Here is a 115,343-nt window from a genome sequence, read left to right on the forward strand (position 1 = left end):
AAAGATAAAGATCTTACAGAAACAGAACAACAGCTTCTTCATGAGATGATAGAGACGTATCAAGGCTTAAAGATGATATCACGCTTTATGAAGTGGATTGCCTTCATTGTCTTTATGTTTGTTATTGATTTTGCCCGCCTTATGGATGCACTCGATAATATCTTATCACACCTCAAAAAATGGATAACCAAGAGTTAAGGAAGATCATGTTTGATGTACCTGAGAGAATTAGATTTTTAAAAACTCATCATAATAGGGATGCAAGCTTAGAACAAGATTGACTCTTAACATCAGAAACGACAATGGCAAAAAATTTTTAATGATCTTTTCCTAACCGGTTATCATTATCGTAGAAAAAATAAAGGAAAAAATCCTGATATTAGTTTTCAAAAAGATATTATTGATTTTCTTGATGATGATACGATTACACAGCGTATTGCATTAATTGATTATTATTTATCTGATTGCTTACTCAAAGAAGATTTTGATCATTGTTCCATCATGAGATGTTGGAGTTCCAGTCCTTTTGATGATTTTTATTTCACGATAAAAGTTAAGGGTTCCAGTTTGCCACTTCATTTAGCAAGCAAGAAATACCGTAAGATTTTTTATTCTAAAATTATTTTGTAATAAAAAAAAACAGTAAAAAAATACTCGAAGAGTGTACAAAATCTCTCCTTTTAAAATATGACGAAACAAGAATTTACACAAACGCTGTTTGCGTGGATGGATAGTAAGCACTATCTGCGTAAGAAAATTATACCGATTTTAAATAGTATTGACCATGAAACCTATGTTGAACCATTTTTAGGACTGGTGTTATTTTCTTGAATAAACGACCAGCAAAATATTCCATAATTAATGATTTGAATGGAGAGATCACGAAGCTATTTCAATGCGTTCAAAACCATTTTGATGATTTAGCCAAACGATTGGAGTGGTTTGTTTGTTCAAGACAGTTGTTTTTTGACTTTGCTGCGATTGACCCAGAAGAGCTTTCCAAAGTTGAAAGAGCAGCACGGTTTTTATTTCTCCAGCGCTGTGTGATGTATGGGAAAAAAGAGTATGTCTCTTTTAGCTTTGGAAGAAAAAAGCCTATAGCATTTAATCCCGAAAAGCTTTTAGCGAGGATGAAACGTGTTAGACAGAAGCTTCTTGATACGACGATTTTAAATTTGTCGTGGGAGCGGATTATCGAGCTATTTGATGCACCCGACAGTTTATTTTACCTAGACCTGCCTTATCTTGTGAAGAAGAAGTGCTATAGCTCTGGGAATTTTGTTGAAAATGATTTTGTGAATATGGCAAAAGTTCTTAAAAGCATCCAAGGCAAATTTGTTTTAAGTCTGAATGATTGTGATGCGGTTCGAGAGATTTTTAAGGATTTTGACTTTTTAGAATTAGAGATCCTTTGGACAGCAGGTTTTGCTAAAAACCACCCCGAAAAGAACTCCTGATTCGTAATAATTAAGAGATATGTTAAAAATCCTATTCTCTAACTTTTATCCACATACCCCGTACATTAAAAAGGATATATAAAATCAACAAGTTATTATTCAAATAAAACAAAATGGTGCCCCCAGAGAGACTCGAACTCCCGACCCCCTGATTACAAATCAGGTGCTCTACCAACTGAGCTATAAGGGCGTAACTATGTAGCAGTTAGCACAAACTCACAAAAAGGAAAACAGAAAATTATCAATTTTTGTGTATATTAAAAGAAAATTATATAACAAATAAAAAATAATCAGCTTATTTCTTTTTTAACACTTTTTACAGCAACGTTGGAATTATCCTTATGTTAATATTTTATAGAACCTATAATGAAAATTCACTATTTCGCTATTGAACTTACGAATCTTGAAGACATGGACTGATGAGCAAGGTATTTTTCTAGCCAGTGGATATTATAATTACCATCAGCAACATCTTGATTATTAATGAGATCACGAAAGAGAGGTAGTGTCGTTTTTATTCCATCAACAACAAATTCATCTAAAGCACGCCGTAAACGCATCATACATTCTAAACGGGTACGTCCATGAACAATCAGCTTTCCAATCATGCTATCATAATAAGGAGGGATGCGATAACCTGAATAAGCACCTGAATCTACGCGAATTCCTAAACCTCCAGGTGTATGAAAATGGGTAATGGTCCCAGGTGATGGCGTAAAGTGAATAGGATCTTCTGCATTAATACGGCATTCAATGGCATGACCAGAAAAACAGACATCATCTTGTGTCACAGAAAGCTTGTTGCCTGATGCAATATGAATTTGTTCATGAACTAAATCTATACCTGTAATTGCTTCAGTTACAGGATGTTCTACTTGTAAACGTGTGTTCATTTCAATAAAATAAAATTCACCATTTTCATAAAGAAATTCAATAGTACCTGCTCCACGGTATCCAAGTTGAGCACAAGCATTTGCAACAATATTGCCAATTTTTTTTCGTTCAGTTTCATTAAGAGCAGGTGACGTGGCTTCTTCCCATACTTTTTGATGCCGTCGTTGAAGCGAACAATCGCGTTCTCCTAAATGAATAGCATTTCCCGCACCATCACCTATGACTTGAACTTCGATATGACGAGGTTTTTCTAAATATTTCTCTATATAAACAGCGTCATCACCAAAAGCTGCCTTCGCTTCTGAACGCGTTGTTTTGAGAGCTATAGAAAATTCTCGTTCAGAATGAACGACTTTCATACCACGCCCACCACCACCGGCAGAAGCTTTGATAATAACTGGATAACCAATTTCACGAGCAGTGCGTAAAGCATCTGATTCTTCAGTAACAGCACCATCTGAACCTGGAACAACAGGAATACCAAGTTTTTGGGCGGTTTTTTTTGCTTCGATTTTATCGCCCATGATTCGAATATGAGCAGCCGTCGGACCGATGAATGTAATATCATGGGCTTCTAGAACATCTGCAAATTTTGCATTTTCAGAAAGAAAGCCATATCCTGGATGAACAGCATCCGCTCCTGTAATTTCACAAGCAGCAATAATTTGCTGAATACTCAAATAAGAATCACGAGCAGGAGGAGGGCCAATACAAACACTTTCGTCAGCAAGACGAACATGCATTGCATCTGCATCAGCTGTAGAATGAACAGCAACGGTTTTTATGCCAAGTTCTTTACATGCACGTAAAACGCGAAGAGCAATTTCTCCCCGATTAGCAATGAGGATTTTTCGAATCATAGTTGCCCCTCGCTTTATTCAACAATAATAAGTGGTTCACCAAACTCAACAGGTTGGCCATCTTTGACAAGAACAGTGGTTACCGTGCCTGAACGTGGTGAGGAAATTTGATTCATTGTTTTCATGGCTTCAATGATAAGTAATGTCTCCCCTTCAGAAACATTTTGTCCTACTTCTACAAAAGGTTGCGCGCCTGGTGAAGGTGCAAGATAAGCTGTCCCAACCATTGGAGAAGTTATCGTGTTTTTTGATTTATCTTCTTGGCTAGGTTGTATAGGAGATTCAGTTATTGGAACTGGAGAAGATGTGACAGAAAAAGTAGGAGTAGAAACAGGAGCATAGATCGCTTGCTCGGAAGAAGTTGAGGTATTTTGGCGTGAGACACAAATACGAAGCTCCCCTTGTTCAACTTCAATGTTCGTTAAATTTGTATCATTCAAAATTTCAGCAAGATCACGAATAATGTTCGTATCAATTGCGGTATATTTTGCCAAATCCATTTTTTTTGTTGCCATTTTATTTCTAACTCCTTGATCAATGAAGATCGTCATTATTTCGTTTTATGACAGAATATCTCTAGATTAGGGATGATATCTTTTGAAGCTTTAAAGATATTTATTTCCTTTAAATTCATTATGTTTTGCAATTTTAAACTCGTATCTGCTTTACGCAAAATTGCATTTATAAGCTTGTTGTCAAAAAAGAGAAAGCATAAAATTACCTCATTTACAGTATTCTTCCTAAAACTAATCAGGTATAGAATAGGTATTTACTGTGTATTATCTATCGCTTGTTTTAGAATATCTTGTCTGGCTGCGCCGATGAATATTTTATCACCAATGATATAAGAAGGTGTTCCCGTAATATGAAGTGTAGAGGCAATGTGAATATTTTCTTTAAAAGCGTTTTGCAGATTAGGGTCTTTTATTGCATTACGGAGTTTTTTTTCATCTGCTCCTAATGAAACAGCTATTTTTATAGCTTTAGCTTCATTTGCGCGCCCTTGATGCATTAAAAGCTTTTTATGAAACTGAGGATATTTTTCTGGAAATTGTTTTCGAAATGCGTAGGCAACGGTATGAGCCGCCATAGAATCAGATCCCAAAATCGGTAAATCCTTGGTAATAACCCGTAGATCTGGATATTCTTTTATCAAGCTTTCTATATCTGAATAGGCACTTTTACAAAATCTGCAATTGTAATCAAAAAAATCAACAAGTATTTTTTTACCATTTGGATTCCCCAAAACAGCGTCATGAGGAGAGTGAAAAATTTCCTTTTCTAATAAATGAATAATTGAGCTTTGACTTTCGTCTTCATTTCGTTTTTCCAGCTTATCTTGAAGGATAAGCTGCATTTCAATCAAAATTTCTGGATGAGTAAGAAGATACTCTCTAACAATTTGTTGAATATGCTGAGAATCAGTATGCGGTGTCATTTTTTCTTTAAGCTTAGATAAAAAGCTAGAATCTTCTAAAAGTTGTACTTTAAGTTTTTCTAAGCTTAAATGATTGGTTACTGTCTGCTGTGATGTTGCGTTTGATAAAGAAGGTAAAAAGGTTAAAATACTCAACATAACTGGGACTAAAATTTTTGAAACAAGTGTTATTTTCGAGTTTTCAGGTTGATGAGTCATCTGTATACCTTTACATTTTCTATTGTGTCATTGAGTGAACTATATGAAAAGCGTTCTCTATGTGCAATAAAGCATTTAGCTATAGTATGTATTCTCAAATGATAAAAAACATTAATTTTTCTCTAAAAAGCTTTCATATGATGTACATTTGCAAAGATTATATTGCCTACAGGATAAAAAATCCTCTCTTTGATTTGTAAAATATTGTTTTGCTGTATAAGGGTATCAAAAAACTTTTTATGCGTATTTGTTTTGGAAAAAAGCACGTTGAGAATACAATGAAGAGCACTTGTATCGTTTTTTACTGTTGCTTTATTGAAGATTGTGAAACAAAATTAAATAATGAAAAGTAAAATTATGAAAACCACAATGCATTATGAGCTGTTTATCATTGGGGGAGGGATAAACGGGTGTGGATTGGCAAGAGATGCAGCTGGACGCGGTTTTAAAGTAGGATTAGCTGAAATGAAAGATCTTGCATCAGGGACGTCAAGTGCATCAACAAAACTTATTCATGGTGGTCTTCGTTATCTTGAACATTATGAGTTCAAACTTGTTCGTGAGGCACTCAAAGAACGCGAGATCATTTTACGCATAGCTCCACATATTGTACGTCCTTTACGTTTTCTTCTTCCTTATCATAAAGAATTGCGCCCTGCTTGGATATTGCGTTTTGGACTTTTTATTTATGATTATTTAGGGAACTGGAATCAGAAATTGTGGCGCAGTAAAACGATTAATTTTTCAAAAAAGTTTTGCTCTACACTGAAAAAAGAATATCAGAGAGGTTTTGAATATTCTGATGCAAGAGTAGATGATGCACGTTTAGTCATTGCCAATGCTCGTGATGCAGAAAAGTGGGGAGCTGATATAAAAGTACGGACAAAAGTTCTATCTTTAAAAAGAGAAGACAAAAAATGGCGTATCTTTCTTCAAGACAAGTTAAGCGGTAAAGAATATAATGTCACTGCTTCTTATGTCGCGAATATGACAGGACCTTGGATTGATCATGTTTTGGCAAGCGTATTAGACTGTAAAGAACATACACCAATACGGCTTGTTAGAGGTTCTCATATTTTGGTTCCCAAGCTTTATACTCATGATCGTGCTTATATTTTTCAAAATGGTGATGGGCGTATTATATTTGCTATTCCATATCAAGAAGAGTTTACCTTGCTTGGAACAACAGATTGTAACTATCAGGGAGATCCAGCTGATGTTCATATTACGGATACAGAAATTAACTATCTCTGCACAGCAGCCAGTGAATATTTCATACAACCAGTATTACCTGAAACGATTGTCTGGTCTTACTCTGGAGTTCGTCCACTCTATGATGATGGAGCTTCAAAAGCACAAGAAATTACGCGCGATTATGTTTTAAGAGAAATGGGAACAGGAAGTGCACCAAAGATTCTTAATCTTTATGGTGGAAAGATCACAACTTATCGTAAGTTGGCTGAAGATGCAATGAAATTTGTTGAAAAAGCACTTGGTAAAAAGGGAGCGTCATGGACAGCTAATGCAACACTTCCAGGGGGTAATTTTCACTATAATAAATTAGATATAATTGAAAATAAAATTGCTCTTTTGACGCCAGATTTAGATGCCTTTACACACCGCAGACTTGCACGCTCCTACGGTACAGAAGCATTAGTGATATTTGCAAATGGTAAGGCGGATAGAGGAAAAAATTTTGGACATGGGCTTTATGAAGTAGAAGTAAAATGGTTAATGGAAAAAGAATGGGCTAAAGCATGTGAAGATGTGTTATGGCGTCGTTCAAAACTTGGTCTCCTATTTAATGAACAAGAAGTTGATACCCTTTCTTCCTATATGCAAAATAAACAAGAGATTGAACAACGTTTATGATCATTTCATTTTACAGATTTTATCTGCAATATTGTAAAATATTTTTCTTCAAGAGATATTGATATAAGGTGCATTCACACATGTTAAAAAATAATGCTCGTCTATGCCCTCATTTTAGTTGTTTGTTTGCAACAACCATACAATGGAAAAATTAGTTTGAATATTTAGAGTGAAATTTGTCTATCTTATACAGTAAAATCCCCAAATAACTCATTGAGAAAAAGTGATTTATAATCAGATTCGTATGAATAAGAAGTTTTGTTCTTTTCTTAAGGAGGAGATAAAAATACTTTTTATAGTGTTTTGTGTACAATAAATTGGGAAATTCTAAAGGAAATTAAGCCTATCATAAAATTTTATAATATACCTGAACACTAATCTATAAGAAATGCAAAATTGTGTTTTATCATGATTGATTGTAGTAAGCCTTGATATCAATTAAAAATAATAAGCTGTTATTATACTCATGATAGTATAAGAGAATAAAACTTTCTGCAAACTAAAAGTAAGAATTTTTTTATGTATAAAGAGAGAGCTATAGGGACATGAGAGTAATACCCTCATGATATTTTACAACCTTCCATCACCTGTAAAATTTGCAGTAGCACCAATGTTGGACTGGACAGACCGACATTGCAGATTCTTTTATCGTCTTTTAACGGAAAAAACACTCCTTTATACGGAAATGATGGTAGCAGATGCTGTCATTTATGGTGTTCGCGAACAATTGTTGGCTTTTAGCGACAAAGAACGTCCAGTTGCATTACAATTAGGGGGGGCAGATCCGAAAAAGTTAGCAGAAGCTGCACGAATTGCTGAGGATTTTGGCTACAACGAAATAAATCTCAATGTTGGTTGCCCATCAAATCGTGTTCAAGCAGGAGTATTTGGAGCTTGTTTGATGTTACATCCAGACATTGTAGCAAATGCTGTGGAAGCGATGAAACGAGTGGTTACGATACCTGTAACTGTCAAATGTCGGATTGGAGTGGATGAACAAGATGAAGAATTAGCATTAGATCTTTTGGCTAATCAGGTTTGGAATGCTGGATGTGATGCACTCTGGATCCATGCTCGCAAGGCATGGCTACAAGGATTGAGTCCGAAAGAAAATCGCAATATTCCGCCCCTTAATTATGAAAGGGTTTATAAATTAAAACGTAAATATCCTCATAAATTCATTGGAATAAATGGTGGAATTAAATCTATTGATGAGATCAAACAGCACTTGATTTTCTGTGATGCTGTGATGGTTGGTCGCCAAGTTTATCATGATCCAACTTTGTTAAAATATATTGATTTTGAACTCTATGGTGAGTCGCAGAATAATTTGAGTGAGAGTGATCTTATTGAGATTATGTGTGATTATGCGGCTCGACATATTGCATCGGGGGGGCGGCTTTCTCATGTGACGCGTCACATGATTGGTTTATTTCATGGGCGGGGTGGGGCGCGTCGATGGCGGCAAATATTATCAAATGATGCGACAAAACCAAATGCAGATATATATATTTTGAAAGAAGCTTTTCATGCTCTCATTTAATAACAGCCTGACAATTAACCTATGTTAAAGTTAAGATCTTTTGCTCTTTGATTGCTTTGCGATGATTTTGATGACTTTAATTTTAATAAGTTTTTAAAAACTTATAACTTCTGTTATAGAAAGAATGTTAGGATTTATATATTAAACAATATGCGGATTGCTCCTATTTAATAGAAGAATAGGTTAAAGGTATTATGTAAAGATAGTAATAAGATATTAAACCTTGCATGTTCGTTATCTGGTTAGAAAATAAAATATAAAAATCATTGTTTTTAGAATACTTAACGTTTTTAAAGCCCTGTTAAAAAAAGCAATAAATTATTCATATCCTATCTATATGACGTGATTTTCATTAAACATTGTAGATTTTAAAAGGTATCCTCATGACCGCTAGCCCATTTGATGATTTTCGTGCTTTGCTTACAAATTTACCTGTTGCTGATGAATTTTCTATAATTTTGGCAAAAAAAAGGCAAAAAAACTTAACAAAAGCGCAAGGAACATTAGGGAAACTGGAAGATATTGCTGTTTGGTATGCGGGGTGGAGGGGTACAGAAAAACCTATCGTAACGCGACCTTTGGTCGCTATTTTTTCTGGAAACCATGGTATCGTAGAAGAGAATGTTACACCATTTCCACAGTCTATGACACAAAGGATGGTACAAAATTTTGCATCTGGTGGTGCTGCTATCAACCAAATTTGTATCGCTTATGATCTTGGATTAAAAATTTTTGATTTAGCATTGGAATATCCAACAATGAATATTACCAAGGATGCCGCAATGGACGAGAGAAGTGCAGCAGCCACAATGGCATTTGGAATGGAATCCATTGCTGGTGGAACAGATCTTTTATGTATTGGTGAAATGGGGATTGGAAACACAACCATAGCTTCAGCTTTATGTTTAGCATTGTTTGGTGGAGACGTTGAAGAGTGGACAGAAAATGGTATGGGGGCGGAGGGTGATTTTTATCAGCGTAAAATAGCAGCAGTTAAGGCAGCAGTTTCCTTGCATAAGGAGCATTTAAATGATCCTTTTGAGATAATGCGTCGCTTAGGAGGACGTGAAATTGCTGCTATGGTTGGTGCTATTTTAGCGGCAAGAATGGAAAAGATACCCGTTATTTTAGATGGTTTTGTGGCAACAGCAGCGGCAGCGATCCTTTATAAAATGCATCCAAAAGCTCTTGATCATACTCTTGTTGGACATGTTTCTTCTGAAAAAGTCCATCGTAAACTTTTACAAAAAATTGGCAAAGAACCACTTCTAGATTTTGGAATGCGTCTTGGTGAAGGAACAGGAGCAGCTATAGCAGCTGGAATTGTCAAAGCTGCTGTTTTAACTCATGCACAAATGGCGGTTTTGGAACAAGAAAGTTTGAACACTTAAAAGATGATGAGACGGATATAAAAAACGCTTAAGAGTTGTGCTCATTTACCTTTTCATGTAATTTAATATAATTCAGCGGAAGCTCCGTTGTATATTTAATCTGTTCCATTGCGAAAGAAGATGAGACATCACGGATATCAATTTTAGAAATTAATTTTTTATAAAAAAGATCATAAGCTTCAATATTGGGAACAACAACACGCAATAAATAGTCAATATCTCCACTCATTCGGTAAAATTCAATAACTTCACGGAACTCCTGCACAATTTGTGAAAAACGCTTAAACCATTCATGACTATGTGTATTTGTACGAATAGAAACAAAAACAGTGACGTGCGCATTTACTTTTTCTGGGGAAAGAACAGCAACACGCCGCTGAATAACACCATCTTCTTCAAGTTTTTGAATCCTACGCCAGCAAGGCGTGGTTGAAAGTCCAACTTTTTTAGCAATATCAGCAACAGAAAGCGTTGCATTTTCTTGTAAAAGATGTAAAATTTTTCGGTCAAGACGGTCCATATTTTTCTCATATTTTAATTATAAAAACTTACGTACTAAAAGGCGCAGATATACAATAAGCTCATCGTTAAACCATGGATTTTTCTGTAACCAAGAAGTATTTCGCCATGATGGATGAGGCAAAGGCATAACATTATAGCCTCGAGGTTGGGGGATGGAAAGGACATTTCTCCAATCACGAACAGTTGCTGAAACGGTTTTATGTTTTAATTCTGTAATATGCCACTTTTGCGCATAACGACCAATGGCAAGAACAAGCTTTATTTGAGGCATCGCTCGAAATATCTTTTCATGCCATATTTCTCGACATTCAGGTCTTGGTGGTAAATCAGCTTTATTTTTATCATAACCTGGAAAACAAAATCCCATAGGAACAATAGCAAAGAGAGATTTATTATAAAACTCTTCTTTTGTAACACCCAGCCAATTACGCAATCTTTCGCCGGAACGATCATTAAAAGGGATAGAAGTTTCATGAACACGCAATCCTGGTGCTTGTCCTGCAATTACAATCAAAGCCGTATTAGATAAGTAAACGACGGGATTGGGCTCATGAGGCAGAGGAGGAAAATAACGTGGTTGTTGGATACAAACACGACAGGAATAGATTTTTTTTTCAAGTTTGATAATTGGGCTACATTGTTTCATTGGTACATAAAATTAAAAGATATTTTCTTATTCTGTGCGAGGATTTTCTTTGCGCCATTCTTTCGGTCGTTGAAAACTTGATGCCCAGATTCCCTTCTTTTTCCTTCTCGCTTCTTGCTCTTCTTTGGGGTATTCATAATAACTTACAGCCCAACCATTCTGTACAAGCATTGCATTGATATTGCTAACTTGTTTTGTTTTACATGTTGCAAGGATGCGGCGATATTTATCTGTTTTATGCCAGTAACATGTAACAGTTTGATTTTCGAGTAGTTGTTCTAAATATTTTTTTGCCTCAAGCCCACAAGGGTATTGTGCCTCCTTTTTTCCGCAAAACTGGTGGAGTTCGGGAGCATCAATTCCAACCAGTCGAACTTTAATTGAAGAAATCATGATGGAATCACCATCAATGATTAATGCATTTCCTTCAACAGAGTTTTGAAAAGAAAATTTTCCTTTTTGAGGCAACGGTTGAGCCTGCTTAAAATAAGTTAACTTAATAATAAGAATGCTAGCAGCAATAAAAATACTGAAACCGGTAACTTTTAGAGTAAAGCTTCTTAGATTAAAATGAGAAAAAAAATTTTTCATGAAATAAAGAAACTGCTTACATTATTATAACGCATTCTATCGAGTATTGCTTATAATTCTTTCAAGAAACTTTGATTTATATGACAAAATACCATCTCATTTTAACGAAAAAATTTTTGTTCAATATGACAACAATCAAATATTCATGCAAGATATATGTAAGCACCTTAAACAATAAATCAACTCATCCAAATCCATACAGAACATAAAAATTTAAGGCCATACAAATTTTAAAGTAAACTTTATTAAGAGACAAAAAATCCCTCAGACAATAACTCTGAAGGCAATGCTCCCACATTTTTCTTAGAATATAAAACCTATCAATTCAATAATACGCTATTTATTTAATTTTTGTTTCTTTAAATTCAACGTGCTTTTTTACAACTGGATCATATTTACGCTTGCTCATTTTATCTGTCATTGTACGGCTGTTTTTCTTTGTTACATAGAAAAAACCAGTATCTGCAGTTGATAAAAGCTTGATCTTAATGGTTGCTGCTTTAGCCATAATGTAAATACCCTGTTATACTGAAAAAATATTATTGCTGTCAAAACTTATTTCCGACATCATCAGATTCTCCAGCAACACTACGGATGTTCTCAAAAAAGTCAAGAGCTGATTAATTTTCTCATAAGTTGGACAAACACCAAAATGGCATATAAACCGAAAAAAACAGCCATGGCTATTGAAAAACCGAAGGGTTTAAAGATATCCATGGATTTTCCGATAAAGGTCGGTCCGATGAGCATACCAATTCCATAACAAAAAATAAAAGCAGAATTAGCAGCAGCAAGTTCTTGCCCCTTGAGACGGGCTCCTAAATGTGCAAGACTAATTGTATAAAGGCTCGCTGATACACCACCCAGAAAAAACAAATCAAGCATCAGAATCCATGGATATTGAAGAATCCATGGTATTATAAAAGTTCCTATAAAACCTAGAATAGCGCAACTCATCAGTGAATAACGTCGATCTTTGGCGTAGTCGCTTATAATGCTGATAGGAATTAAGAGGAAAATATTTCCAAGTGCAAGGGTTGCCATAAAATGTGCTGCTTCATTCTCATTATAACCAATGGATAAACTAAAGGGTATTATAAGAGTTAATACGCCCATTTGAATGGACCCGTAAACAAGGACCGCCATCATTGCACTTGGAACGTGAAAAAGATAATGAAAAAATGGCATATATTGATTTTTTTGAAATTCTGGACTTAATTTCCAAGCGGTAAGAATTGGTATAGTAGCAAGTATAATAAGACTATATCCAACAGCAAAAGGAATAAATCCTTGTGTTCCCACTTTTGCTAGCAGCGTTAGACCTATTATAAACCCTAATCCTAAGACAATAGCATAAATAGAAAGGATCAAACCGCGTTTTTTGGGGGGAGCATAACTGTTGATCCAAAACTCTGACAGGATAAACATAACTGTCACGCTGAAATGTAATATAAACTTTAAAATAAACCAAATCCATATGGGATCAAAAAAATAGAATCCTAAAAAACTTAAAGATTCTATCGCCATCATAAGCAATATTGTTTGAGCGATTCCTAAGCATAAGGCAATTCGAGACGTAAAAATAGCTGCAATAATTGTGGCGATTCCACCAACTGTTCCACTATAGCCAATTGTACTGTTGGAAAGTCCTTTCTCTGCCATAAGAAGAGAGACAAGTTGTGTTCCCATTGCCAATGCTGTTCCAACAGTGCCAATGGTTGCAATAGCTGCAATAATGGCACGCAAAGAATTATTTTGAGAGTCAAAAGCTTTTTTTTTCATGAGAATGACTTAAGATACTTTTGTTTATCCGAATAATAAAAAGGTGTGCTGAAATGAAAAAAGCCCAAGCTCCCTTTTGCAGATTTTCTCACCTATTAAGTATAAAAAGCCTGCAAGATTTTTATAAAATTACTATATTTATAAAATAAATCACATATCTTTATATCCTAAATAAAACATATTTTGTACATAAAATAATATAAATACTACATATTATAGGTATTTTCTTAATTTGAAGTCATTATTATTTATATGCTTTTAAAGCGAGAAACCAGAGGTTTAATTATTTTTAATAAAGCTTTTTAGACTTTAAAATAAAAAATAATACAACGAAAATTATAAAAATGTTTTTTACTTTTTATTTTTAATTAATTTTTTCTTTTCCCATAAAAAGTATACTTTTGTTTTTTTAATTTGTGTTTATGGTAGGATGTCGGTGAAAGTTTTATTGGACGAGGTTTTGTTAACAGTTCAAAGCATAAAGCGCCAGCAAAAGGTTGTACAGTTATAAGTTTTACTTCTACAACATCACTTAACTGATAGCCTTTATGGCTACGCTGTCCTACAAGAACATGTTGTGCTTCATCAAAATGATAATAATCATTTTTAAGTGTAGAAATATGGACAAAACCATCTGTATTGAGTTTATCAAGTGAGATAAAAAGACCTGCTTTTGTAACTCCGGAAATGCGACCTGTAAAAATACGACCGATTTTATTCGTTAAATAGTGAGCAACAAGCCGATCAATCGTTTCTCTTTCAGCCATCATTGCACGGCGTTCGTATAAAGAAACTTGCGTAGCAATTTCTGCAAGATTTTGTTCTTGTGTATCTGTTAATTGATCATTTCCTAATTTGAGAGCTTTAATGAGTGCTCGATGAATAATGAGATCAGCATAACGACGGATTGGTGATGTAAAATGTGTATAGTTCTGCAAATTCAAACCAAAATGGCCACTATTTTTAGGGTTGTACTCTGCTTGTGATTGTGAACGCAAAATAACTTGATTGACTAGTTCTTGTTGTTGAGTATGAGCGACCTTTTCTAAAGTTCTATTAAGGCGCGCTGAGGTAAGTTCGCTTCCTCGGGAGAGTGGTATCCCCAAACTTTGAAGAAAGCTCCGAAGTATTTCTTGCTTAGCAAGAGAAGGTTTTTCATGAATACGATAAATGAGCGGCTGGTGATGTTGTTTTAATGTTTCAGAAGCTGCAATATTGGCTTGTATCATAAACTCTTCAATTAAACGATGCGCTTCTAATTGTGTTTCACTCACAACATCTTTTATGCATCCATTTTGATCAAGAATAATCTTTTTTTCTGCAATTTCTAATTCTAGTGGTTGTCGACGATTTCGCGCAGCTTTAAGGCATGCATAGGCTTCCCATAAGGGGCGCAAAATGCTCTCAAAAAGAGGGGCTATTTTTTCATTTATATTACCTTCAATTGCCAATTGTACTTCTTGATAAGAAAGTTTGGCTCTTACACGAATCATAGTACGATGAAAACTATGTTTTCGTTTATTACCGTTTGCATCAAAAATCATACGAACGGCTAAAGCTGGTCTTTCTTTTCCTTCACGTAGAGAACATAAATCATGAGAAAGGCGTTCAGGTAACATTGGCACAACGGTATCGGGAAAATAAACAGAATTTCCACGTTTCAATGCTTCTTTATCTAAAGCGCTTCCTGTTTTGATATAATAAGAAACATCTGCAATGGCTATAATAATAATCCAACCATCATTATTTGCTGGATCCTTATCCTTGGTTGCATAAACTGCATCATCATGGTCTTTTGCATCTGGTGGATCAATTGTAATAAAAGGTAATTGTCGCCAATCTTCGCGATTATCCATATTGGCAGCTTTGATATGTTTAACTTGCTCAAGAACGCTTTCAGGAAAAATATAAGGAATTCCTTTTGAGAGAAGAGCAATCATTGAGAGTGTTTTTTCACTCTTAATATGCCCTAAAACATTCTTTATTTTTGCGCTCTTTAATCCGTAACCAGTATTTTTTTTTATTTCGACTTCAACGAGATCACCAATTTGAATCTTCATTTCTGGAGACATTTCAACAATGAGTTCATTGGTTTTGCGGTCTATAGGATCAAGGCGCCATTGATTATTTTCCAATTTTCGTACAATAGCAAACGCGCTTTTGGGAGATACATCAATTTTACGAATAATTCGTCCCGTATAAGGATGGCTTGAGCTTTCAGAATTTTTATTTCGAAAAACTTTTACAAGAATATGATCTCCAACACCAATATTACTTCCTTTTATGTGATGAAAAGAGTGTATTTCAATATTGGGCTTTGGAGAATCTTCCCATTCAAGAGGTTGTGCAATAAAACTTCCATCTTTATCACGTCCGCTAATTTTTACTAAAGAAACAGGGGGTAATTTTCCTTTGTTGATTGCTCTTTTGTGGTGTTTAGATATGAGATTTTGATCCTTTAACTCACGTAACATATCTCTAAGCAAAATACGAGAATCGCCTTTTAAGTTAAAAGCTTTAGCGATTTCTCGTTTACTTGAGTGGTTAGGATTCTCAATTATAAAGGAAAGGATTGCTTCCTTATTGGGAAAAGTTTTTCCCTTGAATGAAGAGAGATATTTTATGTTTTTTTCACCTTTAGCCAAAATTTATGTCTCTTTTATTTTTGCTTTTGTTTTAGAAGAACCTCTTTTTGAAGTTGTTTTTTTACTCGATGCTTTAGCCGATATAAGTTCTAGTGCCTCTGGAAGTGTTACATTAATGGGATCTTTATCTTTTGGCAATGTTGCATTAATTTTACCCCAATTGACATAAGGACCATAACGCCCGTTGCGTACGGTAATGGTTCCTCCTTCAGGATGCTCTCCTAATGTTGCCAATGCTTCAGGTGTTGTTCTGCTTTGCCTGGTTTTGTTTTCTTGTTGTTCTGCCAATACTGTAACAGCGCGATTGATACCAATATCAAAAACTTCATCTGCATGAAGAAGGCGCGCAGATTTTCCGTTATGGCTAAGATAGGGACCATATCGCCCAATCGTAGCCGTGATTGTTTTTCCGGTTTCAGGATGAATGCCAATTTCACGGGGAAGGGATAGTAAAGCCAAGGCTTTATCAAGGGTTACATTTTCTGCCTGCCATTCTTTTGGTAGTCCTGCACGCTTAACTTCTTTGCTTTCACCAAGTTGAATATAGGGACCAAACCGGCCTTTGCGAAGAGAGATATCTTTTCCTGTTTCAGGGTCAATACCAAGTATAACAGGTTCATCATTGCGTACAGCTTCATTCTCTTCTCCAGTATCTGTACCAAGTTGGCGTGTGTATTTACATTCGGGATAATTGGAACAGCCAACAAAAGCACCATAACGACCGAGTTTTAATGATAATTGACCACTTTTACAAAGAGGACAGGAACGCACATCACTTCCATCTTCGCGTTCAGGAAAGGCGAGAGGTGCTAATGTTACATTTAAAACATCAAGGACATTGGTTATACGGAGTTCTTGGATATTGCTAATAGATGCATTAAATCCATCCCAAAAATCTCGCAATACGTCTTTCCAAGAAAGTTTGCCATCAGAGATAAGATCCAGCTTTTCTTCAAGATCTGCTGTGAAACCATATTCTACATAGCGATTAAAAAAATTTTCAAGAAAGGCTGTAACAATACGTCCCTTAGCATCGGGAATAAGCTTTCGTTTATCAATGACAATATATCCACGGTCACACAATGTCGCCAATGTGGATGCATAAGTTGAAGGACGACCAATTCCTAACTCCTCAAGCTTTTTAATTAATGAAGCTTCAGAATAACGAGAGGGGGGCTCTGTGGTATGTTGTACAGATTCAACTTTCTCTTTTGTAAGTGATTCACCAGTGTTTATTTGTGGTAAACGTGTTGATTCATTTTCTTCATTATTTTCTTCGTTTTGTTGATCTGTATAGACAGAAATAAAACCGTCAAAGCGAACAACAGAACCTGTTGCCCGTAGATTTGCACGATTTTCTCCTTGTTGTGCTTCAATTTCAACAATTGTACGCTCAATTTCAGCGGAACGCATTTGGCTAGCAATAGCGCGCTTCCATATCAGTTCATAGAGTTTTGCCTGATCACTATCAAGAAAATTGCGGACTTGGTTAGGGGTACGTTGAAAATCTGTTGGGCGGATAGCTTCATGTGCTTCCTGTGCATTTTTTGCCTTTGTTGAATAAAAACGTGGTTTTTCAGGAATATAGTCATTTCCAAAAGATTCAAGAATAACTTTTCGTGCTGCATCAATGGCTTCTGGTGCTATTTGCACACCATCAGTACGCATATAAGTAATAAGTCCTGCCGTTTCACCGTTAATTTCAATCCCTTCATAAAGCTTTTGGGCAATTTGCATAGTGCGAGAAGCTGAAAAGCCTAATTTTGAAGAAGCCGCTTGTTGTAGTGTAGAGGTTGTAAACGGAGGAAAAGGATTTCTCTTTGTGGGTTTTGCTTCAACACTGAGTGTATGATATTGGGCTTTCTCCAACATAAAACGAATTTGATCTGCTTGTTCTTGAGATTGAATATCAAGCTTGCCCATTTTTCTTTGATTAAACATTGTCAATCTTGCTTGGAAGCTATCATTTCGGATGGTTTTTAACTGTGTTGTAATGGACCAATAATCTTCTTTGATAAAATGTTCTATTTCTGATTCACGATCACAAATAATACGCAAAGCAACCGATTGAACGCGTCCTGCTGAACGTGCACCAGGAAGTTTACGCCATAAAACAGGTGAAAGTGTAAAACCAACGAGATAATCAAGAGCACGACGTGCAAGATAAGCATCTACAAGTGATGTATCAATATCACGTGGATTGTTCATAGCATCAAGCACAGATTTTTTGGTAATAGCATTGAAGACAACTCTTTTAATAGGTTTATCTTTTAAAACTTTTTTTTGACGAAGAACATCTAGAATATGCCATGAAATAGCTTCCCCTTCACGATCAGGGTCTGTTGCTAAGATAAGGCTATCGGCTTCTTTAACGGCTTTTGCTATTTCATTTAAACGTTTAGCGGCAGCAGAATCTATATCCCATTTCATAAAAAAATCTTGATCCGGTAAAACAGAACCATCTTTTGCAGGCAAATCACGAACATGTCCAAATGATGCAACAACTTTGTATTGAGACCCAAGATATTTATTAATTGTTTTTGCTTTTGCTGGAGATTCAACGATAACGATATTCATAATTCTACCCAAATATTGAAATAAAAAACTTTTTTATAAACGCCTTTCACACGAATAGCTAATGGCAATTGCTTAAGAGCACATAAAAAAATATTAGCCATATAAAAAACATGAATATTGTACAACTTGTGATTGTTATTATTAGAATACACCCTATATAGAATTACACGATTTATTTTCCACTGTTATTACAAAAACATACGGCGAAATACTAAGATAACGTCTATTGAGAAGTAGGAGGGGAAATGCTCAAGGATAGAGGATTATGTTTATAAATCATTTAAAAGTTATCCAATATATTACAGACATGTCAAAGCAAATGAATCAGATGGCGCGTCAAGCGCATAGTCCGCTTTTAGCTTTGCTTTTGGATATGGTTGCCAAAGAAGGGCAAAGCATTATTAATAGTGCTGAGGCTCTTGGTGAAGATCAAAATTCGACAATGACACACAACCACCAGAGTGTCGAATAAGCTTTCCAGCAAGTTCGAGTTCTACCAATAAAAGGTAGAGTGTTGGGAGTGAGACACCTGAATGGGTGCTCAGTGTGTCTAAGTCGATTGGCGTTGTTGAAAGAGCGGAAAGGACGGCTGCGCGTTCTGTGTCATCTCCTGTTAAAGAGATCTTGTTGTTTTTTTCGTCTGCTGAACTAAAATTCTCCTTTTCAAGTTGTAAAGAGGGTGATTCCTCAAAAAAATTGAGTTGGGAATTTGGAAGCGGTGGAACTAATGGCATAAGTGTTTCTATGATGTCAGAAGGATGTGTGGTGAGCAGAGCGCCATCCTTGATCAGGTTGTTTGTACCAACAGATCTTGGATCTAGTGGAGAACCGGGAATGGCAAAAATCAACCGCCCCATTTCAACTGCTTGACGTGCAGTAATTAAGGACCCTGAGCGCAGTGCGGCCTCTATAACCAAGAGGCCGAGTGACAAAGCTGCAATAATACGGTTTCTTCTTGGAAAATCAATAGCTCGAGGTTTCCATGAGATGGGCATTTCGCTGATAATGGCTCCACCGTTGGCAATAATATCTTCATGCAACTTTTTATTTTCAGGAGGATAAACATGATCAATTCCGCCAGCCATGACTGCAACGGTCCCTGTTTTTAAACTGGCTTGATGCGCAATGCTATCAATTCCACGAGCGAGCCCAGAAATTGTTACAAAATCGGCTTCTCCAAGAAAATGTGCAAATTGAAATGCAAGCTTTTTGCCAGCAGCAGAGGCATTTCGAGATCCTATGATTCCAATAGAAGTTTTTTGAAAAACCGAAACATTGCCTTTTATAGCAATAAGCGGTGGGGATGCTTCTGTAACCCTAAGAAAGGCTGGGTAATCTGGTTCTCCTATACCGATAAACCGAATACCTAATCTTTCAGCTTCTTGTATTTCTTTTTCTGCATCTTCTAAACTTGCTATTTTAATAGATGCAGAACCACCCCCTTTTCTACTAAGCTCAGGAAGTGCGGCCAAAGCATTTTCTGCTGTTTTATAATGATCAATGAGATTGCGAAAACTGACAGCTCCAATATTTTCACTACGCAATAACCGTAACCAGCTTAGACGTTGACGATCAGTAAGTAGGATTCCTTTATTTATCTCCGTTTTTCGTACCAATCTTACTTTCTTCCCCAATGAGTAATCTACCGATATTTGCATAATGTTTTATGAAAACAAATATGCTCATCATAATCAGCATACAACAGAAATAAGAATCAGAAAAATAAAAAACAAATACCGGCGTGATACCAACAGCAACAAGGGCAGATAATGAAGAATAACGCATAAGGAGAAAAAACGCACTCCATACAATAATGAAAATAATTGCTGCGGGCCAGTAAACTCCCAAGCAAACACCCAGATAGGTAGCAACACCTTTGCCACCTTTAAATTTAAGCCATACGGGAAAAAGATGTCCTAAGAAAGCAAAAAAACCCGCTAGAGAAATAAGGATAGTATTATCTAGCGGATCACTCAAAAACTTTATAACAAAAACAACAACTGCCCCTTTTAATATATCACAAAGAAGTGTCAGGGCTGCAACTTTTTTATTTCCTGTTCGTAAAACATTCGTCGCTCCAATATTGCCAGAACCGATAGTTCTTACATCGCCAAGTTTGGCCAATCTCGTAAAAATAAGACCAAAGGGAATCGAGCCAATGAGATACGATATTAGGAAAATAAACCATGGAGTCGATTGAAAAAATATCTCTGCTTCATTCATTAAGAATCTCATTAAATTTGTTGATTAAGTTTAAAAATCGATTTCCCTTTCACAAAGGTCTGGAGCACGCGCCCTTGAAAACGTGCATTTTCAAAAGGTGTATTTTTTGAACGCGAATAGAACTTCTCTGTAGAAGCAACCCATGGTTCTTCAAGATCAACCACAATAAGATCCGCACGAGCCCCTTTTTTAAGTGTTCCTGCATTGAGTCCAAAGAGTTTTGCAGGCATCGTTGATAAAAGTTCAGTTATCCGTAAAAGAGATAGACTTTCATCATGATAAAGGCGTAAGGTTGCACTCAATAAGGTCTCCATACCAATAGCGCCAACTGGCGCGTCATTAAAGGGGAGATATTTTGTATCTTTACCCTGCGGATCATGGGAAGAGACAATAATATCTATAGTACCGTCCTTTACCGCTTCAATCATTGCTATTCGGTCTTCTTCTATACGTAATGGAGGCATGAAGCGAAAAGAAGTGTGATATTGGCCAATGTCATTTTCGTTGAGAGATAAGTGATTAATAGATACACCAGCTGAAATTTTCTCACTGCGTTTTTTGCCTAAACGAAGTGCGTCAGCAGAGAGTGCTGTCGATATTTGGGCGGCATGATAGCGTGTTTGCGTTAATGCTGCTAATCGCAGATCTCTTTCAAGTGGGATGACTTCTGCTTCCCGCGGGATGCCAGAAAGACCAAGCCAACTGGCGAGCAGTCCTTCATTCATTACGCCTTTCTCTGTAAGATCTTTATCTTGCGTTTCATGCATCAATGGAACATCAAAATCGCGTGCATAACTCATTGCCCGTCGCATAACAGATGAATTTTGAAGTGTTTTTTTTCCTTCACTAAAAGCAACAGCCCCTGCATCCTTGAGCAAACCAAATTCGGTTATTTCTTGTCCGTTGAAACCTTGTGTGATGGCAGCAACGGGATAAATATTGACCGATGACATTTCCTGTGCTGTACGCGTAATAAATTTAACGAGTGCTACATTATCAATGACTGGGTGCGTGTCTGGCATCATCAGAAAGGAAGTAACACCACCTGCTGCGGCCGCTTGACTTGCAGATGCAATTGTTTCACGATGTTCATTTCCTGGTTCTCCAACAAAAACGCACGCATCTACAAGTCCAGGCAGAATCGCTTTGTTTTGTGCATTAATAACTTCTGCCCCTTCAGGGATTCCTTGATTCAGAGCTTCTTTCCCAGCAGCTATAATCAGTCCATTTTCAACAATAACTGTACCAATTTCATCGATTGCACGCGAAGGATCAACAATACGAGCCTTTTGAAAAACAATTGGTTTTATCATTTTTTTTCTCCACTGATTTTCAAGCGTGAATCTAATAAAGCCTCCATGACAGCCATACGCACAGCAATTCCCATTTCTACTTGTGTATGAATCATACTTTGTGGTCCATCTGCTACATCAGATGCAATCTCCACACCACGGTTTATTGGGCCAGGATGCAGAATAATGCAATCGCCTTTAGCATAGGCTAAATTTTCTTTATGTAAGCCAAAATAATGAAAATATTCACGCGTGGAAGGAATAAAAGAGCCTGTCATCCGTTCATGCTGTAAGCGTAACATCATGATAACGTCAGCACCTTTAAGGCCTTCTTTCATTGTGTTAAAAACCTCAACACTCATATGAGCAATTTCTGTAGGTAAGAGTGTTGAAGGTGCAACAACACGTACATGAGCACCTAAAGCATTAAGGCTAAGAATATTAGAACGCGCAACACGTGAGTGCAAAATATCTCCGCAAATTGCAACAGTTAATCCTTCAATATGACCTTTTGCTCTTTTAATGGTGAGAGCATCTAATAAAGCTTGAGTTGGATGTTCATGAGCACCATCACCAGCATTAATGACACAACAATCAACTTTTTGCGCTAATAAGGCTGCTGCTCCCGCACTACTATGGCGAAAAACCAGTATATCTGGCTTCATCGCGTTGAGCGTTGTGGCTGTATCAAGCAATGTTTCTCCTTTTGTTACAGATGAGTTACCAATCGCAACACTCATCACATCTGCTCCCAACCTTTTACCTGCTAATTCAAAAGAAGATTGTGTTCGCGTAGAGGCTTCAAAAAAAAGATTAATTTGAGTCCGTCCGCGCAAAATAGGTTTTGTTTTATCAATTTTGTTAGAAAGGATAACATTTGCTTCTGCACGATCAAGCAATGTATTAAGATCTTGTACACTTAGATCTTTAATAGCTAAAAGATGTTGATGAGGGAAAAGTGGAAAAAAATTATCTTGAATCATAGCATTCTTCTTTATCTCTCTCTAAACAGATTAAACAAGCATTTGTTTGAATATGATAAATGTTTCTTAACTCTAAAAAGACAAATAGTCTATGATATGAATGATTTGAATAGTGGAATATACCTATGAGTGCTGTATCTGCGCAAAATGCTCGTCGAAAAAATACCTTTCTTAGCGACACGCTTATGTTTCGTATCGCCTCTAGCTTGCCTAAGTTTTTATTAGCAAGCTTTGAAGAAATAGGAGATTTTGCAGCGAGTAGAGAAGCTTGGAAGCTTTCCTGCTTAGCGAATCATTATAAGCCTTTACTGTATTATAACGATGAATGGGGGAAGCCAACAGAGAAATTAGAAATACATTCTTCCTATCAAGCTCTTCAACAATATTCTAGACAAGCGGGTTTGGTTACCTCTCTTTGGGAAAATAAAAGCTCAGAAAATGGGGTACGCTATCAAGCACGTGCGATTCGTTTAGCTTTATCTGCTGGTTTAGAAACAGGACATTTAAATGAGGTTATTATAACAAGTGCAGCAATTGCTGTCTTAATTAGTGATATTGAGCTCTTCAAAAAATGGCAAAATGTCCTTTTATCACGCCAATATGATTCCTCATCAAAGCCTATTCATCATAAAAAGTCCGCTTCTTTGACTTGTGCATTTGATGATATTGAAAAAGGCGCTTTCAATTTTCCAAGTGTTAAGAAAATTTCTTTCGATGAAAATATGGAACGTGATCTGTATCGTTTAAATGTTGTAAAAACCAATGTTATTAATCCTACCGCTGATGGATACCTTGTTAGTGCAGATTTAAATGGTCATTTAAGTTGTTTTTTCGTTCCACGCATACAAGACAATGGTGCATTAAATGGATTTATATCGATTCGTCATTTAATTCAGCGTTCCGGAGAACTCTTAACGCCAGAAGGAGTTGTTGATTTTCAAGGCAGTTATGGCTGGCTTTTGGGAAACGCTGGAGAAGGGCTAAAAGTTATTAAAGACATCGAAACGATGATGCGTTTCGATCAATCTGTCATATCGGCAGGTGTTTTGCGAGCAGCCCTTCAGTTTGGCATAGATTTTTTCCGGAAAAAAATGCCAAATCAGCCTTTACCACCACTGACAGAACGTATTTTTGCAGATATTGCATTAGATATTGCTGCTTCACAAGCATTGGTTTTACGTTTAGCGCGAGCATTTGACAATGCAGCAAATGATCGTTCTGAAGCAGCTTTTGCCCGCATTATGACACCTATTATTGCTTATCATGTAAGTCAGTTGGTTGTGCCTATTATTGGTGAAATTATTGCACAACTTGGTATTGAAAGCTTTATAGAGAATAATCCATTATCGCAAATGTTGCATAATGGGCCTGCGCGGATTGTGAGAAATAGTTCTGCTAATCAATTGGTAAAAGATGCTATTCTTATTGCTGAAAAAGCACCGGGATTGTTTCAGAAATTGTTAGAAAAAATTGCTCTTGATATTGGACCAGCAGGACCCCGAGCAATTGAAATTATTAAGTCTGCAGGTGATATGGCATCAGCAAATGAGGGAGCTGGAAGATTTTTTGTTGAACAAGTAGCCTATGCAGCAGCTGCCGCCTCCTTATGTTCGACAGACATAGAACATGTTGCAAATGCCTATATGGAAAGCCGTCTTGGAGGACAATGGAGAGCTTCTTATGGGATGCTTATTGCACGATATAATGCAGGGCATTTGCTCAATGTCCTCTATCCTTCCATATGATGAAAGTTTTTAATTCTATCGAGAGCACCTTGCAATATAAAAGCAGCGGCTGCCGAATCAATTCTACTTGCTCTTTTAGCGCGCGATACATTCATTTCCAGAAGAGCACGTTCTGCGGCAATTGTTGATAAGCGTTCGTCCCAAAAAACAAATGGAATTTTTGTATAAGCTTTCATATTACTCACAAAAGCTCTGGTTGCTTGAACACGAGAGCCGCTGCTTCCATTCATGTTAAGAGGTAAGCCAATAATGATAACACCTACATTTTCATGATCAAAAATTTTAATAAGTGTGCGAGCATCTTCTGTAAATTTTTTTCGCTGCAATACAGGACGTGGATTTGAGACAGTCAGCCCCCTATCAGAAATCGCAATTCCAATCGTTTTTGTACCCAAATCTAAAGCTGCTACTGTTTGTCCAGGCAAAAGATGTGTCATAACTTCATCTATATTAATAACAGTCATAAGGGATATAATGCGTTTTTTAATGTTTCAGATCTATAGTTATATTCTTTATTCATGTTATCTAATATTCTTGCACTTGCAAGTGCAGCCTTGTATAGCCAGAATAAAGATCAATAAATAAACAAAAAAGCAGAAAGGCGAATAGTATGTCTGTTGATCAAGAGACAGTCAAGCGGGTAGCACATTTAGCGCGCATTGCACTCCACGATGATGAGGTGGAACATATAACAAAAAAATTCAATGCTATTTTAGGTTTTATAGAACAATTGAATGAAGTTGATGTCAGTGGAGTTGAGCCATTAACATCTGTGATACCGATAAGTCTACGAATGCGTGAAGATAGTGTTACAGATGGCAATAAAGCAGCAGATATTGTAGCCAATGCACCTATTACAGAAGAAAATTTTTTTCTTGTCTCAAAAATTGTTGAGTAACTTTTTATATTTTTAAAATTTGAGAACCAATATGACTGATTTAACAACCCTTACAATTGCACAAGCTCGTGATGCTCTAACAAAGAAAAAGCTCAAAGCAACGGAATTAACAGAAGCTTATTTACAAGCAATAGAATTGGCTAATCCAACTTTGAATGCTTATGTAACAATAACAGCAGAACAGGCAAGAAAAATGGCTGCTGAATCAGAGTGCCGCTTGGCAAAAGGGCAGGGAGGGCGTTTAGAAGGAATCCCCTTGGGGATTAAAGATCTTTTTGCAACCTATGGTGTTCATACGCAAGCTTGTTCAAATATCCTTGATGGTTTTAAACCGCACTATGAATCAACTGTCACTGCTAATTTATGGCAAGATGGGGCGGTGATGTTAGGAAAACTTAATATGGATGAGTTTGCTATGGGCTCATCCAACGAGACATCATATTATGGTCCCGTTATTAATCCATGGAGAAAAAAAGGCTCGAATGAAAAACTCGTACCAGGTGGTTCTTCAGGTGGTTCTGCGGCCGCTGTTGCGGCACAAATTTGTGCTGGTGCAACAGCAACAGATACAGGTGGCTCAATACGTCAACCGGCGGCTTTTACTGGGACTGTAGGAATAAAGCCAACTTATGGACGTTGTTCACGATGGGGAGTTGTCGCCTTTGCTTCATCCCTTGATCAAGCTGGGCCTATTGCCAGAGATGTTCGTGATTGTGCTATTTTACTAAGATCAATGGCCTCTTTTGACGAAAAGGATTCTACTTCCGTCAATTTACCAGTTCCTGATTATGAAAGTTATCTTGGTCAATCAATCAAAGGAATGAAAATTGGTATTCCAAAAGAATATCATCTAGATGGAATGTCTCAAGAAATTATTGAACTTTGGCAAAGAGGAATAAATTGGTTAAAAGAAGCAGGAGCTGAAATTAGGAATATTTCTTTACCCCATACAAAATATGCTCTGCCTTCTTACTATATTATAGCTCCTGCAGAGGCATCTTCTAATTTAGCGCGTTATGATGGTGTGCGTTTTGGTTTGCGCGTACCTGGAAAAGACATCATTGAGATGTATGAAAACACCCGTTCTATTGGTTTTGGTGATGAGGTTAAGCGGCGTATTTTGGTTGGTACTTATGTTCTTTCATCTGGGTATTATGATGCCTGTTATTTAAGAGCTCAAAAAGTAAGAACACTCGTAAAGCGTGATTTTGACCAATGTTTTGCTTCAGGCATTGATGCTATTTTGACACCAGCAACACCAACACCTGCTTTTGGTATTGCTGATGAAAAAATAAAAAATGATGCTGTCGCAATGTATCTTAATGATATTTTTACGGTACCAGTTAATATGGCTGGTTTACCAGGAATTTCTGTTCCTGCTGGTCTGTCATCAAATGGTTTACCGTTAGGATTGCAATTGATTGGTAAACCTTTTTCTGAGGAAGTTATTTTTCAGATAGCGCACATTATTGAACAAGCAGCAGGAGTATACTGTGCAGAAAAATGGTGGATATCATAGTTAAGCGCAAAAAAGCATTTCTCATTAAATAGAGAGATGCTTTTTTAAAAGGAGGAGGGGAGAACTTTATTTTCTTAATTTGTAGCCTTTATCCACCAAGATAGGCTTCTTTAACACGTGGATCAGAAAGCATAGCTTTACCTTCACCGTGAAATAAAATATGCCCTACCTCTAAAATATAAGCATAGTCAGCTATGGAAAGTGCAGCAAATGCATTTTGCTCAATAAGAAGAACAGTTTTTCCCATATCATTAATTTTTCGGATAATTGAAAAAATCTCCCGAACGAGAAGGGGCGCTAATCCCAACGACGGTTCATCTAATATGACCATATCAGGATTGCTCATGAGTGCGCGGCCTACAGCAACCATTTGTTGTTCCCCACCTGACATTGTTCCTCCCAACTGTTTTGATCTTTCACGTAGGCGCGGAAAAAGATCAAATATCCATTCAATATCACGAGAAATTCCCTGTTTATCATGACGGATATAAGCACCTAGATGGAGATTCTCTAAAACAGTGAGATGAGGCATAATACGACGCCCTTCAGGACTGAGAGCAATCCCTAAACGCAAAATCTCTTCTGGTGACTTTTTAATAATTGATTTGCCATTATAGGTAATTTCCCCATACACAGAGCGATTAAGTCCTGTAATAGAACGTACAATACTGCTTTTTCCTGCACCATTGGCGCCAATTAAAGTGACAATACTTCCTTTTTTTATGGACATAGAAAGATCTTGGACAGCTTTAATGGCACCATAATGAACGTGAAGATTTTTTATTTTAAGAATATCCATACACATCTCCGCCAAGATAAGCTTCAATAACTTTAGGGTTATTACGAATTTCATCTGGTGTACCATTGGCAATGCAACAGCCATGTTCCATGACTAAAATATGTTGGCAAAGTCCCATAACCACTTTCATATCATGTTCGATAAGAAGAATTGTAAGATCAAAGTCTTTTTGCACTTTTGTTATAAATTCTTTAAGATCTTCGCTTTCTTGTGGATTCATGCCAGCAACAGGTTCATCAAGAAGAAGCAATTTGGGCTTTGTGGCTAACGCACGTGCAATTTCTAGACGTCGCTGCACACCATAAGGTAAAGCTGTTGCCGATTGATTGGCAAGGTGATCAAGTTGTAGCCGTTCAAGAAGCTCCATGGAATTTTTATAAATTTCTTTTTTTTCTTTCATTGCTTTTGAAAAAAATAGAGCTGAAGAAAACCAAGGATATTTTTGTCGAACATGCGCCCCCACCATAACATTTTGCAAAACCGTTAACCCTGAAAAAAGACGAATATTTTGAAATGTTCGGGCGATATGGCGTCTGCAGATAATATAAGGAGGTGCTCCAGAAATTTTTTTCTCATCAAAAAGAATGATACCGCTCGTAGGGGCATAAAATCCCGAAATCATATTGAAAACTGTTGTTTTTCCAGCACCATTGGGACCAATTAATCCAGTAATACTTCCTCGTTTAATTGCCATATTAATATTATTTACAGCAACTAATCCGCCAAAACGCATGACGATCTCGTTGAGTGAAAGGATGGTGTCGTTCATAGATTTCCCTCAGTATTAGAAAGTTTTTTGCGTATCAGAAAGCTATAAATTCCATTCCATGAGAATTCACGTTGTCCCATCAAGCCTTTTCTCCAAAACAAGATAATTACCAGCAATAAAAGAGAAAAAACAACCATACGAAGTCCTGGTGTTTCTGGAATATGTATAAAACCTAAGTCAAATGGACTTTCAATAATACGAAGCCATTCAAGCATAACTGTAATAACAATGCTACCAATAATACTCCCTGTAATTGAACCCAGACCACCAGCAACAACAATCATCAAAATATTAAAAGTGAGAAGAAAATTAAACATTTTTGGATCAATGGTTGAAATAAGAGCAGCCATTAATGCTCCACCTATACCTGCAAAAAACGCTCCAACAGTAAAAGAAAAACTACGGTAGAAAAAAGCGTTAATTCCCATAGTTTTCGCAGCTATTTCATCATCACGAATAGCACGTAATACATTACCAGTATTGCTTCGCAGTAAGAGAACAATAAAGAGAACTGTGAATGCTAACCAACCATAGTTCCACCATAATGTTGCATTTTGAGGTATTCCTTTGATTCCTAAAGAGCCATTTGTGAGCGATGTTGCATTTGTAATGACAATGCGAATAATTTCTGCAAAACCCAATGTTGCAATTCCAAGATAATCACCACCAAGACGCAATATTGGCAAAGCAATCAATAAACCTACAACTGCGGCACACAAACCACTTACAACAACAGCAATAAAAAAAGGTAATTGCAGATGATACAATGGTTCAGCGATAGGCTCAAGAATCCACATCATCTCTTTTTGTTCAGGAGAAAGCAGTAAAATTGCGCAGACATAAGCACCAATAGCCATAAAGCCAGCATGTCCAAGAGAAAACATACCTGTAAAACCATAAATCAAATTAAGCGAAATTGCCAGTATCGCATTAATAGCAATCAGATTTATGATACGAAGCGTATAGTCATTAAAATGGCTATCAGCATAAAATAAAAAACCTATGAGAACTAAAACACTTATACACGATAAAATAGTTGTCACTGACTTTGCCATTAGATTTTCTCCTGACTTTTTTTACCCATTAATCCTGTGGGCAATATCAATAAAATCAGAATCAATAAAATGAAAGCGAAGGCATCTCGATACCCAGATAGCGCGGGGAAAAATGCGATAATCATAATTTCAATAAACCCTAATAACAATCCTCCCAACATTGCTCCTGGTATCGAACCAATCCCTCCGATAACAGCAGCGATAAATGCTTTGAGGCCAGGAAGAACACCCATATAAGGCTGAATTTGAGGATAGCGCAAAGACCACATAATGCCTGATATAGCGGCAAGTGCTGAGCCTATTCCAAATGTAAATGCAATGACTTTATTAACAGATACACCCATCAAACGCGTCGTTTCAATATCATGGGAGATTGCACGCATAGCAAGACCCGGTTTCGTTTTATGGATAATCCATAACAGTAATACAATAAGAATTAATGACACAACGGGAACAATCAGAGACATAGGAGCAATTCTAATGATACCATCTGCGTCTGATCCTAGATGCCATAAAAATGGTGTTACAAGAAAATCTGGCTGTTTTACACCTTTCGGAATACCACTAAAGAGTACAGTAGCAAGATTTTCAATAAAAAAAGAAACACCGATTGCACCGATCAATGCCGAGATACGTGGAGCATGACGTAGAGGTTTATAGGCGAGTTGATCAACAGTAACACCCACTGCACTTGTAATAAAAATGGAAAAACAAAGCGCTAAAACCCAAATCGGAGTGAAATCCTGTGGAGAAATTTTAAAGTAATAAACAAACCCTAAAGCAAGAATTAAAAAAACAGCAATCCAATAAATTGGAGGACGCCTTTTAAACCCTACAAAGACCGAATAATAAACAAGAGCAGCGAGGAACAAAAGAAGAAGTGCTGCCCAAGCAGGCATAAAGCCAATTGTGGAAAAGAAAACAAAATATGCTCCCAGCATAAAAATATCACCGTGAGCAAAATTAATGAGTCTCAGTATACCGTAGACCATAGTATAACCAATAGCGATAAGTCCATAAAGAGATCCCAATGCCAGTGCATTAAAAAAATACTGGATGAACATTTCAGTGCTCATCTCTCATCCTTCCACATTTGTTAATTTACATAAGACAACAAGAAACCTTTAAGTCTTTGGTTGAGAAAAGATTCTCAACCAATTCTTGTATTTTCATTAGTAAAACTTCTTAATTAAAAAGCAGGTTTAACTTCTTCTAAATAAACACGTTTTCCATCCTGTATTTTAATGATACCAATAGGAATTTTAGGATTATGATTTTCATCCATGGACATATCACCAAAAGGGGTTGGAAAATCTTTTAATTTGCTAAGTGCGATAGTAATTTTTTCACGATCAGCGCTCCCTGCATTTTCAATAGCCTTCATAAACATCATATAACTCGTGTATCCCAAAACAGAATTGATATTTGGCTCTTTGTCAGGGTAAGCTTTTCTCCATTCTTTTGTGAATTCTTGCGCAGCTACTGACATATTTGGCATATCCTCACTATAGGGAAGTGTTGTATGTAAGAAACCTTCTGCCGCTTTTCCTGCAATCGTAATGGTTTCTGGATTATCCATAGCATCTCCACCCATAATTTGAAACTTCGCTCCTAATTCTCGTGCTTGTTTCATGATGATAGCACCTTCAGAAAAATAAGATGGAATGAATAAAATATCAGGTTTTTGTGCAATAATTTGCGTAAGAACAGCTGAAAAATCCTGATCTCCGGAATTATAGTTTAAATTTGAGATAACTTCACCACCTAATTTTTTGAAAGCACGTGTAAAATAACTTGCAAGACCAATAGCATAATCGTTTGAAATATCTTTAAGGATAGCGGCTTTTTTTGCGTGTAAAGTTTGGCTTACATAAGTTGCGATTCCTACTCCTTGATAGGAATCAATAAAACAAGCGCGAAAGTAATATTTTTTACCCTGTGTAACAAGAGGACTCGTTGAGGACGTTGCAATGGTTGGAGTCTTTGCTTTTTCAGATATTTCACCCCCTGCCAACGAAAGCGAAGAGCCATAGCTCCCTATGATTCCACTCACTTTTTCACTTGCTGTTAAACGCATCACAGCATTAGCTGCTTCTACTTTATCAGACTTATTATCAATAATAACAAGTTCCACTTTACGGCCTAAAATTTCTGGAACTTTTTTATGGGCTAATTCTATACCTCTAATTTCAAGCTGACCTCCAAATGCATTTTGACCACTTAATGGAAGATAAACACCAATTTTGATAGGTTCACTTGCATACACATTTGCTGTAAATGCCATGAATGCCGTGATTGTTGTAAGGATTTTTTTCAATTGCATGCGCATTTTCCTTAATTGAATTGTCGTTTTTGCACCTTATATTGATCTTCTTCATCATGCAAGTTACACATTAATGAAAATATCATTATGTAAAAAACCTTTTATATGATCTCTTTTGTAGGGCATTCTTTGTAAGATATATAAAGCGTACAATCAAATAGTTTTACAAATATTCATGTTGATATTCGCTGATGTTAACATAGAAGATACGACAATATGGGGAAATCTTATCTTGGGACTTGCGTGTTGGTACAAGAGCAATGTTTACTTAAACTTAGAGAATCAATATCGTACAATTTATAAAAGCTACAGGATCACGTTATTATGACGAGTAAGGATGCATTAAAGGATTGTTCCCTATCTGAGGAGAGTATAGGTGCTTGTGGAGAGATTATTGAAATAAGTGGTGTCATTAAGTGGTTTGATGGTAGTAAGGGGTATGGATTTATTGTACCTGATTTACCTCATTTTCCCGATATATTATTGCATGTTACGGTAATGCGACGGGATGGTTTTCAAACAGCGATGGAAGGAGCTAAAGTTATTTGTGCTGTGGAAAAAACTGAACGAGGGTTAAAGTGCGTTCAGGTGAAATCCATAGATTGTTCTTCAGCTGTTCACCCATCAGAAGTTCCAGCCCGTACCCATGTTGTTGTGACTCCAGAAAGTGGCCTAGAACGTGCAATTGTTAAATGGTTTAATCGTGATAAAGGTTTCGGTTTTCTTAGCCGTGGACAAGGAACAGAAGATATTTTTATTCATATGGAGACGTTGCGCCGTTTTGGTTTAGCAGAGCTTCGTTCGGGCCAAGTTGTTCTTGTGCGTTTTGGAAAAGGGGAAAAAGGTTTAATGACAGCAGAAATTTATCCAGATATAGGTATTCCTTTTTCTACGCATTAAATTATTATGCATTGAATTTCACTAGTAAAATCAGTATGTTTTCTGTGTTTTTTAAAGGTAATTATTGCATAAAAAGCTAGAGAGGTAAATATATTTCAAGAAAATATGACTCTCGTGAATCGATAAACCAAATGGAAAAATTGCTCCTATTGTGTTGAGAAAAAAGAGAAAAAAACAAGGAAACAGCTCTCTTTTTTTGATTTTTTAGCACTTTTTATTTTAGAAACAAAGTTTGAAATTTTTCTGTGGTGGAGACAAGAATGTTAAAGCCTTTTAAAAAAGAGCATATCATTTTATTGGCGATACTTTTTATGTTAAACGTGCATGTTGTTTTAGCAAAGAAGCCCATAGAGATTCCCGTTCATCCAATTCCTTTAGAAATACATACAAAGCAAGGTGCAATTTATTATAAGGTAGAGCTTGCTTTTACGCCATCTCAAGCAGCAGCTGGTTTAATGTATCGGACTGATTTTCCACGCGATCGTGCAATGCTCTTTAAGCAGCAAAAAGGTTATCCATCGGGAGATGAGCAGAAGTTTTTTATGTGGATGGCAAATACACCTTTACCTTTAGATATGATTTTTTTAAACTCTGAGGGAATTATTGTATCGATTATTGAAAATACTTCTCCATTTTCAACAAACACTATTTCCTCAGGAGTTCCTGCAGCTTTTGCACTTGAAATTAATGCTGGTGAAGTTTCTGAAAAACAGATACAAAAAGGGCAACGTGTTATTCATCCTGTACTTTGTGGAAAGTGCAATAAAAAATGACAGCTGAAGATATTCGTTTTTTTGAATATGATGGTTTGCGATTTGCTTATCGAGAAGAAGGGCAAGGCGCTCCTGTTTTGTTGATCCATGGTTTTGGATCTTCTGCATGGGTGAATTGGTATGCAACAGGTTGGTTTCGTATCCTCACGGAAGCAGGATATCGTGTTATTGCTCTTGATAATCGCGGTCACGGAGATTCAGTTAAAAGTTATGATCCTGCTTTTTATACACCTCAAGCTATGGCTTGTGATGCGATAAAGTTACTACAGCATTTAGAGTTATCTAAAGCCCATGTTATGGGATATTCTATGGGAGCTCGTATTAGTGCTTTTATGGCTCTTTTGCATCCAACATATGTGAACAGCGTTATTTTTGGTGGTTTAGGTATTGGTATGGTAACGGGAGCAGGAAATTGGGAGCCTGTGGCTGAAGCTCTTCTAGCGGAAGATATTTCTACCATTACCAATACGCGCGGTTTAATGTTCCGTAAATTTGCTGATCAAACGAAAAGCGATAGACGTGCTCTGGCTGCTTGTATTATCACATCAAAACAGGAGTTAACGGCATCTGAAATTTACAAAATCGAACAACCTGCACTTGTTGCCGTTGGTTCATTAGACGAAATTGGTGGCGCTGCAGAGCCATTAGCAGCTTTGTTGCCTTGTGGTGAAGCTTTATCAATTCCTGATCGTGATCATATGCTTGCTGTAGGCGATAAAGTTTATAAAAAAGGAGTTATCGATTTTCTTTCTCGTTATCCTATAAAATAAGCATTCTTCATAGGTTTTAGTATTTACAAAAATACCTAATATTCTTCTATATAAACTGAAAGCTTATTTAAAAATTTCCCATTGTGAAATGAATTCTTATAAAAATGGAGAGAAAAATGAACTCTTATTAGCTTATTTTGTATATTTTTTAGAGATGTAATTCTTCTAAGATTAGACAATATCTACTTTAAAAAGTCGTTAAAAAGAATTATTTTTTAATGATATAGTAATGTTTTTTGCTAAAAAATGTAGCTTTAAATAAAAAAGTATTGTTCTTTGAATTTTTTATAGAAGGAACAAAACTATAAATGGTTGATCAATTTTTCTCCCGAATAGGAATCTGTAAATGCAGATGCTAAAATTAGAAATAAAGTAAAATTATTAAAAATATACAATTTTCTGCCGTTTTTTAATTTATACGGGTATATTTAATAATGAGGATTCCTTTTGTAGAAGTTTTTTATGAATGTATAAAAAGCAGTGTAAATATATGTAATATTAAGTGAATATTCAGATTAAGCTTTTTTACTAACTTTATAGAATCATAGGTGTGTCTTATTTGCATGACACGCAATTGTTTTAATTGTCTCAAAAAATAGGAGAGTATAGTGAATGCTGATGAAATAAAAAAACTTAATAATTATTTAAAAAATATATTCCAAAACTCAGCATTGCACGTCAAAGCACGGCCTAAGAAGGATGATTCTTGTGAGGTTTATATGGGGGATGAGTTTTTAGGTATTATTTATCGAGATGAAGATGAAGATGAGCTGTCCTATAATTTTTCAATGGCTATATTAGATATTGATTTAGAAAATTGATTCGTTATTCATCGTTGAATGAAGCCTTTTTTCATCCTATAAGGTTTATATAAGCTTTAATGCTTTAAAGCTCGTGTGGTTATTTCGTGCGATAATAAGGTGATCGTGGATAGTAATGCCTAATGCATTTGCTGCGTCTTTTAATCTGTATGTCATTGTTATATCTGCGTCAGATGGTGTGGAATCGCCAGAAGGGTGATTGTGGACTAAAATCAATCCTGATGCGGATAACTCTAAAGCTCGAGAAATAACTTCACGAGGATAAACAGGGGTATGATCAATAGTTCCAGTTTGTTGCACCTCATCAGCAAGTAAGCCGTTTTTCTTATCAAGAAATAAAATACGAAATTGTTCACGGGTTTCGTGAGCCATAACAGCTTTACAATAAGCTAACACTTTATCCCATGATGAAAAAATATCGCGTTTAAATAATTGTGCACGAGCAAGACGTCCAGCAACATCTGAGATAATTTTTAAATCAATTGCAGTTGCGGGACCACATCCTTGAACTTCTTGAAGCCGGTGAATATCAGCTCCCAATACATCAGCTAATGAACCAAAACGTGCTATCAAATTTTTAGCTATGGGTTTTGTATTTGCGCGGGGGATTGTGCGAAAAAGCAATAATTCAAGATATTCATAATCTTCAATTGCATTTCCTTTTGACTTTAAATAGCGTTTCCGAAGACGTTCACGATGTCCTTGATAATGTTTATGAAGCTGTGTATTTTTCTCAGGCTCTTTACTTTTTCTTTCAGATACTGGGATGAGTGGAAAACTTGATGTTAATGCAAAGTGATTACTTTGAATATCTTCCTTTTGATTTAATTTTTTAGCCATAACATCTCTACAGTGCATTAGGTATACGAATTGGGAATATAAAAAATATTTTTAGGAGATTGTGTAAATATTTCATACCCCTCATTTGTGACACCAATTGTATGTTCATATTGTGCTGTCAAAGAGCGGTCGCGGGTAACGGCAGTCCAACCATCAGATAAAATCTTAACTTGTGGCTTACCAAGGTTAATCATAGGCTCAATTGTAAACATCATACCTTGTTTTAATTCGACTCCTTCTCCAGGGTTTCCATAATGGAGGATATTGGGTGCATCATGAAAAAGCTGACCGATACCATGTCCGCAAAAATCTCTCACAATTGAGCACCGTTCAGATTCTGCATACTGTTGAATAGCAGCACCAATATCACCTGTGGTTGCTCCAGGCTTAACAACAGCAATTCCTTTCATAAGACTTTCATAGGTTATTTGTAAAAGGCGTTCTGCAGCACGTCTGATTTTTCCAACAGGATACATTCGACTTGAATCTCCATGCCAACCATCAAGGATAAAGGTTACATCAACATTCACAATATCGCCTTCTTGCAAGGGTCTTTTATTGGGAATACCATGACAAACAACGTGATTGATAGATGTACAGCATGAATGGCTGTATCCATGATAATTTAAATCAGCAGGAAGAGCTCCTCTCTTAGCACCAAAAATGAATACAAAATCATCAATTTCTTGCGTAGTAACGCCTGGCTTAATAATATCCGTAAGCGCATCAAGGCATTCTGCAGCAATACGACCAACTTCACGCATTTTTGCAAAAGCATAATCATCAAAAATGCGAATTTTCCCATTAAATTTTAAAGGTATTTCATTATATTCAATATACTCAGTCATTGTTTCTTCTGTTTTCTATTTTTACTCTTTGAATCGGAAAAATGCCTTCTACACTTACATGACACTTTACAGCATAACATTCTACTCCTGATTTTAATGCTAAATCAAACTTACGTCCATAGAGTGGATCAAGATCATGACAAATTGTAAAAGCTGAGCAATCTTCTCGTTGAATAATATAAAGCATAGCTGCTCGTTTTCCTTGTTGTACAACTCCTATGAGCTCATCAAGGTGACGTGCACCACGTTTTGTTTCGCTATCAGGAAATTCTGCTAATCCTTTCTGACGAATAAAATGAACATTTTTGACTTCTAGGTAACAATCAGGAAGAATGTCATCACGTAAAAGAAAGTCAATTCGTGATTGTGTCCCATAGCGTTGTTCTTTTAAAATTGTTTTATACCCACTTAATTCTGGTAGTAATTCATTTTGAATTGCTTCTAGTGCAAGTTTATTGGGTAAAGTGGTATTAATGCCAACCAAAGTATTATCGGTTTCAACAATTTCTAATTGATAGGCATATTTTCGCTTGGTGTTGTTATGATATGAAAGCCAAATATCGGAGTTGGAAGCTGTTAATCCAAGCATTGATCCTGTATTAGGAACCGACACGGTGAAAACATGTTGATCATCTTGTTTAACATCCGCAAGAAAACGTTTATAACGACGGATAAGCTTTGCAGGAAAAAGTTTGGGAATAAAATACATATTCCTTTTTTAGGATTTATAATTTCATAATTCAACTGAGATTATGACTGGTAGGAGTTGTCACCTACTAAACAAGATAAAATTAATGTAAAAAATGTTACGATATCTTATATAAATTGTATAAACTCTATAGTCTACTTTAATGGCTTTTAAAATTTATTATTAACAAGCATTGGTGTACTTTGAAGAAGATTGCGTTTAAAAAACAGCGAATGGAGCATAAGTTAAGTGAAATTAGGGAGTGTTGATGGCTGGAACGAATAAGAATCGTGAAAATTTAACAAATGGTCCCGTTATTATTTTAGTTGAACCGCAGCTTCCTGAAAATATTGGTATGGTCGCAAGGGCAATGGCAAATTTTGGGCTTTCTAAGCTTCGATTAGTCAATCCTCGAGAAATATTTCCAAATGAAAAAGCTAGAGCTGCTGCAAGTAAAGCTGATCATGTCATTAACAACGCTGTGATTTTTGACACATTGCGTGATTCAATTGCAGATTTACACTATGTTTTTGCCACAACAGCGCGTGAAAGATGTGGATTTAAAACTGTAAAAAGTGCTGTCGAAGCAGCAAGCGTATTACGTCAGCGTGAAAGTATTGGACATAAGACAGGTATTATCTTTGGAAGAGAGAGATGGGGACTAGAAAATGATGAAATCAGCCTTGTTGATGAAATCATCACTTTTCCAGTTAATCCTGCTTTTGCATCTCTCAATATCGCGCAAGCGGTTCTTTTAATGTCTTACGAATGGATGAAAACAGGTCTAGAGAATGTCAGCGATACGGCATTTCGTGCCGCAGAGATGGAACCTGCAAATAAAACAATATTTCATGGTTTTTTATCTCAGTTAGAAGAGGCTTTGGATATTCGTGGGTATTTTAGACCCCCGGAACGCAAAGAAGTGATGCTTGCAAATTTACGCTCTGTTTTTACGCGCGCTAACTTTAGTGAACCTGAGGTTCGTTTATTGCGGGGCGTTATATCTTCACTGGATTATTTTTCACCACAATATCCAAGGGGGAGTGGAGCACCTAAAGAGCGCGATCGTAAAAAATTACAAACAAGTGTGAAAACTGATGGATGAACAGCCTGTTCTTTTTTTTGATAGTGGTATTGGTGGTTTAACTGTCTTAAGGGAAGTGCGTGTTCTCATCCCTGAAAGGCAATTTATTTATGTGGCTGATGATGCGGGATTCCCTTATGGCAATTGGGAAGAAAATATTTTGAAAGACCATATTTTAAAGATTTTTACAAATCTTTTAACACGTTATAATCCCGCCTTATGTGTCATTGCTTGCAATACTGTTTCTACACTGATGATGGCAGATTTACGACAAAATTTTCCTCATGTTCCTTTTGTAGGAACGGTTCCTGCAATTAAATTAGCTGCTGAACAGACGAAATCTGGTTTTATTTCCGTATTAGCAACCCCTGGAACAGTTAAACGTGCTTATACAAATGAATTAATCAACTCTTTTGCTGGACAGTGTCATGTTCAGCTTGTGGGAAGTGAAAAGCTTGCTGGATTTGCTGAAAATTATTTACGGGGAAAATCTATCGATTCGAAAGAGATAAAGAAAGAAATCCTTCCATGTTTTGTGGAAAAAAATGGCAAATATACTGATATTATTGTTTTAGCCTGCACACATTATCCTTTTTTGATTAGCTTCTTTCGTGAACAAGCTTTATGGTCCGTTAAATGGATTGATCCAGCAAAAGCTATCGCTAAACATACCAGATCATTATTGCCATTGTCGGAAAAAATACAGCAGCAACCTGTAAAGAAATCTCAAGATTTTGTATTGCTAACATCAAAAAAGGTCACTTCTTCAACGGAGCGTTTATTAAAAGGATTTGGCTTAAAACTCATGAAAAGAGTTGACTTTGTGATACGAGATCAATAAAGCTATTCCAGCTTTTTCTTTCAAGAAAATGGCATTAATTGACGTGTCCCGTGGATAACTTTGCATATTGATATGTTAAGGTATTCTGTCAGTCTTTAGCATTTAAAGGCAGAGGAGGGCGCGTTTCCTTGGGGTCTTAAGATCTCGTGTTTTATTTTAAAGGAAATGCGATGAGTAAACGCGAAACAACAAAGTATAAAATTGACCGTCGTATGGGAGAAAATATTTGGGGTCGTCCAAAATCTCCCGTCAATCGTCGTGATTATGGTCCAGGTCAGCATGGACAGCGTCGTAAAGGAAAACTTTCTGACTATGGGGTGCAGTTGCGCGCTAAACAAAAGCTGAAAGGGTTTTATGGAGATATTTCAGAAAAGCAATTTCATAAAACTTATGAAGAAGCCGCTCGTCGACGGGGTGATACTGGTGAAAATCTTATCGGTCTGTTAGAGTCACGTTTGGATGCTGTCGTCTATCGTGCAAAATTTGTACCTACAATTTTTGCTTCTCGTCAATTTATCAACCACGGTCATGTTAACGTAAATGGGCGGCGTACAAATATTCAATCTTATCGTTGTAAGCCTGGTGATGTTATTGAGGTTCGGGAAAAATCAAAACAACTTGTTTTAGTTTTAGAAGCAGTACAATTGGCAGAGCGTGACGTTCCTGATTATATTGAAGCAGATCATAAACAGATGAAAGCAACATTTACACGTATTCCTGCTTTTGCAGATGTTCCTTATGCTGTGCAAATGGAACCTAATTTGGTTGTTGAATTTTATTCTCGATAATTTTTCTGTAAGAGAAATTGTTTCTCTCTTCTATTATTATAACTTCAAAGTATTGTGTTATTTTTATAATCTTTGAAGTTAATGGGGGCTTTCTGTAAATGGTTCTATATAAGTTTATTGCTATATTTTATAGCGATATAACTTATATAGTTCCATTTCTTTTTTGTGTATCTAATTTATAAATTCAAAAAACATGGATGTAAGCTTGCTTTAATATTTTTTTATCTTTGCAAAACGAGCTGTTTATTGTGCAGGATATGGTATTATGAATGATGTTTCAGTTGAATATCAGGCAATAGAAGAAAACGAAGGGAGAGATGATCCTTTGGAAAAAGAAGCAGATAATTGTCACCCAATGTTTCGTATTGCTCCTTCAAGCGTAGAATTTAATAAATTACGCAAACGACTTTTACGTCATATGCGACAAGCTTTGGATGATTTTTCTATGCTCTCTACAGGAAAAAAATGGCTTGTTGCTTTATCCGGTGGAAAAGACTCTTATGGTTTATTAGCGCTTCTTTTAGACTTAAAGTGGCGAGGTCTTTTATCCATTGAAATTCTTGCCTGTAATCTTGATCAAGGGCAACCAGGATTCCCGAAACATATTCTTCCAGACTTTTTAAGTTCTTATAAAATTCCATATCGTATTGAATATCAGGATACTTATTCCATTGTTACAGATAAATTGGCAGAGTCGCAGACATATTGTTCACTTTGTTCTCGATTACGACGTGGTAATCTCTATCGTATTGCACGCGAAGAGGGATGTTCTGCATTAGTTTTAGGTCATCATCGTGATGATGTCTTAGAAACATTTTTTATGAATTTGTTTCACGGTGGTCGATTAGCTGCCATGCCTGGAAAACTTAAAAATGATGAAGGAGATCTTTTTGTGTTACGTCCTCTTGTTTATGCTGCTGAGGAAGATATGGAAAAATTTTCTCAAGCAATGCAGTTTCCGATTATTCCTTGTAATCTTTGCGGTAGTCAAGATGGTTTACAACGTAATGCAATGAAAGAAATGCTGAAAAATATAGAAAGACAAATGCCAGGACGTAAAGATACGATGATTCGCGCTTTAACAAATGTACGTCCAAGTCATTTGCTTGATAAGAAATTCTTTAACTTTAAAGCGTGTTAATAAAAATTAGATGCTCTAAAAATAAGTTTAAAGATTTTGAAATAAGGCGCTTCCTTAAAGAGACATCTCTCAAAGAGCATCTAAGCCCATTTCACGACCGCGTCCATGAAGGATATACTGTAAAGTCCATTAAGCACTCCCATCTTTACGTTTATGAAGGAGTAAGCTGGGCACCATCACTCATTTTACCAGCTCGTAGATGTTGCGACAGCCCTTAGCACTTAAGACGATTCATAAAAGCTCCTTTCTTTAACAATTTTTATCCACACATTCATCCCGCTTGTAACGTGCAAACGAATGATTTTTATTGATTCAATATAAACAGGTCTAAAATGAGATAATCTTACGATATTCTGGACTATCATTCAACATACAAAACAGTGAATTATCATTATAAATCAATATATTGCTTTATAAAGAATAATCGGCAATTGCATTGCTTGAGAAAACTTTTCCATATCTTCCTCAGCAACATAGACAATACGATAATTTATTGTTTTGCAATTTAACTATAAGATTATTTTATTTCAAATTCTCTTATATTACATCCATAAACATTTCCTTGCATATCACAAGTGGTATTTTTGTGTGTATAAAACACAATTGGAAAAAACCTTCTTTCATAAACCAATGACTGTTGAAATTTGAAAACGGGAAAATAGTATGATTATCAGTTTATTCTTTTATTAATTAAATATGGGAGTCCTAGGGATTTTATTTTATCCTGTTGTACTATAAAACCCTATCATTTAGGATGGAGCACTAAGAGAATATATAAATCTGATATTACATTTTTAGAATGTATAGCGAGTATTCAGGGCAGGGATTTCCTGTAAATTCTCATGAAGTGCATCACACGCTTCGAACACGACTCATTGTGAGAAGTCACTTTTTTATAAATCGACTTTGATAGGAAGCTTCGTCATTTAGAGACTAGAAAGCGTTCAATTGTTAAACGGCTATGCCATAAAGGTCATAGGCATCCGATTGTTCGATTTTAACGGTGACAAATTCACCCACACGCAGTGGACGTCGTGATGATATATGGACAGCACCATCTATTTCTGGAGCATCATATTGACTACGTCCTTTAGCAACTTTTCCTTGACTTTCATCGATAAGCACTTGGAGTCTTTTTCCAATTTTTTTCTTTAAAAGATGTGTAGAAATTTGTTGTTGTTTTGCCATAAAACGATGCCAGCGGTTTTCTTTCACGTCTTCAGGAATATTTTCTAACCCCAAATTATTGGCAACTGCTCCTTTTACCTCTTCATATTTAAAGCACCCAGCTCGTTCAATTTTTACTTCTTCTAGCCATTCTAGGAGTATATTAAAATCTTCGTTCGTTTCACCAGGAAAACCAACAATAAATGTCGATCGCAAAGCAAGATCTGGGCATATTTTTCGCCACTTTTCAATTCTACGATTTGTTTTTTCCATAAGTGCAGGACGCTTCATGTGACGCAAAACAGCCGGTGATGCATGCTGAAAAGGTATATCCAGATAAGGGAGAATTTTTTTTGCAGCCATAAGTTCGATAACGTCATCAACATGGGGATAAGGGTAAACGTAATGCATACGTACCCAAATACCCATATCGCCTAGTTCATGACAAAGGTCAAAAAATTTTGTTTTGATCGTGCGGTCTTTCCAAGAATTCTCGAGATATTTAAGATCAATGCCATAAGCACTGGTATCTTGTGAAATAACCAAAAGTTCTTTTACGCCCGCTTGTACGAGTTTTTCAGCTTCGCGAAGAACATCACTGATGGGGCGTGAAGTGAGATCACCACGCAGCGTAGGGATGATACAAAAACTACACCGGTTAGAGCATCCTTCAGAAATCTTTAAGTAGGCATAATGGCGAGGGGTTAAACGAATACCTTGGGGAGGAACTAAATCAAGAAAAGGATCATGAACGGGAGGAATTGCTGTATGAACAGCTTGTATAACGTTTTCATAAGCTTGTGGTCCTGTAATGGCCAATACATTAGGGTATGCTTGGCGAATAACATCAGGATCAGCACCAAGACACCCAGTTACAATAACTTTTCCATTTTTTTTGAGAGCTTCATCAATATTGGCTAATGATTCTTTTCTGGCAGAGTCAAGGAAACCACAGGTATTCACAATAACAACATCAGCTCCTTGATGTTTATGTGAAATTTCATATCCCTCAGAGCGGAGGCTTGTGATAATTCGCTCAGAATCTACGAGTGCTTTTGGACATCCGAGGGAGACAAAACTAATACGAGGTGCGACCATAATAATCCTATAATGACTATGAACAATTGAGTGACTCTTTTATTGACTTAAAAAGAAAAAATGTTCTTTATTTTTATACATATGCAATACAATCTGTTACAAATTTATTTGATTTTTTTCTACAATATTTTACGTGATTTTATGCATGCATACGATTTTATCTTATTATACCGTAAAATACCATCGTTGAGAGCGATGATATAAAGCAAACTCCTTAAAGCATTCAGTACTTTAGAGTGTGTGATGAATATTTCTAAGCTTACTTATCAAGCCTTGCGTAAGTGAAGCACATAAAAGAGAAAGGAAAGAAGAATTCATTCAACAAGAATCTGAATTATTCACAGATCAGATTGGGGGAGGATGTCCTTTGAGGAGTGAGAAGAAAATCAATTTCTTGTGGCACAATATTAAAAATATCCAACGGTTTTTTTACTGTATTTTATTGGCGTATGTATAGCATACTATAAAATGCGATTGTTATTTAATATTTACGAATAAGTCCAGTAAGCTTGCCTTGTATCTCTACACGCTCGGATTTGTATGTACGTACTTCATAGTGAGGATTCGCAGCTTCTAATGCAATAGAGGCCCCTTTGCGTCGATAACGTTTTAATGTTGCCTCTTTTTTATCAATAAACGCGACAATAATTTCACCTGATATTGCTGTATTTTGGCGTTTCACAATGATCGTATCTTTATCAAGGATACCAGCCTCCACCATAGAATTATCTTTAACTTCTAGTGCATAGTGCTCACCTGTATTAACCATATCGTGTGGAAGAGAAAGTGTGCTTGTTTGTTGCAGTATAGCAGAAGCAGGAACGCTCGCAGAAATGCGTCCCATAATGGGAATGGTGGTATTTTTTTTTTCTTCTACTTCAAAATTACTCAAGTTTTTTGATATTTCTCTTTTATTTTTTTCTATCATACTGGGAGAAATCTTACGTGCTAAAGAAAGATTGAATGTTATTTTCTCAGGGAGTCGAATCACCTCCATTGCACGCGCACGATTGGGCAAACGACGTATAAAACCTCTTTGTTCTAAAGCTATAATAAGCTTATGAATACCAGACTTTGAAGAAAATTCTAATGCATTTTTCATTTCTTCAAAAGAAGGAGAAACCCCTGTTTCTTTTATATGATTGTGAATAAACAAGAGTAACTCATATTGTTTACATGTCAGCATTCAATGTTCCAATCAAAATAATAAAAAGGAATAAAGTAAAAATACGTGTATACATAATAATTCTACAAGTTTTTTTCGCTAAATCAAAATTATTTGCTTTATTTTTGATCTTATAAGTGAATTTAATAAGTTAATATGTTTATTTATATTTATATTTAATGTATTATAAATATAAAATTATTTCTTTAATAACATTATTAAAACCTTATTTATATATTATATAAATACATTAATATTACATCATATATAAAAATATTTTATAGCTCTGAAATAAACTGAATTATTCGACACTAAAGTTTATGATCAGTGGTATCTTTCTCTTTTAAAAATATATATACGTATCTTGTAATTTCTGATATAAAAAGTGAATTAGAAGGCATTATTGTCAATAATAGAACTGATCACTCAATGTGTATCGAGAATTATTATGTCTGCTTTAATTTATAGAATAAATTGGCTTTCATTATATAGCCATTGTGCATGAATAAAAGTCATCCCTCTAGAACGCTATTGTCGCTCATTGGTACATTTGTTTAAAAAAAGTATCTCTCAATGTGCTTGCTTTCATCAAGATTTTGTGATGGATAATATAAAATCTAGTGGGTTGCCGCATTTTTATATCAAACGCGCTGACACTATCATACTATTTTGCTATCCCCTTAATGTTTCGATAATTTTTAGTTATTGAAAGAAGGCATAAGAATCATTTTCATTTCTTTTTTTATATAGTTTTATTCCCTCACTTTTATTGGTCGAGCAAATGATTTTGATTGTTTCAATATAAAGGGATTTGAAATAATAAAATCTCAAAGGTATTCAGATCCCTTATTCAATACATAAAACGATAAATTATTATAGACCAATATTTTGTATTATAAAACTGTATTCATATTTGAAAATTGGAAAAGAAAATGTAACGATATAAAAATGATATACGATCTATAGCGAGAAGTATTTTTGCTTTACTCATTATGCTCAACAGCTCATATGTATGAGGGAGAAGCTTGCGGATTTCTCATAATTTTAGCGTTTCGAATCCATGAAATATTTTTATAGTTAGATACCCCCTTTATTGAGACTTCAAAAAGAAGATAAAGGGGAGCTATATAATGATGGGAAAAGAGAAAATTATTGATAACTAGAGAAAATAATAATATTTTTTTTCAAAAGGTGTTGACCAAATGAAAAGTCAACCGTATGTTCCTTTCACTTTCCGCAAACTAGATAGCTTGTGTGGGAGCGCGTAGCTCAGCTGGTAGAGCAACTGACTTTTAATCAGTAGGTCCAGGGTTCGAATCCCTGCGCGCTCACCAAATTCAAATAAAATCAATAGTTATACAAAATTCAGAGATTTCGATTCCTTTAATTCTATTGAGTTCTTTTTGATTACTTTTGGACATTTTTGGAGTCCTTTGATTAATTCTACTGCTGATTATTTTTTATCGGCTGTTTTGGTACAAAGTGATGCCATGCTATCTTTTGTCAACCCAAAAGTGCTTTAAACTTGTGATCCGGCTATACCTGCGTTAGCGCAGCAGGCGTGACCGTTAATTTTAGCAATACACGGACTGATTTTTAAACTTACCATGCTACATGATTCACAAAATTCACAAAATAAATTGTTCAAATCACCATACTTATTCACAGTTTATATTATGGGATGATTTTTTCAATAAGATATTGATTTATTTGTTTTTTATTTTTTTTACATCTACAATAGTGCATTTATTTCTTACGAGAACTATAAAAAGGTTAACAATATGTTAATTTTTTGATAGAGAAAAAATTCAAAGATAGTATATGCGCCAGGAAAATCATAAAATGTGAATTTTCCTATCACGTATAGAAGGCGTGACATGGTTTTACAGTAGTACTTAACAGGATAAGTGGACTGAACAGATGCTTTTAAATAGCAAAAAAAAATTTACTTCTATCATTAAACCGACACTTCAATTATTCTCTATGATGGTCATTTCTCAGTTATTGGCGTCTTGCTGCGCAAGCCAAACTGCACTTTTTTCGATAAAGAGTTCTTATCATAATAAACCAGTTGACGTAAATACTTCTGTTCTACCTAAACAAGTATCAAATAAGAAAAATCAATCGGAAGAAAAAAAACGTGGGCGTGCCATTGTTGGTAAGCCTTACCAAATAAAGGGGAAGTGGTATTATCCTCAAAATGATCCAACTTATAAACGTGTTGGTGAGGCATCATGGTATGGTTCAGACTTTCATGGACGATTAACGGCCAATGGTGAAATTTATGACATGAATCTTTTGACTGCCGCTCATCCTACAATGCCTTTACCTAGCTATGCTCGTGTTACTAATTTGAAAAATGGGTCTTCAATCATTGTTAGAGTGAATGATCGTGGACCTTTTATGAAAGACCGAATCATTGATTTATCAAGGCAAGCTGCGACAATACTTGGTTATGTCGATAAGGGAGTAGCAGATGTTAAGGTGGAATATATCGCTGAAGCACCCATTGGCTATTATGATGCTGCATATTTAATGGCCTCTTATACTCCAGGAAACGCCGTGTCATATTCATTAGCGTCGGAGAATGTTTCGAAAAAAAGAGAAACTGTTTTATTAAAGGAGCAGCGCAATACAGGAAACAAAGAAGAATTAGCTAAAGCAACTGCTATTGAACAGGAACAACGCAATAAAACTGTTGCAGTGAAATTGCCAGAAGTTGGTCCTATCATGGTTGATAAGCCGATACCATTCGATCAAGTTGCTTCTATAAATAAGCTAAACAAGAAGACAAAAGCAAATTGGCTACAACTGTTTTAAGAAAAAATGTGTTAGTTTTTAATCAATATAATTTTCAAATAAAAAATGATAAAAAGTCTCGGATGTGGTGTAGTGCTTTCATCTTAAAGTGTGTTGTCCTTTTAAAAGAGTGCGGTTGAGTATTATTATAAATTCGGTAGGTTTCTCCAATCCATTGCCGCTCTATTTGTAGTTTTATGACATTACTTGCTTAATAAAGCACATACTTTTCCTGCGATAACAGCTTTTGCCAGATGAGGATAAGCGTATTGTATGAAGTCTGTTTGTGTTATCTCTAAAACAGCTATACAATCTAATTTGGGAAGAATAAAAAGCTTAAAAAATATTTTCTTTTGATGCGGCTTTACAACTTAAGCATCTATGGCAATATCTTATAAAGAGATTATGCTTTACCTCATACTTTTGTTTATTACGTTCTTTAATGAGGGAAACTTCCTCCTGTAAAATAGGATGCCTCAAACAAAATACACTTGTTTATTTCTAATTCACGCGCTTATTTTAAGGAGATATATCTCAATACTTTCAAGCCAATTTTACGAGAATATTCGTGAACAGTATAATTATAACACCTTTAGGCATCACTATTTTTTCACTTATGAAGAATAAACCCACACCAACATACACTTTGTCCTCAATGCTTTACGATAATCCTTAACACTTGAGAGGATTATAAGAAGTATTTTTACTCTCTTCTTTAATAATTTTTACCTATATACCAATCTTCTTATGAAGCATAGACAAGCAATTTTAATAAATCCAATATGAGAGGAGGGGATGATAAGAGAAGCTTACAGTATTTTCAGTTAGCTCTAACTTTAAAAATGATAATTTATCTTAATAAATCAATGTATTATAAATAAAAAACAACAGTAAAAAAGTCTTTTGTCTCTCATACTTTAAAACGTTAAACTGAACCTACGAGGAAGATAAAAGCGTATTATACTACTTTTGCTAAGACTGAATACAAATAAAATCTTTTTTTTGAGTTATAAATAATTTATCACTTTGCAGAAATCAAAAAGTTTTTTCCTATATAGTAGATTCTTTATGCTGATCTTTGGATGGGAGAAGCGGCTATGTATACAGCATTAAGAATCTTATTAACCTTATGGGGAGTATTGGCATTTGATACGTGGGGGAGAGCGCAAGATTTTCAAACTTCCGCACCACAATTGTTGTTACTTGATGATGATACAGAGACAATACTCTATGAAAAACAAAGTGCTATTCCTTTTCCTCCTGCTTCATTAGCAAAATTGATGACAGCGGAAGTTGTCTTTCATCAATTAAAAAAAGGATTGTTAAAAAGTACGCACAAATTCAAAGTCAGTGAAAATGCTTGGCGCAAAGGTGGAGCACCTTCCGGTACAACCACTATGTTTGCAAAGATAAAGACAGAAATCAGCGTTTCTGATCTTTTGCGTGGTTTAATTATTGTCAATGGAAATGATGCTGCTATTATTCTTGCTGAAGGGATATCAGGAGATGAGGCTCTTTTTGCAAAGCTGATGAATCAGCGCGCTAAAATGATTGGATTATCTCAGAGTCATTTTGTTAATGCAACAGGGCTTCCCGAAGAGGGGCAATTTGTAACAGTGCGTGATATGATTATATTAGCACGTTACATTGCTCAGGAATATCCAGATTATTATGCACTTTATCGTGAACCTCATTTTACGTGGAATAATATTTTTCAACGTAACAAAAACCCTCTTATTTCTAAGGAAATTGGTGTAGAAGGATTTGGTTTTGGCTATAGTGAAAAAGAAGGATTTTCAATGGTTGCCACTATGTATAAAAATCATCGACGTCTTTTTTTAGCAATCAATGGTTTGCAAGATGGTAAAAAGTATACAAAAGAAATAGAACGTATTCTTCAATGGGGAATGACTGCATTTGATCTCAAAACGATTTTCACAAAAGGAGAAACGGTTGGTCGTGCTTCTGTTTATGGTGGGAGAAAAAACTTTGTTCCACTCATTGTAAAAAAACCAATAAGTTTTATGCTTTCGAATGAAAAAAAAGTAAATGTCAAAGCAAAAATTAAATATCATGGTCCATTGAAAGCTCCCATCGTTTCAGGGCAATCGATTGGATTTATTCAAATTTTAGAAGATAAAAAGGTTCTTTTGGAAAAACCAGTTTTTGCCGGAATGGATGTTCAGAAAGGAAGTTTCTTTGAAAAAGTAAAAGATGCATTCTATGAAATAACAATTGGATGGTTACGGAAATATTTGTAGGTACGCATTAAATAAAGTTAAGGTTCATACGTGTCAGGTTATTTTATCACATTCGAAGGAGGGGAGGGAGTAGGAAAAACAGTACAGATTTCTTTGCTTGCTGAATATCTCTCTCAAAAAGGTTATGATGTTGTTACAACACGAGAGCCAGGAGGAACAGCAGGAGCAGAAGCAATCAGACATATTGCGTTATCGGGGCAAACACAACAGTATGGACCGTTGATTGAAGCTGTTTTGTTTACAGCGGCACGCGCCGACCATGTTCATGAAGTTATCGCACCTTCTTTGCAAAAAGGTAAAATCGTTTTATGTGACCGCTTTATTGATTCTACACGCGTTTATCAAGGACTCAATGATAGAATTAGCTCCTCTCTTCTTTCTGTTTTAGAGTGTATTGCACTCAATGGTATCATGCCCCATTTAACATTTTTATTAGATATGCCAGCAATATGGGGCATGAAGCGCGCAAATTTGCGAAGAAAAAAAACAGAAGTAATTGATTATTTTGAAAAAGATCAGTTGGAAGTTCAAGAGCAAAGGCGTCAAGCTTTTCTTCAATTGGCTAAACAGGAACCCCATAGATTTCGAGTCATTGATGCTACTAGTTCTGTGGAATCCATTGCAGATCAAATAAAAAACATTTGTCATCAGGTATTGTTGGATCAGTTTTCATGAGTAATGTAAATATCTCACACCAATATGATGATATTGATACAATTTTATCACCATCTCAGAATAATGTTCTCTTTGGTCATGAGGATGTTCGCCACTTTTTGACACAAATGCTTAAAGAAAAGCGTTTGCATCATGCATTATTATTTGAAGGAGAATATGGAATTGGAAAGGCTACATTAGCTTTTCACCTTGCTTGGAATATTTTAAGTTCTCAAAAGGATACTTTCCTAAACCCTGATCCCCATTCTATTCCATGGTGTCAAATTACGCAAGGCAGTCATCCTGGCCTTCTGTATATTTCACGTCGATTTGATGTAAAAACGCAAAAGTTTAAAACAGGAATACTTATTGATGATATCCGTGATATTATGCATTTTCTAAGCCAAACATCGCAAGATAATGGATGGCGTATTGTTATGATTGATTCTGCAGATGATATGAATAGAAATGCAGCAAATGCAATTCTTAAAATACTTGAAGAACCACCTGCCAAGACTCTCTTTATTATTATTGCGCACTCTTCAGGAAAATTACTTCCAACAATTCATTCACGGTGTCAAAAAATTTCTTTTCGTCCATTGAGTAATGAAGAAATGAAAAAAGTCATTACACATATTTTCTCCAATCAGGATTTACCTGATGAGAAAACTATTGAAATGATTATTAAAAAATCTAAAGGAAGCCCTCGAAAAGCTGCTTTACTTATTCGCCATGGCGGTCTTGAAGTTATTAAAATGATAGATGCTCTCTTAGAGAAACCTGTTTGTAATGCAACTATTGTACATAATCTTGCACAAACATTTTCATCTGTTTCTTCCCTATTTCAATTTCAACAATTTTGTGATGAAATTCTTGATAAAATTCAAAAAAAAGCTATCATGCTCGTCGAAAAAGGAGATCTATTTCTCTCAAAAAAATATGCGCAAAAGTGGCAAGAAATTCATCAAGAAATAGAGGAAGTACAAGTTTTTAATCTCGATAAGAAGCAGTTTGTTATTAACGTTCTTTTTAGAATTCATAAGATCATTCACGAAAATTAGTTTTTCCGTGACAATGTGATGAACAGACGTTATGTCATTGTATCTTCTCTTTATGGCATTTTACAATGGATATGACATGCGTGACACATATTACATAACAACTCCCATTTTTTATCCTAATGGTACTCCACATATTGGGCATGCCTATAGTGCAATTGCAAGCGATGTTTTAGCCCGCTTTCAACGGTTAAACGGAAAAAATGTATTTTTTCTTTCTGGTACAGATGAGCATGGTCTCAAGATGCAACAAACTGCAGCAGTATTAGGCGTGACACCTCAGCAACTTGCAGATCGTAATAGTGCGGTGTTTCAAAAAATGCTTGCAGTATTAAATTGTTCTAACGATGATTTTATCCGTACGACAGAAGAACGCCATTATCAAGCTTGTCAAGAAATTTGGAAAAAGATGGAAGCAAATGGCGATATTTATCTCGGTCGTTATACGGGGTGGTATTCGGTTCGCCAAGAAGCCTATTATGAAGAAAAAGATACTGAAATTGGACCAGACAATATCCGTCGCGAGAAGGAATTAGGCTCTCCAGTTGAATGGAACGAAGAAGAAAGTTATTTTTTTAGACTTTCTCGTTATGAAAAGGCTCTTCTTGAATATTATGAAAAACATCCTGATTTTATTGCTCCACTTGAGCGGCGTAATGAAATTATAAGTTTTATAAAATCGGGTTTAAAAGATATCTCTATTTCACGCACAAGTTTTAATTGGGGCGTTGCTGTTCCTGATAATCCAAAGCACGTAATGTATGTCTGGGTTGATGCGCTTACGAATTATCTATCAGCAATTAGTTTTTTCAATGAAAATTCAACAAAACGTGATTTTTGGCCTGCAAATACGCATATTATTGGTAAAGATATTATTCGTTTTCACGCAGTCTATTGGCCAGCATTTTTAATGTCTGCTGGAATTGACTTGCCTAAGAATATTTTTGCACATGGTTTTTTACTTAATCGTGGTACAAAAATGTCAAAATCTATTGGAAATGTCGTTGATCCTTTTGAAATGGTTGATCATTATGGTCTTGATCAGGTTCGTTATTTTCTTCTCCGTGAAGTGCCCTTTGGACAAGATGGTAGTTATAGCCATGAGAGTTTAGTGAACCGTATTAATGCTGATCTTGCTAATGATCTTGGTAATTTAGCACAGCGCTCTTTATCTATGATTGCCAAAAATTGTGATGCAAAAGTTCCGCTACCAGCTTCATTTTTAGTTCAAGATAAACAGCTTTTAGAACAATCTCTTCAAGTGCTTGAAACTGTACATCAAGCAATGTCTTCTCATAGTATGCATTTAGCCCTTTCAGCTATTTTTTCAATTGTAGCAGATGCCAATCGCTATTTTGCCAACGAGCAACCTTGGAGTTTACGTAAAAATGATCGAGATCGATTTTCTACAGTTCTTTATATAACTGTAGAAATCTTGCGGCGAATAGGAATAATGCTTTTGCCTTTCATACCTCAATCAGCAGCAAAACTTCTTGATAGCCTTGCGATTGCTGAAGATGATCGGTTGTTGTATCATATAAGCCATGCGAAAATTCAAGAAGGACTTGATCTTCCACCACCAGAACCAATTTTTCCTCGTTATATCTTGAAGAAAGAAGATACTCATCATGTTGATTGATACACATTGTCATCTTGATTTTGAAGATTTTTCACAAGATTTGGATAATGTTATCCAACGGGCTTTAGATGCTAACGTTAAACGTATGATAACAATTTCAACCCACGTTCATAAGTTAGATAAGCTGTTAGCCATTGCGCAAAGCTATGATCAAGTCTTTTGTTCCGTTGGAACACACCCCAATCATGCGCATGAAGAACAAAATATTACAGCGGAAGAGCTTATACAGCTCTCGAATCATCCTAAAATTGTTGCGTTTGGGGAAGGGGGGCTTGATTATCATTATGATTACTCTACACCAGAAGAACAAAAGAAAGTTTTTCAAGAACATATCATCGCTTCTCGAGAAACACAGATTCCTCTTGTTATCCATTCACGCAATGCCGATATCGATATGGAAAAAATATTGCGCAAACAGATAAAAGAAGGAGCTTTTCCCTTTATCCTTCATTGTTATTCATCTGGAATGCAACTTGCTCGTGCTGGAATTGAGCTTGGTGGTTATATTTCTTTTTCAGGTATTATTACTTTTAAAAACGCTCTTGAAATCCGTGAAATAGCAAAAATTGTGCCCCATGAACATCTGTTGGTGGAAACAGATGCACCATTTTTAGCACCTACCCCTCATCGGGGGAAAACAAATGAACCATCTTTTGTATGCTATACAGCAGCTGTTTTGGCTGAAACAATTGGCTTAAGCATTGAAGAAACAGCTCAAATAACAACCCGTAATGCTTTTCGTTTATTTAGCAAAATGAAATAAGGCAAAAGCTATGTGTGATCAATACCGATTTACAATATTAGGTTGTGGTCCTTCTCCAGGAGTGCCAAGACCTAATGGTGATTGGGGAACATGTGATCCGAATAATCCTAAAAATAAACGCTACAGAAGTTCTTTATTAGTTGAACGCATTAAACCATCAGGAAAAAAAACAACAATCGTTATTGATACGGGGCCAGATTTTCGCTCACAAATGATTGAAGCGCATGTGGACCATCTTGATGCTGCTCTTTACACGCATTCTCATGCAGATCATATCCACGGTATTGATGATTTACGCAGCTATGCACTTGCACAAAAATGTTTAATAGATATCTATGCTGACAGATTTACACTAGAACATCTCAAAAATGCTTTCGGATATTGTTTTCAAACACCAAAAAATTCATCTTATTCTCCTATTTTAAAAGAGCATCTTATTAATGAAGATAGCCAATTTATTATTCAAGGGGAGGGTGGAGCAATAAGCGTTAATACGCATTTACAACACCATGGAAATATTTATTCTTTAGGTTTCCGTATCGGAAATGTTGCCTATTGTACAGATGTTAGTGAGTTTCCTGAAAAAACATTATCCAAATTAACGGGTTTGGATGTTCTCATCATTGAAGCTCTTCAATTTAAATCTCACCCGAGTCATTTTTCTGTTGATCAAGCATTACAATGGATAGAATATTTAAAGCCAAAACAAGCAATACTCACACATATGGATAGATCGCTGGATTATAATGCGGTCGTAAATTACGTCCCATCCTATGTAAAACCTGCGTATCAAGGACTTACTTTCGAAACAACTGCATAAGTTTATTCATGCAATATTTTACGTTAAATAAAGTTCTTTGAAGAATATCCTTTATTTTGTTTTATTTTTGACATAAATGTCACTTTTTTATGTTTAAAATGAGGTTTTTATGTATAAGAATTTTAAGCGGGGTGTATGTATTGCCGTTTTAGCAGTTTCCTTGACAGCATGTGGGGGGCGTTTAGAAAAAAATATTTCAACGACAACATTACATGACGGAACAATGAGTTGTGCCGATATTCAACGGGAGTTTTTTGCCAATAAACGTCAGATTAATGATACAATTTTAGAACGTTCTAAAGCAAGAAATAAAAACGTAGCTTTAGCAGCCGCAAGTGTTGTATTTTTACCTTCTTTGTTTTTTATAGATCCTAAATCAAGCGAAAGTAATGAAATTTCAGCTTTAAATAACCGTAATGCAGTTTTGAGTGATCTTGCACGTATGAAACGTTGTAAAATAGCACAATAATTTTTCTTAGTTTTATTATACGTAATTTCATTACCACTATTTTTGGTCTTTAAGGAATGTACTTTAAAGACCAATTGCACAGATGTTAGTGAGTTTCCTGAAAAAACGTTATCCAAATTAATGGGTTTGGATGCTCTCATCATTGAAGCTCTTCAATTTAAATCTCACCCAAGTCATTTTTCTGTTGATCAAGCATTACAATGGATAGAATATTTAAAGCCAAAACAAGCAATACTCACACATATGAATAGATCGCTGGATTATAATGCAGTCGTAAATTACGTCCCATCCTATGTAAAACCTGCATATCAAGGTCTTACTTTTTAAACAGATGCGTGAACTTATTAACGAAATATATTTTTGTTGATAGTATATTTGTTAAAATTTTAATCTTACTTTTGCTCTATTTAAATCTCATTAAAAACATTTTGTGTTAAAAGCGAGGTTTTTATGTATAAAGAAAACTTTAAATGGGGTGTATGTATTGTCGTTTTAGCGTTTTTTTTGACAGCATGTGGGGGACGTTTAGAAAAAAGTATTCCAGTTACCACATTACATGATGGAACAATGAGTTGTTCTGATATTCAACGGGAATTTTTTGCTAATAAGCGCCAAATCGATGCTACAATTGCAGAACGTTCTAAAGCAAGAAACAAAAATGTAGCTTTAGCAGCGGCAGGCGTTCTATTTGCACCAGCCTTTTTGTTTATGGATGTTAACTCAAGCGAAAGTAATGAAATTTCAGCTTTAAATAACCGTAATGCTGTTTTGAGTGATCTTGCACGTATGAAACGTTGTAAAATAGCACAATAATTTTTCTTAGTTTTATTATACGTAATTTCATTACCACTATTTTTGGTCTTTAAGGAATGTACTTTAAAGACCAAATTTTATTTTAAAAGTAAATTGTATGATATAAATATGATGATGTTTTAAAGGAGGGATTGCTTTACCAAATTATCGCATAATATATATTATGGAACTTTTATAGAAAGGATAAAAGGGTATGCCATCACCACTTTAAGGAATGATAGCAACATTAACTATGGGTACTTCCTACCCAATATACTCGTGTTTGACAATTGAGATGCATAGCCTTTACTTAAAAAACTGATAACCTTTCAAGATTGAAAATCGGGCCTGTTATTCTGGCTCGAAAACTTCAATCATTATAGTTTTTTATTTTTTACTCTTTTTAAAAAAATCATCATAATTTGTAGTATCATAAAAGTTAAAAATAATATTCCATGAAATAATGGTACAAATGGCTGATAAATAAAATCAGAATAATATATTGCTATTGTTTCAATCAATGCTGCAATACACCATAAAATAATTCCCCATGGTGAATACATCCAAAGTCCAATTAAGGCAATAGGATAGAGAATCGCCAATATAGCTGAGGCAAATTGCCACTGCCAAGGCATAAGGTCAAAACGCCATAAAATACCTGGAAAGACACCCACAAGGCGTATCCAATAAAAAATACCTAGGACTAAGCAAATAAGTGCCAAAAACCGTAAGTAACAGTTATAAATTAAATTGATTTTTGAAACCCGTTTGTGAGGATTATTTTTCACAATAATAACTCTTGTTCAACAGGTTGAAAGTAATAATCTATCATTTCATCTGTTACATTTGAGAGTTTATCTGGCTGCCATTGAGGTCTTTTATCCTTATCAATTAACATAGCACGTATACCTTCATGAAAATTATGTGAATTAATCATATGATGTGCAATGCGGTTTTCAATTTTCATACAATCTTCCAACGTTTGAAGTGAATTTTGTTTCATTTGTTTCCAGATAACTTTTAAACTTATTGGAGAACGTGACTGCAAAATATCATAACATTCTTTAGCAAATAAAATACCTTCTTTACTTTTTTTATGAAGCAACTCAAGACATTCTTCTAAGCTATGGGCACTAAAACAAGTATTAATAATACAACGTATTTCGTAACTCGTTTCATAGTCTTTTGTAACGGATCGCTCGTTTAAAGCTAAAAGAGGATCTCCTTGTTCGATAATAGCTTTTCTAACCATATCGAATTCAGTTTCAGGAACAGCATGTGTTGCTAATCCTAAATTTAAGCAATCTCCCCACTTTATGCATGCGCCAGTTAATGCAAGATAAATGCCAAAATGATTGGGCAAAGATGGTAAGAAAAAACTTGCGCCCACATCTGGAAAAAATCCAATCGCACCTTCTGGCATAGCAAAAACTGTATTTTCTGTAACAATTCGATGTGAACCATATAGAGAAATACCTACCCCTCCCCCCATCCAAATACCGTTTACAAAAGAGATGTAGGGTTTTGAAAAACGTTTGATATAAGCATTCAAACTATATTCATCCCTAAAGTATTGATAAGCAGAGGGACTTTTTCCCATATGATAGATTTCTACAACATCTCCACCAGCACAAAAAGCACGCCCCTCCCCTTCAATTAAGACACAAGAAATATCGTTATCTGTCTCCCATATCTTGAGAGCTTTTTTTAAAGCGGAAACCATTCGTTGATTAAGAGCGTTTAATGCTGAAGGACGTGTAAGCTTTATAATACCAGCAACCCCTTCTTTCGTAAAAGAAATATCATCACCTGCTCCAAAGTCAATTTGCATCTCACACCCTTCTTAAAACAACTATTTTATTGTTTTTTCTATATTTTTTGCCCCAAGTTGAGGAAACATTTGCATGATTGCGCCAATACAATATATATAAATTCCTGTTACCGAAATTCCTATTTTAACCCAATCTGGAGCCTCTAGTTGATAAAAGAATGCAGAAACACCAAAAACACACCATAAGAGAAAAATTGGAAAATTAACTCTACGTAAACGAAGAACTCTTACTGGATGGATAAAATAAATTGGCAAAAAAGATATAATAGCCGATAAAACAATGATGATAAAAGTAATCCACTCCCCTGGTCTTACGACAAAAAGCGTAAAAACCATCATATTCCAAACAACAGGAAATCCTTTAAAAAAGTTTTCTTTGGTTTTCATTCCAGTATCTGCATAATAAATAGCAGATGAAATAACAATGATTGCACTCAATGAAAATGATAACCCTACCCCCATAAAACCACTTTGATAGAGTGCAAAAGCAGGAATTAAGACATAAGTCACGTAATCGATGATATTATCTAAGAGCTCTCCAGACCATGTTGGAAGTACGTATTTAACATCAAGTTTGCGTGCAATTGGTCCATCTATACCATCAACGAGAAGTGCAAGCCCAAGCCAACAGAACATAGCTGTCCATTCTTTTTGAGAGGCCGATATAAGAGAAAGAAATGCTAAAAATGATCCCGAAGCTGTTAGTAAATGAACAGAAAAAGCCTTTGCTTGTGGCATTGTTACTTTTTTATGGCGTAATAATTTAGCATTTGTTTTGATTTTCTTTGTTAGCTTACGTTTCAAGGTTTTTTTATCCTCGTTTTTAAAGTCTTCATCCATCTATTATACGCCATCTTTTATCCATGATATGATTCAGCATAAAAAAATCATAAAAAGGTTACTTTTTTATATCGCATTATTTAATACATAATATAATAGAATAGTTTCATGTAATAAAAAGAGAGTATTCATTTGAAAAGGTTAAAATATTTTCTCAATGGAAAAAGGCTCAAATCATTGTGATATTAAAAAAAGAGCATAAAGATATTACTGTTATTGGTGCAGGTCCTGTTGGGATGTTAGCTGCACTGAGACTTGCGCATAAGGGTTTTTCTGTTTTTCTTGTTGGCCCCCCTGCTCATACAGATGAGTTACGGACAACCGCTCTTATGATGCCAGCAATACGCACACTTCAAAAACTCAATATTTGGAATAGTCTTCAAAAACATGCGGCAGCTTTATCGCGCATGAGAATTATAGATATAACTTCTAGGATTGTGCGTGCTCCTACGGTGCATTTTTCTTCTGCTGAAATTGATGAAAAAGCCTTTGGTTATAACATACCTAATGTAGAATTAAACAGTGCTTTAATCGATGCTGTTACCCATATGCCCAATATTACAAGATTTGTTTCTGCTGCTAAATCTTTTCATCACACAAAAAGCCATGTATGTATTACTCTTTCTGATGGTAGAGTCATTCAAGCACCACTTGTTATAGCAGCTGATGGACGTCACTCTCTCACACGTGCTGCAGCAGGGATAAATATCAAACAGTGGAACTACCCACAAAAAGCACTTGTTCTCAACTTTTCCCATGAGTTTTCTCATCAAAATACATCAACTGAATTTCATACAGAACATGGTCCATTTACACAAGTTCCGCTACCAGGACGAAGATCCAGTCTTGTATGGGTTGTCCATCCTTCTCGTGCTGAAGAATTATTGAATATAAAATCAAAAGCAATTGCAAAAATAATCGAAAATCAAATGCAATCAATGCTTGGAACGCTAACCTTAGAAACATCAATTCAGGCATGGCCTCTTTCAGGACTTCTTGCTCATCATTTTGCTGCTAATCGAACGATTTTAGTGGGTGAAGCTGCTCATGTTTTCCCCCCTATTGGAGCACAGGGATTGAATTTAGGATTCCGTGATGTTCAAACTTTAATTGATATTTTACCCAATGAAATATCTGATTCTAACCCTGAAATGATTGTTGCACGTTATAACAAATGCCGCAAACCAGATATATTAATCCGAAGTGAAGCTGTTCATACACTGAACTCTGCTTTACTTTCTCATATGTTTCCTGTTCATATCGTGCGAAGTATTGGGCTTGGTCTATTACATAATTGCTCGCCATTACGTAATTTATTTATGCGCGAAGGAATGTATCCAGGTTACGGATTCAAGGAAATTATGCAAATATTTCCAACAAAATCTCCTAAACAGCTCTATTGAAAAATAATGGATAATAACGTAGAATGAATGCTATTTTGTGTCTAACTTACTAATGCAAACTAACTAAATAGAAATAAATGCATAATATATAAATAACCCAATAAATAATTATTTTTAATAATGCGTTTTGAAAATAAATTTATTCAGTAAAAAAAATATTCTACTATACATTTTTTGGTGTCAATGCTTTAGAAGGTTAATTATGCATAACAAAAATGAATTGTTTAATTCTTTAAAAGTTAATATCATTTAGAGTATCTTTAACAGCTTTTGTAAAAAATTCATACGAGAATGTTCATTTTATTAATTTATGCACTTGTTTAAAGCAAAATCTGACACCTAAAGCCGTTTCGCAATGACACCCCTGTAATGATGATATAAAAGGAAAGCTGTTAAACATTATCATTTTTACCCTTATCAAGGAACAAGCTGGCGCACATTATATTATTATGTGGCCATCCTCTACTATTTTTCCCCCCTTATATTTGAGAGCCTTTCTAAGAATCACTTTATATTTATTCCTTTTTTATGACCTACAAATGATTTTCATTCTTCAGAATAAAAACAGATTTGAAATGAGAGAATTATACGATATTCGTGACGCTTATTTAACATACAAAACAATGAATTATCATTATAAATCTATGTGTTATCAATGAGCAATAATAAGCAATATAATCGCTCTATGGTTTAATATTGCATTTTGGAGCATATCTATTACTGATGTGATAAATATCATTTATTTTCAAGTTGTTATTAAACATTTAAATTTCAGTGCTATTTTATTTTTATACTGTTCTTGTTTTTTTTCTAATAAAATAATAAATTATATTAAAACCATAAATAATATTTATTTTAATTTATGTAATAATATATATATTATTAGTATAATATTCTTATATACCATCTTTTTAAATTACAATATATTTTGCTAAATCATAATAAATACTATTTATTTCAATAGTATAAATTATTAATAATAAAAATAAATAATAAAAAATATTTTTATTTAATCAATAAATTTTCAGAACTTTTTGTTATTAAGTATAATATTAAAAATAAAATCATCCTGGGAACCTGTTAGCAATACAAAGGTTAATAAAGTGTTGTTTCAACAGCAGGTGACAAGATGAAACTAAATAACTTTTTAAAATTAAGTGTTTTTCTTATGATGATTGTATCTGTCTCGTTGATAGTCACGACTTCAATCAGTGAAGTTTTTCACCTTCCTTATTGTCAAACCTTTACCTATACCTCTACTCAAAATATCACTAAAATAGGTCAGAATTCATTTACTGCCTCACAAATTAAAAACTGTCTTATGCAAAATGGTTTTGAGAATATTAAACGATTACGTTTAGATGACAAAGGTATCTGGCGAGCTTTAATAAAATTTAAAAACTCCCATTTTCTCGTATCCATTGATTATTCAGGAACCGTTACCATTCAAAATGAAAGAAAAAAATATGATTAATTTTAAAACTTACAGCACTGTTTCTTTTCAGAATTATAAGACAAATTTTTTCAAAAAGTGCTGGAATTCCATTAAAGAATTTGCTTTCATTGGGGGATTAAATGGTAGCCTATCAGGAGCAATCGCAGCAGCTCTTGCAGCTTATGGTTATATTGCTCTTCCAGGATTTGGTCCAGTTATTGCAATGGGTATAGGAGTAGCATTTTCTGCCGGAATGATAATAGGAGCACTGATAGGATTAGGAATGGGGGGGAGTGTCGGTATATGCTGTATTTTATGGGAGAGTTATATGAATCATAATAGTCCTTTCTCTTATAAATTTCACAATGAATAGAAAAGTTCTCATCATTTTTTCTATGAACAAAAAATTTAAACCGTCAACAAATTATATGTTCTATTTTTTGATGAAAAGATCATCATAAAATGAAATAATAGCTAACTTATTAAAATTCCTTATTTAATTTCTTATTATACCTCAAAAAGTAGATTTTTTTAATGCATCTCTTGAAGAAATGTAAGTGAGATATAATTATCCACCTATAAAAGCTACATTATTTATAAATAAATTTTATAAATAAAAAAATGAGATATATGTTTAGAAATATATAAAAATATACTTTAATTTATTCAGTATTTCTAAAAAGTAATATTTATTTATAAAGTATTTTTCTAAAAAATCAATTTTAGTAAATTATACATATATCTAATTAAGCATAATATTGAAGTAATAATTATTTTTATAGCTAAAAATTATTTAAATTAAATATAAAGGTATTTTATGAGAAAAATATTATTATCATTATTCGTTTTTATGGCATTTTTAATTCATAAAAACTCTGCGTTAGCGATATCGACACAAGTAAATATTTATAAACTAGAAGCTAATAATTCTAAAAAGGCTATTGGTAGCATTAAAATTGAAGAAAATACACACGGTTTAATTTTCGTACCAAATTTGTCTACTTTACCAGAAGGGATGCATGGTTTTCATGTACATGTAAACCCTTCATGTGATACAAAAGATGGCATAATAGGTGGAAGCGCGGGTGGACATTATGATCCAGAGCATACTGGGAAACACTTAGGACCCTATAATATCAATGGTCATCTTGGTGATTTACCGGCACTTTATGTTGATAAGCAAGGAAATGCTGTAATGAGCGTTCTTGCTCCACGATTAAAAACAATCTCTGAAATTAAAGGGCGCTCATTAATAATTCATTTAGGAGCTGATAATCAATCAGATAAACCATTACCGCTTGGCGGAGGGGGGGCACGTTTGGCATGCGGTATTATTGAAAAATAAATAGAATATTATGTTAAACATTCTCTCTTGAGCATAAGATATGATAGAAATTTATTTTTTAAATCCATTTCAAGAAATGAAGTAAACTATGTGAATATTTTATAAAATTGATATTTCTTTTTAAATGTTTAATACAGAGAACAAAGAACTTAATAATAATCAGAACGAACAGCAATCGAAACTGAGGGAATAGTAGAATAAATTCTTTGTAAAAAAACTTCAATATGAGGAAGCAATATTTTTAATGCTTGATGTAAACAGAAGCAACAAAGTTTAATTTCACTCTCTACAATATCAAATGTGTAATGAATTATAATCATTAAGTTTAAGGTATCTAATGGGATCACGCCCTCATACAAAATAGAATACTCAAAAACTTTCACTTGCCCCCTCCTTACCTCCCCTCTCGTGAGAGGCACGAAAACAACCTTGATTGATTAACACCAATATAAGATAGTTTAAAATGATTGAATGCTACGATATTAAAACTTCTCATTAAGTAAAAAATACCAATTATCATTATAAATCAATATAATCAGTCAAATAAAATAGTTAGAGTAATTTTTTGTCACTCTGAACAAAAGAGCTTTTAAACAATAAAACCTTTTTAAAAATACCCCTCATGGGTCCATATGATCCCAATCCAATGGACGCATTTCGCCAGTTTGATAAAATTGACGAATGAGTTTAATATAATCAAGAAAGTCCTTGTTTTCCTCCACTAATCTATTAGCAGTATCCCAATCAATATCACTACGTTCTTTCGCTGGAATTATGATCTCACTCTCGGAAGAGTTTTCTTTATCAAGTCTTATAAATCCAATTCCGTGCAAACTTGAAAGCATCCGAAGCTCTTTTAATGTATCAATACCTTCAATTTCACTAGCAACTAAATAGCTCAAATTAGCCCATGAAGAATTGCTAACTGTTTGAAAAAATGCTTTCCGTAAATTTGAACGATTAATGAGAATTTTAACTTCAAAAGACCAAAGCTTCGTCTTTTTATCAAAATATTGCAAAACACAGTCTTTGATTTCACGATTCCATTCCCTGCTTAAATCTTGTATCCTTACGAGATCCGGATAAAGCCATTTATTGCCGCCTGCACCATGTTTATTACGAGAACATTTCTCATTAATGCGCTTGCTGTAAACTGCAAGCTCTGACCATAAAAATTTAGATACTAATGGATAAAGATCACGCTCTTTAACAGAAGAATCTCTACTTTCTTCATTGTCCTCTACTGCATCAATTTCAGCGCTATCTGTTTGTTTAGTAAAATAATACTGCCGTGGTCGCCCTTCAGTGGTTTTAATTTCTGGATAACGCTTTTGTAGCTGAGGACGTTTTGCTCCTATTTCAGCGACAATTTGCTGAATAAGAGCTGCATCACTGTTAAGGGGAGTGATTATTGCGGTTGAACGTTTTTGTTTTTGGCGGCATTTTTCTGGATAATTCTCAAATATCCATTGAGCAATTTCTCGAGCTGTAAATTTTTTTGTCGGGTTTTTCTTTAAAAAATTAAAAACAGTGTTTGTTAAATTCAAAGTCATATGTAAAACAGCCTACTTTTATCTTCTGGATATTCCATTATATTCAGATATTTCAAAAGAGAACACAACAAACTGTCTATTTTTTTTTGAAAAAAGCTGTCTATAAAATTAAAATATTTTTTCTGAATTTGTGACTATAAATTCAAGGTTTTTTTTCATATAAAGAAAGTAAGCTTCTATTTTTATCAAAAATCATAAATGGGCTGAAAATCCCCATAAAAAAGCATAATATTGTATAATTTCCCTATAAATTTTTCCTTTTATTTTAAGTTAGTTAGAAAAAAATAATAATTTCATGATTTAAGAATTAGCTCATATTCTTAAATTAATGGTGCAACAGGGAACAAAATTAAAAATAATATTCAAACATTTGATTATTTCTCGCATCGACCAGTTAAAAAACTTATGTGTTTTTTTTAAGCAAAAAGTTATGTGCTCTCAAGTATAGATTCTGAAATGGTAAATTCTGCACACAAACCTTCAAAACTACTATTTGCTTTAATAGCATCATGGGGAATAAGAACATAATACCATTTTTTACCACCATAAGTAGCTGCATAATGCGTTGCATGACAACACCATTGAACTGCTGCTTGTTTCTTTTTTAAAACAATAGCATTTTGTATTTCAGAAGCTTTTTTAGGTTCACAAAGATATTTGGCATCCTTCGTTTCTACAACAAAATCCGGTTCATAGGCTGATCCTTTATCATATTCTATCTTGAAAAAACCCCGAGCAGGTTTCATCCATTTCAATACTTTTGCATCGTCTTCTAATATTTGAGCAAATCGTAATTCCCCTTCTACTGAGTCAAACTTTTGCAAAGGATAACAACATTTCCTAAAGCCGCTGAATATAAGTTTCTTAATGTCTCTTTTAATGGTAGGAATATTACGAAAATCAATAGGAGATGTTCCTTGCGGCAAAACATAATGGATAGGTGTTAAAGTTGTAAAACCTCGTGTAACTTTAATCTCATAATCTTTTTGTGTTTCCCATTGATGTTCTCTTAATTGCGCAACAATAAAAGTATTAATCTTATGCTGATAGTGAATTAACACGTTCTCAACAGCTATATCATTGGGTAAATAAGATCGGAAATGTTCTACCATCTGACAAGCCAATTTTCGTAATAATGGCGTATGGCTATCATAATCGATAAAATCATTATCAATTAAACCACGAATGATGTAATTTTCAAGATGAGGTTCTTTAATATATTTATCCTTAGAAGTGAGAAAAATGCTTTTATGGGTACGCAATTCTCGAATTAAAAGTTCTTTACTAACAGGTTGCAAATTTAAACTTTCTAGATTTTCCAAATCAAAATCAGAAAAACCATAAGTAACCTCACGCGAAGGAATGAGTACAATATTAGGAATATCTATGATCAGTTCTGGTAATTGTTTTGTCAGAATTGTAACCACTTTTGACACAAGAGACTTTTGTGCTAGCGGTATAATACTCATAATTTTATTGTTCATTTTTTCTTGTATCGGTGCAGAACAAAGCATTTGAGAACTTGGTAAATTATCATTCTCTTTAATAATATCCCATGCGATAGCAGCAATTTCTTGTTCTTCAGAGGTTAATGTGGGTGAATCCGTATTACGTAACATGATACCGTGTAAATCAGATGTTCCATTTATATCGGAATGACGTGTTACTATCGTTTTTATAAATAAAGCTTCTGCTTGACTTGGAACTGTCACTATATCCGATTTTTCAGAGGATATATCACCCCCTGTTCCAATCTCAATATGCTTTTTTATAATTGAGTTTGGATCGTTTGCACGATCAATAATATCTTGAAAACGATCATGCGCAATGATTGTTAAACGATCAATAGATTCTATGCCTGTTCTATGCCCATAAGGCAAACGCAATCCACGCCCAATTGTTTGTTCCGTTAAAATTTCTGAAGCCGATGCACGCAACGGTACGATAGTATAAAGATTGCTAACATCCCATCCCTCCTTTAATTTATTAACGTGAATAACAATTTCTGTTGGCTCATGAGGATTCTCAATCACAATGAGTTTTTGAATATTTTGATCTTCCTCTATATTTGACTGTTTTGTATGAATCTCTATAACTTTTCCCTTATAAGCTCCTGCAAAAAAATCATCTGATTCCAATAAATCACGCAATTTCTGTGCATGATTTGTATCTTGAGCGACAACTAAAATAAAAGGCTTAACAAACTTTTTGTTATAATCTTTGGCATAGGCAATTAAATCTGCTTTCACGTTTTCATGGGCATGAATTGCATCTTGTAATTTAATATGTTCTAATTGTTCAGATGTATAATTTTGAGGATGAAAGTCTTTACGTGTAGCAACAGCAGGCTCTTTTACAAAACCATCTCTCATAGCCTCTGCAAGTGAATAACTGTAAACAACATTTTTAAAATCTACAGGTTTTGCACCTATTGTTTTCGGTGTCGCTGTAAGCTCTATTCCTAAAACAGGTTTTAACTCATTAATTGCTGCTGCACCAGCAGACGCTCGATAACGATGTGCTTCATCCATTAACAAAACTAAATCAGGAAGATTTGCGAGATAATCAAAATAACTTTCACCAATCGTTTCTTGTAAGCGTTTAATTCGCGGAATACTAGATTTTAGTGCGCCTTTTTTATTATCCGTTGTATTAATTTTAGAAATATTAAAAATATTGATAAAGGCCGTATTCTGATTTTCAAACAAACGTTTTTGTCCGTAATAGTGGTGTTCATCAGCGCGAATACCTTTACCACTTTCATAATCTTCACCTGTAATAATAATGGGTCTATTGGCAATGAATTCACTTATTCCACTAAAAACATACTTCGGACTTTGAGGACTAAAATCCTGTTTTAATTTTTCATAAATAGTCAAGTTTGGAGCTAAAACAAAAAAATGTCGGCTACGACCTGTTAAATAAAGATAACTAATAAAAGCTCCCATAAGTCGCGTTTTTCCAACTCCCGTTGCTAAGGCAAAACAAAAAGAGGGAAAGCTTCGTTCAAAATCTTGTACAGAAGGATAGAGACTTTTTATCATTTCTAATTTCGCAACTAAATCAGCATTTTTAGAAAGCTCTATATTTTCTAAAATTTTCACCAAAATATTTAATGATTCACGTTGAGGATCACGCAACGATAAGCGAGCTGAAATCCTTTTTTCAACACTGTTCATAAAAAAACTCCGCTTTTTATATATTATTCAAATAGATCTAATTCTTGTTGCACAATATCTTTATCTTTGTCGCTTTCTTTTACCACAATCATTGGTTCAAGATTGGCTACATTTAAACTATAATCATCCCTTCCCCATTCGCATTTTTCCAATACTGCACGGGGGATTTTTGTAAGTGTAAGATTCTCAAAGGATGATGATTTTGTATCAAAGGCTGTACAACAAATCAGCAGGGTGCGATGAGAACCAACCTCTTCGCTCATGATACGGAGTTGTTCATGGGTCATGGCGCTCGTTGTGACATAAATATAATCTGTTTCCGTTGAATATCCCTGCATCCAATAATGATTTTCATCCGGTGCATAGGTAAATCCCATATGTTTACACATGGCTTCTGAAAGCATTGCAGCATTATATTCGCGACTAATAATCCATTGTCCCCATGGATCTTTTTGCAACAGAGAAGGCGCAAGGCGATAATAACGAAATCCACCGCCACCTTGCCAATTTACACTTTTAGAAATTCCCCCTTGATCAGTTCCATCAATTACTTGTTTTAAACGAGGAATAATGTGCGTATGACAATGTTCACCAAGTTCAATCATAATCCACTTGCGGCCCATTTTATGAGCAACAGCACCGGTCGTACCAGAACCAGCAAAAGAATCCAATACAAGATCACCAGGGTTGGTAGCAATATTAATAATTCTTTGAAGAAGATGTTCAGGTTTCGGAGTATTAAATAATTCTACTACATAATTAGTAAATATTTTTTTTAATTCATCTTTAGCATTTGCATTATTGGAGAGACCTATCCAAATAGTCTCTGGAATACTTCCTTTATTTTCTGAAAGAAAAAATTTACGGTATAAATTATTTCCTTTAATAATAAGGCGGTCCTCTTTATCTAACTGCTGCATACTTTCTAAATTAACAAGCCAAAGACGCTTAGAAAAAAACTTCCCTGTTTTGGTAGTGTATTCGTATTCAGATCCACCTTGCTGTCTAGCCCATAACCCAAGAACACGATACGCACCTCTTGGATCATTATCTGGATTTACATATGCTTTTTTTGTTACATCATCTAATTCAATTCGATTAATATAAAATTTTGAAGAATCTTTCGCATAAACTAAGATATGATCGTGGGTTGTACTAAAATAACGAGAAGAATTATCCTTTCCTCTTTTTTTATGCCATATGAGATTAGAAACAAAGTTATTACGTCCAAATAACTCATCACACAGTATTTTCGCATAATGTATTTCATTGTCATCCAACTGCATAAAAAGCGCACCATTTTCTGCCAGTAAACGATATAACAATTCTAGCCTGTCTCTCATAAGACTGAGCCATAGGGAATGCTCCAAACCATCTTCATAATGTTCAAAGGCATTGCCTGTATTATAAGGTGGATCAATATAGATACATTTTACCTTCCCCGTATATTCTTGCTCAAGTGCCTTGAGTGCGAGTAAATTATCACCAAAAATAAGTTTATTATCAAAAATATCCTGTGATGATATTTGATGCGAAGCATGATAAGATTTTTCAAGATCTTCTAACAATATACGAGGTTCCAGTTTGGAGCGTTTCTCTTTTCCAATCCAGTTAAGTTCTAATTTTGGTTTATTACGGCTCATTCGTAACCTGCCTCGTTTATAGTTATCCAAATAGATCTAATTCTTGTTGCGTAATATCTTTATCTTTGTTGTTTTCTTTGACCACAATCATTGGTTCAAGATTGGCTACATTTAAACTATAATCATCCCTTCCCCATTCGCATTTTTCCAATACTGCACGGGGGATTTTTGTGAGTGTAAGATTCTCAAATGATGCTGTTTTTGTATCAAAGGCTGTACAACAAATCAGCAGACTGCGATGAGAGCCCACCTCTTCGCTCATGATACGGAGTTGTTCATGGGTCATAGCGCTCGTTGTGACATAAATATAATCCGTTTCCGTTGAATATCCCTGCATCCAATAATGATTTTCATCCGGCGCATAGGTAAATCCCATATGTTTGCACATGGCTTCTGAAAGCATCGCAGCATTATATTCGCGACTAATAATCCATTGTCCCCATGGATCTTTCTGCAACAGAGAAGGTGCAAGGCGATAATAACGAAATCCACCGCCACCTTGCCAATTGACACTTTTAGAAATTCCCCCTTGATCAGTTCCATCAATCACTTGTTTTAAACGAGGAATAATGTGCGTATGGCAATGTTTACCAAGTTCAATCATAATCCACTTGCGGCCCATTTTATGAGCAACAGCACCGGTCGTACCAGAACCAGCAAAAGAATCCAATACAAGATCACCAGGGGTGGTCGCAAGTTGAATGATGCGTTCCATTAACCGTTCAGGTTTAGGAGTTGTAAAAACATTATCAGAATTAAAGGCTTTGACTTCTTTTTTGGCATCTTGGTTGTGCCCTACTTCCTCATAAAGCCAAATCGTCATTGAAACCATGCCATTTTTTACTTCTGATAAAAAACGCTTCAAAGAAGGAACATTGCTTCCTGTGGAGCCAAACCAAATGCGATTATCCTCTAACAGCTTGGCAAACTTTTCTTTACTAACCCGCCAACTAGCTCCAGCGGGAGGCATAACTTTGCGTCCAGAAGGTGTGATGATTTCATAAATGTCCTTAGGTGTTACTCTTTTTGCAGATAAATTATCTGACTTCCAAGGACCACGAGGATCATTATCGGGATTTTTATAGCGTGCATCCATATCACTTGAACGAGGAAGTAAATTAGGGCGCCAAATCGTTTTGTCTTTGGCATAAACCATTATAAAATCATGGTTATCGGAAAGCCACTTTGTATCATTCTGTGGGGCATATTTCTTTTGCCAAATTATATTGTTGATGAAATTTTGGCGACCAAAAATTTCATCCATCATCACTTTAAGATAGGCTTGTTCATCATCATCAATGGAAATCCAAATACTTCCATCATCTGCCAATAAGCGATGTAACAATTCTAGTCTGTCTCTCATAAGACTTAGCCATAGGGAATGCTCCAAACCATCTTCATAATGTTCAAAGGCATTGCCTGTATTATAAGGTGGATCTATATAGATACATTTTACCTTCCCCGTATATTCTTGCTCAAGTGCCTTGAGTGCGAGTAAATTATCACCAAAAATAAGTTTATTATCAAAAATATCCTGTGATGATATTTGATGCGCGGCATGATAAGACTTTTCAAGATCTTCTAACAATATACGAGGTTCCAGTTTGGGGCGTTTCTCTTTTCCAATCCAGTTAAGTTCTAATTTTGGTTTATTACGGCTCATTCGTAACCTGCCTCGTTGATATTTATCCAAATAGATCTAATTCTTGTTGCGCAATATCTTTATCTTTTTCACTTTCTTTTACCACAATCATTGGTTCAAGATTGGCTACATTTAAACTATAATCATCCCTTCCCCATTCGCATTTTTCCAATACTGCACGGGGGATTTTTGTGAGTGTAAGATTCTCAAATGATGCTGTTTTTGTATCAAAGGCTGTACAACAAATCAGCAGACTGCGATGAGAGCCCACCTCTTCGCTCATGATACGGAGTTGTTCATGGGTCATAGCGCTCGTTGTGACATAAATATAATCCGTTTCCGTTGAATATCCCTGCATCCAATAATGATTTTCATCCGGCGCATAGGTAAATCCCATATGTTTGCACATGGCTTCTGAAAGCATCGCAGCATTATATTCGCGACTAATAATCCATTGTCCCCATGGATCTTTCTGCAACAGAGAAGGTGCAAGGCGATAATAACGAAATCCACCGCCACCTTGCCAATTGACACTTTTAGAAATTCCCCCTTGATCAGTTCCATCAATTACTTGTTTTAAACGAGGAATAATGTGTGTATGACAATGTTCACCGAGTTCAATCATAATCCACTTGCGGCCCATTTTATGAGCAACAGCACCGGTCGTACCAGAACCAGCAAAGGAATCCAAGACAAGATCACCAGGGGTGGTGGCAAGTTGAATGATGCGTTTCATTAATCGCTCAGGTTTGGGAGTTGTAAAGACATTATCAGAATTAAAGGCTTTGACTTCTTTTTTGGCATCTTGGTTATGCCCTACTTCCTCATAAAGCCAAATCGTCATTGAAACCATACCATTTTTTACTTCTGATAAAAAACGCTTCAAAGAAGGAACATTGCTTCCTGCGGGGCCAAACCAAATACGATTATCTTGCAATAATTCAGAGAATTTTTTTTCACTCATCGCCCAACTTCTACCATTAGGAGGCATAACTTTGCGTCCAGAAGGTGTGATGATTTCATAAATGTCCTTAGGTGTTACTCTTTTCACGGATAAATCTCCCGATTTCCAAGGACCGCGAGGATCATTATCAGGATTTTTATAGCGCGCATCCATATCGCTTGAACGAGGAAGTAAATGAGGACGCCAAATCGTTTTGTCTTTGGCATAAACCATTATAAAATCATGATTATCGGAAAGCCACTTTGTATCATTTTGTGGTGCATATTTCTTTTGCCAAATTATATTGTTGATGAAATTTTGGCGACCAAAAATTTCATCCATCATCACTTTAAGATAGGCTTGTTCATCATCATCAATGGAAATCCAAATACTTCCATCATCTGCCAATAAGCGATGTAACAATTCTAGTCTGTCTCTCATAAGACTTAGCCATAGGGAATGCTCCAAACCATCTTCATAATGTTCAAAGGCATTGCCTGTATTATAAGGTGGATCTATATAGATACATTTTACCTTCCCCGTATATTCTTGCTCAAGTGCCTTGAGTGCGAGTAAATTATCACCAAAAATAAGTTTATTATCAAAAATATCCTGTGATGATATTTGATGCGAGGCATGATAAGATTTTTCAAGATCTTCTAACAAGATACAAGATTCTAGTTTGGGGCGTTTCTCTTTTCCAATCCAGTTAAGTTCTAATTTTTGTTTATTATAATGCATGGGATCGTTTTTTAATCCAAATTTTTGCGAAAAACGATGCATTTACGGATAGTATTGTTAGTACCATCCGACAGCAATTTGTGCTTCTTCTGACATACAATCAGGTGTCCATGGTGGATCAAAAGTCATAGTGACTTCAACATACGAAACCCCTTCAACTGCACTGACTGCATTTTCTACCCACCCTGGCATTTCACCTGCAACAGGACATCCCGGTGCTGTAAGAGTCATTTCAATTTTTACTGAACGATCATCTTCAATATCAATACGATAAATCAGTCCTAGCTCATAAATATCAGCAGGAATCTCTGGGTCATAAACTGTTTTAAGAGCAGCAATAATATCATTCGTCATACGATCAATTTCGTCTGCTGGAATTGCTGATATGTAAGATTTCTTATTTTCGTTTACACTTTCAACAGATTCTGTAGAATGACGCTCTTCAAGTGATTCAGCCATTAAAAAATGTCCTTGTTTCTTTCAATGATTCTACTAATTGATCTATATCTTCTTGAGTGTTATACATGGCTAACGATGCGCGACAAATAGATGTTAGACCAAAGCGCTGTAATAAAGGCTGTGCACAATGGGTTCCTGCGCGTATCGCAACACCTTTTCTATCAATAAACATAGCGATATCATGAGCGTGAATCCCTTCAATGGCAAATGATATAATCGCTCCTTTATTAGGAGAATGACCATAAATACGCAATGACTCAACCGTTTTCAGTTTTTCATGCGCATAAGCTAAAAGGGACATCTCATGGGCATGAATCTTACTCCGACCTTTCTCTTGTATATAATCAATAGCCGCTGCTAATCCAATAGATTCAACGATAGGAGGAGTGCCTGCTTCAAAACGGTAAGGAGGGGCATTATAAAACACCTTATCGGTTGTTACCTCTTCGATCATTTCCCCTCCCCCTTGAAAAGGACGCATTTCCTCTAATCTATGTTCCTTCCCATAAAGAACACCAATACCAGTGGGGCCATAAAGCTTATGACCTGTAAAGACATACCAATCACAATCGAGATCTTGCACATCAACGGTTAAATGTATTGCTCCTTGAGAACCATCAACCAGAACAGGAATAGAATATTGATGTGCTCGCTTAATAATTTCTTTAACAGGAGGTACAGTTCCTAATATATTAGACATATGCGTTATAGCAACAAGCTGCGTTTTTTCGCTTAAAGCCTTTTGGAAATCTTCAATATGCAGAACACCATTTTCATCAACAGGAACAAAAACAAGTTTAACACCTTTTTGTTCCCGGAGAAAATGCCAAGGAATAATATTTGAATGATGTTCCATAATCGTTAGAACAATCTCATCACCTTCCTTGAGCTTGGGCATAGCCCAACCATAAGCAACAGTATTAATAGCTTCCGTTGCATTTTTCGTAAAAACAATTTCTTCAGCTTTTTGTGCATTTAGAAAAACACGAACGGTTTCACGAGAATTTTCATAGGATTGCGTTGCTGCATTGGCTAAAAAGTACATTCCTCTATGCACATTAGCATAACTATAGTGATAATAATTATTCATTGCATTGAGTACTGATTGTGGTTTTTGGGCAGAAGCAGCACTATCAAGATAGGCTAATCGCTTTCCATAAACTTGATGGTGCAAAAGAGGAAAATCACGTCGAATTTCTTCGACATTATAGATAAATGTTTGTACATTATTTTCCATTTCTCCTCCCTTAAACATTTTTTTCAAGCCATTTACCAATGATATTCTCCAAAATAATCTGAATATTATCTTGCTTGATGTCATCAATAAGCTCAGAGATAAATCCTTTAATCAAAAGTGCACGAGCCGTTTTAAATGGAATACCGCGCGCCATGAGATAAAAAAGATAATCATGATTAATATTAGCAACTGTTGCACCATGACCGCATGCAACATCATCAGCAAAAATCTCTAATTCAGGCTTTGCATTAAATTCTGCATCATCTGAAAGGATAAGGCTATTACAGGCCATACGTGCATCTGTTTTTTGCGCTTTTTGAGCAACACGTATTATCCCTTGAAAAACACCTACAGCCCTATCTGTAACGACATTGCGTATAATTTCCGTTGATGTTGATCTTTCATTAAGATGACAAACAGTCATTGTAAGATCACTATGTGTTTGCCCTGATAATAAATTTATAACGCGTAATTGGAAATCAGATTCTTCTCCCCGTAATTTAATATCGATTTCCTGGCGATTTAATTGACTCCCTATATTAATGACATAAAGTGATAGCTTGGCTCCTTGATCAAGAATAGCACGAAATTGGCCAAACTGTGTAGAATTAAAATCACGATTGCGAATAAGAATCCACGTAACATCACTATCAGCAGCAATATTTAATGAAAATACTGAACTGACAAAGGTATCTTTATCATTGCCAACCTGATGTTCAATAAACACAACCTGACTATTTTTATCAACTTTTATATCTGAAAAAATATGCGATTGTCCCCCCATTTGTATATTTTGTAATTCAATGGGTATATTTAGCTTTGTATTTTCAGGAATATGAAAAAGCCAACCATCTGTAACAAAAGCTGTATTTAACTGTCCAATAAAATTATCATCAGAAATGTTTTGATTTATCTGTATAGAATTATCTTCTAATGCATCTGAAAGGCGTTTTACTGTAATATTGTCTACCTTGGACTGTGTCGATGCTTTTCCATTGTTCATGGAAAAAACAGCGCTTTCTGAAAGTAATGCATCAACCAATTGATTGTCTTGGACTTTTGAAAAGTTGCTAACAGACTTCAATAATGTGCGTAGATTTGTATAGTGCCAACTTTCGATTTTACGGGAAGGAAGCCGTGTCATTTGAAACTGCTGAATAGCTTTCTTGCGAATTTCCCGCACGGCTTTATTACCAGGTAAGTCGTTTATATACTGGTTGAAATTACTGAGTATATCTTCTTCAACCGCTAACAAGTTTTGCTGTGCATTCATATTAATAACCTTAAACCGCTTCTCTGATAAGATCAGCATAGCCATTTTGCTCTAAATAAAGGGCTAAGGATTTATCTCCACTTTTGATAATTCGTCCTTTATAAAGGACATGAACCGTATCAGGAATAATATAATTAAGCAGCCGTTGATAATGGGTAATCACCAAAAATGAACGTTTTGAATCGCGAAGTTTATTAACACCATCTGCAACAATTTTTAGTGCATCAATATCTAAACCAGAATCCGTCTCATCTAAAATGCAAAGTTTAGGTTCAAGAAGTGCCATTTGTAAAATTTCAGCGCGTTTTTTCTCTCCACCTGAAAAACCTACATTTAATGGACGCTTTAGCATATCCATATCTATTTCAAGTTTGGCTGAAACTTCTTTGACGTATTTTATAAATTCAGGAATTTTAAGCTCTTCATCACCTCGCGCTTTACGTTGAGAATTCATCGCAACTTTTAAAAATTCCATCGTTGCTACCCCTGGTATTTCTATTGGATATTGAAATGCAAGAAAAACACCATATGCAGCCCGTTCTGCTGGATCCATTTCTAAAAGTGATTGTCCATTATAGAGAATATCTCCTTCTGTTATTTCATAATCATCACGACCAGCAAGTAAATAAGACAAAGTTGATTTTCCGGCTCCATTTTGTCCCATGATAGCGGCAATTTCTCCGTCTTGAACCGTCAAGTTTAAACCACGAATAACTTCTGTATCGGTTCCAGCAATACGTGCGCGCAAATTTTTTATCTCTAACATCATTTAATCCTGTTCTGGCTGTTTTTTTTCAGATACCAATGCTGTGTTATTTCGCCTTAGCATCCATCTACTTTTGTAATTACCATAGAGGTTATTTTTAGCATTATACGCTACGGTTACAGCCTTTTTGCATCAAGCCTTCAATTTATCTCATTAAATAAAATTATCCAACACTACCTTCAAGGCTAATACCAATAAGCTTTTGCGCTTCGACAGCAAATTCCATGGGAAGTTTTTGAATAACCTCTTTTACAAAACCATTTACAATTAATGCGATAGCTTCTTCTTCAGGAATTCCTCTTTGCATAACATAAAAAAGTTGGTCATCAGAAATTTTTGATGTTGTGGCTTCATGTTCAAACTGAGCAGTTGCATTTTTTGCTTCAATATAAGGAACTGTATGAGCTCCACATTCATTCCCGATTAACAAACTATCACATTGCGTAAAGTTACGCGCATTTTGTGCTTTTCGATGCGCTGTGACTTGTCCTCGATAAGTGTTATTTGAAAAACCTGCAGAAATACCTTTAGAAATAATGCGACTGGATGTATTTTTTCCTAAATGGATCATTTTTGTACCGGAATCAATTTGTTGATGACCGTTTGCAACAGCAATAGAATAAAATTCTCCACGCGCGTTCTCACCGCGCAATAAGCAGGATGGGTATTTCCAAGTAATCGCAGAACCGGTCTCAACTTGTGTCCATGAAATCTTAGAGTTATCACCTCGACAATCTCCACGCTTCGTCACAAAATTATAAATACCACCCTTTCCATCTTTATCACCAGGATACCAGTTTTGTACTGTAGAATATTTAATCTCTGCATTTTCAAGGGCAATAAGTTCAACAACAGCAGCATGAAGTTGGTTTTCATCACGTTGGGGGGCTGTACATCCTTCAAGATAAGAAACATAGGAATCTTCAGCTGCAATAATCAATGTTCGTTCAAACTGGCCTGTATTGCGTTCATTAATCCTAAAATAAGTTGAAAGCTCCATAGGACAACGAACCCCTTTGGGAATATAAACAAATGAACCATCCGTAAAGACAGCTGCATTTAAGGCCGCATAATAATTATCACTTATAGGTACAACTGTTCCTAAATATTCTTTAATAAGCTCAGAATGTTCAATAATCGCCTCTGAAATAGAACAAAAAATCACACCAGCACGTGCCAGCTCTTTCTTGAATGTTGTTACAACAGAGACAGAATCAAAGACTGCATCAACAGCCACCTGCCCCGATACAGACATACTGTCATCAAAAGTGGAGGGATCGGACTGTTTTCTTACTCCTGCCAAAATCTCTTGTTCTTTAAGGGGAATGCCAAGTTTTTCGTACATTGCTAATAACTCAGGATCCACTTCATCCAAAGATTTTGGTCCTGTATGATTTTTAGGAGCAGCATAATAATAAAGCTCCTGAAAATCAATTTTAGGATATTCAAGACGCGCCCAATGAGGCTCTTGCATTGTCAGCCAACGGCGGTAAGCTTTTAAGCGCCATGTTAGCATCCATTCAGGCTCATGTTTTTTAGCGGAAATAAATTTGATAATATCCTCATTTAAGCCTTTTGGAGCTTTATCGGTTTCAATATTGGTTTCAAAACCATATTTATATTGGTCAACATCTATTTCACGTACTTGGCGTATCGTTTCTTGTACTGCCGGCATAAATTTTCTCCATTTTTGGGCGTCAAAAACCGGTAACTAAAAGTCTTGTTTTTTTACAAGATTAAAGTAAGCAAGTTATCTCCTAAGCTATAGGTAAAGTGCAAAAATTTCAATCAAACTTATTTTATCTTTAAAATAATTCTAATTTTTCTATTTTTTTAGTGATAAATTTTATTCTTTTTTCCTGTTTATAATTTGAGAAAAAAACGATAGAAAATCATCTATATCTTCAGAAGTTGTATCACGTCCTATCGAAATGCGAATGGCACCATTTGGAACATGATACCCCATTGCCTCTAAAACTTTGCTTTGTTTTACTTTTCCCGAAGAACAAGCAGAGCCAGCCGATACAGAAAACCCTTCTAAATCAAAAGCAATTTGCATCGTTTCAGCTTTTATATTTTTCACGGTAAAGTAAGTTGTATTTGGCAAACGTTGAACTCTTTTGCCAAAAATTTCAACATTTTTACTTATTTTTTGTAGTCCATCTTCTAATTTATTGCGTAAATATATTAATTGTTTTCTTTCTTCTTGCGTGAAACAATCAACCATTGCTGCTCCAAAAGCAGCTATAAGGGGCAATGCTTCTGTTCCTCCCCGTAAACCTTTTTCCTGTCCTCCCCCGACAATAAGAGGATGTGGAGTGAGAAGATTACCACATGAAACAAAAGCACCTATCCCTTTAGGACCGCCAATTTTATGGGCAGACAGTATAAAAAAGTCTCCTCCTAACTGATGAATATCAACAAAATTTTTATCTACATATTGTGTCAAATCAACAACAAGAGTGCCTCCTAAATCGCGAACAACAGCGGCTATTTCTTTTAATGGTTGAACAACACCAGTTTCACTATTTGCAGCTTGAATAGCAACGAGAGGTAAACCTTTTGTTTTATCGTGAGCCGCTAAGAGTGATGTTAATTTATCTTGTTGAATAAGCCCATCTTGATCAACAGCAATGATGCTTATCAATTCTTTAGAAAAACGCCCTCCCTCTAAAACAGAGGGATGTTCAGTTGCTCCAAGGTAAAGATGAGAAAATTTAACTTTTGCTTTCCCCATATTGTAAAAGGGGGTTAACAAAGTCATTGCGGCTTCACTCGCACCAGAGGTAAATACCACGTGATCTGGATCTGTTTTAAGATTTTCAGCGATTTGCCGACGGGCCTTTTGCAACAAAGTTTTAGCCGCACGCCCTTCCTTATGAACCGATGATGGATTACCAAATATTTCTAAAGATTCCAGTAACGCTATCCGTGCCACTTTTTTGAGTGGTGTTGTTGCGTTATGATCAAAATATCGGCGTTTTATAACCATTTTACATCGCAATCATTAATCTTATGAATTGATTAAAAAAATAGCGCAATTTTCTTGAAAAGTGCATTAAAAAAAGAATATCTAATAATTATTTAAGAGATTCTATGGTAAAAGTCGACCAAGGTCAAAGAGAGCCTTTTATTGCATTAAGGAGCATTTTATGCCAGAAATTATTTTTAACGGTCCTGCGGGTCGGCTCGAAGGGCGTTATCAACCTTCACAACAAAAAAATGCACCCATTGCGATCATTTTGCATCCTCATCCCCAATTTGGTGGAACTATGAATCATAAAATTGTCTATGACCTCTTTTATATGTTCCAACAACGTGGCTTTACAACTTTACGTTTTAACTTTCGTGGTATTGGTCGTAGTCAGGGTGAATTTGATTATGGAATAGGAGAACTTTCAGATGCTGCTGCTGCTCTCGATTGGGTGCAAACACAACATCCAGATTCTAAGAATTGTTGGGTAGCAGGATATTCATTTGGAGCATGGATTGGTATGCAGCTTTTAATGCGCCGACCGGAAATTGAGGGATTTATCTCTATTGCCCCTCAGCCTAATGTTTATGACTTTTCATTTCTTGCACCTTGTCCCTCTTCTGGACTTATCATTCATGGCGGTATCGATAAAGTTTCTCCCCCAAAAGATGTTCAAATACTTGTCGATAAATTAAAAACACAAAAAGGTATCATCATCACACAAGAAATATTGGAAGGGGCTAATCATTTTTTCAGTGGATGTCATGAAGAACTTATTGAACGATGTGCACACTATTTGGATAACCATATCACCAATGAACTTCTCGCTCCTCCTCCTGAAATACTTTCACTAACTTAGAAAAATACAAGAACTTCATAAAAAAACAGCAAAAGCCGCTTCTGTTTATAACTGAAGTAATTTACTGTTACAGAATGTATTTGCAACTTTCCTAAATTTCATTTCAGGGTAGAAATTAGGATAAAGAGTTCTTCTTTCTATTACTGTGGAGTGTTTTTTTAGCGTAAAAAAGGAATAATACCTGTATTATTATCTTTAATTATTAATATATTTCGTTCTTTTGTGATATGTGCGTTATTTATGGTAGATAACGCATTAATAATTCATTATACAATCGCCTATTATATACAATAAATACACTCTTAAATTAGGAAATTAAATCTGTGTTTGCCTTTAAATCTGATTTTTTACACATTATGAGCGAACGTGGTTTTATCCACCAAATTTCAGATGAAAAAGGCTTAGATGATCTTTTTTCAAAAGAAACTGTAAGCGCTTATACTGGATTTGATCCAACAGCATCGAGTTTACATGCTGGAAGTCTTCTTCAGATTATGATGCTTTATTGGTTACAAAAAACGGGTCATCGCCCCATTGCTTTAATGGGCGGAGGAACCGGATTGATCGGTGATCCTTCCTTCAAAGATGAAGCACGACGCCTCCTGACACAAGATGATATTGCTGCAAATATTGATGGTATAAAAAAAGTATTTGCTAACTATTTGACATTCGGTGACCGAGAAACCGATGCTTGTATTGTGAATAACGCGGAATGGTTATGCAATTTAAACTACTTAGAATTTTTGCGTGATGTAGGAAAGCATTTTTCTGTCAACCGTATGTTGTCATTTGATTCTGTCAGACTCAGACTTGAGCGTGAACACTCTTTGTCATTCTTAGAGTTTAATTATATGATTCTGCAAGCTTATGACTTTGTTGAACTTTATAAACGTTATGGGTTGCGTATGCAAATGGGGGGCTCTGATCAGTGGGGCAACATTATTAACGGAATCGAATTAGGGCATCGTTTAGGAACACCGCAATTATATGCGTTAACATCACCATTGCTGACAACCTCTTCCGGTGCCAAAATGGGTAAATCATTGAATGGAGCTGTATGGCTGAATGCGGATAAGCTTTCACCTTATCAATTTTGGCAATACTGGCGCAATACAGAAGATGCTGATGTAACACGATTTCTAAAGCTCTATACTCCATTACCGATGGATGAGATTCTTAAACTTTCTCTATTACAAGGAACTGAAATTAACGAAGCAAAAAAAATTCTTGCAACAGAAGTTACAGCAATGTTGCATGGACGCGCTCTTGCCGATGAAGCTGCAGAAACGGCTCGCAAAACGTTTGAAGAAAAAACTCTGGGAGAAAATCTTCCAACTGTTGAAATTAATTCCTCAGAATTTAAAAAAGGTGTTGGATTGCTCACTCTTTTAGTACAAGCAGGACTTGCTAAATCTAATAGTGAGGCACGCCGACACGTTCAAGGTGGAGGAATACGTGTTAATGATCAAATAATAAAGGATGAAACACACCTTATTATTGAAAAAGATGTGACAGCAGAAGGAATCATTAAACTTTCTTTCGGAAAGAAAAAACATATTTTGATCAAACCGCTATAATCTATTGATGTCTCATTCATTCTATATTTATATCCATGATATTGATCTTTCTTACGCTTTCTTTCCTCATTTTTTAATTTAATTCTTATGACAGAATAATTTTATATGATGGCGAAAAAGTCTTTAAAATAATTCTATTTTAGAGAGTTGAAACTTTATTCCTTCTCTGTATGCTAGTGATTGATCTTTGCGCTTAAAAAGAAAGATAAAAAAATGATAAACTCAATGAAAGGTACTCTTGCTCCTGATTTTAATTTACCACGCGATGGAGGAGAGACAGTGCGTCTTTCTGACTTTAAAGGAAAAACTGTTGTTTTATATTTCTATCCCAAAGATGATACCAGTGGGTGCACAAGCGAAGCGCTTGACTTTACACAATTAAAGACGAAATTTGATGAAATTGGTGTTGTTGTTATTGGAATCTCTCCAGATAATGTAAAAAAACATGATAAATTTAAAGTAAAACATGAACTTGATGTTATCTTGGTTTCTGATGAAGAAAAAAGAACCCTTGAAGCTTATGGTGTTTGGGTGGAGAAAAGTATGTATGGACGCAAATATATGGGTGTTGAACGGAGCACTTTTTTAATTGATGCACATGGAATAATAACAGAAGAATGGCGCAAAGTAAGTGTATCTGGACATGCTGAGAATGTTTTAGCTGCTGCAACACTTTTACATCGTAATGGTGACTTGTAAAGAGAATGCTTAATTTATCTTAAAAAGCAAAAGTTTTCCTTCCCAATTGATATTAATTTTTCCAATGGTTTCAATTTTTATAATATATTGCTTTATAAGAACAACTGATTATTCTACATTTAAATTATCCTCCTGAATATCGTAAATTTTTCTCATTTCGGATTCTTCTTATTTTGAATGAATCAAAATCAATTCACTTGCATCCGTCATAATGCAGCAGCATGTTTGGGACAACGATTGAAACGGAATGAGAGCTTTGTAAGCAGCGCCAGCTTTTGTATGCCAAATAAGAGCAAGATATTGTGTATCTCTGTTTGTGTAATCTCTGAAACGGAAATACAGCCTAATTGTGGGAGAATTAAAGCCGTAAAGATAAAAACCATTTGCCACCTTTGCCATCATTCTTTAATTCGGTTTTACGACTTTCAAAAGTCTCTAGAGCAATATCTTTTAAATAATGGAGATTGCTTATTATCTCACGCTTTTGTTTATTGCGTTCTTTAATAGGATCACGCCCCTCACGTAAAACAGAAGCGCCCCATTAGGGTGCACATTCACAAGCTTGTTTTAAAGAGACATCTGTCTCCCAAGTCCATTTCACGTCGACACCTCGTGAATGATATAACGATAAGTCTCCCATGAAATAATAAAAAGTCCATTGAGCACCCCGATCTTTACGCTTGTGAAGAAACAAGCCGGCACCATCACACACTTGCCAGCTCGTAGGTGTTTGAGAGGATAGCCCCTAGTACTTAAGACAGTTCATAAGAGCCATTTTGAGTCCTTTCTTCTATAATTTTTATCCACACACTCATCCCGTTTGTTATGTGCAAGTAAGTGATTTTGATTGATTCAACATAAACAAGTTTGAAATGAAAGAATCTTACGATATGCGGGATTCTCATTCAATATGCAAAACAGTGAATTATCATTATAAATCAATGCGTTTATATAGCAGGATTGGCGTGTGAGAAAAAACTTGAAGAAAGGAAAAAAGAGAACACCTCTTTGAACCTCTCAAGTATCAAGAGCTACCGTAAATCACAACATCAGTAAAATGAACAACTTAAGAAACAAATTTGCATCCTTGAAGGATGATATATAATTAATTAATATCTTCAATTTCTTTATCTTGTCCATAAATACGTCGAGCAAGCGCTGCTTCTATAAATACATCTAAGTTACCATTAAGTACGGATTGTGGATCAGTATTTTCAACACCTGTGCGCAAGTCTTTTACAAGTTGATAGGGTTGAAGAACATAAGATCTAATTTGGTGTCCCCAGCCAATTTCTGTTTTAGAAGATTCAACAGCATTCGTTTCTTCTTCCCTTTTTTTGAGTTCTTCTTCATAAAGACGTGCACGTAACATCGACCAAGCCGTAGCGCGATTTTTATGCTGAGAACGCTCAGTTTGACATTGAACAACAATACCCGTTTTTATATGTGTGATGCGAACAGCAGAATCTGTCGTATTAACATGTTGCCCTCCTGCTCCTGATGCACGATATGTATCAATCCGCACATCTGCCTCTGAAACATCAACTTCAATATTGTCATCAATAACCGGATAAACCCAAATGCTCGCAAAAGAAGTATGGCGCTTTGCATTCGAATCGAATGGGGAAATCCGCACCAAGCGATGAACGCCTGATTCTGTCTTTAACAGTCCATAAGCATTATGCCCTTTTACAAGAATAGTCGCTGACTTTATTCCTGCTTCTTCTCCATCATGAATTTCTAAAACTTCAACCTTCATTTCATGCTGTTCAGCCCAGCGCATATACATGCGTAAGAGCATAGAAGCCCAATCTTGGCTCTCAGTTCCCCCTGCTCCAGCATGAATTTCTAAATAGGTATCATTTGGATCCGCCTCTCCTGAAAGAAGCACATCAATTTGCCTTTTATCTATCTCGCTTTTAAGATTACGTATTGAATTTTCTGCTTCAGCGATAATTTCAACATCACTTTCTTCTTCGCCCATCGCAATAAGCTCAATGCATTCTTCAAGTGTTTTTGTAAATGATAAAAGACCATTGATTGAATCATCAAGACGTTGACGTTCACGCATCATATCCTGTGCTCGTTGCGCATCATCCCATAATGATGGATCTTCCGCTTTTTGATTAAGATATTCGAGACGTTTTAGTGATTGATCCCAGTCAAAGATGCCCCCTTAGCAATTGAATTGCTTTCTGGATTTCATCAACTAATGTTTCTATTTCTGCTCGCATAATTTAACACCGTATTTTTTAATACTCTTTCTGGTTATGTCTCTTAGCATTTTATACAAATTTAAGAGCTGCTATCAGAAAGTGGTACGGTTTTATCATTCTATTTACGGAACCGACATTGTAAAAAAATAGATAAAAACCATAACTCATGGCAAAAAAGATTTTATCGACTAATACAGCCCACCCGTCCCACTTTCAAGAGCTTTATTGACTTGTGGAGAAGTAGTTACTGCAGGAACACCTTCTTGAAAAGAATTCGTACTCCCAATGACTTGATAGATATCAGCAGGACCAGTCCCTGGTTTAAATGCTTCTATAATGACATCTTGATCTCCTCTTTCAGCAAGCATTCCTGTTTTTCGATTAATTGGCATTAAAATCATACCCTTTGGCATTTTGAAGGGAACATCTGGCTTTCCTTTAAGAGCATCTGCCATAAACTCACCAAAAATAGGAGCGGCTAATGAACTTCCCGTTCCATTATATCCTAACGGAGCTGGTTGATCGTATCCAACAAAAATACCAACGACAATGTCAGGAGTAAATCCCATAAACCAAACATCTTTAGAGTCATTTGTTGTTCCTGTTTTAGCGGCAATATGTCGATTAAGATATCGTAAACGTGCTGCAGTACCACGCTGAACAACCCCTTCCATCATCGATGTAATTTGATAAGCTGTCATAGGGTCAAGAACTTGATCTCTTTCATCAATCAATGTGGGTTCACTTTGATTATTCCATGAATTCGTATTACAATTTTCGCAAATACGATCATCATGACGATAAATTGTCTTCCCATAACGATCTTGAATTCTGTCTATCAGAGAAGGTTTAATAGAGCGTCCCCCATTGGCAATAACGGAATAAGCTGTAACCATCCGTAATACTGTTGTTTCACCAGCCCCTAAAGCCATGGGAAGATAAGGCTGCAATTTATCTACCACCCCAAAGCGTTCTGCATATTCAGCAACAAGAGGCATTCCCATATCATTGGCAAGCCGTATTGTCATAAGATTACGAGAATGCTCAATACCATAACGCAACGTTGAAGGTCCTGCAAAGGTACCACCATAATTTTTGGGTTGCCAAATTTCACCATTATATTGACGAACTTCAATGGGGCCATCTAAAACAACGGATGCTGGTGTATATCCGTTATCAAGTGCTGCTGCATAAACAAAAGGCTTAAAAGCGGACCCCGGTTGACGATAAGCTTGGGTTGCACGGTTAAATTCAGAGGCGGCAAAAGAAAATCCTCCCACCATAGCAAGAACGCGCCCTGTATGAGGTTCCATAGCAACAATTGCGCCTTCAACCTTTGGAATTTGTTGTAAACGATAAGTGTTGTTTGTATTGGATAGTTTTTCAACAAAAATGACATCCCCAATTTGCAGAACATGAGATAAGCTCTGAACAGTTTTTCGATAACCATTTTCTTTTACAACATGGAGTGCCCATTTTGAATCAGCTTCTGATAAAACTGCAGTTTCGCGTTTTTTTGATAATATACCTGAAGCTTCACGTGGTGGCTGTAAACCAATCTCTACTTTATTGGGGTTAGCAGAAAGGACAACAGCCAAACGCCATTCAGGAACATCATTTAGCCCTGTGATATTTGCAAGTTCTATCCCCCAATCACCTTTCTCATCAATATGTGCATAAGCTCCACGCCATCCTTGCGCATGGTCAAATTTAATTAATCCATCGTGCAAAGCACGCCGAGCAATAAGTTGTAAATGTGGGTCAAGCGTTGTACGGATGGAAAGTCCACCTTCATAAAGTGTTTTAGCCCCATAGCGATGTATTAAACGACGTCGCACTTCTTCAGTAAAATAATCAGCCGCAAAAACATAATTATCACTACCACGTATTATAGCTCCTAAAGGCTTAGCTTTTGCTTGTTCACCTTGTTCACGCGTTACATATCCATTTGCCACCATCCGGTCTATAACCCAATTGCGACGATCAATAGCTCGCTTTGTATTCTTAAATGGATCATAATTTGCCGGTCCTTTTGGAAGAGCAGCCAAATAAGCACATTGTTCTAGCGTTAGATCATTGACGGATTTATTAAAATAGGTCAAAGAAGCAGCCGCTATGCCATAAGTGCCACGCCCCAGATAAATTTCATTGAGATAAAGTTCAAGAATATGATCTTTTGAGTAGGTTTTCTCAATACGCATAGCTAAAATAGCTTCCTTAAATTTACGCTCTAACGTTGTTTCTGAACTTAAAAGGAAGTTTTTTGCGACTTGTTGCGTTATGGTTGATGCGCCCTCTGGACGTCTTCCAGAACCAATATTACGAATATTATTGATCAAAGCTCGAGAAAGCCCTTCGGGATCTAAACCAAAATGATGATAAAAATTCTTATCTTCAGCCGAAACAAAAGCATCTATAACAAGCTTTGGTATTGATTGAATCGGCAAATAAAGACGGTGTTTTGTCGCAAACTCTGCCATAAGACGGCCATCAGAAGCATGGACACGGGTCATTACCGGCGGCTCATAAAGTGAAAGAACTTCATAATCAGGAAGTGCATTTGCTTGACCACAGGTCACAACACCCCATGTTATTGTGCTAAAAAGTCCAATAGCAATAAAAAAACGAAGAAGATATCTTAAAAAAATCATCATAAAAACGGCTATCGCTTTCTTAAGAATTAATTAAAGAAAAAAATACGTTACTTCAAACACACCATGTGGATATCACCACAAGATTGAGATCAAGAGAAATTGTTTTCTATCTTTTATTTATACTAGGGTACACTAGAAACCCTTACTGATACTCTATTTTCTCACAAATTTAAAGAGGCTGTATCATTTTCTGCCTATAATCAGCAAATTGACGAATAGAATGAGCAATAGAGGCTGCCATTTGTTTTCTCCAATGAGGATCATTTAATAACTTTTCGTCCTCTTTATTGGATAAATAACCTATCTCTATCAAAACAGAGGGTATATCTGAAGCTCTTAAAACTTGAAAATTAGCATACCGGTGAGGATTATTGATCAAGTTAATACGACTCTTTGATAAACTTGAAATAATACTATTTGCGAAATTAACCGAGAATGTATGCGTTTCACGTCGCGTAAGATCCATCAAAATATCTGTAACTTCAAGAGTTTCATCTGCAGGCAAACCATCAAGCAAATCAACTTTATTTTCACTTTCAGCTAAAGATTTTGCAATGGCATCAGAGGCTTTTTCTGATAGAGTATAAACTGTGGCACCGCGAAGAGAATGTACATCAATCGTATCCGCGTGAATAGATATAAAAAGATCAGCATCAAACTCTTGCGCTTTTTTTACTCTTTCACTTAATCTTAAAAAAATATTGGAATCACGCGTCAAAGCAACAGTAATATGAGGATCCTTTTGTAATTCATCTCGCAATGCACGCGCAAAATTTAAAGTCACGTCTTTCTCTAAAATTCCTGTAACACCCCGTGCACCACCGTCAATACCACCATGACCAGGATCAAGAACAACACGAAAATTATGTGTGGGAAACAACGGTGTTTTTGTATCAAAATTGCTTCTTTGCTGATTCTTTAATATCTCATCAAATTTTTCTTGTGTACTTTTACGAATATCAATCAGCAACTGCCATAAACCATTGTCTAATTTTTTTACGACACTTTTTTCAACAACAAAAGCCGTTTTACTTGTCAAAATAATGCGTGAAGTCTGTATATCAGAAAAAGCATAACGCACATCTAAAAGCATAATAGATAATGTATTCTGTTTATTTAAAGACGTATTTTGCATCGAAAAATCAATTGTAGGTAAATTGATAACCAAACGCGCAGGTCTATCCAAAATCTGCAAACGAACATTTGGTTTTGAATTGAAAATCGCAATAATACGCGTATGAGCACTATCACCAATAGTTCGAAAATTGATAAGTCTTAAAGGATCTGCGGCTTGAATACTGCTTTGAAATACCAGAAAAAATAGCAAAAAATATGTGATTTGCATAATAACATCCCAACAGGCTATTTTCAGCTTTTTGGTAAAAAAAACTCTTATCATAAGCAAAATACTCTACACTATATTTGTAATAATTTATCTTGGTTATATAAAAACGATACACTAATTTATTCTCTATTTTTCAATAAATGCTAAATCCTTTCATTATAAACACTCAAAAACAAAATTAAGGTAATAAAGATATTCTCATGATACATATTTACATTGTTACTTGCCAAACGCATGATATCAACATAAAAGAATATCTATGCTTCCTAGCTGATAATAGCCATCTAAATTATCTGTAACTTATATTGAGTTGTTTTTAGAAAGTTTTTGCATATTATGCGTTGAGACTTTGTGATGGATGAAAAATTTCTATGTTATAAAATTAGGATTGCATTACTTAAGATTCGTTGGTTCGGATATCCGAACTGTTTTAAAGATTATTTTACCGGAGACTTTTAAGAAATATGAGTCATAAAAAACGGATGGGAATAATGATGAAAAATGGTGTAAATGTTGTCATGCATCTACACGTGATGTTCCGTCCTGTTTTTCTGGTACCTCCCTTTTATGGCAGACAGCCTTTTATGTTTACGAATAATTATAGCATTCGTTTGAATAAAATTGTGCATGTCGCCTTCAGGATATTAACTTATGTCAAACAAAATGCTTATAGATGCCTCCCATCCGGAGGAAACACGTGTTGTTGTTGTTCACGGCAACAAAATTGAAGAACTTGATTTTGAATCAGAACATAGAAAACAGCTCAAGGGGAATATTTATCTCGCACGTATTACGCGTGTAGAACCATCTCTCCAAGCAGCTTTTGTTGAATATGGTGGAAATCGTCATGGTTTTTTGACATTTTCTGAAATTCATCCTGATTATTATCAAATTCCTATTGCTGATCGCCTTGCTCTTCTTGAAGAAGAAGAAATCGCCGCTGTAGGAGAAAATTCAGCAGATGTCTTGACGGAAGCAACAACTAAAAATAAAAGACGCTCCAAAAGAACAAAAAAGAGTGTCATAGCAGCCGATGTTGAAAATGATATCACATCTGAAACTGTAACAATTGATGATACAGAAGAAGTATTAAATATCGATGCCTCTTATGATGAGATCGAAATGGTCGGTGCTGAGGACATCCGCGAAGAATTCCCAACTTATCAAAAAAAACAAGGACGCCAGTATAAAATTCAAGAAGTGATTAAACGACGTCAAATTTTGTTAGTACAAGTTATCAAGGAAGAACGTGGTAATAAAGGAGCCGCGCTTACAACATATTTATCTCTAGCAGGTCGTTATTCTGTTTTAATGCCCAACACAGCACGCGGCGGTGGTATTTCACGAAAAATTACGAATGTGCAAGACCGTAAGCGTCTTAAAGAAATCGTAAAAGAATTATCCGTTCCAAAAGGTATGGGCGTTATCTTACGAACAGCTGGCGCCAATAGAACAAAAGCTGAAATTAAACGCGATTACGAATATCTTATGCGGTTATGGGATACGATTCGCACTTTGACACTCGAGTCAACGGCACCATGCCTTATCCATGAAGAAAGTAATCTCATAAAACGTTCTATAAGAGATCTTTACAATAAGAACATTAGTGAAATTCTTGTCTCTGGAGACCAAGGATATCGTGAGGCGAAAGACTTTATGCGTATGCTTATGCCAAGTCATGCAAAAGTTGTGCAACCTTACCGTGATCCTATACCCATTTTTGCAAGAAATAATATTGAAATTCAACTTGATAAAATGTTGCAACCACAGGTTTCTTTAAAATCTGGCGGTTATCTTGTTATTAATCAAACAGAAGCACTTGTTGCTATTGACGTAAATTCTGGCCGCTCTACGAGAGAATTCTCTGTCGAAAAGACAGCCTTACAAACTAACCTTGAAGCTGCAGAAGAAATAGCGCGTCAATTACGCTTACGCGACCTTGCTGGTTTAATTGTAATTGATTTTATTGACATGCTTGAAGAAAGGAATGTGCGACTGGTCGAAAAAAAATTAAAAGACTGTTTAAAAAATGACCGAGCTCGTATTCAAGTTGGTCATATTTCACACTTCGGCCTTTTAGAAATGAGTCGTCAACGTATTCGCATATCGGTTTTAGAAAGTACAACACAGCCCTGCCCACATTGCGCAGGAACAGGAACTATACGTTCTGAATCATCAATTGCTTTACATGTCATGCGCTCAATTGAAGAATATCTTCTTCATAATTCGCGATATAATATTATCGTGCGTACACCGGTAGCAACAGCGCTTTATGTATTAAATCACAAACGCAATATTCTTGTTAATTTAGAAACACGCTTTAAACTTAATATTAGTATTGAGGCAGATGATAGTATTGGAACGCAACATCTTATTATTTCTAAAGGCACAATAGCAGAGAATATTTCTCAATCTCCATTGGAAGATGACAATAAGCAAGAAATTGAAGATTCTGTTTTCATAAAGAGTGAAACTATTGAAAATTCCTCTCCCACTGAAACAAACTCAAAGCGTCGGCGCAAAAATCGTCATGATGAAACTACTGATCTTTCTTCCTCCACCGTTCATAAAAAAGAAGACACGTTGAGTGATGATGCTTATCGTCGAGGACGTCGCCGAGGACGTCGAGGTGGTCGACGCAATCAAGATAGTAGTTTTTCTCAGCTTCGTGTTCCTTACGCAGAACCAGTGGGAGACTTTGCTAAGCAAGCTTTAGCAGAGATTAAAATAGCGCATCGTAAACGTCGTGTTCCATCTGCTAAGTCTTTTGAATCTGAAGAAATAAAAAATAATATACAAGCTCTAGATATACAACAACAAGATGAAACGACAAAAGTTGACACAAGTATTAAACCTAAAAAACGTAAAACACGTTCTTCAAAAGCAGAAGAAAGTCAACTTTCTCTAGAGAATGATCAAAATGTCACAGGACAAAAATCTCTTGAAGAAAAGCCTAAAACCAATTCTGCACGTAAACTTAAAACCAAAAAAGCAGATAAATCTATTCATGAGTTAGAGGATAAAACTCCTGAAAATAGTAAAAAATCAACACGTAGAACACGCAAAAAGTCATCCTCTAAAGAGATAATGCAAATACAAAAAACATTAGAGAAAGAAACTGCAATGGAGATGGAGAAAGTTGTCGAATCCTCTCTTTCCCCAATTGCAGAAACAATCAATCAACCCGTTGTTATCTCATCAACATCTAACGATACTCCCAAAACTGAGCGTATTGGTTGGTGGAAACGTAGAACTCTTTCAAAAAATTAAGAAAATAAAAACCGCCACAAAAAATGTGGCGGTTTAAATAAACAATTATAAAAAAGTTTCAACCAATTCTATGGTTATTTTTGTTTTGCTTTTTCTTGCTCAGCCCGCATACGCTCTTCAATTTCTTTTTGCTTTGATTGAATAGCCTGCTGAAGCTTTATTTGTTCTTGTTGGAAATCTTTTTCTTCCATACCAGGACCCGTATAAGCAGCTGTAAATCCATTCAGAGAAAATTCAATAGGATTAGCTGAACCACGAAAATTAACTGTAGTTACAACCATCTTTGTACCACTTTTCATAGCTGCTATAAGCTTATCATCTAAAACATCATTGGCAATACAACTTGGTCCATTACAAATCACATAAGGGATTTTTTTAGAGAAATCATCACCAATTTTAATATGAACACCTTCTGGCAAAAAACGACCTGTCGGCACTTGAATGCCTATACGTTTTTCATTTTGCTTTCCTTTTATTTCAACAAGATTAAAAGCCGTTAAAGGTTGTCCCGTATTCGATAATACAGTATTCATTGTATTACAAATATCAACATCATGCTGCTTACTACAAACTTTGTACCAACCTTGCGATAAAGTTTGCGCATTTGCAGAAATGCCAGCTATAAGAAAAAGGGCAGCGGCTCCAATTAATACTGAAACAGCAGAATAAATATTTTTATGCGACATGACTAAGTTAATCCTTTCAACGCGCTCTTAAGTAACTTCAAAAAAATATTAAATATAATTCTAACTTAAATTTATTAAATTATAATGAAATAAAACTATTTTATTGCTTTTACTTCAATATTTAAAAAAAAGTCAAATTTAGAGAAAAAATTATGACGAGCCCTTTAATTTTATATACCCATCAGCATTCCCCTCTTTATCACACTGGTGTTTAATGTAATTTATCCACAAAACACCTCTGTGCATTTAAACTAAGATTACATAAACGAATCAATATTGCAATATCAATTAAAATAAACTCTCATGCTCCTTAAAAAACTTATTCATTTAAACTTTTTACACCGATTACTCTCCACATTAAGTTTATGAATCTTTAGAAACAAGTATTGTAATGCATGAAACTCCAAAATGTCAGATAAAGCAATCTTTATAAAAAATTAAGGCTATTCTCCAAATAACTTACCTTTTTAATTTGAAATTATGACTCCACTACTAAAAAAGAAAAGATGATTTTTTTCTTTCAAAGTACTCTATTGTTAATATCGTTTTTGAATGCTCTTTTCCCCTTGTTTTTACTTTTCATTATAAATCTGAAAGTGCTATAGTGCTATAAAGTGATATCACTTAAAAAAAAGGACTTCTAATGGTAAAGATCAAAGTAGAAAACCCCGTTGTTGAACTTGATGGGGATGAAATGACCCATATCATCTGGAAATACATCAAAGATAAATTAATCCATCCCTATCTCGACATTGATCTCAAATATTATGATCTTTCCGTCGAAAACCGCGATGCAACCAATGATCAGGTAACGATCGATTCTGCCAATGCTATAAAAAAATATGGCGTTGGTATAAAATGTGCAACCATCACACCTGATGAGGCACGCGTTAAAGAATTTAACCTAAAAAAAATGTGGAAATCACCCAATGGCACAATACGCAATATTTTAGGAGGAGTCATTTTTCGCGAACCTATTATCTGTAAAAACGTCCCTCGCCTTGTTCCTAACTGGACAAAGCCAATTATTATTGGACGTCACGCTTTTGGTGATCAATATAAAGCGACAGATTTTAAATTTCCAGGAAAAGGAAAATTAAGTATTAAATTTGTAGGTGATGACAATCAAGTGATTGAACATGATGTTTTTGATGCCCCAAGTGCAGGGGTTGCCATGGCTATGTATAACCTTGATGAGTCAATTCGTGATTTTGCTCGCGCATCTTTTAATTATGGACTACAGCGGAATGTTCCAGTTTATCTTTCAACAAAAAATACTATTCTAAAAACTTACGATGGTCGTTTTAAAGACATCTTTCAAGAAATATTCGATACGGAATTTAAAACTGAATTTGAAAACCGTAAATTATATTACGAACACCGTCTCATTGATGATATGGTTGCTTCTGCATTAAAGTGGTCAGGTGGCTATGTGTGGGCATGTAAAAATTATGATGGTGATGTTCAGTCTGATATTGTTGCCCAAGGCTTTGGTTCTCTTGGTCTTATGACTTCTGTTCTCATGACACCTGACGGTAAAATTGTTGAAGCAGAGGCAGCGCACGGCACCGTGACACGCCATTACCGTCAGCATCAAAAAGGTGAAGAGACATCAACAAATTCCATTGCCTCTATTTTTGCATGGACGCGTGGACTGGCACACCGTGCTAAACTGGATAACAATGAGAAATTAAAAAACTTTGTCACAACATTGGAAGAAGTTTGTATTAAAACCGTCGAAGAAGGTTTTATGACTAAAGATCTCGCACTTTTGATTGGACCTAAACAAAAATGGCTTTCTACAACAGATTTCCTCGATAAAATTGATGAAAATCTCAAAAAAGCAATGGGCAATTAAGTTATTACTCGATTAAAATTCAAAGCTCTGTTTAGAGCTTTGAATTTCTCTTGGCAAATTTAAAGAACTGCCTTATAAATAAAAAGAGGATAAATTTTATTAAATAGCAAAAACAGTGAAAAAACAAAGCTGGTCTGCGCTTTTATTAGGTAAAAATGGTCTTTGCTTTTTGACGTTTATAGGCGGTGTTGTGTTACACGCTACTAACGTTTATATCGTTATTACTATTTTGCCCTCTCTTATGAATCATATTGGCAATGAAATATATTATTCTTGGGTGGCAACTGTCTTTATTACAGCTTCACTTCTTGGGACTTCACTTGCAACAAAAATATTAGGGAAATTAGGTCCTCGTAACACTTATGTTCTCTCTGGACTTATCTTTACCCTAGGCACTTTCATGTGCAGCATTTCTTCATCTATGCCATTATTTTTAATAGGACGTTTTATTCAAGGATTTGGAAGTGGTTCTTTGTTATCCTTATCCTATTCCATGGTACGTATTGTTTTCAGTCCATCTTTATGGTCACACGCATTAAGTGTCATCTCTGGAATGTGGGGAATATCAACCTTGTTAGGACCAGCAATCGGAGGAATTTCTGTATATTATGGCATGTGGAGAGCATCTTTTTGGATCATTGGTGCATTAGCTATATTCTTCTCACTCATAGCCTTTAAATTTTTACCAAAAAAGAATGAAAATTATGTTCCAACAACCCCTCTCCCTCTGCTTCAGCTTCTCACACTCACCTTATTGATTTTTATCATTTCTGTTGGAGGAGCTATGGACACAACAATGGCAAAAATTTGCGGATTGGTTATTGGACTTAGTCTTCTCTTTGTCCTAGCAAAAATCGAATCATCTACCCTTCATCCTATGTTGCCACGCAAATCCTTTTCTTTTTCTTCTGAAATTTTTCCTGTTTACGCATTAATACTTGTTATGACGACAGTCGTATATAGTATGGAGCTTTATTTTCCACTTTTTCTTCAAGAGCTTCATGGACAAGCTCCACTTCTTGCTGGTTATATAGCAGCACTTATGAGCCTAGGATGGACATGTGGAGCCCTCTCAAGTGCCGGTGTATCAGCAAAAAAAATTCGCAACATCATTATATACTCCCCCCTATTAAAACTATTAGGCATAGCTATTCTTTTATGGCTCATTCCAACAGAAGTTTCCACACTTGAATATATTTTTATGATCTGCTTAGCACTATTTTCTATTGGAATCAGTGCAGGCGTAGCATGGCCGCATTTGCTCACACGGATCTTACAATGTGCAAATGATGAAGATGCTCTCCGTGCCAGTGAATCCCTTACCTCTGTACAACTATTTTCAGCGGCCTTAAGTGCAACTCTAGCCGGAGTTATCACCAATCTTGCCGGACTCTTTAATCCTGGAGGAACAATAGGAATGATCTTAGCAGCAAAAACTCTTCTTATAGCGCTCATGGGTCTTTTATTTTGTCTTGCTATTCCATTAGCATTGCGCATTTCTTACTGCATATTAAAAAACCCAACAGGACATTCCAATAACTAAAAATAAATATAAAAATTCCTTCTTCATTTAAAAAATATTAAGCATGCTTCTCTATATACCATGAGATGCAAAAAACCATCAATCCACACAAAGTTAGAACACTTCCTAAAACAGCTGTATATTCATAACTATAGCCCAATTTTAAAACTAATGCTCCAGACTCTGCACCAAGAGCATTGGCAATATTAAAAGCAGATTGCATTAATGCTCCTGCTAAAATCTGTCCCTGTAGTGCAACATCCATAATTTTTGTTTGTATAGAAGGCATAGCAGCAAAAGAAGTCCCAACAAAAAAGCATCCTATCGCTGCCGTTAACGGAGCATAGGATAAAAAGAAAAAAACAAAAAAAACAAATACGCTCCAAAGCATAGAAAAAAATATCATTGGCGAAATACCAATTTTAACAGCCAATTTAGGCCCCAAGAGATTTCCTACCACCATTCCCAATCCAACTAACGGCATGATAAATGGTACCCACTCAAGTGAAACACCAGAAATATGCATTAACGTTGGCTTGATATAAGTGAAAATAGAAAATAATCCTGACGCTCCCACCGAAACCATCAATAAAAGAAGCCACACCTGCTTTTGCTTTAATGCACCCATTTCTTGCAAAGGATTCGTTTTTGGAAAACTTGAATCACAAGGAAAAAAATTCCAAATAAGCAAACAACATAATAAAGCAATTATCCCCACAAGGACAAAAGCAATCTGCCAACCAATAAGTTGACCAATCCAAGTAGCACTGGGTGCTCCCAAAACGGTTGCAATTGTTAAGCCGAGCATAACATATCCAACAGCTTTAGAACGTTCTTTCATTTCTACCATTGAAGAAGCAACCATAGCCGCAAGTCCAAAATAGATTCCATGAGGAAGTCCACTGAGAAAGCGTAATACTACTAATATGCTAAAATCAGAAAAAAAGGCACTAGCAATATTTGCTAAGGCATAAAAAAGCATTAATCCCATCAAAACAGTTTTGCGTGATACCTGAGCTGTTGCCACAGCTAAAAGAGGTGCTCCAATCACAACTCCTAATGCATAAGCAGAAATATATTGACCAGCGGTAGGAATATCAACATAGGAACTTCGTGCCATCTCTGGCAGTAGCCCCATTGCGACAAACTCTGCAGTACCAATAGCAAAACTCCCCACGGCAAGAGCTAAAATTATTAAACGCCGTATTCTCGAATCAATTCCCAATGCAAGAACCTTTTGTTGATAAAAATCCTTCATATCATCACTTCTGGATAGGAGTTTTAACTGTAAATATCTGTAATACACACAAACAAAAATTCAAAACATTGTTATACGCATGCCCAATAGTCCCCAATAAAATTTTATAAACATTTCGATATATAAGGCATTTTATGAAGATTTAAGTCAGATTCTTTAATAGAAAATCATTGTAAGCTTAAAGGCTACAGATATATTCAACTATTTTTATCAACCCTGCCAGATCATGAACTTTGTCTATTCTTTTTAACCATTCCAAAATTCTTCTTTTTCAGTGAAACCTTTATTTTGAGACGATATACCATACATTCATGCTAAAATTAGTCGAATAATGCATTCCAAACAAGTGATCAATATTTCAATCATTATCTTGAAACAAATATAAACTTTCTCCCAAACTTATTGTTTCTTTGTTTTTGTTACCAGAATGCACATCCTCCAAATCGATAAGCTATAATCTCAACTTTACACCATCTTTATGAGCTATTTTAGAATCTTCTAAAAATTCTCATGATGATATTGCTTGAATTCTACATTTATGAAATAATTCTATTTTAGGTACATTTACCCGTCACTCATCTAAATAACATCAAATAGTTTTTCATCTAAAGCACCATCTGTAAATTAAAATATTCATGTAATATATTATGATTATTTTCGAATAAACTCTATAAACATAACAAAAAGTAATATGATAAGTTTTTGTAAATATATTTATCGATATTTTATAAATGATAATTATAGTAATTAAATTTTTTATTTTTATAACTTAATAATTTAAAATATTTTAATATAAAATTACATAAGAATATTTTAAATAATACTTATATTAATCTATAGAAATGAAAAAACTAAAATTTAAAAGTATATTTTTAAAAGATTGTAGTCTGATTTCATTTTTATCTTAATTTTCTAAGCGTTTATCTGTTCAACTGTCTATAAACCATTCTTTACCTTTAGCAATAAAAAACACAATATAGCGTATAAAAAATACAATTTTCATATTTCTTTAAGAGTTCGCTAACGCCTCATTAACATTGTTGCTTTAAACAGTCATCAGAAACAGAAATAAACTGTTTTTCTCCGGATCAGGTAGCGCGTACCGGAGTAACAGTTTCTGTTTTATATGCTAATTATAAAGAGAATCAATGTCATATAAAATTGCACTTTTATATCCTAAAATAGTGCAATTTTGTAATTTTGGAAGGCATTTCTAATTTGATATTTTGAGCAAAAGTTTCAGATACAAAAGTAAAGTAAATTCAATAAAAAATGAGGTGCTATATTAGGATTAATAGCGTCCTTGTGTCCATAAAGCACGCGTTTCAGCGCAAAAATCAGCATAACAACCTTCCTCAATGGCATCACGAATTCCCTGCATAAGTTGTTGATAGTAAAAAAGATTATTCCAAGTCAACAACATCCCCCCAAGAGATTCACCAGATTTGATCAAATGATGCAAATAAGCACAACTATAATCACGTGCTGCTGGACAAAGTGACTGTGGATCAAGAGGATGGGGATCTTCTGCATAACGCGCATTACGCAAATTAATTCTACCAAAGCGTGTAAAAGCTAAACCATGACGTCCTGCACGCGTCGGCATAACACAATCAAACATATCAATACCACGAGCAACACTTTGTAAAATATCATCAGGTGTCCCTACTCCCATAAGATAGCGCGGTTTATCCTCTGGCAAAATCGGACAAGTAGTATCCAACACTGCTGTCATAACACTCTGCGGCTCACCAACAGCAAGCCCTCCAATAGCATAACCTTTTAAATCCATTTCTTTTAATGCTTGAGCAGAACGTTCACGCAGTTTCATATTATCCCCCCCTTGAACAATCCCAAACAATGCTTTATCTGTCTGATCCCCAAAAGCTGTTTTACAACGCTGCGCCCACCGCAATGAAAGTTCCATAGCTTCTTCCATCTCCTTTTCAGTGGCAGGTAATGCAATACATTGATCCAACTGCATCTGGATATCCGCATCAAGAAGCCCTTGAATTTCGATAGAACGCTCTGGACTCATTTCATAGTAGGCGCCATTAATGTAAGAGCGAAAAATCACACCTTGTTCAGTAATTTTACGGATTCCCTCCAGCGACATCACCTGAAAGCCTCCAGAATCAGTTAAAATAGGTCCGCTCCAACGTGAAAATTCGTGTAATCCTCCCAAACGTGCAACACGTTCAGCTCCTGGACGTAACATTAAATGATAAGTATTTCCCAAAATGATATCTGCTCCAAGATCACGTATTTGATCCATATACATAGCTTTAACGGTTCCTGCCGTCCCAACTGGCATAAATGCGGGTGTACGAACGCATCCTCGCCCCGTTATAATTTCGCCTCGACGCGCACATCCATCTTGAGCAATTTTTCTATAATGAAATGTCTTTATCATCATTCTCGTCTTCTTGATTCCATCAATGCATATCTCTACAGAAAGAGAAAAAATATCTCCCTTACGAGCATTGTCATAAGCTTTATGAATTAATTCTTGATTCGCTTAATATTGTAACCAGCATAAAAAATTAAACGAGATAAAAGAGCATTTGTTATGAAGAAATCACCATAATAAAGAAATAATCCAGCTCCAGAAAAATAGCAAAATCCTTAAATATCATGCCTCAAAATACCTACGCTTAACACACTAAAGCCTTAATAGAACTGCAAAATTATTATCTCAATAATCTCATCTTTACGTACTTTCATAAGTAATAATTTCGTACGAATAGAAGAAAATTCTGAAAATATTATACAACTTCCAATATTCTTCACTTTTATAGATAAAAAATTTTCATCTATCGGACACCGAGAGCCTTACGCTTAATAAAAGTGCAAATGCATATTATCATTTATCCGTTCACAGCATTGAGATAGCCCTTGAGATAATTCATAAAAGGGAGTTTTTTTCCAATAGTTTTTCCCCACGCCAATCTCATTTGTAACGAGCAAAAGAGATGATTTTGATTAATTTAACCGCATGAATAATCTGTAGGAGCCCCCTACCGTGAAAAAAGAATGGCTTACAAACCGACACTCGTAGAAAATTCACCCTTTAGGATGGAGAAGAAGTCAATATAAGAGAAATTGAAATAAAAAAATCTTACAATATTCAGAGCGCTCTTTCAATGGACAAAATAATAATTTATCCATTATAAATCAATGTACTAATCTAGAAAGAAACCTATCTCTAAAGTTATTTAGATATAACTTCATAAAACACAAGCCTAGAGATTACATCTTTGCTCCATTGCAATTGCAAATAAAAAAATCATGATTTTTATTTTCATTATCTTGCGCAATATATTCGTATAATATGGCGTTAAAAGGCTCTCTAGATTGTACAAGACAACCAACATCACAAATGTAATACTCTATTTTAAAACCTTACCTTATATCATCCACATTGATAGATTCATCAAAATTTTTTAAAAAGCACAAGCATGAAAAAATAATTCATTCAATCTAACAGGAAAAATCCTTAATTAAACTGTAAGATCATTACCCACATGGGATAAAAATAAAATGAACCACCTATTATGAAACGCAAAAACAATTGTAAAAAACGACGAACCCTATAAATAGTAGGCACAATAAAATGCGCTATTCATACTCAAATTACAGCGAACAAACCGTATTAAGATACAAAAGCCAAACTTTGATAGAATATCCTATTAACGACAATATTTAGAAACAGCATCAATACATTGATTTATAATAATAATTTATTTCTATATGTTGAATGAAGGGCTAGCTTCTCTTATTGTAAATCTGTATATGTTAAAATAACTAAAATCATTTTCTTGCACATCACAAGAGAGATTAACGTGTAAATAAAAACACTTTTAAAAAGCACTTTTATTTTTTTAAGATTCTCACATACTGTAGCTTATCATCGGGTTTTGCATCAATTTATTTTTTTTAAATGATTTTTAAGGGGCTCTCAAAGGGTCTTCAAAGGCGGTTTTCTGGGATTTCACAGACTTTTTAAAAATCTTAAAAGAATTTTCAAAGATCTTTCAAAGCCTTTTCTCATTTTTGCTCCAAAATTCCAAATTTCGTTATTTTTAGCTCTTTTTGGCAATTTCAGGTGTTAAAATCCATTTTGACAAAATACACATTTAATGCTAAATTCTATACATAAAATAGTAAATTATCACGTATTCCTAACTAATCCCACCTCTTCCCACTTACTGTCAAACTACACATACCAAAGGCTTTGTTATAACATTGGAGGCTGAAAAAAGCATATGATGGTACTGGCTTGCTCCTTCACAAGCATAAAGATGAGGGAGTTTAAATGAATGTTGGCATACACTGAGAGATGTTTCTTTAAAAAAGCGCGTAAATGCGCAACTCTATTTGGAGCGCTCTATTCCACGTAATGAGTGTTCCTCTTATTAAAAAAAACAAGAAGGACCAAAGCATAAGGCAATGCGTCATCTTTATTATTTAACAGACATTGCTTTAGATACTTTTGAAAAAGTAAAGCTGAATTTAAAAGGAGAGAGTAAGATGAGCCTTTTATTTTCATCTTTACGTCTTCCACCTAATTAGGCTGTCTCTTCGTTCGAGAAAATACCCAAACAAATCAACAACCTTTCCCCAATACAGCAAACAAAATTCTCTAAATCCATAAATTAAAAGAAACTTGATAGAGAGAATAAAGGCATAGCAGCTGAATTCTGTTAGGAATTTAAGCTGCAATCACTGATTGCCACCCTATATCAGATAGGAGAATTTTCTCTTAGCAACTTACAATTGAAATCAGTATAGTTTATACTATTCTACATCCGCAGCAATAATGGCTTTGGTAATTGAATCTGGATCTGCAACAGGTTCACCACGTTTAATTTTATCAACATTTTCCATACCTTCAACAACCTGCCCCCATATGGAATATTGACGATCAAGCCACGGAGCATCTGCAAAACAAATAAAAAACTGAGAGTTAGCAGAATTTGGATTCTGACTACGCGCCATAGAAACTGTCCCCCGCTTATGAGAAAGATTTGAAAACTCTGCTGTTAAATTTGGTTTTTCTGCCCCCCCCATACCAGCACGTGATAAATTGAATTTTTCACTATCCTTCTTTCCAAATTGCACATCTCCAGTCTGCGCCATAAAGCCATCAATAACGCGATGGAAAATAACATTATCATAAGCACCTTCACGGACAAGTTCTTTAATACGTGCAACATGACAAGGTGCTAAATCAGCAAAAAGCTCAATAACAACTCTGCCCTTTGTTGTTTCAAGAATTAAAGTATTCTCTGGATTTTTATTCTCAGCCATATGGAAAGCTCCCTTGATTCATTTCTCAACTTGTAAAGTAGCAGCATTAATAACATCAGGATTTTCTACAGATCCATTATTACTTGTGGTACCTTTTTTAATTTTATCAACAACATCCATCCCCTTTATTACTTCCCCAATAACCGTATACTGACCGTTTAAAAAAGCAGCATCATCAAAACAAATGAAGAACTGAGAATTCGCAGAATCTGGATCTTGTGAACGTGCCATCCCAACAGTACCACGCTTAAATGGCTGCTTTGAAAACTCAGCCGGTATATTGGGATAATTTGATCCCCCCATACCAACGCGTTTTAGATCAAAATCTCTACTGCCTTTTTTTCCAAACTTTACATCACCAGTTTGTGCCATAAAGCCAGGAATTACACGATGAAAAACAACATTATTATAGGCCCCTTCCTCTGTTAGTTTTTTGATTTGCGCAACATGTTTTGGTGCCAAATCAGGACGCAGGCGAATAACAACCTCACCGTTGTTGAGAGATAAAACAAGAAGGCTTGAATCACTCGCTGGACTAGAATTACCAGCGACAGCGGACAATGAAAAAAAACAAAATACACATATCAAAACAGCAAAAATTCTACGAAACACACTTATTCTCCTCTAAAGACTGGAATTTCGAGCGCAAAGCTTGTGCAATATTGGGCGGCACAAATGGTGTCACATCACCTCCCATAGAGGCAATTTGACGGACCAATGTAGACGTTATCGCACGCCCAGAAACACTTGCCGGCAAAAAAACAGTTTGCAATTCAGGAGCCAGAATGCCATTCATCCCTGCCATTTGCATTTCATAATCAAGATCAGTACCATCACGCAATCCGCGAACGAGAAATGAAGCACCAACTTCACGTGCCTTATCAATGAGAAGGTTATTAAATGAAAGAACCTGCAATCGATTAGAATCTGCACCAAACAAGTCTTTCCCTACCTGCATAATGAAATCAACACGCTCTTCAAAGCTAAAGAGTGTTTTTTTGTCAGCCTGTATACCTATAGCGACGACCACCTTATCAGCTAACACAAAACACCCTTTTAAAACATCAAGATGACCGTTTGTAAGAGGATCAAATGAACCTGCGTAAAGAGCAATTTTCATGATTTCACTCCATCCTCTTCAAAATTATTTTTCTTCGCTCATATCAATCGTATCAGAATGCTTCACACTTTCATCATCTAATGAACTCGTATCATCTTCAGGTTCAGAAATACGTTCAACCGATACGACTCTTTCACCTTCGGCTGTATTAAAAATCGTAACGCCCTTAGTTGAACGCCCAGCAGTACGTATTCCTTCAACAGGGACACGAATAAGCTGCCCCCCATCTGACACCAACATAATTTGGTCTTGCGCCTTCACCGGAAAAGCCGCTACTAATTTACCAATTTCAGCTGTTTTAGATGGATCTGTTGCACGAATCCCTTTTCCACCACGTCCCGAAATCCGGAACTCATAGGAAGAAGAACGTTTACCATAACCAAATTCACTCACTGTTAAAAGCATTTGTTCACGTGCATGAAGTTCTGCATAACGTTCATCTGTTAACTCTGTTTCAACACCCCCATCTTCATCATCCAGAATGACAAGATCTTCAACATCAGCATCTGCACCAGCAGCACGCCGTTCATTCATGACACGTTTAATATAAGCAGAACGTTCAATGGACGTTGCCTCGACATGCTCTAAAATTGTCATCGAAATGACTTTATCGCCTTTAGCCAAATTGATACCACGAACCCCCACAGAATTACGCCCCGCAAAGACACGCACATCAACAACTGGAAAACGGATACATTGTCCATTCGCTGTTGTTAGAACGACATCGTGATGTTCTGTACAAGTTTCAACAGAAAGAATTTCATCTTCCTCATCAAGTTTCATTGCAATTTTACCATTACGGTTAACCTGAACAAAATCTGACAACTTATTACGACGTACAGTTCCACGTGTTGTCGCAAACATGACATCCAATGCGCTCCAGCTTGCTTCATCTTCAGGCAAAGGCATAATTGTTGTAATGCGTTCACCTTGTTGTAAGGGAAGCATATTGATCAAAGCCCGCCCACGTGATTGCGGTGTACCTAGCGGTAAACGCCAAACTTTCTCCTTATAAACAATCCCACGTGATGAAAAGAAAAGAACCGGTGTATGCGTATTGGCGACAAACAACCGTGTTACAAAATCCTCATCCTTCGTGGACATACCAGAACGCCCTTTACCACCACGGCGTTGCGCACGATAGGTATTAAGAGGTACGCGCTTAATATAGCCACTATGGCTCACCGTTACGACCATATCCTCTGGCGCGATCAGATCTTCACTCTCCATCTCAGCGCTACCAAAACCAAATACGGTACGTCGCGGTGTTGCAAATTCCTCACGCAGAGCACTCAACTCGTCCTTAACAATACCCATAATGCGTACGCGCGATGCTAAGATATCAAGATAATCAGCAATATCCACACCAATTTTATTCAATTCATCAGCGATTTCATCACGTCCAAGGGCTGTCAACCGTTGCAAACGCAATTCTAAAATAGCACGTGCCTGTTCTTCAGAGAGATTATAAGTACCATCCTCGTGGATAATATGGCGAAGATCATCAATAAGTTTAATCAAAGGTGCAACATCCATCGCTGGCCAGCGTCGTTCCATTAATTGTGTACGTGCTGTCTGTGGATCAGGAGCTTTGCGAATAAGCGCTATAATTTCATCAATATTGGCAACAGCAAGGGCAAGACCAACCAAAACATGGGCCCGCTCACGTGCTTTACGCAAAAGATATTTTGTTCGCCGACTAACAACTTCTTCCCGAAAAGAAACAAATGCACGAAGCATATCAAGCAACGTCATCTGTTCGGGTTTTCCCCCATTCAAAGCAACCATATTACAACCAAAGGAAGTTTGCAGTGGCGTATAACGATATAATTGGTTTAAAACAACTTCCGCAACAACATCTTTTTTCAACTCAATAACAACGCGATATCCATCACGATCCGATTCGTCACGCAAATCAGAGATTCCCTCAATGCGTTTATCGCGCACCAATTCGGCCATTTTCTCAATCATTGTGGCCTTATTAACTTGATAAGGGATCTCACTCACAATAATTGCTTGTCGACCACTGCGAATTTCTTCGATCTCAACTTTAGCACGCATAATGATTGAGCCACGCCCTGTTTCATAAGCTGAACGAACACCAGAGTGGCCAAGGATAATACCCCCTGTAGGAAAATCCGGACCAGGAATAATTTCAATTATTTTATCGAGTGTGATATCAGGATTATCAATCAAAGCGATACAACCATCAACGACTTCACCAAGATTATGGGGAGGAATATTGGTTGCCATTCCCACAGCAATCCCCCCTGACCCATTGACCAAAAGATTAGGGAAACGTGCTGGCAAGACAACCGGTTCACGTTCACGCCCATCGTAATTATCCTGAAAATCAACAGTATCTTTATCAATATCAGCTAAAAGTTCTTCTGAAACTTTTTCTAAACGACACTCAGTATAGCGCATAGCTGCAGGTGGATCACCATCAACGGAACCAAAATTCCCCTGACCATCAATCAATGGATTTCTCAAAGAGAAGTCCTGCGCCATACGCACCAAAGCATCATAAATTGAAGCATCACCATGAGGATGGAATTTTCCCATAACCTCACCAACGACACCAGCAGATTTACGATACGGCTTATTGAAAGAAAGCCCCATCTCGTTCATAGCATGAAGGATACGTCTATGAACAGGCTTAAGACCATCACGAACATCGGGAAGTGCACGCGAAACAATCACGCTCATCGCATAATCGAGATAGGAGCGTTGCATTTCATCAATAATACTGATTGGTTCAATACCGGTCAGCACATCACGTTCTGGGTGTGGAGTAAGATCGGTCACAATTTCAAAACTTTCAAAAAAGAATCATTTCACTTTATTTATATCGGTTTATATCGAAAAATACACAAAAATGCTAATTTCTCTCCCATAACAAAAAAGAAATTTAACAATATTTTTCAAGATGTTATTAATTTCTATTAAAAATTACCAATAACAATGAATAGTTTTCACTTTGCTAAACTTCAAAAATCTAAAACAAACAAACCATAAAGCAATCATAATACTGCAACTTTAAAGCCTCTTAAAAAGGGACATCATCATCTAATTTGTGTGAAAAACTTTCTCCTAATTGGTTATTATTTTGACCAAAAGTATTTCTTTGATTTGAACTACTATTAGCAAAGTCACCACTGTAACTCCCCCCTTGACTTGCTCCCTGCTCTCCACCCGCTGCTCCCCGCCCATCAAGCATTTGTAATTCACCACGGTATTTTTGCAAAACAACCTCTGTTGTATAACGGTCATTTCCATTTTGATCTTGCCATTTCCGTGTCTGCAACTGCCCCTCAATATAAATTTTGCTCCCCTTTTTTAAATATTGCTCTACAACTTTGACAAGGTTTTCATTAAAAATAACAATACTATGCCATTCAGTACGTTCTTTTCGCTCATTTGTATTCCGATCACGCCAACTTTCTGAAGTAGCAATACGTAGATTTGCCACTTGATCACCAGAATTCAAACGGCGGATTTCAGGATCTGCCCCGAGATTACCAATCAAAATAACTTTATTAAGGCTACCAGCCATCGCATAAACTCCAAAATTTTAAATCGTACAATATTTGTTGTATAACAGTTACAACCATCTTGACCTTCAATTTATATGTCTACAATTGACCTCCAATATGGATATTGCTATCCTTTCCCAATATTGTATCCATTAATTATAACAAAAGATGATAAAAACGCATAGTTTATTCCACCACCAGAGAATAAAAAGCTGCTCATTTGTATTTTTCTTTTCACAAAACTTATTCCTTCTTTCTGCATTAAAGCAGTTAAACACATTGTAATTCTAAAAAAACAGTTTTATTCCATTTTAGATGCTCAATTTTTGTCACATATGCCAAGGATAAAATATGACACATCAAAAATATATCTCTATTCGCGGTGCACGTGAGCATAACCTTAAAAATATTGATCTCGATCTGCCTCGTGACAAACTCATTGTTATAACAGGACTTTCTGGATCAGGTAAATCATCTTTAGCTTTTGATACAATTTACGCTGAAGGACAACGTCGCTATGTCGAAAGCCTTTCGGCCTATGCACGCCAATTTCTGGAAGTCATGCAAAAACCCGATGTCGACCGCATAGACGGACTTTCCCCAGCCATCTCCATTGAACAAAAAACAACGAGCCGCAATCCCCGTTCAACAGTAGGCACCGTTACTGAAATCCACGACTACATGCGCCTTCTCTTTGCCCGTATTGGTATTCCTCATTCTCCTGCAACAGGACTTCCTATTGAAAGCCAAACGGTAAGCCAAATGGTGGATCAAATTATGTCCTTACCAGAAGGAACGCGAATTTTTATTATGGCACCCTTGGTACGAGGACGAAAGGGAGAATATAAAAAAGAGCTAACAGAACTCTTAAAAAGAGGATTTCAACGCGCTAAAGTTGATGGCAAGTTTTATGAAATCCCTGACATTCCACCTCTTGATAAAAAGTATAAACATGACATCGACGTTGTGGTAGACCGCATTGTTGTACAAAAGGATATCACCTCTCGTTTAGCTGATAGTATAGAAACCTGTTTACAGCTAGCCAATGGACTTGCCATTGCTGAAATGACAGATCACCCCTTGACACCAAAAGAAACGACAAAGGAATCTGCTCATAAATCAAAAAATGATACACACAAACGGCTCATTTTTTCAGAAAAGTTTTCTTGCCCTATATCTGGTTTCTCTATCCCTGAAATTGAACCACGCCTTTTTTCGTTCAATAATCCTTTTGGTGCCTGTCCTCTCTGCGATGGACTGGGCATCAAAAAGACAATGGATCCACTGAAAATTGTGCCCAATAAAAATCTTACCCTAAAGAATGGAGCCATTGCTCCTTGGGCTAAATTAGATTCACTTTACTATAGCCAAACCTTAGAAGCATTAGGAAAAGCTTACGGTTTCAAACTCACAAATCAATGGTGTGAACTCTCCGATGAAGCACAACAAGCTATTCTCTACGGTACAAAAAAAAATGAAATTTCTTTTATCTATAAAAATGATTCTGGTTTGCATAAAACAACTCAATCTTTTGAAGGAATCATCCCTAATATGGAGAGACGCTGGAAAGAAACAGATTCTGCTTGGTCCCGTGAAGAAATCGAACGTTATATGTCTTCTTCGCCCTGCCCAGCTTGTCACGGCTATCGTTTAAAACCAGAGGCACTCGCTGTAAAAATCCACGGGATGCATATTGGGCAAATATCAGATTTTTCCATCTCACAAGCAGATGATTGGTTTGCCAATATTCATCAATATCTCACAGAAAAACAACGTAATATCGCTGTACGTATTTTAAAAGAAATTCGTGAACGCTTAACTTTTTTAAATCATGTAGGATTGGAATATCTTACCTTGTCTCGCAATTCAGGAACGCTTTCAGGGGGAGAAAGCCAACGTATTCGATTAGCATCCCAGATTGGTTCTGGTCTTACAGGCGTCCTTTACATTTTAGATGAACCATCCATCGGTTTACACCAACGCGATAATGAACGCCTTTTGGAAATGCTGCGCCATTTGCGCAATCTTGGCAATACAGTTATTGTCGTTGAACATGATGAAGATGCTATTCTCACGGCAGACTATGTTGTCGATATGGGTCCGGCCGCAGGCGTTCATGGTGGAGAAATCGTAGCACAAGGAACACCGCAGGAAATTATAGAAAATTCAGCCTCTCTCACAGGCCAATACCTTTCAGGAAAAATGGCTGTTAGAATGCCAACAGAACGGCGTAAAATATCAAAATCGAAAACACTTAAAGTCATTGGCGCCAAAGGCAATAACCTCAAAAATATCAATGCGAACATCCCTCTTGGAACCTTCACATGCATAACTGGTGTTTCTGGAGGAGGAAAATCAACATTTCTTATTGAAACGCTTTTCAAAGCAGCATCACATCACATCATGGGCTCTCATCACACTCCTGCCAGCTATGATAAAATTGAGGGCTTAGAATTTCTTGATAAAGTCATTGATATCAACCAATCCCCCATTGGACGCACCCCACGCTCTAATCCCGCAACCTATACAGGCGCTTTTACGCCGATTCGTGAATGGTTTGCCGAACTTCCAGAATCAAAAGCCCGTGGTTATAAAGCAGGACGTTTTTCATTTAATGTTAAAGGAGGACGCTGCGAAGCATGTCAAGGTGATGGAGTCATTAAAATTGAAATGCACTTTTTACCTGATGTCTATGTTACTTGCGATGTCTGTAAAGGAAAACGCTATAATCGAGAAACACTAGAAATAAAATTCAAAGGACGATCTATCGCAGATATTTTGGATATGACAATTGAAAAAGCAGAGGAATTTTTCCAAGCTGTTCCAGCCATTCATAATAAAATGAAAACTCTCATTAAAGTAGGATTGGGTTACATAAAAGTAGGACAGCAAGCAACCACACTTTCTGGTGGAGAAGCACAACGTGTAAAACTTGCGAAAGAGCTTTCACGTAAAACAACGGGACGTACACTCTATATTTTGGATGAACCTACAACAGGTTTACATTTTCATGATATTTCCAAACTTCTTGAAGTGCTTCACGAACTGGTCGAACAAGGCAACACAGTCATCGTCATTGAACATAATCTTGATGTTATAAAAACAGCCGACTGGATTATTGATTTAGGACCAGAAGGTGGAGATCGCGGTGGAGAAATCGTTGCAATTGGACGCCCTGAAGACATTATTAAAATTCCCGCTTCCTATACAGGAAAATTTCTAAAAGATGTTTTACTGCGCCCATCCCTCTATAATTCCAATTCTTAAAAATGCTTCCCCTTATAAAATACAGCATACGAACAAAGCCTGTACTTTTATTGTTACCTGTAAACCAACACCTAATTCCAGTAGTGCAACATGTTTGAAGCAAAGACTAAAAACAATTTAGCGCTTTATCAGCTGTTTTATTTTAGTTTTTGTATTGTCAAATAGGGGCAAACATATTGCATAGCTCTATTGCGTGTAATCTCTGAAACGAGAAGACAACCTAATTTTGAAAGGATATGAAGTTTTAAGGGTATAAACCAGTTTCCATCTTTATCCTCCCCTTTTAATTCATCTTTACGATTTTCAAAAACATCCACAGCAATATTTTAAAAAGAATGAAGATTGCGCATTGCTTCACGCTTTTGTTTATTGCATTCTTTAATGAGATCTCGCTCCTCACGAAAGACAAAACGCCCCAAACAGAATATATTTGCGTTGCCAATTCACACGCTTGTTTAAAAAAATATTTTTCAACACTCCCACATCCAGTTCACGACAGTCACCTGAGAATGGTAAATTAATTATTATACACCACTATCTTTGCGCTTTTAAGCAAGTGCAAACTAACACCCTCATTTCCAATATTTGCGCTCCCCCCTAATCCCTAATATTGTAACAACCTTTGGTTATCGAGAGTTTTCATAAAAGGCATTTATATTTCTTTTTTCAAATGTTTTTATCCACAGGCTCGTATCTCTTGATATACAAGGATATAGCTTTGATGAGACGATCTAAAATGAGAAAATCTTACGCTATAATAATTCTTCATACCATAGAAAAAATATCTAATTATCCTTATAAGTCAATGTATTATCCAAAAAAGGAAGCACACTCTCTTAATGAGATTATTTTGATTCGTTTATAAGGATTGTAAGTTTTTTTCCAAAAAACAGTATTTCGCTGTATTCTACAAAAGAAACTCTCCTAAAAGAGCATAGAGTGTCATTGTTTTCGACTTTTTGTGCACAAAGTATCTGTTGGACATCTTACAGTTGTCAATATAATGTGATGCAGTCTAAAAAGACAAAATAACGTTGGAGATAATTTCAGCATGAAAAAAATTGAAGCCATTATAAAACCTTTCAAACTTGATGAAGTGAAAGAAGCGCTTCAAAAAATAGGGCTCCATGGTATTACAGTAACAGAAGCGAAAGGTTTTGGTCGTCAAAGGGAAGATACAGAACTTTATCGTGGGACGAAATATGTTGTTGACTTTCTCCCTAAAGTAAAAATTGAAATTGTCGTGTCCGATGACAAACTGGAACAAACTGTTGATGCAATACGTAAAGCAGCCCAAACCAAACATATAGGGGATGGAAAAATATTTGTCTTTTCCATTGATGATGCCATTCGTATAGGGACTGATGAAACTGGGATCGATGCCCTTTAATAAACAACGAGAAAATTCACTTTTTTATCCACCTCAACGCCATATTAAGGAAATTGAATATGACAACCGCATCAGATATTATCAAACAGATTGCAGATAACGAAATCCGTTTTGTTGATTTACGTTTTACTGATCCACGAGGAAAATTGCATCACATCACAATGGATATCGCAGAAATCAGCGAGGATACTTTTAGTGATGGTGTTATGTTTGATGGCTCTTCAATTGCTGGTTGGAAAACAATTAATGAATCTGACATGGTTTTAATGCCAGATCCAGGAACAGCGCATATTGATCCTTTTTTTGCTCAATCTACTTTGGTCATATTTTGTGACGTACTTGACCCTGTCTCTGGTGAATTTTATCGTAGAGATCCTCGTTCTATCGCCAAAAGAGCCGAAGTTTATATGAAATCTTTAGGCATTGGAGATACAATCAATGTAGGTCCAGAAGCAGAGTTTTTTATCTTTGATGATGTGCGCTATAAAACGGATCCTTACAACACAGGGTTTAAACTCGATTCAAGTGAACTTCCCTCCAATGATGATACGGAATATGAAACAGGCAATCTAGGGCATCGCCCACGAATAAAGGGAGGCTACCTTCCTGTTCCGCCGATTGATTCTTGCCAAGATATGCGTTCTGAAATGCTCACAGCACTCAAAGATATGGGCGTACAGGTTGAAAAACACCATCACGAAGTAGCAGCAGGCCAACATGAATTGGGTATTCGTTTTGATACACTCGTTCGCGAGGCTGACAAGATGCAAATTTTTAAATATGTTGTACATCAAATAGCAAACAGTTATGGGAAAACAGCAACCTTCATGCCAAAACCAGTTTTTGGTGATAACGGTTCTGGAATGCATGTCCACATCTCCATTTGGAAAGATGGCAAACCCATTTTTGCAGGAAACGAATATGCCGGACTATCAGAAACCTGTTTATTTTTTATCGGTGGTGTTATTAAGCACGCAAAAGCAATCAATGCTTTTACCAACCCATCTACAAACTCCTATAAACGTTTGGTTCCTGGTTATGAAGCTCCTGTTCTTCTTGCCTATTCAGCACGTAATCGTTCCGCATCTTGCCGTATTCCAATGAGCTCTTCACCAAATTCAAAACGCGTAGAAGTTCGTTTTCCAGACCCAACAGCAAATCCCTATTTGGCATTTGCAGCCCTTTTAATGGCTGGTCTTGATGGCATTAAAAACAAAATTCACCCTGGACATGCTATGGATAAAGATCTTTATGATCTTCCCTTAAAAGAACTCAAAGACATCCCCACCGTTTCAGGAAGTCTGCGTGAAGCGCTTGAAGCACTCGATAAAGATCGTGGCTTTCTTAAAGCTGGCGACGTTTTTGATGATGATCAGATTAATTCCTTCATTCAAGTAAAGATGCAAGAAGTTTTGCGCTACGAAACAACACCCCATCCTGTTGAATTTGATATGTACTATTCTGTTTAAACATATCAATACGTATTCCTTTGATTTTTAAAATGGAGGTCAAAGCCTCCATTTTTGTGGATATTCTTCTCATGCAAGGGCGCAAGAGGCTTTTTGCTCATCTGCTTTTCCTTTATAATATGTTGAATCTCTTCAAGTGAATTAACAAGGTTTCTAATGCCGCGAATTTGTTTTCTCGTTCCCATTCTTTTATGCATTGTCTTTATTACATCAACAACTCAAGCACATACGATTACAAACCAAAAACTCATAACCCTTGAAAAAGCGACATCTGCTTATAGTAAAGCACTTAAAAATGCCGATGCAAATGCCATCTTAAACGCTATTCCACCCCAAATCATCAACAACTTAACTACCAAAAAAAATCTTAGTAAATCACAATTTCGACAAATCATGAAAAGCCAAATAGAACGGTTGGCAAAAAATTATAAGATTGAAAGTATCCACATTGACGAAAAACAAAAACGCGAAGGGACACTTGATAATGGCATTCCTTATTTTGTTATACCCGTGGAGCTTGTAACCGCAACAAATGCTGGAAAAAAATGCTCTATTCAAACTGAAATTATTGCCCTCCTTCACGATAATCAATGGTATTTTATCCGTGGTAATGACGAAGCAATCTTAAACATAACCAATGAAATATTTCCTGGACTTGAAAAAGTAAAAATCAATCCTCTCAAAATCACAAAAATAATGTAACAGCAAAAACAACACATGGATTTATAAATGAATTAGAAAGCTAAATATCGTAAGATTCTCTCATTTCAAATCTGTGTATGTTGAATCAATCAAAATTCCTTGCACATCAAAAACGGGGATGGCGTATGGGTAAAAACTGTACAAGAAAGAACTAAAAATGCCTCTTATGAACCCTCTCAAATACCAAGGACTGTTCGCAACACCTACAAGCTGGCGTGTATGATGGTACCGGCTTGTTTCTTCACAAGCGTAAAGATGGTGGTGTTCAATGGCTTTATCGTTATACCATTCATGGTTGGCACCGTGAAATGGGCTTGGGTGCTCTTTGAGAGATGTTTCTTTAAAAAGCCCAAGGAAATAAAGAAATCTTATAAACATACTGTAGCAATTGTAACCGCAGCATTAAATTCAACTTTTTTATGAGCACGGCGTTCTATTGTTTCTTTATCTATTCCCCATTGTTCCATCATCCAATCTTCATCTAAGTGGGCAATAGACCATGCATGATCAGCATCAATCTTTCCCGCAGCGACCGCAAGAGCAATGAGAGCAGATCCTGTTAAGGTCGTCATCAGATGAAGTGCAGCAAGCATATAAGGAGATTCAACTCTACGTAAATAATTACTGACTGCTTGAAGCGCTTCTGGTGATTGTTCCACATGCATTAGCCCTTCTGTCAAATAAAACCTTGCACCCAGTTTTTTTTCTGCCCAATCTAATAAAGGATCCCATTGTTCAGATTGTTTTTGCACCAACTCTTTAGGTGTCTGTGCACGATAAAAGATCATATCACATGCAACGAAACGCAATAAATCTTCAAACACAGCCTGCATATCATCAGCGATACCATCAATAACTGTATTAACCAAACGCGTCATCGGCATTTTTGCAGGATCAACAACGTGCTTTTGGTTCTCAAATTCCTGAGCAACATATTCAGCAAACACTTGCGTTGGCACATGAAAATGACGCCTTGCGGGTGTTTTAACAGAATGTCCATCTAATAAGAGAGTAAAGCCTCCTTCCTCACAAGCAATTTTCACTTGTTGATAAAATCGTTTTGGGTGTGATTGGCATGAAAGATTTTGAGTCTGTTGAACAGAAATCTTTTTATTCAATGGCATATCAAAATGATCCAAA

The 115,343-nt window shown here is 35.8% G+C and carries 92 protein-coding genes, 2 tRNA genes and 3 pseudogenes (1 of these 97 running past the window's edge); 43 read left to right on the forward strand and 54 right to left on the reverse strand.

Features of this window, described 5'->3' with window-relative positions; genetic code table 11:
* Both ACFIMQ_RS03255 and ACFIMQ_RS03260 read left to right on the forward strand, forming a co-directional pair.
* Positions 1-198, forward strand: a 198-nt coding sequence (locus ACFIMQ_RS03255) for a hypothetical protein (RefSeq protein WP_375703388.1), incomplete at its 5' end; no start/stop codon positions are given.
* A gap of 629 nt (positions 199-827) precedes the next feature.
* On the forward strand, positions 828-1,457 hold the full coding sequence (locus ACFIMQ_RS03260) for a DNA adenine methylase (protein ID WP_375703389.1): 630 nt from the start codon (positions 828-830) through the stop codon (positions 1,455-1,457).
* A 114-nt stretch (positions 1,458-1,571) separates the two neighbouring features.
* Here the strand turns inward: ACFIMQ_RS03260 and ACFIMQ_RS03265 are convergent.
* The 5 genes from ACFIMQ_RS03265 to ACFIMQ_RS03285 all read right to left on the reverse strand — a co-directional run bounded on the left by ACFIMQ_RS03265 (position 1,572) and on the right by ACFIMQ_RS03285 (position 5,170).
* Positions 1,572-1,647 (reverse strand) — tRNA-Thr (locus ACFIMQ_RS03265).
* 187 nt (positions 1,648-1,834) lie between these two features.
* A complete protein-coding gene (gene accC / locus ACFIMQ_RS03270) occupies positions 1,835-3,211 on the reverse strand; it encodes an acetyl-CoA carboxylase biotin carboxylase subunit (RefSeq protein WP_375703390.1) in 1,377 nt (458 codons plus the stop codon).
* Between the two features lie 14 nt (positions 3,212-3,225).
* The gene (gene accB / locus ACFIMQ_RS03275) at positions 3,226-3,726 is read right to left on the reverse strand and encodes an acetyl-CoA carboxylase biotin carboxyl carrier protein (protein WP_375616281.1); all 501 of its coding nucleotides are present in this window, start codon (positions 3,724-3,726) and stop codon (positions 3,226-3,228) included.
* A 254-nt stretch (positions 3,727-3,980) separates the two neighbouring features.
* Positions 3,981-4,847, reverse strand: a complete 867-nt coding sequence (locus ACFIMQ_RS03280) for a DsbA family protein (RefSeq protein WP_375616280.1) — start codon at positions 4,845-4,847, stop codon at positions 3,981-3,983.
* 122 nt (positions 4,848-4,969) lie between these two features.
* Complete coding sequence (locus ACFIMQ_RS03285; RefSeq protein ID WP_375616301.1) at positions 4,970-5,170, reverse strand: OstA-like protein; 201 nt, start codon at positions 5,168-5,170, stop codon at positions 4,970-4,972.
* Positions 5,171-5,189: 19 nt separating this feature from the next.
* On the opposite strand from ACFIMQ_RS03285, the gene glpD reads away from it, so the two are divergent.
* The 3 genes from glpD to cobT all read left to right on the forward strand — a co-directional run bounded on the left by glpD (position 5,190) and on the right by cobT (position 9,653).
* Positions 5,190-6,719 (forward strand): glycerol-3-phosphate dehydrogenase, encoded by a 1,530-nt coding sequence (gene glpD, locus ACFIMQ_RS03290; protein WP_375616279.1) that lies wholly within the window; start codon positions 5,190-5,192, stop codon positions 6,717-6,719.
* A 562-nt stretch (positions 6,720-7,281) separates the two neighbouring features.
* Positions 7,282-8,262, forward strand: coding sequence for a tRNA dihydrouridine(20/20a) synthase DusA (gene dusA, locus ACFIMQ_RS03295; RefSeq protein ID WP_375703391.1), 981 nt, complete (start codon positions 7,282-7,284; stop codon positions 8,260-8,262).
* Positions 8,263-8,645: 383 nt separating this feature from the next.
* Positions 8,646-9,653 (forward strand): nicotinate-nucleotide--dimethylbenzimidazole phosphoribosyltransferase, encoded by a 1,008-nt coding sequence (gene cobT / locus ACFIMQ_RS03300; protein ID WP_375616277.1) that lies wholly within the window; start codon positions 8,646-8,648, stop codon positions 9,651-9,653.
* 28 nt (positions 9,654-9,681) lie between these two features.
* Here the strand turns inward: cobT and ACFIMQ_RS03305 are convergent, their stop codons facing one another.
* From ACFIMQ_RS03305 to topA, 7 genes are all read right to left on the reverse strand, one after another.
* Positions 9,682-10,173: an Lrp/AsnC family transcriptional regulator gene (locus tag ACFIMQ_RS03305; protein ID WP_375606910.1), complete on the reverse strand. Its 492-nt coding sequence runs from the start codon at positions 10,171-10,173 to the stop codon at positions 9,682-9,684.
* 18 nt (positions 10,174-10,191) lie between these two features.
* A complete protein-coding gene (locus ACFIMQ_RS03310) occupies positions 10,192-10,821 on the reverse strand; it encodes a uracil-DNA glycosylase family protein (RefSeq protein ID WP_375616276.1) in 630 nt (209 codons plus the stop codon).
* Between the two features lie 27 nt (positions 10,822-10,848).
* A complete protein-coding gene (locus tag ACFIMQ_RS03315) occupies positions 10,849-11,412 on the reverse strand; it encodes a thermonuclease family protein (protein ID WP_375703392.1) in 564 nt (187 codons plus the stop codon).
* Positions 11,413-11,752: 340 nt separating this feature from the next.
* The gene (rpmG, locus tag ACFIMQ_RS03320) at positions 11,753-11,920 is read right to left on the reverse strand and encodes a 50S ribosomal protein L33 (RefSeq protein WP_004864083.1); all 168 of its coding nucleotides are present in this window, start codon (positions 11,918-11,920) and stop codon (positions 11,753-11,755) included.
* A 101-nt stretch (positions 11,921-12,021) separates the two neighbouring features.
* Positions 12,022-13,194 (reverse strand): MFS transporter, encoded by a 1,173-nt coding sequence (locus ACFIMQ_RS03325; RefSeq protein ID WP_375616274.1) that lies wholly within the window; start codon positions 13,192-13,194, stop codon positions 12,022-12,024.
* Positions 13,195-13,562: 368 nt separating this feature from the next.
* On the reverse strand, positions 13,563-15,839 hold the full coding sequence (rnr, locus tag ACFIMQ_RS03330; protein WP_375703393.1) for a ribonuclease R: 2,277 nt from the start codon (positions 15,837-15,839) through the stop codon (positions 13,563-13,565).
* Between the two features lie 3 nt (positions 15,840-15,842).
* Positions 15,843-18,416, reverse strand: coding sequence for a type I DNA topoisomerase (topA, locus tag ACFIMQ_RS03335; protein WP_375703394.1), 2,574 nt, complete (start codon positions 18,414-18,416; stop codon positions 15,843-15,845).
* Between the two features lie 265 nt (positions 18,417-18,681).
* Here topA and ACFIMQ_RS03340 point away from each other — a divergent pair, with 265 nt between their 5' ends.
* Positions 18,682-18,888 (forward strand): hypothetical protein, encoded by a 207-nt coding sequence (locus ACFIMQ_RS03340; RefSeq protein ID WP_007347924.1) that lies wholly within the window; start codon positions 18,682-18,684, stop codon positions 18,886-18,888.
* Here ACFIMQ_RS03340 and dprA read toward each other — a convergent pair.
* The 4 genes from dprA to ACFIMQ_RS03360 are packed head-to-tail and all read right to left on the reverse strand — an operon-like array spanning position 18,818 to position 22,914.
* Positions 18,818-20,032, reverse strand: a complete 1,215-nt coding sequence (dprA, locus tag ACFIMQ_RS03345; RefSeq protein ID WP_375703395.1) for a DNA-processing protein DprA — start codon at positions 20,030-20,032, stop codon at positions 18,818-18,820. The genes ACFIMQ_RS03340 and dprA overlap by 71 nt on opposite strands.
* On the reverse strand, positions 20,007-20,639 hold the full coding sequence (plsY, locus tag ACFIMQ_RS03350; RefSeq protein ID WP_375703396.1) for a glycerol-3-phosphate 1-O-acyltransferase PlsY: 633 nt from the start codon (positions 20,637-20,639) through the stop codon (positions 20,007-20,009). Before plsY ends, dprA begins: the two co-directional genes overlap by 26 nt.
* Before the next feature lie 11 nt (positions 20,640-20,650).
* Entirely contained in the window at positions 20,651-21,952 is a 1,302-nt protein-coding gene (locus ACFIMQ_RS03355) for a dihydroorotase (protein WP_375616269.1), read from the reverse strand.
* Positions 21,949-22,914, reverse strand: a complete 966-nt coding sequence (locus ACFIMQ_RS03360; protein ID WP_375616268.1) for an aspartate carbamoyltransferase catalytic subunit — start codon at positions 22,912-22,914, stop codon at positions 21,949-21,951. The genes ACFIMQ_RS03355 and ACFIMQ_RS03360 overlap by 4 nt, the downstream gene beginning before the upstream one ends.
* A gap of 125 nt (positions 22,915-23,039) precedes the next feature.
* On the opposite strand from ACFIMQ_RS03360, the gene ACFIMQ_RS03365 reads away from it, so the two are divergent.
* Positions 23,040-24,659 carry an acyl-CoA dehydrogenase family protein gene (locus tag ACFIMQ_RS03365; protein ID WP_375703397.1) on the forward strand — a complete coding sequence of 540 codons (1,620 nt, stop codon included), beginning with the start codon at positions 23,040-23,042 and terminating at the stop codon, positions 24,657-24,659.
* Here ACFIMQ_RS03365 and ruvX read toward each other — a convergent pair.
* On the reverse strand, positions 24,644-25,123 hold the full coding sequence (gene ruvX / locus ACFIMQ_RS03370) for a Holliday junction resolvase RuvX (protein WP_375703398.1): 480 nt from the start codon (positions 25,121-25,123) through the stop codon (positions 24,644-24,646). The genes ACFIMQ_RS03365 and ruvX overlap by 16 nt on opposite strands.
* Positions 25,124-25,269: 146 nt before the next feature.
* Here ruvX and gatC point away from each other — a divergent pair, with 146 nt between their 5' ends.
* Positions 25,270-25,557 (forward strand): Asp-tRNA(Asn)/Glu-tRNA(Gln) amidotransferase subunit GatC, encoded by a 288-nt coding sequence (gene gatC, locus ACFIMQ_RS03375; RefSeq protein WP_375703399.1) that lies wholly within the window; start codon positions 25,270-25,272, stop codon positions 25,555-25,557.
* Between the two features lie 31 nt (positions 25,558-25,588).
* Positions 25,589-27,076 carry an Asp-tRNA(Asn)/Glu-tRNA(Gln) amidotransferase subunit GatA gene (gene gatA / locus ACFIMQ_RS03380; protein ID WP_375703400.1) on the forward strand — a complete coding sequence of 496 codons (1,488 nt, stop codon included), beginning with the start codon at positions 25,589-25,591 and terminating at the stop codon, positions 27,074-27,076.
* 88 nt (positions 27,077-27,164) lie between these two features.
* Here gatA and ACFIMQ_RS03385 read toward each other — a convergent pair whose 3' ends face one another.
* The 5 genes from ACFIMQ_RS03385 to ACFIMQ_RS03405 all read right to left on the reverse strand — a co-directional run bounded on the left by ACFIMQ_RS03385 (position 27,165) and on the right by ACFIMQ_RS03405 (position 32,022).
* Positions 27,165-27,875, reverse strand: a complete 711-nt coding sequence (locus tag ACFIMQ_RS03385) for an ABC transporter ATP-binding protein (RefSeq protein ID WP_375606896.1) — start codon at positions 27,873-27,875, stop codon at positions 27,165-27,167.
* A complete protein-coding gene (locus tag ACFIMQ_RS03390; RefSeq protein ID WP_375616262.1) occupies positions 27,862-28,644 on the reverse strand; it encodes an ABC transporter ATP-binding protein in 783 nt (260 codons plus the stop codon). The genes ACFIMQ_RS03385 and ACFIMQ_RS03390 overlap by 14 nt, the downstream gene beginning before the upstream one ends.
* Positions 28,641-29,699, reverse strand: a complete 1,059-nt coding sequence (locus ACFIMQ_RS03395) for a branched-chain amino acid ABC transporter permease (RefSeq protein ID WP_375606894.1) — start codon at positions 29,697-29,699, stop codon at positions 28,641-28,643. The genes ACFIMQ_RS03390 and ACFIMQ_RS03395 overlap by 4 nt, the downstream gene beginning before the upstream one ends.
* Positions 29,699-30,775: a branched-chain amino acid ABC transporter permease gene (locus ACFIMQ_RS03400; protein ID WP_375606893.1), complete on the reverse strand. Its 1,077-nt coding sequence runs from the start codon at positions 30,773-30,775 to the stop codon at positions 29,699-29,701. Before ACFIMQ_RS03400 ends, ACFIMQ_RS03395 begins: the two co-directional genes overlap by 1 nt.
* 113 nt (positions 30,776-30,888) lie before the next feature.
* Positions 30,889-32,022, reverse strand: coding sequence for an ABC transporter substrate-binding protein (locus ACFIMQ_RS03405; RefSeq protein ID WP_375616260.1), 1,134 nt, complete (start codon positions 32,020-32,022; stop codon positions 30,889-30,891).
* Positions 32,023-32,346: 324 nt separating this feature from the next.
* On the opposite strand from ACFIMQ_RS03405, the gene ACFIMQ_RS03410 reads away from it, so the two are divergent.
* From ACFIMQ_RS03410 to ACFIMQ_RS03425, 4 genes are all read left to right on the forward strand, one after another.
* On the forward strand, positions 32,347-32,922 hold the full coding sequence (locus tag ACFIMQ_RS03410) for a cold-shock protein (RefSeq protein WP_375606891.1): 576 nt from the start codon (positions 32,347-32,349) through the stop codon (positions 32,920-32,922).
* Between the two features lie 260 nt (positions 32,923-33,182).
* Positions 33,183-33,695 (forward strand): DUF192 domain-containing protein, encoded by a 513-nt coding sequence (locus tag ACFIMQ_RS03415; RefSeq protein ID WP_375703401.1) that lies wholly within the window; start codon positions 33,183-33,185, stop codon positions 33,693-33,695.
* Entirely contained in the window at positions 33,692-34,465 is a 774-nt protein-coding gene (locus ACFIMQ_RS03420; protein ID WP_375703402.1) for an alpha/beta fold hydrolase, read from the forward strand. The genes ACFIMQ_RS03415 and ACFIMQ_RS03420 overlap by 4 nt, the downstream gene beginning before the upstream one ends.
* A 608-nt stretch (positions 34,466-35,073) precedes the next feature.
* On the forward strand, positions 35,074-35,286 hold the full coding sequence (locus tag ACFIMQ_RS03425) for a DUF3126 family protein (protein ID WP_375606888.1): 213 nt from the start codon (positions 35,074-35,076) through the stop codon (positions 35,284-35,286).
* Between the two features lie 45 nt (positions 35,287-35,331).
* Here the strand turns inward: ACFIMQ_RS03425 and radC are convergent, their stop codons facing one another.
* From radC to sfsA, 3 genes are read right to left on the reverse strand one after another with little or no spacing between them, the layout of a single operon-like run.
* Entirely contained in the window at positions 35,332-36,126 is a 795-nt protein-coding gene (gene radC / locus ACFIMQ_RS03430) for a DNA repair protein RadC (RefSeq protein ID WP_375606887.1), read from the reverse strand.
* Positions 36,127-36,143: 17 nt separating this feature from the next.
* Positions 36,144-36,974, reverse strand: coding sequence for a type I methionyl aminopeptidase (map, locus tag ACFIMQ_RS03435; protein WP_375616257.1), 831 nt, complete (start codon positions 36,972-36,974; stop codon positions 36,144-36,146).
* Positions 36,967-37,683 (reverse strand): DNA/RNA nuclease SfsA, encoded by a 717-nt coding sequence (gene sfsA / locus ACFIMQ_RS03440; protein WP_375703403.1) that lies wholly within the window; start codon positions 37,681-37,683, stop codon positions 36,967-36,969. The genes map and sfsA overlap by 8 nt, the downstream gene beginning before the upstream one ends.
* A gap of 247 nt (positions 37,684-37,930) precedes the next feature.
* Here sfsA and ACFIMQ_RS03445 point away from each other — a divergent pair, with 247 nt between their 5' ends.
* The 4 genes from ACFIMQ_RS03445 to ttcA all read left to right on the forward strand — a co-directional run bounded on the left by ACFIMQ_RS03445 (position 37,931) and on the right by ttcA (position 41,516).
* On the forward strand, positions 37,931-38,767 hold the full coding sequence (locus ACFIMQ_RS03445) for an RNA methyltransferase (RefSeq protein WP_375616255.1): 837 nt from the start codon (positions 37,931-37,933) through the stop codon (positions 38,765-38,767).
* Complete coding sequence (gene murI / locus ACFIMQ_RS03450; protein ID WP_375703404.1) at positions 38,760-39,587, forward strand: glutamate racemase; 828 nt, start codon at positions 38,760-38,762, stop codon at positions 39,585-39,587. Before ACFIMQ_RS03445 ends, murI begins: the two co-directional genes overlap by 8 nt.
* Positions 39,588-39,757: 170 nt before the next feature.
* Positions 39,758-40,375, forward strand: coding sequence for a 30S ribosomal protein S4 (gene rpsD / locus ACFIMQ_RS03455; RefSeq protein WP_375606882.1), 618 nt, complete (start codon positions 39,758-39,760; stop codon positions 40,373-40,375).
* Positions 40,376-40,640: 265 nt separating this feature from the next.
* The gene (gene ttcA / locus ACFIMQ_RS03460) at positions 40,641-41,516 is read left to right on the forward strand and encodes a tRNA 2-thiocytidine(32) synthetase TtcA (RefSeq protein WP_375616253.1); all 876 of its coding nucleotides are present in this window, start codon (positions 40,641-40,643) and stop codon (positions 41,514-41,516) included.
* A 951-nt stretch (positions 41,517-42,467) separates the two neighbouring features.
* Here ttcA and rimO read toward each other — a convergent pair.
* Together rimO and lexA are read right to left on the reverse strand one after the other, a co-directional pair.
* Positions 42,468-43,781 carry a 30S ribosomal protein S12 methylthiotransferase RimO gene (rimO, locus tag ACFIMQ_RS03465; protein ID WP_375616252.1) on the reverse strand — a complete coding sequence of 438 codons (1,314 nt, stop codon included), beginning with the start codon at positions 43,779-43,781 and terminating at the stop codon, positions 42,468-42,470.
* A 481-nt stretch (positions 43,782-44,262) separates the two neighbouring features.
* A complete protein-coding gene (lexA, locus tag ACFIMQ_RS03470; RefSeq protein WP_375703405.1) occupies positions 44,263-44,967 on the reverse strand; it encodes a transcriptional repressor LexA in 705 nt (234 codons plus the stop codon).
* Between the two features lie 1,237 nt (positions 44,968-46,204).
* On the opposite strand from lexA, the gene ACFIMQ_RS03475 reads away from it, so the two are divergent.
* The 11 genes and pseudogenes from ACFIMQ_RS03475 to ACFIMQ_RS03525 all read left to right on the forward strand — a co-directional run bounded on the left by ACFIMQ_RS03475 (position 46,205) and on the right by ACFIMQ_RS03525 (position 56,222).
* Positions 46,205-46,280, forward strand: a tRNA-Lys gene (locus ACFIMQ_RS03475).
* 586 nt (positions 46,281-46,866) lie between these two features.
* A complete protein-coding gene (locus ACFIMQ_RS03480; protein ID WP_375616251.1) occupies positions 46,867-47,766 on the forward strand; it encodes a septal ring lytic transglycosylase RlpA family protein in 900 nt (299 codons plus the stop codon).
* A gap of 1,076 nt (positions 47,767-48,842) precedes the next feature.
* A complete protein-coding gene (locus ACFIMQ_RS03485; RefSeq protein WP_375703406.1) occupies positions 48,843-50,006 on the forward strand; it encodes a D-alanyl-D-alanine carboxypeptidase family protein in 1,164 nt (387 codons plus the stop codon).
* Between the two features lie 30 nt (positions 50,007-50,036).
* Positions 50,037-50,681 (forward strand): dTMP kinase, encoded by a 645-nt coding sequence (tmk, locus tag ACFIMQ_RS03490; RefSeq protein ID WP_375616249.1) that lies wholly within the window; start codon positions 50,037-50,039, stop codon positions 50,679-50,681.
* Positions 50,678-51,721 carry a DNA polymerase III subunit delta' gene (locus ACFIMQ_RS03495; protein WP_375616248.1) on the forward strand — a complete coding sequence of 348 codons (1,044 nt, stop codon included), beginning with the start codon at positions 50,678-50,680 and terminating at the stop codon, positions 51,719-51,721. Before tmk ends, ACFIMQ_RS03495 begins: the two co-directional genes overlap by 4 nt.
* 76 nt (positions 51,722-51,797) lie before the next feature.
* Positions 51,798-53,357, forward strand: coding sequence for a methionine--tRNA ligase (gene metG, locus ACFIMQ_RS03500; protein WP_375703407.1), 1,560 nt, complete (start codon positions 51,798-51,800; stop codon positions 53,355-53,357).
* Positions 53,347-54,120: a TatD family hydrolase gene (locus tag ACFIMQ_RS03505; protein ID WP_375616246.1), complete on the forward strand. Its 774-nt coding sequence runs from the start codon at positions 53,347-53,349 to the stop codon at positions 54,118-54,120. The genes metG and ACFIMQ_RS03505 overlap by 11 nt, the downstream gene beginning before the upstream one ends.
* 10 nt (positions 54,121-54,130) lie before the next feature.
* The gene (locus tag ACFIMQ_RS03510; RefSeq protein ID WP_375703408.1) at positions 54,131-54,940 is read left to right on the forward strand and encodes an MBL fold metallo-hydrolase; all 810 of its coding nucleotides are present in this window, start codon (positions 54,131-54,133) and stop codon (positions 54,938-54,940) included.
* Between the two features lie 109 nt (positions 54,941-55,049).
* Positions 55,050-55,409: a hypothetical protein gene (locus ACFIMQ_RS03515; RefSeq protein WP_375703409.1), complete on the forward strand. Its 360-nt coding sequence runs from the start codon at positions 55,050-55,052 to the stop codon at positions 55,407-55,409.
* Between the two features lie 75 nt (positions 55,410-55,484).
* Positions 55,485-55,736 (forward strand): annotated as a pseudogene (locus tag ACFIMQ_RS03520) (MBL fold metallo-hydrolase); the annotation flags it as partial.
* A gap of 123 nt (positions 55,737-55,859) precedes the next feature.
* Positions 55,860-56,222, forward strand: coding sequence for a hypothetical protein (locus ACFIMQ_RS03525; protein WP_375703410.1), 363 nt, complete (start codon positions 55,860-55,862; stop codon positions 56,220-56,222).
* Positions 56,223-56,578: 356 nt separating this feature from the next.
* Here ACFIMQ_RS03525 and ACFIMQ_RS03530 read toward each other — a convergent pair whose 3' ends face one another.
* From ACFIMQ_RS03530 to pcsA, 3 genes are read right to left on the reverse strand one after another with little or no spacing between them, the layout of a single operon-like run.
* The gene (locus ACFIMQ_RS03530) at positions 56,579-56,989 is read right to left on the reverse strand and encodes a DUF6163 family protein (protein ID WP_375703411.1); all 411 of its coding nucleotides are present in this window, start codon (positions 56,987-56,989) and stop codon (positions 56,579-56,581) included.
* Positions 56,986-58,032 (reverse strand): enoyl-CoA hydratase/isomerase family protein, encoded by a 1,047-nt coding sequence (locus ACFIMQ_RS03535; protein WP_375703412.1) that lies wholly within the window; start codon positions 58,030-58,032, stop codon positions 56,986-56,988. Before ACFIMQ_RS03535 ends, ACFIMQ_RS03530 begins: the two co-directional genes overlap by 4 nt.
* A gap of 21 nt (positions 58,033-58,053) precedes the next feature.
* Positions 58,054-58,872: a phosphatidylcholine synthase gene (gene pcsA, locus ACFIMQ_RS03540; protein ID WP_375616241.1), complete on the reverse strand. Its 819-nt coding sequence runs from the start codon at positions 58,870-58,872 to the stop codon at positions 58,054-58,056.
* A 176-nt stretch (positions 58,873-59,048) separates the two neighbouring features.
* On the opposite strand from pcsA, the gene ACFIMQ_RS03545 reads away from it, so the two are divergent.
* The 4 genes from ACFIMQ_RS03545 (at position 59,049) to sodC (ending at position 63,055) form a co-directional block, all read left to right on the forward strand.
* On the forward strand, positions 59,049-60,275 hold the full coding sequence (locus ACFIMQ_RS03545; protein ID WP_375703448.1) for a UbiH/UbiF family hydroxylase: 1,227 nt from the start codon (positions 59,049-59,051) through the stop codon (positions 60,273-60,275).
* Positions 60,276-61,404: 1,129 nt separating this feature from the next.
* The gene (locus ACFIMQ_RS03550; RefSeq protein ID WP_375616240.1) at positions 61,405-61,749 is read left to right on the forward strand and encodes a hypothetical protein; all 345 of its coding nucleotides are present in this window, start codon (positions 61,405-61,407) and stop codon (positions 61,747-61,749) included.
* On the forward strand, positions 61,742-62,083 hold the full coding sequence (locus ACFIMQ_RS03555; RefSeq protein WP_375703413.1) for a hypothetical protein: 342 nt from the start codon (positions 61,742-61,744) through the stop codon (positions 62,081-62,083). Before ACFIMQ_RS03550 ends, ACFIMQ_RS03555 begins: the two co-directional genes overlap by 8 nt.
* A 444-nt stretch (positions 62,084-62,527) precedes the next feature.
* Positions 62,528-63,055, forward strand: a complete 528-nt coding sequence (sodC, locus tag ACFIMQ_RS03560) for a superoxide dismutase [Cu-Zn] SodC (RefSeq protein ID WP_375616238.1) — start codon at positions 62,528-62,530, stop codon at positions 63,053-63,055.
* A gap of 620 nt (positions 63,056-63,675) precedes the next feature.
* On the opposite strand, the gene ACFIMQ_RS03565 is transcribed toward sodC, so the two are convergent.
* From ACFIMQ_RS03565 to ACFIMQ_RS03615, 11 genes are all read right to left on the reverse strand, one after another.
* Positions 63,676-64,608, reverse strand: coding sequence for a COG2958 family protein (locus tag ACFIMQ_RS03565; RefSeq protein WP_375703414.1), 933 nt, complete (start codon positions 64,606-64,608; stop codon positions 63,676-63,678).
* A 428-nt stretch (positions 64,609-65,036) separates the two neighbouring features.
* A complete protein-coding gene (locus ACFIMQ_RS03570; RefSeq protein WP_375703415.1) occupies positions 65,037-67,787 on the reverse strand; it encodes a DEAD/DEAH box helicase in 2,751 nt (916 codons plus the stop codon).
* Between the two features lie 23 nt (positions 67,788-67,810).
* Positions 67,811-69,430 carry a site-specific DNA-methyltransferase gene (locus ACFIMQ_RS03575; protein WP_375703416.1) on the reverse strand — a complete coding sequence of 540 codons (1,620 nt, stop codon included), beginning with the start codon at positions 69,428-69,430 and terminating at the stop codon, positions 67,811-67,813.
* Positions 69,431-69,452: 22 nt separating this feature from the next.
* On the reverse strand, positions 69,453-71,093 hold the full coding sequence (locus tag ACFIMQ_RS03580; protein WP_375703417.1) for a site-specific DNA-methyltransferase: 1,641 nt from the start codon (positions 71,091-71,093) through the stop codon (positions 69,453-69,455).
* A 22-nt stretch (positions 71,094-71,115) separates the two neighbouring features.
* Entirely contained in the window at positions 71,116-72,756 is a 1,641-nt protein-coding gene (locus ACFIMQ_RS03585) for a site-specific DNA-methyltransferase (protein ID WP_375703449.1), read from the reverse strand.
* 57 nt (positions 72,757-72,813) lie between these two features.
* A complete protein-coding gene (locus ACFIMQ_RS03590) occupies positions 72,814-73,215 on the reverse strand; it encodes an SUF system Fe-S cluster assembly protein (protein ID WP_375616233.1) in 402 nt (133 codons plus the stop codon).
* Complete coding sequence (locus ACFIMQ_RS03595) at positions 73,208-74,452, reverse strand: cysteine desulfurase (RefSeq protein WP_375616232.1); 1,245 nt, start codon at positions 74,450-74,452, stop codon at positions 73,208-73,210. Before ACFIMQ_RS03595 ends, ACFIMQ_RS03590 begins: the two co-directional genes overlap by 8 nt.
* A gap of 10 nt (positions 74,453-74,462) precedes the next feature.
* Positions 74,463-75,725 (reverse strand): Fe-S cluster assembly protein SufD, encoded by a 1,263-nt coding sequence (sufD, locus tag ACFIMQ_RS03600; RefSeq protein WP_375616300.1) that lies wholly within the window; start codon positions 75,723-75,725, stop codon positions 74,463-74,465.
* A gap of 10 nt (positions 75,726-75,735) precedes the next feature.
* Positions 75,736-76,491, reverse strand: coding sequence for a Fe-S cluster assembly ATPase SufC (gene sufC, locus ACFIMQ_RS03605; RefSeq protein WP_375703450.1), 756 nt, complete (start codon positions 76,489-76,491; stop codon positions 75,736-75,738).
* 163 nt (positions 76,492-76,654) lie between these two features.
* Positions 76,655-78,166, reverse strand: a complete 1,512-nt coding sequence (gene sufB / locus ACFIMQ_RS03610; protein ID WP_375703418.1) for a Fe-S cluster assembly protein SufB — start codon at positions 78,164-78,166, stop codon at positions 76,655-76,657.
* Positions 78,167-78,337: 171 nt separating this feature from the next.
* Positions 78,338-79,483 (reverse strand): cysteine desulfurase family protein, encoded by a 1,146-nt coding sequence (locus tag ACFIMQ_RS03615; protein ID WP_375703419.1) that lies wholly within the window; start codon positions 79,481-79,483, stop codon positions 78,338-78,340.
* A 160-nt stretch (positions 79,484-79,643) separates the two neighbouring features.
* On the opposite strand from ACFIMQ_RS03615, the gene ACFIMQ_RS03620 reads away from it, so the two are divergent.
* The 3 genes from ACFIMQ_RS03620 (at position 79,644) to ACFIMQ_RS03630 (ending at position 82,600) form a co-directional block, all read left to right on the forward strand.
* The gene (locus ACFIMQ_RS03620; RefSeq protein ID WP_375703420.1) at positions 79,644-80,324 is read left to right on the forward strand and encodes an alpha/beta hydrolase; all 681 of its coding nucleotides are present in this window, start codon (positions 79,644-79,646) and stop codon (positions 80,322-80,324) included.
* 323 nt (positions 80,325-80,647) lie between these two features.
* Positions 80,648-81,901, forward strand: a complete 1,254-nt coding sequence (gene tyrS, locus ACFIMQ_RS03625) for a tyrosine--tRNA ligase (RefSeq protein WP_375616228.1) — start codon at positions 80,648-80,650, stop codon at positions 81,899-81,901.
* 213 nt (positions 81,902-82,114) lie between these two features.
* Positions 82,115-82,600, forward strand: coding sequence for a peroxiredoxin (locus tag ACFIMQ_RS03630; protein ID WP_375610354.1), 486 nt, complete (start codon positions 82,115-82,117; stop codon positions 82,598-82,600).
* 209 nt (positions 82,601-82,809) lie between these two features.
* Here ACFIMQ_RS03630 and ACFIMQ_RS03635 read toward each other — a convergent pair.
* The 4 genes and pseudogenes from ACFIMQ_RS03635 to ACFIMQ_RS03650 all read right to left on the reverse strand — a co-directional run.
* A pseudogene (locus ACFIMQ_RS03635) lies at positions 82,810-83,105 on the reverse strand (integrase); the annotation flags it as partial.
* A 600-nt stretch (positions 83,106-83,705) separates the two neighbouring features.
* Positions 83,706-84,834 (reverse strand): peptide chain release factor 2 gene (gene prfB / locus ACFIMQ_RS03640; protein WP_375616227.1). Its coding sequence is split into 2 segments (ribosomal slippage): positions 83,706-84,764 and positions 84,766-84,834, totalling 1,128 coding nucleotides; the frame shifts between segments, so codons are not numbered across the junction.
* A 170-nt stretch (positions 84,835-85,004) separates the two neighbouring features.
* On the reverse strand, positions 85,005-87,470 hold the full coding sequence (locus ACFIMQ_RS03645; protein WP_375616226.1) for a penicillin-binding protein 1A: 2,466 nt from the start codon (positions 87,468-87,470) through the stop codon (positions 85,005-85,007).
* A gap of 169 nt (positions 87,471-87,639) precedes the next feature.
* Entirely contained in the window at positions 87,640-88,869 is a 1,230-nt protein-coding gene (locus tag ACFIMQ_RS03650; protein WP_375616225.1) for an N-acetylmuramoyl-L-alanine amidase, read from the reverse strand.
* A gap of 597 nt (positions 88,870-89,466) precedes the next feature.
* Between ACFIMQ_RS03650 and ACFIMQ_RS03655 the strand changes: the two genes are divergently transcribed.
* Entirely contained in the window at positions 89,467-92,085 is a 2,619-nt protein-coding gene (locus tag ACFIMQ_RS03655; RefSeq protein ID WP_375616224.1) for an Rne/Rng family ribonuclease, read from the forward strand.
* 74 nt (positions 92,086-92,159) lie between these two features.
* Here ACFIMQ_RS03655 and ACFIMQ_RS03660 read toward each other — a convergent pair whose 3' ends face one another.
* Positions 92,160-92,771, reverse strand: coding sequence for an invasion associated locus B family protein (locus ACFIMQ_RS03660; RefSeq protein ID WP_375608379.1), 612 nt, complete (start codon positions 92,769-92,771; stop codon positions 92,160-92,162).
* Between the two features lie 643 nt (positions 92,772-93,414).
* Here ACFIMQ_RS03660 and ACFIMQ_RS03665 point away from each other — a divergent pair.
* Complete coding sequence (locus tag ACFIMQ_RS03665; RefSeq protein ID WP_375616223.1) at positions 93,415-94,629, forward strand: NADP-dependent isocitrate dehydrogenase; 1,215 nt, start codon at positions 93,415-93,417, stop codon at positions 94,627-94,629.
* A gap of 115 nt (positions 94,630-94,744) precedes the next feature.
* Positions 94,745-96,172: an MFS transporter gene (locus ACFIMQ_RS03670; RefSeq protein WP_375616222.1), complete on the forward strand. Its 1,428-nt coding sequence runs from the start codon at positions 94,745-94,747 to the stop codon at positions 96,170-96,172.
* Between the two features lie 37 nt (positions 96,173-96,209).
* On the opposite strand, the gene ACFIMQ_RS03675 is transcribed toward ACFIMQ_RS03670, so the two are convergent.
* The 7 genes from ACFIMQ_RS03675 to ssb form a co-directional block, all read right to left on the reverse strand.
* Positions 96,210-97,409 carry an MFS transporter gene (locus ACFIMQ_RS03675; protein WP_375616221.1) on the reverse strand — a complete coding sequence of 400 codons (1,200 nt, stop codon included), beginning with the start codon at positions 97,407-97,409 and terminating at the stop codon, positions 96,210-96,212.
* A 1,291-nt stretch (positions 97,410-98,700) separates the two neighbouring features.
* A complete protein-coding gene (gene tgt, locus ACFIMQ_RS03680) occupies positions 98,701-99,822 on the reverse strand; it encodes a tRNA guanosine(34) transglycosylase Tgt (RefSeq protein WP_375703451.1) in 1,122 nt (373 codons plus the stop codon).
* A 2,384-nt stretch (positions 99,823-102,206) separates the two neighbouring features.
* Entirely contained in the window at positions 102,207-102,719 is a 513-nt protein-coding gene (locus tag ACFIMQ_RS03685; protein ID WP_375611520.1) for a peptidylprolyl isomerase, read from the reverse strand.
* An 18-nt stretch (positions 102,720-102,737) separates the two neighbouring features.
* Positions 102,738-103,331 carry a peptidylprolyl isomerase gene (locus ACFIMQ_RS03690; protein WP_375703421.1) on the reverse strand — a complete coding sequence of 198 codons (594 nt, stop codon included), beginning with the start codon at positions 103,329-103,331 and terminating at the stop codon, positions 102,738-102,740.
* On the reverse strand, positions 103,321-103,839 hold the full coding sequence (gene coaD / locus ACFIMQ_RS03695) for a pantetheine-phosphate adenylyltransferase (RefSeq protein ID WP_375616219.1): 519 nt from the start codon (positions 103,837-103,839) through the stop codon (positions 103,321-103,323). The genes ACFIMQ_RS03690 and coaD overlap by 11 nt, the downstream gene beginning before the upstream one ends.
* Before the next feature lie 24 nt (positions 103,840-103,863).
* Positions 103,864-106,647 (reverse strand): DNA gyrase subunit A, encoded by a 2,784-nt coding sequence (gyrA, locus tag ACFIMQ_RS03700; protein WP_375616218.1) that lies wholly within the window; start codon positions 106,645-106,647, stop codon positions 103,864-103,866.
* A gap of 241 nt (positions 106,648-106,888) precedes the next feature.
* On the reverse strand, positions 106,889-107,395 hold the full coding sequence (gene ssb / locus ACFIMQ_RS03705) for a single-stranded DNA-binding protein (protein WP_375616217.1): 507 nt from the start codon (positions 107,393-107,395) through the stop codon (positions 106,889-106,891).
* Between the two features lie 331 nt (positions 107,396-107,726).
* On the opposite strand from ssb, the gene uvrA reads away from it, so the two are divergent.
* The 5 genes and pseudogenes from uvrA to ACFIMQ_RS03730 form a co-directional block, all read left to right on the forward strand.
* Positions 107,727-110,642 (forward strand): excinuclease ABC subunit UvrA, encoded by a 2,916-nt coding sequence (uvrA, locus tag ACFIMQ_RS03710; protein WP_375703422.1) that lies wholly within the window; start codon positions 107,727-107,729, stop codon positions 110,640-110,642.
* A gap of 1,051 nt (positions 110,643-111,693) precedes the next feature.
* Positions 111,694-112,032 carry a P-II family nitrogen regulator gene (locus ACFIMQ_RS03715; protein WP_375616214.1) on the forward strand — a complete coding sequence of 113 codons (339 nt, stop codon included), beginning with the start codon at positions 111,694-111,696 and terminating at the stop codon, positions 112,030-112,032.
* Positions 112,033-112,091: 59 nt separating this feature from the next.
* A complete protein-coding gene (glnA, locus tag ACFIMQ_RS03720) occupies positions 112,092-113,501 on the forward strand; it encodes a type I glutamate--ammonia ligase (protein WP_375703423.1) in 1,410 nt (469 codons plus the stop codon).
* A 156-nt stretch (positions 113,502-113,657) separates the two neighbouring features.
* The gene (locus ACFIMQ_RS03725; RefSeq protein WP_375703424.1) at positions 113,658-114,203 is read left to right on the forward strand and encodes a hypothetical protein; all 546 of its coding nucleotides are present in this window, start codon (positions 113,658-113,660) and stop codon (positions 114,201-114,203) included.
* A 157-nt stretch (positions 114,204-114,360) separates the two neighbouring features.
* A pseudogene (locus tag ACFIMQ_RS03730) lies at positions 114,361-114,561 on the forward strand (Arm DNA-binding domain-containing protein); the annotation flags it as partial.
* A gap of 10 nt (positions 114,562-114,571) precedes the next feature.
* Here ACFIMQ_RS03730 and ACFIMQ_RS03735 read toward each other — a convergent pair.
* Positions 114,572-115,343: the 3' portion of an ATP12 family chaperone protein gene (locus ACFIMQ_RS03735; RefSeq protein ID WP_375703425.1), read on the reverse strand. The gene runs 11 nt beyond the window's last position; 772 of the gene's 783 nt are visible here — the last part of the coding sequence; the start codon falls outside the window, past its right edge; its stop codon occupies positions 114,572-114,574.

It is taken from the genome of Bartonella sp. AD13SXNS (genome assembly GCF_042196465.1).
GTDB lineage: Bacteria > Pseudomonadota > Alphaproteobacteria > Rhizobiales > Rhizobiaceae > Bartonella.

Bases quoted from the DNA above. Each gene is read 5' to 3' on its own strand.
- accC (WP_375703390.1), bottom strand. From the start codon at position 3,211: ATGATTCGAAAAATCCTCATTGCTAATCGGGGAGAAATTGCTCTTCGC.
- accB (WP_375616281.1), bottom strand. From the start codon at position 3,726: ATGGCAACAAAAAAAATGGATTTGGCAAAATATACCGCAATTGATACG.
- ACFIMQ_RS03280 (WP_375616280.1), bottom strand. From the start codon at position 4,847: ATGACTCATCAACCTGAAAACTCGAAAATAACACTTGTTTCAAAAATT.
- glpD (WP_375616279.1), top strand. From the start codon at position 5,190: ATGAAAAGTAAAATTATGAAAACCACAATGCATTATGAGCTGTTTATC.
- dusA (WP_375703391.1), top strand. From the start codon at position 7,282: ATGATATTTTACAACCTTCCATCACCTGTAAAATTTGCAGTAGCACCA.
- cobT (WP_375616277.1), top strand. From the start codon at position 8,646: ATGACCGCTAGCCCATTTGATGATTTTCGTGCTTTGCTTACAAATTTA.
- ACFIMQ_RS03305 (WP_375606910.1), bottom strand. From the start codon at position 10,173: ATGGACCGTCTTGACCGAAAAATTTTACATCTTTTACAAGAAAATGCA.
- ACFIMQ_RS03310 (WP_375616276.1), bottom strand. From the start codon at position 10,821: ATGAAACAATGTAGCCCAATTATCAAACTTGAAAAAAAAATCTATTCC.
- ACFIMQ_RS03315 (WP_375703392.1), bottom strand. From the start codon at position 11,412: ATGAAAAATTTTTTTTCTCATTTTAATCTAAGAAGCTTTACTCTAAAA.
- rpmG (WP_004864083.1), bottom strand. From the start codon at position 11,920: ATGGCTAAAGCAGCAACCATTAAGATCAAGCTTTTATCAACTGCAGAT.
- ACFIMQ_RS03325 (WP_375616274.1), bottom strand. From the start codon at position 13,194: ATGAAAAAAAAAGCTTTTGACTCTCAAAATAATTCTTTGCGTGCCATT.
- topA (WP_375703394.1), bottom strand. From the start codon at position 18,416: ATGAATATCGTTATCGTTGAATCTCCAGCAAAAGCAAAAACAATTAAT.
- ACFIMQ_RS03340 (WP_007347924.1), top strand. From the start codon at position 18,682: ATGTTTATAAATCATTTAAAAGTTATCCAATATATTACAGACATGTCA.
- plsY (WP_375703396.1), bottom strand. From the start codon at position 20,639: ATGAATGAAGCAGAGATATTTTTTCAATCGACTCCATGGTTTATTTTC.
- ACFIMQ_RS03355 (WP_375616269.1), bottom strand. From the start codon at position 21,952: ATGATAAAACCAATTGTTTTTCAAAAGGCTCGTATTGTTGATCCTTCG.
- ACFIMQ_RS03360 (WP_375616268.1), bottom strand. From the start codon at position 22,914: ATGATTCAAGATAATTTTTTTCCACTTTTCCCTCATCAACATCTTTTA.
- ACFIMQ_RS03365 (WP_375703397.1), top strand. From the start codon at position 23,040: ATGAGTGCTGTATCTGCGCAAAATGCTCGTCGAAAAAATACCTTTCTT.
- ruvX (WP_375703398.1), bottom strand. From the start codon at position 25,123: ATGACTGTTATTAATATAGATGAAGTTATGACACATCTTTTGCCTGGA.
- gatC (WP_375703399.1), top strand. From the start codon at position 25,270: ATGTCTGTTGATCAAGAGACAGTCAAGCGGGTAGCACATTTAGCGCGC.
- gatA (WP_375703400.1), top strand. From the start codon at position 25,589: ATGACTGATTTAACAACCCTTACAATTGCACAAGCTCGTGATGCTCTA.
- ACFIMQ_RS03385 (WP_375606896.1), bottom strand. From the start codon at position 27,875: ATGGATATTCTTAAAATAAAAAATCTTCACGTTCATTATGGTGCCATT.
- ACFIMQ_RS03390 (WP_375616262.1), bottom strand. From the start codon at position 28,644: ATGAACGACACCATCCTTTCACTCAACGAGATCGTCATGCGTTTTGGC.
- ACFIMQ_RS03395 (WP_375606894.1), bottom strand. From the start codon at position 29,699: ATGGCAAAGTCAGTGACAACTATTTTATCGTGTATAAGTGTTTTAGTT.
- ACFIMQ_RS03400 (WP_375606893.1), bottom strand. From the start codon at position 30,775: ATGAGCACTGAAATGTTCATCCAGTATTTTTTTAATGCACTGGCATTG.
- ACFIMQ_RS03405 (WP_375616260.1), bottom strand. From the start codon at position 32,022: ATGCAATTGAAAAAAATCCTTACAACAATCACGGCATTCATGGCATTT.
- ACFIMQ_RS03410 (WP_375606891.1), top strand. From the start codon at position 32,347: ATGACGAGTAAGGATGCATTAAAGGATTGTTCCCTATCTGAGGAGAGT.
- ACFIMQ_RS03415 (WP_375703401.1), top strand. From the start codon at position 33,183: ATGTTAAAGCCTTTTAAAAAAGAGCATATCATTTTATTGGCGATACTT.
- ACFIMQ_RS03420 (WP_375703402.1), top strand. From the start codon at position 33,692: ATGACAGCTGAAGATATTCGTTTTTTTGAATATGATGGTTTGCGATTT.
- radC (WP_375606887.1), bottom strand. From the start codon at position 36,126: ATGGCTAAAAAATTAAATCAAAAGGAAGATATTCAAAGTAATCACTTT.
- map (WP_375616257.1), bottom strand. From the start codon at position 36,974: ATGACTGAGTATATTGAATATAATGAAATACCTTTAAAATTTAATGGG.
- sfsA (WP_375703403.1), bottom strand. From the start codon at position 37,683: ATGTATTTTATTCCCAAACTTTTTCCTGCAAAGCTTATCCGTCGTTAT.
- ACFIMQ_RS03445 (WP_375616255.1), top strand. From the start codon at position 37,931: ATGGCTGGAACGAATAAGAATCGTGAAAATTTAACAAATGGTCCCGTT.
- murI (WP_375703404.1), top strand. From the start codon at position 38,760: ATGGATGAACAGCCTGTTCTTTTTTTTGATAGTGGTATTGGTGGTTTA.
- rpsD (WP_375606882.1), top strand. From the start codon at position 39,758: ATGAGTAAACGCGAAACAACAAAGTATAAAATTGACCGTCGTATGGGA.
- ttcA (WP_375616253.1), top strand. From the start codon at position 40,641: ATGAATGATGTTTCAGTTGAATATCAGGCAATAGAAGAAAACGAAGGG.
- rimO (WP_375616252.1), bottom strand. From the start codon at position 43,781: ATGGTCGCACCTCGTATTAGTTTTGTCTCCCTCGGATGTCCAAAAGCA.
- lexA (WP_375703405.1), bottom strand. From the start codon at position 44,967: ATGCTGACATGTAAACAATATGAGTTACTCTTGTTTATTCACAATCAT.
- ACFIMQ_RS03480 (WP_375616251.1), top strand. From the start codon at position 46,867: ATGCTTTTAAATAGCAAAAAAAAATTTACTTCTATCATTAAACCGACA.
- ACFIMQ_RS03485 (WP_375703406.1), top strand. From the start codon at position 48,843: ATGTATACAGCATTAAGAATCTTATTAACCTTATGGGGAGTATTGGCA.
- ACFIMQ_RS03495 (WP_375616248.1), top strand. From the start codon at position 50,678: ATGAGTAATGTAAATATCTCACACCAATATGATGATATTGATACAATT.
- metG (WP_375703407.1), top strand. From the start codon at position 51,798: ATGCGTGACACATATTACATAACAACTCCCATTTTTTATCCTAATGGT.
- ACFIMQ_RS03505 (WP_375616246.1), top strand. From the start codon at position 53,347: ATGTTGATTGATACACATTGTCATCTTGATTTTGAAGATTTTTCACAA.
- ACFIMQ_RS03510 (WP_375703408.1), top strand. From the start codon at position 54,131: ATGTGTGATCAATACCGATTTACAATATTAGGTTGTGGTCCTTCTCCA.
- ACFIMQ_RS03515 (WP_375703409.1), top strand. From the start codon at position 55,050: ATGTATAAGAATTTTAAGCGGGGTGTATGTATTGCCGTTTTAGCAGTT.
- ACFIMQ_RS03525 (WP_375703410.1), top strand. From the start codon at position 55,860: ATGTATAAAGAAAACTTTAAATGGGGTGTATGTATTGTCGTTTTAGCG.
- ACFIMQ_RS03535 (WP_375703412.1), bottom strand. From the start codon at position 58,032: ATGCAAATTGACTTTGGAGCAGGTGATGATATTTCTTTTACGAAAGAA.
- pcsA (WP_375616241.1), bottom strand. From the start codon at position 58,872: ATGGATGAAGACTTTAAAAACGAGGATAAAAAAACCTTGAAACGTAAG.
- ACFIMQ_RS03550 (WP_375616240.1), top strand. From the start codon at position 61,405: ATGAAACTAAATAACTTTTTAAAATTAAGTGTTTTTCTTATGATGATT.
- ACFIMQ_RS03555 (WP_375703413.1), top strand. From the start codon at position 61,742: ATGATTAATTTTAAAACTTACAGCACTGTTTCTTTTCAGAATTATAAG.
- sodC (WP_375616238.1), top strand. From the start codon at position 62,528: ATGAGAAAAATATTATTATCATTATTCGTTTTTATGGCATTTTTAATT.
- ACFIMQ_RS03565 (WP_375703414.1), bottom strand. From the start codon at position 64,608: ATGACTTTGAATTTAACAAACACTGTTTTTAATTTTTTAAAGAAAAAC.
- ACFIMQ_RS03570 (WP_375703415.1), bottom strand. From the start codon at position 67,787: ATGAACAGTGTTGAAAAAAGGATTTCAGCTCGCTTATCGTTGCGTGAT.
- ACFIMQ_RS03575 (WP_375703416.1), bottom strand. From the start codon at position 69,430: ATGAGCCGTAATAAACCAAAATTAGAACTTAACTGGATTGGAAAAGAG.
- ACFIMQ_RS03580 (WP_375703417.1), bottom strand. From the start codon at position 71,093: ATGAGCCGTAATAAACCAAAATTAGAACTTAACTGGATTGGAAAAGAG.
- ACFIMQ_RS03585 (WP_375703449.1), bottom strand. From the start codon at position 72,756: ATGCATTATAATAAACAAAAATTAGAACTTAACTGGATTGGAAAAGAG.
- ACFIMQ_RS03590 (WP_375616233.1), bottom strand. From the start codon at position 73,215: ATGGCTGAATCACTTGAAGAGCGTCATTCTACAGAATCTGTTGAAAGT.
- ACFIMQ_RS03595 (WP_375616232.1), bottom strand. From the start codon at position 74,452: ATGGAAAATAATGTACAAACATTTATCTATAATGTCGAAGAAATTCGA.
- sufD (WP_375616300.1), bottom strand. From the start codon at position 75,725: ATGAATGCACAGCAAAACTTGTTAGCGGTTGAAGAAGATATACTCAGT.
- sufC (WP_375703450.1), bottom strand. From the start codon at position 76,491: ATGTTAGAGATAAAAAATTTGCGCGCACGTATTGCTGGAACCGATACA.
- sufB (WP_375703418.1), bottom strand. From the start codon at position 78,166: ATGCCGGCAGTACAAGAAACGATACGCCAAGTACGTGAAATAGATGTT.
- ACFIMQ_RS03615 (WP_375703419.1), bottom strand. From the start codon at position 79,483: ATGGTTATAAAACGCCGATATTTTGATCATAACGCAACAACACCACTC.
- ACFIMQ_RS03620 (WP_375703420.1), top strand. From the start codon at position 79,644: ATGCCAGAAATTATTTTTAACGGTCCTGCGGGTCGGCTCGAAGGGCGT.
- ACFIMQ_RS03630 (WP_375610354.1), top strand. From the start codon at position 82,115: ATGATAAACTCAATGAAAGGTACTCTTGCTCCTGATTTTAATTTACCA.
- ACFIMQ_RS03645 (WP_375616226.1), bottom strand. From the start codon at position 87,470: ATGATGATTTTTTTAAGATATCTTCTTCGTTTTTTTATTGCTATTGGA.
- ACFIMQ_RS03650 (WP_375616225.1), bottom strand. From the start codon at position 88,869: ATGATAAGAGTTTTTTTTACCAAAAAGCTGAAAATAGCCTGTTGGGAT.
- ACFIMQ_RS03655 (WP_375616224.1), top strand. From the start codon at position 89,467: ATGTCAAACAAAATGCTTATAGATGCCTCCCATCCGGAGGAAACACGT.
- ACFIMQ_RS03660 (WP_375608379.1), bottom strand. From the start codon at position 92,771: ATGTCGCATAAAAATATTTATTCTGCTGTTTCAGTATTAATTGGAGCC.
- ACFIMQ_RS03665 (WP_375616223.1), top strand. From the start codon at position 93,415: ATGGTAAAGATCAAAGTAGAAAACCCCGTTGTTGAACTTGATGGGGAT.
- ACFIMQ_RS03675 (WP_375616221.1), bottom strand. From the start codon at position 97,409: ATGAAGGATTTTTATCAACAAAAGGTTCTTGCATTGGGAATTGATTCG.
- tgt (WP_375703451.1), bottom strand. From the start codon at position 99,822: ATGATAAAGACATTTCATTATAGAAAAATTGCTCAAGATGGATGTGCG.
- ACFIMQ_RS03685 (WP_375611520.1), bottom strand. From the start codon at position 102,719: ATGGCTGAGAATAAAAATCCAGAGAATACTTTAATTCTTGAAACAACA.
- coaD (WP_375616219.1), bottom strand. From the start codon at position 103,839: ATGAAAATTGCTCTTTACGCAGGTTCATTTGATCCTCTTACAAACGGT.
- ssb (WP_375616217.1), bottom strand. From the start codon at position 107,395: ATGGCTGGTAGCCTTAATAAAGTTATTTTGATTGGTAATCTCGGGGCA.
- uvrA (WP_375703422.1), top strand. From the start codon at position 107,727: ATGACACATCAAAAATATATCTCTATTCGCGGTGCACGTGAGCATAAC.
- ACFIMQ_RS03715 (WP_375616214.1), top strand. From the start codon at position 111,694: ATGAAAAAAATTGAAGCCATTATAAAACCTTTCAAACTTGATGAAGTG.
- glnA (WP_375703423.1), top strand. From the start codon at position 112,092: ATGACAACCGCATCAGATATTATCAAACAGATTGCAGATAACGAAATC.
- ACFIMQ_RS03725 (WP_375703424.1), top strand. From the start codon at position 113,658: ATGCCGCGAATTTGTTTTCTCGTTCCCATTCTTTTATGCATTGTCTTT.